Here is a 113,708-nt window from a genome sequence, read left to right on the forward strand (position 1 = left end):
CCTTCGCCGTTTTCGCGGTCTGTGCCTGCTTCGGCATCGGCAACATGACCCAGGGCAACTCGATCGCCTCGAACCTGCAAAGCAGCTTCGCAATCCCGCATTGGATCACCGGCGCGGTGCTGGCGGCGCTGACGCTGGTCGTGCTGGTCGGCGGCATCAAGTCGATCGGCAAGGTGACGGCGGGCCTCGTGCCGGTGATGATCGTGTTCTACGTTCTGGGGGCGCTTTACATCCTGCTGGTGAACATCACCGCCGTCCCGACAGCCTTTGCCCAGATCTTTGCCCAGGCCTTTACCGGCACCTCGGCAGTGGGCGGCTTTCTTGGCTCGACCATCATGATCGCAGTGCGCTACGGCGTGGCGCGCGGCATCTTTTCCAATGAATCCGGCATGGGTTCGGCGGCGATCGCGGCGGCTTCGGCCCAGACCACCCATCCGGTGCGCCAGGGGCTGGTGTCGATGACCCAGACCTTTATCGACACGATCATCGTGGTGTCCTGCACCGGTCTGGTCATCATCACCACCGGCGTCTGGAACGAAGTCGATGCGACGGGGCAGCAGATCTCGGCCTCGATCATGACGGGTCAGGCCTTCAGCCACGGGCTGCCGGGGCATTGGGGCCATTGGATCGTGACCATCGGTCTGGTGATGTTCGCCTATTCGACCATCCTTGGCTGGGCCTATTACGGCGAACGCAACGTCGAGCGCCTGCTGGGCCACCGCGCCGTCATGCCCTTCCGCGTGCTGTTCTCGCTGGTGGTCTATTTCGGCTGCACGATGCAACTGGGCGTGGTCTGGAACTTCTCGGACGTGATGAACGGGCTGATGGCGATTCCGAACCTGATCGGTCTGCTGATCCTGTCCGGCCTGATCGCGCGCGAGACGCGGCACTACCTGAAGCATGACCCGAAACTGGAAGCCAACCGCGCCCAGATCGAAGCCTTCATGGCCGGTGAGCCCGGCTGGGAGGAATGGAAAGTCAGCGAGCGCGCCCGCTGATCCCCGTGGCCGGGGCGCGCGACTGCGACGCCCCGGCTATCCCTTGGTTTAGTCGCTCCAGCCGATCCGACAATTTTCCGCGCCCGCGCTTCGGTCCATCCTGCCCCTGTCCCGCGACAGGAGGATGCCATGAACGCGCCCACCGCCCTTGACTCTGCCGCCACCATGCCCACCCGCTTCATCGAGGCCAAGGGCCGCACCCTGGCCTACCGCGAGATCGGCTCGGGCCCGCCTTTGATCCTGTGCGTGCGCTTTCGTGGCATCCTCGACAGTTGGGACCCGGCCTTTCTTGACGCGCTGGCGCAAAGCTTCCGGGTCATCACCTTTGACTATTCCGGCCTCGGCCAGTCGACGGGCAGCGCCAGCTACCGGCCCGAAAGGCTGGCGGCGGATGCCATCGACCTTGCCGATGCGCTGGGGATTGCGGAATTCGTCATTGGCGGCTGGTCGCTGGGCGGGCTGGCCGCGCAGGTGGTGACGGTGCAGGTGCCCGACCGGGTGACGCATCTGGTGCTGATCGGCACCTGCCCCCCAGGTCCGCTCGATCCGCCTTCGGAACCGATCTTCCTGCAGACCGCGCTGAAGCCGATCAACGATCTTGCCGATGAGACCATCCTGTTCTTCGAACCCGAATCCGCCGCCAGCCGCGCGGCGGCGGCGCTGTCCCATGACCGGATCAATGCGCGTTCATCCGACCGCAGCCCGCCGATCCCGCCCGAGACCTATCTGGCCTTGCTGCAGGACCGCGCCGGGCAGGACATCTTTGCCGACACGGCCGGTTACGCGGATTTTCTGGCCACCTGCGGCATCCCGATCCTTGTCATCACCGGCGATCATGAAATCGTCTTTCCCGCGCCGAACTGGTTCCGGCTGAACCGGGTCTGGAAAAGCCTGCATCTGCTGGTCCTGCCGCAGATGGGTCATGGCCCCCAGCACGAGGTTCCCGACATGGCCGCCGACCTGATCGCCAGTTTCGTGAAGAACCGCGCCAAGCGCTAAGGAGACCCCATGTCCAACACCATCATGCTGATCCACGGCGCCTGGCTGAACTCGCAAAGCTGGGAGCATTTCAAGGCCCGCTATCAGGCGGCGGGCTTTACCGTCATCGCCCCGGACTGGCCCTATGACGACCGCCCGCCCGCGGAACTGCGCGCGCAGCCCAAGGCCGAACTGGCCAGTCTGAGCCAGCGCCAGATCGTCGATTCCTATGCCGCCAAGATCGCGGCTCTGGCCGAGGAGCCGATCCTGATCGGCCATTCGCTGGGCGGCGTCATCGTCCAGCACCTGCTGGATCGCGGGCTTGGCGTCGCGGGCGTGTCCATCGATCCGGCGCCGACGCCGGGCGTGCCGCTTTATCCCCAGGCCATCCGCTCGGCTTTGCCGGTGTTCATCGACCCGTTCAGCTGGCGCAAGGCCAAGGTGATGTCGCGCGGCTTCTTTGCCAGCCGCTTTGCCCAGACCGCGCCCCGCGATCAGGTCGATGCGCTTTACGCCCGCTACATCGTGCCGACACCGGGCCGGGTCTATTGGAACGGCGTGGTCAACCCGATGAAAATCCGCTGGGACAATCCCGCCCGCGCGCCCCTGCTGATGATCGGCGGCGAACTGGACCTGATTGCGGACGCCAAGATGACCGAGGCCATCTATCGCAAGCAAAGCGCCGCGCCATCCCGCACCGATCTGCGGATCTTTCCCGGCCGCTCGCACTGGACCTGCATGGATGAGGGCTGGGAAAAGGTCGCCGATGCGGCGCTGGACTGGGCCACGGCCAATGCCCGCCCCGCCCGTCAGCCCAAGGGCGCAAGGGTCGCCTGACCCCTACCCCGCCAGCGGCAGTTCGAAGTGAAAGACCGCGCCCCCGCCCGGCGCGGTTTCGGCCCAGATGCGGCCGCCATGCGCCTCGATGCAGCTTTTGCAGATGGCCAGACCCATGCCCATCCCGCCCTCGCGCGTGGAATAGAAGGGCTGGAATATCGTCTGCAACCGCTCGGGCGCGATGCCCGGTCCCTTGTCGCGGATCGCGACCCCGATGCCGCCCGGCACCGGGCGCAGGGCAATGGTCAGGTCGCGCTGGCCGGGCGCGTCCTCCATCGCCTGCGCGGCGTTCATCATCAGATTGACCATCACCTGCTGGATATTCACCCGGTCGGCCATGACCGGAGCCAGCCCCTCGGGCGCGTCGATATGGGTCGAGACGCCATGCGCGCGCAATTCGCGTTCGATCAGCGTCACCGAATCCCGCGCGATTTCCGTCATGTCCTGCGGCGCGGCCTTTTGCGAGGCATTGCTGAGGAAGGCGCGGGTCTGCTCGACCACCACCCGCGCGCGGCTGGCGGCGGCGACGACATTGCCGATGGCCTCGCGCGCTTCCGGCAGGTCGGGCGTGTCGCGGCCCAGCCAGCGAAGGGCGGCCTCGGCGCTGGACATGATCGCGGCAAGGGGGGAATTCACCTCATGCGCGATCGAGGCGGTCAGCGCGCCCATGGTGCTGACCCGCATGGCACGAGCCAGATCCTGTTCGGCCTGCGCCAGCAGCGCCTGCGTCGTCTTGTAGGCAGTGATGTCCAGATCGCTGACCAGAATATCCTCGAATTCGCGGTGGTTTACAGGCAGGCCCGCGTTGAACAGCGTGTCGACCTCTTGCCCGTCGGGCATGGTGATATGGGTTTCCGAGCGATAGAAACTGTCGCCATTGGCGAAGGCCACCAGCCATTGCACAAAGGTCTGGTCGGTATCGGGCAGCAGATTGTCCAGCGAGCCCAGAAGCTGTTCCTTGCTGTCCGCCCCCGCGCGCAGCACCGCGAAATCGTTCACGTCCTTGATGATGACCCCGCGCCGGATCGCGCGCAGCTGGTCGGGATGGGCGGCGAAATGGGACTGCATGTCGCGCACCCCCTGCCCCAGCAGCTCCAGCACCGCATCGCGGGCATGCGACCAGTCCTCGCGCCAAAGCGAAATGCCGCTGCGCTGAAACAGCGTGTCGTTCCAGCGCCGGCTGTCTTCCAGCGCCTGTTGCAACGCGGCGATGCGGCGGCGATGCGTGGCAATGGCCAGGGCGGCCAGCCCGATGGCAAGGGCGCAGATCAGGCTGGTGGCGATGGTCAGATGCAGCCCGTCCGCGACCAGCAGCCCCAAGGCCAGCACCGGCAGCGACGCCACCCCCAGAAACAGCCAGTCCTGCCCGGTCCAGCGCGCGGCCTGCGCCGCCGGTCCCTTTTGCCCGGCCCAGCCCGGCATGCCATCGGGGGCAAGATTGCGCCGGGGCGCGGCATGGTCGCCCGTCGGCCAGAGGGTGAAAACCTGACGCATCGACTGGCCCCCATGCACCGCCAAGGGACGGAAATTTCGCGGCTGAACCTAAGTATAATTGCCTGCCGCGCCATTCGACAACAGTTTTGGAATCAGGCCCTTGGCACATGATTGCCCGCAACGGCCGGTCGCAAGCTTGGGGAAGCGGGCGGCCGCGGCCTTGGCGACTGTCCGGGGCCGATTGGAAAGGGGCAAAGTGGGGCAGATGGACCAAGGTCCGCATATAGCCATCGTCGATGACGACGATGCGATCCGGCGTGGCCTGTCCAGCCTGCTGCGCGCGCAAGATTTCCGCGTCGCCCTGTTCGACAGCGCCGAGACCTTTCTGGACAGCCTGCGCATCGGCCTGCCGCAATGCCTGCTGACCGACATCCAGCTGCCGGGCCTGAGCGGGCTGGACCTGCAATTCCGGCTGCGCGCCGAACACCCCGCCCTGCCGGTGCTGGTGATGACCGCCTATCCCGAAACCAGCCTGCGCGATCAGGCGCTGGCGGCGGGGGCTGTCTGTTTCCTGAGCAAACCCTTTGACGACCGCGACTTGCTGCGCTGCCTGCGCCGCGCCGTCGGGGGCGCGGGCCGAAATTGATGTGACTTTATCGGCCGTTGCCCTTATCGTCTGACCCCGGAAGCCGACGGGGAACGGATGTCACAGCAGCTTTCGGCAGTCCATGTCATCGACGATGACGCGCAGCTTTGCGCCGGGATCGACTCGCTTCTGCGCTCGGTCGGGCTGGCCTGCCACAGCTATCCCGGCCCGGATGCGTTTCTGGCGGCCAGCCTGCCGCAGGTCGCCTCCTGCCTGCTGCTGGATGTGCGGCTGCGCGGCGAAAGCGGGCTGGATTTCCAGACCCGGCTGGAACGGCTGGGGATCGGCCTGCCGGTGATCGTGATGACCGGCCATGCCGATGTGCCGATGTCGGTGCGCGCGATGAAGGCCGGCGCGGTCGATTTCCTGACCAAGCCCTTTCGCGATCAGGACCTGCTGGATGCGGTCAGCGCCGCCATCGCCCGCGACCGCCTGCGCCGCGAGGCCGCAGCCGAACATACCGCCCTGACCGCCCGCTTCGACGCCCTGTCCGAGCGTGAGCGGCAGGTGATGGAACTGGTCACGGCGGGCCTGCTGAACAAGCAGGCCGCGCATCGGCTGGGTCTAAGCGAGATCACGGTGAAGCTTTACCGCGCCTCGGCCATGAAGAAGATGGAGGCGCGGACACTGGCCGATCTGGTGCGGATGGCCGGGCGGCTGGGCATCGGGGATTAATGCGGAAAGATCAGCGCCTTGTCGGGGTCGAAGCCGATTTCGACATGCTCGCCGGGCGTCAGGTCGGAATGCCCCGGCGCGCTGCAGCGCAGATAGGAGGCATGGCCGGGCAGCTTCAGTTCGATGACGTTTTCGCGGCCAAGATTCAGCACGCGCAGCACATGCGCCTGACCCGAGGACCGGGTGCCGCGCCGCGCCGCCAGATGTTCGGGGCGGAATGCGGCATGGACGCGCGTGCCCTCGACCACGCCGGGCACCGGCAGGTCACCGATCGGCGTGCCGACATGGCCCTGCAGCACCCGGCCGGAAAACACGTTCAGTTCTGACAGGAACCCGGCCACCGCCAGATCGACCGGGCGGTGATACAGGTCCAGCGGCGCGCCTTCCTGCAGGATGCGACCCTCGCGCATGATGGCGATGCGGTCGGCCATCATCATCGCCTCATCGGGGTCATGGGTGACCAGCACCACCGCCGCCCCAGCCTCGCGCAGCAGGTCCAGCGCCAGTTCGCGCATCTCGACCCGCAGCCGCTGGTCGAGGCTGGAGAAGGGTTCATCCAGCAGCATGACGCGGGGCTGCGTGGCCAGCGCACGGATCAGCGCGATGCGCTGCTGTTCGCCGCCCGAAAGCTGATGGGGGTATTTGTCGGCATGTCCGGGCAGGCCCACACGTTCAAGCAGATGCCCGATCTGCGCCGCGCCGCGCCCGCTGCGCGGCAGGCCAAAGCCGACATTCTGCGCGATGGTCATATGCGGAAACAACGCCAGATCCTGAAACACCATGCCCACGGGCCGCTTTTCCGGCGGAACGTCCGTGCGGGCATCGGCAACCACTTGTCCGGCAATGCTGATCTGGCCCGCATCCACCCGCTCGATCCCGGCAATCATCCGCAAGGTCGTGGACTTGCCGCAGCCGGATGGACCTAACAAACATGTGACCTCGCCCGGCCAGACGGTCAGCGAGACACCCTGCACACCCGACGATCCGGCAAAGCGGCGTTCGACCGCGTTGATCTCCAGCATGGGCTGGCCGCGCACATGACGCCCGACCGGCCTCTCGCCCAGAAAATCGGTATGTTCCACGCGGTTCTTCCCTCGTCCTGGCATCTGGCTTGGACCATTAAGTAATCTTTACTTATTCTCTTGGGATAATAGAAGCGTATTAGTCAAAAACGGAGGACGTGGAATGCAGACGAGACTTCTGGGACTGCTGGGTGCGGCATTTCTTGCGCAGGCAGCCGCCGGGGCCGCCGGCGCCGAAGAGCTGAACCTATACACGACGCGCGAACCCAAGCTGGTCGAGCCGTTGCTGGAAACCTTCACCAAGGATACCGGCATCAAGGTCAACACGATCTTCCTGAAAGACGGCCTGCCCGAGCGTGTGGAACAAGAGGGCGCGGCATCCCCCGCCGATGTGCTGATGACCGTGGATATCGGCAATCTGGTCGATCTGGTCGATCGCGGCCTGACCCAGCCGGTCGATTCCGAGGCGCTGAAGGCCGCGATCCCGGAAAACCTGCGCGACAAGGACGGCAACTGGTTCGCCCTGTCGCTGCGCGCCCGCGCGCTTTACGCGGCCAAGGATCTGGACCTGTCCAGCTTCACCTATGAGGATCTGGCCAAGCCCGAATGGAAGGGCAAGGTCTGCATCCGTTCCGGCCAGCACCCCTATAACGTCGCGCTGACGGCGGCCTATATCACCCATCACGGCGCCGATGACACCAAGGCGTGGCTGGAAGGCGTCAAGGGCAACCTCGCCCGCAAGGCCGGTGGCGGCGACCGCGACGTGGCCCGCGACATCATGGGCGGCATCTGCGATATCGGCATCGCCAACACCTATTACGTCGGTCTGATGCGCAGCGGCGCTGGCGGCCCCGAGCAGGAAGAATGGGCCAAGGCGATCAAGCTGGTCCTGCCGACCTTTGCCGATGGCGGCACGCAGGTGAACGTCTCGGGCGCGGCAGTGGCGAAAAACGCCCCGAACAAGGATCAGGCGGTCAAGCTGCTGGAGTTCCTCGTCTCGGATGAGGCGCAAAAGATCTATGCCGAGGCCAATTTCGAATATCCGGTGAAACCCGGCATCCCGGTCAGCCCGCTGGTCGGCGAATTCGGTGAACTCAAGGTGGACGCCACCGACCTGACCGCCATTGCGCGCGAACGCAAGGCCGCCAGCGAATTGGCGGAAGCCGTCGGCTTCGACAACTGATCCGTCGCAAGACCGATATATCGCGCCCCCCGACCCGTCGCGGGGGCGCGACCCTGAGGAGACACCCATGTTCCTGAAAACCGGCACGGGATGGCAGATCGCCGCCATCCTGATCGCGGCCCTTGTTCTTCTGCCGGTCGCGGTGCTGGTCGGATTTGCCCTGCAGGGCAGCATCGGGCTGTGGCCGCATCTGATCCGCAATGTGCTGGCCAATGCCCTGATGCAGACCGCGATCCTGCTGGCCGGGGTGGGCAGCATCGTCGCCGTCATCGGCACGGTGACGGCATGGCTGATTGCGGGCTTCGACTTTCCGGGCCGCCGCCTGCTGGGCTGGGCCTTGCTGCTGCCCCTGGCGGTGCCGACCTATATCATCGCCTATGCCTATCTGGACATCCTGCACCCGGTCGGCCCGGTGCAGTCGCTGATCCGCGAGATGCTGGGCTATGCCAGCCCGCGCGATTTCCGCCTGCCCCACATCCGGTCGATGGCGGGCTGCATCCTGCTGCTGGGCTTCGTGCTTTACCCCTATGTCTACCTGCCGGTGCGCGCGCTGTTTGCCACGCAAGCCGCGAACCTGCTGGAGGCCTCGCGCACCTTGGGTGCGGGGCCGGTGCGGGTGTTCTGGCGCATCGTCCTGCCCTTGGCCCGCCCGGCCATTGCCGTCGGAATGGCCCTAGCGCTGATGGAGACGCTGAACGACATCGGCGCGGCCGAGTTTCTGGGCGTGCGGACGCTGACCGTTTCCGTCTATTCGACATGGATCAACCGCACCGACCTGCCCGGAGCGGCGCAGATCGCGCTGGTCATGCTGGCGATCGTCGTGGCGCTGGTCATGATCGAGCGTCGGGCCCGGCGCGGGCAGCTTTATGCGGGCAGTTCACGCCGCTTGCTGCCGCTGTCGCGGGTGCAGCTGCGCGGGGCTGCGGCATGGGGGGCGACGCTGTTCTGCGCCCTGCCGGTGCTGATCGGCTTTGCCGCCCCCGCCGCCTATCTGGTCCGGCAGGCGTGGCGGCGCGTGGCCTTTTCCGGCATCCCGTCGCGGATCTGGGTCGAGGCCGGGCAGACCGCCGCTCTGGCGCTGACCGCCACGTTGGTCGCGGTGGGGCTGGGCCTGATCATCAGCGCCGCACCCCGGCTGCATCCGAACGCGCTGACCCGCGCGGCGGCGCGGGTATCGACGCTGGGCTATGCGGTTCCGGGCACGATCCTTGCCATCGGGCTGCTGCCGGTCATCACCTTTGCCGACCGCCAGATCAGCGGCGTCCTTGGCTGGTTCATGGACAGCGCCCCGCAACTGATCCTGCTGGGCTCGGGCGCGGCGCTGATCCATGCCTATGTCGCACGCTTCCTTGCCATCGCCAGCGGTGGGATCGAGGCCGGGATGACCCGCATCCCGATCAGCCTTGACCATGCCGCGCGCAGCATGGGCCAGAACCCCTCGGGGGTGTTTCGCAATATCCATGTGCCGCTGTCGCGCGCCTCGATGGCGGCGGCGGGGCTGCTGATCTTTGTCGATTGCGTCAAGGAACTGCCCGCGACCCTGCTGCTGCGCCCGTTGAATGTCGAAACGCTGGCCACGCATCTGTATGGCGAGGCCGCGCGCGGCACCTATGAGGACGCCTCCATCGCGGCCCTGCTGATCGTGCTGATCGGCATGCTGCCCGTGGCGCTGCTGTCGCGCAGCATCCGGGCCTGAAAAACCGGTGATCTGTAAAGCCTTATACTAAAATATATTTGGAAACTCATCAGAATAGGGCAATATTTCCCGTGGGAGATAAGTCCATAATAATCTGGGAGGAATTAAATGGGACTTGCAAGAATGCTGCTGATCGGCGGCACGATACTGGCTGCGGGGGCGGGGGCCGCCGCCGCTGCCGATTGCGAAATCAACCTGCGCTCGGCCGACACGCATCCGGCTGGCTACCCGACGGTCGAGGCCGTGCGCTGGATGGGCGATCAGGTCAAGGAACGCAGTCAGGGCCGCATCTGCCTGGAAGTGTTCCCGGCATCCGTGCTGGGCGAGGAAAAGGACACCATTGAACAGACCCAGTTCGGCGTCATCGACATGGTGCGTGCGTCCTTCGGTCCGTTCAACAACCTTGTGCCGGAAACGCAGATCGTTTCGCTGCCCTATATCTTCCGTTCGCCCCAGCACATGTACAAGGTGATGGACGGCGCGGTTGGTGAACAGATCGCCGAAGGGTTCGCCCAGCATGACCTGATCGTGCTTGGCTATTACGACGGCGGCGCGCGCAGCTTCTACAACGGGCAGAAGCCGATCAAGTCGATCGACGACCTGAAGGGGATGAAGTTCCGCGTCATGCAGTCGGATGTCTTTGTCGACATGATGGCCGCCTTTGGCGCGAATGCGACGCCCATGCCTTATGGCGAGGTCTATTCCGCCATTCAGACCGGCGTCATCGACGGGGCGGAAAACAACCCGGCCAGCTACGACACCTCGGGCCATTTCGAGGTGGCGAAATACTACACGCTGGACGAACACCTGATCATGCCGGAAGTGCTGGCGATCTCGAAGGTGACATGGGAAAAGCTGGCCCCCGAGGATCAGGCCCTGCTGAAGACGGCGGGCAAGGAATCCGTCGGCGTGATGCGTGACCTGTGGGCCAAGAAGATCGCGGAATCCGAACAGGCCGTCGAAAAGGCCGGGTCCGAGATCATCCGCGGCATCGACAAGACCCCCTTCATCGCCGCGATGGAGCCGGTCTATGCCAAATACGTGACGACGCCCGAGGCAAAGACCATGGTCGACACCATCCGCTCGACCGAGTGACGCTACGTCGGCGGCGTCCGCAGGGGCGCCGCCACATCTCTGTCACGCAAGATTTCACAAACCATCACAGACCCGTTACATCCGTGACGTAGCTGCCCCAGTCATAGTTTGAGACTTGGGGAAAATCATTGAAACTTAAGACTTTGCTGGGCGTGACCGTTGCGGTCTGCGCCTTGTTTACCGCTGCCGGTTCGCAGGCGCAGAACGTCACCGAAATCGGCGCGACCAATCTTTTGCAGGATTTCAGCCTGCTGATGAACACGCCCGAAGGGCGGCAGGTGCTGGCCCAGAACCTTGCCACCGCCATCGCCACCAACAACAACGCCACCGGGGCCGAGCGCGCGCAGGCGCTTTATGACAATACCATTGCGGCGCTGATCGGCTCGACCCAGAACGGCATGCTGGTGACGGATGCGCTGGGATCGAAGCTGAAGACGGCCTTCGAGGCGACGAATACGCTGTCGCCCGATTACCGCTCGACCACGTTTTCGCCCGCCTTCCAGTCGATGATGTCGCAGGCGACCGGGCTGTCGATGGCGGCCGCCGACGTGTCCAAGGATTTCTACGCCCGCGGCGCGGCGCATGGCCATCCGGTCAGCGGGATCGCCCTGCCCTCGGGCGGGCAATACAGCATCTATGATCTGGCCTATCAGCCCGACCCGGCCCATGCGAATGCTTCGGGCAATTCGCGCCCGGTGCAGGTCGCGCCCGACCAGATGCAGAACTTTGCCGGGCAGGATTATTTCGGCAACCAGACCGACGCGGCGTCGGCTGCCTGGTCGACGATCAGCACCAGCCCGGCATTCCCCAGCGGCCACAGCGCCTTTGGCTTTTCCTCCACGCTGCTGCTGGCGACCATGCTGCCCGAACGCTATCAGCAGCTGATGGCGCGCGGCTCGGAATATGGCAACAGCCGGGTGGTGCTGGGCGTGCATTACCCCCTGGACGTGATCGGCGCGCGCATCCAGTCGACCTATACGCTGGCGCAGATGTTGAACAACAATCCCGATTATACCGGGCTTGCCACCACCAGCCTGTTCGGCCAGCCGATGACCACCGCAGATGATTTCCAGACGCTGTGGGCGACGGCCCGCGACGATCTGCGCACGATGCTGGAACAGGAATGCGGCGCATCCATCGCCACCTGCATCGCGGAAAGTGAGACGGACCGCTTCAGCGACAGCGATGCCAATGACGCCGCCTATCAGTATCGGCTGACCTACGGCATGGATACCGTCGGCGACACCACCTTGGCCGCGGTCGTGCCCGAAGGGGCCGAGGTGCTGATCGCCAGCCGCTTCCCCTATATGACCACCGCCCAACTGCGTGAGGTTCTGGCCTCGACCGAACTGCAATCGGGCCATGTTCTGGATGACGGCTCGGGCTGGGCGCGGCTGGACCTGTACACCGCCGCCGGGGGTTTCGGCGCGTTCGATCAGGACGTGGACGTGACGCTGACCCGGATGGATGGCGGCTTTTCGGCCTCGGACGAATGGAGCAATGACATCACCGGCAGCGGCGGGCTGACCCTGCGCGGCAATGGCACCTTGGAACTGTCGGGCGACAACAGCTATTCCGGCGCAACCAATGTGGCGGGCGGGACGCTGAATGTTTCGGGCAGCGTGACCAGCGCGACCACGGTGCAGGACGGCGCGCGCATCGGCGGCACGGGCCGGACGGGCGATCTGACCGTAGCCTCGGGCGGCACGCTGGCACCGGGCAACAGCATCGGCACCTTGACTGTCGATGGCGATCTGACGCTGGCGGAAGGCGCGATCTATCAGGTCGAGGCTGACGCTGCGGGCAACAGCGACCGCGTCGATGTGACCGGCACGGCCAGCCTGAATGGCGGCGTTTTTGCGCTGGCCTCGGACGGTGACTATGCCATCGCGACCGATTACCGCATCCTGACGGCGGCGGGCGGGATCAGCGGGGCATTCGCCAGTTCCGAGGTGGATTCGGCCTTCCTCGATACCAGCCTGACCTATGGCAGCAATGACGTGACGCTGCGGTTTGACCGCAATGACACCGCCTTCCGGCAGGCCGCGACCAGCCGCAACGGTCGCACCACCGCCGATGCCATCGAGGCGCTTGGCGCGGGGCATGAGGTCTTTGACGCACTGGTCTTCTCGGATGCGCGGACGGCGGGCGAATCCTTCGACCAACTTTCGGGCGAGATCCACGCCTCGGTCGCCGGTGCGATGACCGAAATGGCCGCGAATATCGACAGCGCGGTTCGCGACCGCATCGGTGAGGCGACCGGCGATCAGCATGCCGCCGCGACCCATGCCGCCCAGATGGGCGCGGGGCAGATCTGGTGGCAGGCCTATGGCAACTGGGCCGAAACCGATGGCGGCGAGGTCTCGGACCGGTCGCGTTCGGGCGGCGGCACGCTGGTCGGCTATGATGCCGAGGCCGAAAACGGCTGGCGCGGCGGCTTCTTTGCCGGGTTCGGCAGCGGCTCGGTGTCGCTGGACGATCAGCATGCGCGGGCCGAGATCGACAGCTATCACCTTGGCGTCTATGGCGGCACCCGTCAGGGCGCGCTGGGGCTGCGCTTCGGGGCCAGCCATACGCTGAACAAGCTGGAAACCCAGCGCCGCGCGACATGGGCCGACCGGACCGAGACGCTGACCGCCGATTACGACGCGCAGACCACGCGCCTGTTCGGCGAGGCCAATTGGCAGATGCAGACCTCGCAGGGGCAATTCACCCCCTTCGCCGCGTTTGAGCATGTCAGCCTGAATTCGGACAGCTTCACCGAGAAGGGCGGCGACGCCGCGCTGCACAGCGACGGGCTGGACATGAACACCACCTTCACCACCTTGGGCCTGCGGGCTGAACGCACGGTGAAACCGGGCAGCATTCTGCGCGGCGAACTGGGCTGGCAGCATGCCTTTGGCGATATCGACCCGATGGCGGCGGTGGCCTTCGGCGGAGGCGAGGCCTTTGACGTGGCGGGCGCGCCGATTGCCAAGGATGCGGCGATCCTGCGCGGGGTGCTGGACATGGCGCTGACCGATGACGCCCGCGTCTCGGTCGGTTATACGGGCCAGTTCGGGGACGGGGCCAGCGACCAGTCGCTGACCGCCGATCTGCGGGTGCGCTTCTGAACGGATGGGCAGGGCGATGACCGCCCTGCCCGTTCCTGCCCCCAGTTCCGGCCGGTGCGGAGAAATCCGCGCGGGCCTTTCAATATTGCGGCAGCCCCGGCGGGTTGACCTGCGAGGTCTCCAGCGCTTCTTCGGCGACATGCCAGCGTTCCAGCGTGCGGCCATAGCTGCCATCGGCAACCAGCCCGTTGATCGCCTCGGTCAGCGCCTGCGCCAGACCGGAATCCTTGCGCGTGGTCACCGCCACGTCGGAGCGGTCAGGCCAACCCGCACTCAGCGTTCCCGCCTGCCGGATGTCGCCATCCCGCGCCGCGATGAAGACCAGCTGCGCGTTCGGCTGGACGATCACATCGGCCCGGCCGGCGCGCAGGGCCAGCAGCTTGGTCGCCTCATCGTCGTAATAGACCAGCGTGCTTTCGGGCAGACCGGCCTGATCGTTCAGGCGGCTCCATTCGTTCAGGATGCGCTCCTGATTGGTGCCGATGCCGACGATGATGGTCAGCCCGGCAATATCCTTGGGCTGGGTGATCGTGTCGACCTTGCTGTCCTGGGCCACGAAAAAGCCGTGCAGCCCCTGCCGATAGGTCGAGAAATCGTATTTCAGCTTGCGTTCCTCGGTCACGCCGACATTCGAGATGACCGCATCGACCTTGCCCGATTGCAGCGCCAGCGGCCAATCCGCCCATGCGGTCGGGACCAGCTTCAGTTGCAGCCCAAGGCTTTCGGCCAGAAGCGAGGCGATATCGGGATCGGCCCCGACAATGGTTTCGGTATCGGTGGCATAGGTCGACAACGGCGGCCCGCCGGGATTGGTGGCGATGGTCAGCACGCCCGGCGCGGCAAAGGCGAAATCCTTGGGGATCGCGGCCACGGCCTTGGGGTTCAGGACGGTATGCTGCCGCGCCGCCTGTTCCGGCGTCAGGTCAAAGGGCAGATCGGCGGCATAAGCGGGGATACTCAGCGCCAGCAGGATCGGGGCGGCAATGCGCGAAAGGGTGGTCATGTCATCGGGCCTTTCTGGGAATAGCCCCCGCCCGCGATGGACGGGGGCGCATGGGTCACTTCTTGGCCAGTCCCGGCGGGTTGGTGCGCGATTCCGACAGCGATTCCGCGTCCAGACCCCAGCGGCCCAGCGACTTGCCGTAATTGCCGTTCTGGATCTGGGCGTTCAGCGCGGCGGTGATCGCCGGGGCCAATCCCGCATCCTTGCGCGTCGCCACGGCGATTTCGGCGGTATCAGGGAAACCGCCCGACAGCGTGCCGACATTCTTGATCTTGCCGTCCTTGGCCGCCTTGAAGCCCGAGGTCGCGTTCGGCCCCAGATAGAATTCGATCCGCCCCGATTCCAGCGCCAGATCCTGCAGGACCGGATCGTCGAAATAGCTCAGTTCGGTATCGGCCAGACCCTCGGCCTTGTTCTCCTCGATCCAGCGCAGCAGGATTTCTTCCTGATTGGTCCCCGACGAGACCGAGCCATGCAGCCCGGCCACGTCCTGCCGCTTGGTGATCGCGGTGATCTTGCTGTCATGGGGCACATAGAAGCCCAGCAGATCGTTGCGATAGGTCGAGAAGTCGAACTTTTCCTTGCGTTCCTCGGTCACGGTGATGTTGTGGATCGCCGCGTCGAACTTGCCCGAGGTCACGCCCAGCGGCCAGTCGGCCCAGGCGATCGGGATCAGCTCCAGTTCCAGCCCAAGGCTGTCGGCGACCAGTTGCGCCACGTCGGGTTCGCTGCCGATCGGGGTCTTGGTGTCGCTGGCATAGACCGCAAACGGCAGGTTGCCGGGAACCGAGGCCACGGTCAGCTTGCCCGGATTGACGAATTTGTAATCCTTGGGCAGCAGGTCGATGGCCGCCTGCACCTTGTCGGCGCGGACGCGCTCGGGCTGCTCGGGGCTAAGGTCCACGCGGATCTGTTCGGCGGCCAGTGCCGGGCCGGACAGGGTCAGGGCAGCGGCGGCGGCCAGAAGCCAGCGGCGGGTCGGATTGGTGGTCATGGTCGAGATCCTTTCGGGGTGTGAGGGGTCCGGCTGCCCGGATCGGTCCGGGCAGGTCGAGATTTCGGTTGAAGGGTTGGGGGGCTTACAGAACCTTGGCCAGGAACGCCGCGGTCCGGGGATGTTTCGGGCGGGTCAGGATCTGGTCCGGCGCGCCGGCCTCAATCACGCGGCCCTGCTCCATGAAGACGATGCTGTCGGCGACTTCGCGGGCAAAGCCGATCTCATGGGTGACGATGACCAGCGTGATGCCGGAACGCGCCAGCTCCTTGATCACGTCCAGCACCTCGCCCACCAGTTCCGGGTCAAGGGCGCTGGTCGGTTCATCGAACAGCAGCACATTGGGCCGCAGGGCCAGCGTCCGGGCAATGGCCACGCGCTGCTGTTGGCCGCCGGAAAGCTGGCGCGGATAGGCATCGGCCTTATCCTCAAGACCCACGCGGGCCAGCAATTCGCGGGCCTGCGCCTCGGCCTCGGGTCGGCTCAGGCCGCGCACGGTGACCGGGGCCTCGGTGATGTTTTCCAGCACGGTCAGATGCGGGAACAGGTTGAAGTTCTGGAACACCATGCCGATTTCGGTGCGCCGGGCCAGAATGTCCTTTTCGCGCAGTTCGTGCAGGGCGTCGCCGTCGCGGCGATAGCCGATCAGCTCTCCATCGACGGCGATCAGGCCACGGTCCACGCGCTCCAGATGGTTGATGGTGCGCAGCAGCGTCGACTTGCCCGAGCCCGACGGCCCGATGATCGCGGTGACGCTGCCCGCCGGAAAGGTCAGGGCGATATCGTCCAGCACCTTCAGATCGCCAAAGCTTTTCGACACGCCGTGGATTTCGACCTCGGCCCCTTTCGGCAGCGCGGCCAGTGCCTGCTGCGGGATCGCGGTGGCCGGACGCCATGTCGGCGGCAGCGGCGCGATTTCCAATGCGCGCGTCGGCGGGGTCAGGGGCACCAGGCCAAGGCGGGCAAAGAACACCCGGAAGGCATTGGGCGGCAGGGTCCGCACCGCGCCACGGGCATAGTGGCGTTCGATGTGGTACTGGATCACCGACAGCACCGACAGGATGATCAGGTACCAGACCGTCGCCACCATCAGCAGCGGAATGACCTCGAGGTTGCGGCGATAGATGATCTGCACGGTATAGAACAGTTCCGGCAGCGCCAGCACATAGACCATCGACGTGCCTTTGGCCAAGCCGATGATTTCATTGAAGGCGGTCGGCACGATGGCGCGCATCGCCTGCGGCAGAACGATGCGGCGCGCCTGATGCCCACGCGGCAGGCCAAGGCTGGCCGCGGCCTCGTGCTGGCCCTGATCGACAGACAGGATGCCGCCACGGATCACCTCGGCCGAGAAGGCGCCAAGGTTCAGGGTCAGCCCCAGAACGGCGGCCAGAAACGGCGTCATCAGTTGCGTCGTCGACCAGCTGGCGAAGGTGATGTCGGTAAAGGGCACGCCCAGCGACACCGTCTGATACAGATAGCCAAGGTTGTTCAGGATCAGCAGCAGCACGATCAGCGGGATCGAGCGGAACAGCCAGATGAAGCCCCAGGACAGCGCCACCATCAGCGGCGCGCTGGACACCCGTGCAAGCGCCAGCAGGGTCCCCAGCGCGAAACCCAGGACCGCGCCAACCGCCGTCAGCAGCAGGGTGCGGCCCAGCCCGACCAGAACCGGTTCGGACAGGAACCATTCGGCAAAGACGCCCCAACCCCAGCGGGGATTGCCAAGGACCGATTGCAGGATCAGCAACAGGATGATGCTGGCCGCGATCGTGGCCAATGTGCGGGCGCGGTGACGGACCGGGATCACCCGCAGATCCGAAAGCTCGGCCGCCGAGGCGCGCGGCAAACGCGGCCCGCCGTCGATATCGATGACGCTCATGGGGTGGGTCCTCCCGGATGGGGGGCCGCCTTGCGGGCGGCGACGGCAGCGATGGCCTCCTCGGCCGAGGCCGCAGGTTGGCGCAAGGGCGTGGTGCCCTGCCGACCGGCCAGCGCGCCGATATGCTTTTCAAAGGGCAAGGTGCCGTAAAGCTCGGGCGGCAGGTCGGGATCGAACAGCGGGCGATAGCCAAGACCCAGATACAGCCGCTGCGCCTCGGGCTGGCGGAAGCCGGTGGTCAGGTAAAGCCGGGTATAGCCCAGTTCCACCGCGCGATATTCCAGCGCATTGACCACGCGCCGAGCCAGTCCCTGACGGCGCTCATCCTTATGGGTCCAGATGCGCTTGAGTTCGGCGGTATCCTCGTCGTAGCGCATGAAAGCGCCGCCGCCGATGGTCTTTTCGTCGCGCAAAAGCAGCATGAAGGCACCATGCGGGGGGGCGAATGCCTCGGGCGGGTAGCGGTAAAGTTCCTCCCGCGCGCCGCCGGCGCTGAACAGGGTGCCGTAGCGGCGGTCATATTCGCGGATCAGATCCTCGACCAGCGGCCGGGCCTGCGGGTCGTTGGGGTTGGAATGGATGATGATGTCACGCATCTGCTCCTCCTGTCAGAAAGCGTTCGGCGAGCGCGACCCAAAGGGCGGCTGCGGGGCCGATAATGTCGTCGTTGAAGCGGTAATCGGGGCTGTGCAGGGCCGGGCCATCGCCATTGCCGACAAAGACAAAGCTGCCGGGGCGGTGGTGCAGGTAAAAGGCGAAGTCCTCCGACGCGGTGCGCGGGGCGAACCCCTCCAGCACCGCCGCCGCGCCGAAACGCTCGACCGCGACGCGGCGGATCAGACGGGTTTCCTCGACGCTGTTCACGACGCTGGGAAAGCCGGGGGTCAGGACCACATCCGCCGCCGCCCCAAGGCTCGCGCTGACCCCGTCGATGATCGCGGGCACGCGGTCGCGCAGCCGGTCGCGGACGGCATCCGAAAAGCTGCGCAGGGTCAGCGCCAGTTCCACCCGATCGGGGATCACGTTCGAGGCAGCACCCCCATGGATCGAGGCAACCGTGACCACCGCCGTCTCACGAGGGTCGGTATTGCGCGCGACCACGGTTTGCAGCGCGGTCACCGCATGGGCGGCGGCAACCACCGGGTCGATGGCCAGATGCGGTTCCGCCCCGTGGCCACCGCGGCCACGGATCACGGCCTCGACCTTGTCGACGGCGGCCATGGCCGGGCCTTCGACAAAGCCGAAATGGCCCGCCGCCACCCCCGGCCAGTTATGCAGGCCAAAGATCGCGTCAACCGGCTGGTCGCGGAACAACCCGGCCTCGAGCAGCGCCTTGGCCCCCGCGCCGATTTCCTCGGCGGGTTGAAAGATCAGCCGCAGCGTGCCGCGAAAGCGCCGGGTCAGCGACAGGTGATGCGCGGCGGCCAGCAGGATCGCCATATGCCCGTCATGGCCGCAGGCATGCATCACGCCCGCATTGGTGCTGGCAAAGGGCAGGCCGGTCGTCTCGGCAATCGGCAGCGCGTCGATGTCGGCGCGGATGGCAAGGGCCGGGCCATCGCCGTTTTCCAGCGTGGCGACGATACCGGTCCGGGCCAGCCGCCGCACCTGATAGCCCCAGCGGGTCAGCAGTTCGGCGATGCGGGCGCTGGTCTGGACCTCGTGAAAGGCCAGTTCCGGGGCGGCGTGGAATTCATGGCGCAGGGCCACGAAGTCCTCGATCCTTCCCGCGATCCATGCGGGCGTGCGGGGTCCTTCGGCCCCCAGCGGGGCCGTCACCTTGGCGGCGATGGTCATGGTCTTTCTCCTTCAGGCGATACTGGCGCGTCGCGGCGGGGGAACCTGCGCATAACGGCTGGCCTTGCGGGGCAGGCCCAGATTGTCGCGCAGGGTTTCGCCGTGCAGCACGGTGTCATAGCGACCGCGCGCCACCAGTTCGGGGATCACAAGGCGGGTGAAATCGTCCAGGCCCTCGGCCGAGATCGAGAAGCCAAGGATGAAACCGTCGCTGGCACCGGCGTCGATCCAGCGGATGATTTCATCCGCGACCTCGGCCCCGGTGCCCAGGAAGTTCGGGCGCGGGGTCGCGGCGGCCAAGGCCACTTCGCGCAGGGTCAGCCCGTGGTCGCGGGCATCGGCCTTGATCCGGTCGGTGGTCGAGCGGAAGCTGTTGCGGCCGATATCGCCCAGATCCGGGAAGGGCGCGTCCAGATCATACTGGCTGAAATCGTGGTGGTCGAAGAAGCGGCCCAGATAGGCCAGCGCGTCTTCGATCGACAGCAGGTTCTGGATGATGCGGTATTTCTCCTCGGCCTCCTCGCGGGTGTCGCCGACGATGGGGGAAATGCCGGGATAGATCTTCACATCGTCGCGCGACCGGCCATGCGCCACGGCGGCATCCTTGACGCGGGTGGTGAAGGCGCGGGTTTCCTCAAGCGAGGGCGAATGCGTAAAGACCGCATCGGCATATTTCCCGGCCAGCGCGATCCCGGCATCGGATGACCCCGCCTGAAAGATCACCGGCTGCCCCTGCTTGGAGCGCGGCGCATTCAGCGGCCCGGCCACGTTGAAGAAGCGGCCCTTGTGGTTCAGCGTGTGCAACCCGTCGGGATCAAAGAAACGCCCGGTCTCGCGGTCGCGGATCACCGCGTCCTCGTCCCAGCTGTCCCACAGCCCCTGCGTCACCGACAGGTATTCATCGGCAATCTCATAGCGCAGGGCGTGGTCGGGATGGGCGCGGGAATAGTTCAGCCCACTGCCCTCCAAGGGCGTGGTGACCACGTTCCACCCGGCCCGCCCGCCCGAGATCAGGTCCAGCGAGGCCAGTTGCCGCGCCGTGGTATAGGGGTCGGAATACGAGGTCGAGATCGTCCCCGCCAGCCCGATCCGGTCGGTGGCCACGGCCAGCGCCGACAGGATGGTCAGCGGCTCGAACCGGTTCAGGAAATGCGGGATCGACTTTTCGTTGATGTAAAGCCCATCCGCGACAAAGACGAAGGCGATGCCCGCGGCCTCGGCCTTTTGCGTCTGGCGGATATAGAAATCCGCGTTGACGCTGGCATCCGCCGGGCCGGACGGGTGTTTCCATGAATTCATATGCCCGCCCGCACCATGCAGCATCAGGCCAAAGGAGATCGGTTTGCCGGTCATGTCAGGTTCCTTTCGTCAAGCCGCGGCACGCGCCGCATGTTGGGCAATCAGCTCAATCGAGCGCAGGCGCGCGTCGCGCTCGGCCACGGGCTGGTCGATGATGAATTCGCCGACGCCCAGATCCAGATGCAGGGCCTGCAACTGGGACAGCACGTCCTCGGCGGTTCCGGCGATCACGGTGGGCTGCTTTTCCTCGATCCCCCATTCGGTCGCGCCATATTGGCGGGCATAGTCCAGCGCCGCTTCCTCGGAGCCGAGGTTCACCGCATGACCGTCGGGCAGATGCAGCCGCACGACTTTCAGACCCGCCACGCGGTCCTCGGCCTCGGCCCGGCTGGGCGCGGCAAAGGCCTGCACGGCGATGGCCGGGCGGAAACCGGCGATGGATTCGAAGCGCGCCAGCGTTTCCAGCGTATTGCCGCGGTCGCCGTCCTGATGCCCGGCATGGACGAAGTTCCAGCCCAGCTTCGCGGCGCGTTCGGCGCTGGCCGGGCTGCCGCCCAGCAGAAAGGCTTCGGGCGCAATGGCGGGCCGGGGCTGGATCACCACATCGTCGCGCCCGCCCGCCAGCCATTCGGCCAGTTCCGACAGCTTGCGGTCAAGCTGGCGGGCGCTGTCGGGGTTCAGTTCCCGTTGCAGGGCGCGCGTCGCCAAGGGCAGCCCGCCCGGAGACTTGCCGATGCCCAGATCGATCCGCCCCGGCGCAAGCGACGCCAGAACCGAGAACAGTTCCGCCACCTTGAAGGCGCTGTAATGCTGCAGCAGCACGCCGCCGCTGCCGACGCGGATGCGCCGGGTCAGCGCCGCGATCTGGGCGATCAGGATTTCCGGCGCGGCGCTGGCAAGGCTGGGAAGCGCGTGGTGTTCGGCCAGCCAGAAACGGTGATAGCCCAGCCGGTCGGCCAGCCGCGCATAATCCAGCGTCAGGTGAAGCGCCTCGGCCCCGGTCGATCCCGGCGCGATGGGCGATTTGTCCAGTAGGCTCAGGCGATAGGTCATCTGCGGCTCCGTTCATTGCTGTAAAGACGATAGGCTTGATCGTCTTTTCTGGCAATGAACGGCACCGGTCGATTTTCGCGCGGAAAGCGAATGAAGCCGCTTTCCGCCCCGCAGCCAAGAGAAGAATTCCCCCCTGCCCGGCCGCGGGAATCGGATCAGCTCTTCAGCAGCGGCATTTCGCGTGCGGCATGCGACAGCCCCGGCAGCAGTGGCAGCAGATCGGCCTGAATGGCGTGATAAATGTCGGGTTTTCCGGCGAATTGCAGGGCGTCGGGGCGGTTCTGGTCGTCGATCTCGGGGAACCAGCCGCCCTTCACATGGTCGATGAACAGCCGCGATCCGTCCTGCCAGAACCTGCGGTATTCCTGTTCGCGCGCGGCATCACCCCCGGCCTTCAGCAGCGCCGCCCCGGCCCCGATCGCCTCGGTCACCGGCCACCAGTAGCGGTTGGTGCGCAAAGGCTGGCCCGCCAGATCGACGGTATAGATGATGCCGCCGCGCGCCTTGTCCCAGCCATCGGCCAAAGCGCGGCTGTAAAGCTGCCCGGCCCATTCCGGCAGCTTCGTGTCCAGGCGTCCGCCCAGATCCCATGCCTGCAACAGCAGCCGCGCCAGCTCAAAGGAATGGCCCGGCGTCGTGCCCCGGGGCCGGAACATCGGGTTGCCCTCATAGCCCGCGTCGATCTGCCAATCCTCGGTGTAATGCTCGGGCAGGCGCCAGCCATGCGCCGCGCCGACCTGACCGATGAAGAAATCGAAGATGCCCAAGGCGCGGTGCAGGAAGACATCCTCGCCGGTGGCCTCATAGGCAGCCAGCAGCGCCTCGGACATGTGCATGTTGGCGTTCATGCCGCGATAGGTGGAAATCTGCTGCCAGTCGCGGGCATATTCCTCGGACATGCGGCCACGGGCATGGTCCCAGAAGCGGGCCTCGATCACCTCGCGGATATCGGCCAGCAGGCGGTCGGCATCGGGATGGCCCGCCTGTTTGGCGCTGGCGGCGGCCAGCAGCACGAAGGCATGGCCGTAAGCCAGCTTCGTCCCATCGGCGACCCCGCCGCCCGGCGCGAAGGACCATAGGTAGCCGCCGTGATCCGGGTCGCGATGCAGGTTCCAGATCGCCTTCATGCCATGATCGACCATGTCATCGGCGCCCTTCACCCCCATCAGATGACCAAGGGCAAAGGAATGGACCATGCGCGTCGTCGCATGCAATTCGCGCGGCGCGTCGGGGATCGGGCGTCCGGCGTAATCCTGCGCGTGAAAACCGCCCGAAGGGTCCAGCGACCGGCCAAAGAACTCGAACTGCCGCGCCGCATCGGTCAGCAGGAAGCGGCGATGGGCGTCGGTCCCCCACCATGGGGCGTCAGCGGGGATCGCGTCATTCGGCAGGGTCATGCGGGGGTCTCCGTTCCGGTGTTGGGGCTTGCGGCGATGGGCGGGGCGGGTTGCAGGACCTGCAACGCGGTGGGCGGATCGCCGGCGATGGCGCGCAGCAGGTTGCGGCCCATCGCCTCGCCCGCCTCGGCCAGATCCTCGAAGATGCTGTCGAAATGCGGGCGGATGATCCCGGCCATGCCCGAGGTGTGCTTCATCACGATGCGCGTCTGCCGCCCGGCATCGCTGCAGGCGGCATGGACCGCCATGGCGCTGATTTCGCCGGGACAGACAAAGCCATCGGGCAGCCTGTCTTCGGCAATCAGGTCGGTGACGCGGGACCGGATCGCGTCAGGGGTGGCGTCCAGCGTGACGCCCGACAGGATCTCGCCCTGAATGCCGGCCTCGCCGCAGGCGCGCAGGAAACCCATGCGCAGATGCTGGGCAAAGGTCAGCCCCTCGGGTGCGGGGATCAGGCAGGGGCGGCGCGCGCCCTGCGCAATCAGCCGGGCCGCCGCCGCATGGGCAAAGCCGAAATTGTCGTAATCGACGTAAGGATGCGGCGTCGCCAGCTCGGTCCGGCCATGGCAGACAAAGGGAAAGCCATGCTCCATAAGCAACCGCACCCGCAGATCGTCGGGCGTGGTGCGCGAGAAGATGATCCCGTCGGCCAGCCGGTTGCGCAGGATATTCTCGACCGGCTCGATCGCCGGGCGGTCGGCAAAGACCGGCATGATCACCAGATGATATTGCGTGCCGCGCAGGGCCTCGGTCAGGCCGCGGATCATCGACTGGCCGTAGCCCAGAATCTCCTCATGCGGGTTCAGCAGGAAGGCCACGACATTGGTGCGCCCGGTGCGCAGACGCTGCGCCGCGCGGTCGGGCGAATAGCCCAGCTGCGCCGCGATCTGCCGGACCCGCGCGCGGGTGTCCGGCGCGATCTGCGGATCATCCGCCAAGGCCCGCGACACGGTGGCCACGGCCAGTTCCGCCTGCGCCGCGATGGTGCGCAATGTCGGTCTGGTCATCTTCCCCCCTTGGGTCGCCGTGATTCGCGTCCCTGAAAACGATTTAAATACACGCGGGCGTTTAGAAAACACCCGTCCTGCACATTTCCGCAGGTAAATCGGCAATCTGACGCCCATCATCACCGTTGACAGGTCGCTTGTTTGAAACGTTATAAATGATCTGCCGGAAGGGAGCCGGCTTTGGGAGGGATAAATGCGAAGAATCCTGCTGGCCGGAACGGCCATTTCCATCATGGCCTTTGGCGCGGCCCGTGCTGAAGAAAGCGTCGAGGTCCTGCATTGGTGGACCTCGGGCGGCGAGGCTGCGGCGCTGGGGGTGCTGAAGGACGATCTGGCCAAGAAGGGCGTGGCCTGGAAGGACATGCCGGTGGCCGGTGGGTCTGGCGTGCAGGCGATGACCGCGCTGCGGGCGCGGGTGACGGCTGGCGACCCGCCGACCGCCGTGCAGATGCTGGGCTTTGACATCAAGGACTGGGCCGAGATGGGCGTCCTTGGCAATCTGGACGATCTGGCGACGGAACAGGGCTGGGACAAGGTGGTCCCGGCGGCGCTGCAGGACTTCTCGAAATTCGACGGGCACTGGATCGCCGCCCCGGTCAACGTCCATTCGACCAACTGGCTGTGGATCAACAAGGCCGCGCTGGACAAGGCGGGCGGCAAGGCCCCGGAAAACATGACCGAGCTGTTCGCGCTGCTCGACAACTTCAAGGCGCAGGGCATCACCCCCTTGGCCCATGGCGGCCAGCCCTGGCAGGACGGCACGATGTGGGAAGCCGTGGTGCTGTCGGAAGGCGGCATGGATTTCTACAAGAAGGCGGTGATCGAATCCGACCCGGCGGCGCTTGGCGGCGACACCATGCGCAAGGTCTTTGACGACATGACCAAGCTGCGCAGCTATTTCGACGACAGCTTCTCGGGGCGGGACTGGAACCTGTCCTCGGCCATGGTGATCGAGGGCAAGGCCGGCGCGCAGCAGATGGGCGACTGGGCCAAGGGCGAGTTCCTGCGCGCCAAGCAGGTGCCCGGAACCGATTTCGTCTGCATCCGCTTCCCCGGAACGCAGGGCAATGTTCTGTTCAACTCGGACCAGTTCGTGATGTTCGATCTGGGCGATGATGAAAAGCGCAGCGCCCAGCTGAAGATGGCCTCAGCGGTCGAGGACCCGGCCTTCCAGGTCGCCTTCAACACCGTCAAGGGCTCGGTCCCGGCGCGGACCGACGTGCCCGACACCGCCTTCGACGATTGCGGCAAGAAGGGCATGAAGGATCTGGCCGAGGCCGCAGCGGGCGGCACTTTGGCCGGATCGCTTGCCCATGGCCACGGCCAGCCCGGCGCGGTCAAGGAGGCGATCTTCGACGTGGTGACCCAGCATCTGAACGGTCAGATCAGCACGGATGAAGCGCTGAAACGCCTGCCCGAGGCCGTCGCTAGCGCGAAGTAAGGTCCAGTGGCAGGCCCCGCGCGGGCCTGCCCTTTCCCTTGAAAGCAAACCGATGTCCCAACCCGCCCCCGGGCTCAAGCGCGGCCTGCAGGACTGGCTGCCGAAACTGGTGCTGGCGCCGTCCTTCGCGCTGGTGCTGGTCTTTGTCTATGGCTTCATCGTCTGGACGGCGGTGCTGTCCATGTCCAAGTCGCGCATCCTGCCGGTCTATAAATGGGCGGGTTTTGATGCCTATGAACGCCTGTTCGCGCAGCCCAGCTGGTATATGGCGCTGAAGAATCTGGCGATCTTTGGTTCGCTCTACATTACCATCTGCATCGCGCTGGGGCTGATGCTGGCGATCCTGCTGGACCAGCGCATCCGGATCGAAGGCGCGCTGCGGCCGATCTATCTGTATCCGATGGCACTTTCCTTCGTGGTGACGGGAACCGCGTGGAAATGGTTCCTGAACCCCGGCATGGGCATCCAGAACACGGTGCGCGGCTGGGGCTTCGAAAGCTTCACCTTTGACTGGCTGGTCCGGCCCGACATGGCGATCTATACCGTCGCCATCGCCGGCATCTGGCAAGCCTCGGGCTTTGTCATGGCGATGTTTCTGGCGGGCTTGCGCGGTATCGACAATGAGATGCTGAAGGCCGCGACCATCGACGGGGCATCAACCTTTACCATCTATCGCCGCATCGTCATCCCGCTGCTGCGGCCCGCGTTTCTCTCGGCGGTGATCGTGCTGGCGCATATGGCGATCAAGTCCTACGACCTTGTCATCGCCCTGACCGGAGGCGGACCCGGCAACGCGACCGAGCTGCCCTCGACCTTCATGTATTCCTATACCTTTACCCGCAGCCAGATGGCGGTGGGCTCGGCATCCGCGATGATCATGCTGATGGGCATTGCCGCGATCATGGTCCCCTATCTGTATTCGGAACTGCGCGAGGATCGGCGATGACCGTGCGCGAGGCTGCCATCGCCACCGCCGCAGGTCCGGGCTGGCTGAACCGGGTGGTGATCTATGGCTTGCTGCTGATCTTTGCCGCCGTCTACCTGACGCCGCTATTCGTCATGCTGGCCACATCCTTCAAGTCGCTGGATGAGATCCGGCGCGGCGACATCCTTGCCCTGCCCCGCGATCCCACGGTCGAGCCATGGCTCAAGGCATGGGGCAGCGCCTGCATCGGCGTCACCTGCGAGGGGATCAAGGGCTATTTCTGGAACTCGCTGCGCATGGTGGTTCCGGCGGTTCTGATCTCGACCATGCTGGGCGCGCTGAATGGCTATGTGCTGACCAAATGGCGGTTCCGTGGCCACAAGATCGTCTTCGGGCTGATGCTGTTTGCCTGCTTCATCCCCTTCCAATCGGTGCTGATCCCGATGGCGCGGGTGCTGGGCATGCTGGGCCTGTCGAACAGCATAACGGGGCTGGTGCTGGTCCATGTCGTCTATGGCCTTGGCTTCACCACTTTGTTCTTTCGCAACTACTATGAGGCTTTCCCGACCGAGTTGATCCATTCCGCGCAGATGGACGGGGCGGGCTTCTTCACCATCTTCCGGCGCATCCTGCTGCCCTCCTCCGCGCCGATCATCGTGGTCTGCGTGATCTACCAGTTCACCAATATCTGGAACGACTTCCTGTTCGGCGTCAGCTTCGCCGCCGGGGAAAGCGCGCCGATGACGGTGGCGTTGAACAACCTCGTGTCGTCGTCAACCGGGGTCAAGGAATACAATGTGGACATGGCGGCGGCGGTGATCGCGGCCCTGCCCACGCTGATCGTCTATGTCCTGGCCGGGCGTTATTTCATGCGCGGGCTGATGGCGGGCGCAGTCAAGGGATAGTTATGGCATTCATCGAAATCACCCGGCTGGAACGCAGCATCGGCGGAAACCACATCCTGAAAGGGATCGATGTCGCGCTGGAGAAAGGCGGCTTTCTGGTCCTTGTCGGCCCCTCGGGCTGCGGCAAGTCCACGCTGCTCAACGCCATCGCCGGGTTGCAGCCGCCGACCGCGGGCGACATCCGCATCGACGGGCAAAGCGTGCTGGCCCTGCACCCGTCCAAGCGCGACATCGCCATGGTGTTCCAGTCCTATGCGCTGTACCCGAACATGACCGTCGCCCAGAATATCGGCTTTCCGCTGGAGATGTCCGGCACGCCCAAGGCGCAGCGTGAGGACGAAATCCGCGCCGTCGGCAAGACCCTGCAGATCGAACATCTGCTGGACCGCCGCCCCGGGCAGCTGTCGGGCGGCCAGCGCCAACGCGTCGCCATGGCCCGCGCGCTGGTCCGCAAGCCCCGCCTGTTCCTGTTCGATGAGCCGCTGTCGAACCTTGACGCGAAACTGCGGGTCGAGGTCCGGGCCGAGATCAAGCGCCTGCATCAGCAGACCGGCGCCACCATCATCTATGTCACCCATGACCAGATCGAGGCGATGACGCTGGCGACGCAAATCGTGGTGATGAAGGACGGGGTGATCCAGCAGGCGGGCACGCCCTCGGAAATCTACAACCGCCCCGCCAATATGTTTGTCGCGGATTTCATGGGCTCGCCCGCGATGAACATGCTGCCGGGTCAGGTCGCGGGCGATGGCCGCCACATGGCCCCCGATGCCGCCCCGGATCGCCTGCTGCCCCTGCCCTTTGCGCTGCGCGTCGGGCGTCGGATCGTCTTTGGTATCCGGTCTGAGAACATCTCGGCCGAGGGCAATGGAGTTGAGGCCCTTGACCTGCCCGTTGAAATCGTGGAACCGACCGGTTCGGATGTTTTCGTCTGGCTCAGGCTGGGATCGGCACATCTGAGTGCACGCCTTCCCGCCACATCTGATCCGCAACTGAATGAGAATTTGCGGATCACTCTGGATATCAGCCGCGCGGTGATTTTCGACGGTGAAAGCCGCGAACGGATCGACGGGGCCGGACATTGATGCCCGACCCCGCATTCTTCAAATCGCGCTGATCACCGCCGTCGCCCGCGTGCCACCAAGCGCGGCAAAGGCGCGCTGCCGACAGGTCAGGACGATGATCTGCTGATCCTTGGCGACCCGGTGCAAGGCGGTGAACATCGCCTCGATCCGGTCGTCGTCGCTATGGACCAGCGCATCGTCAAGGATCACCGGAACCGACTGCCCGGCATGGGCATAAAGCCGGGCAAAGGCCAGACGGGTCAGGATGGCGATCTGTTCGCGCGTGCCACCCGACAGGATATCCAGCGATTCCTGCTGACCGTTGCGGGTCAGCGCCACCGGCAGCAGGCTTTGGTCGTCGATCTGCATGGCAGCGCCCGGATGCAGCACCGACAGCAGCGGTTCTAGTTCCCGCAGCACCGGCGCGAAATAGGCATCGCGGGCCTTGCGGCGGGCATCCTCCAAGGCGCTGCGCAGACGGGCAAGGGCCTGCACCTCGGCGGCGTAGCGCGCCGCGCGGGCCTCGGCTGCGGTCAGCTTGCCGCGCACTTCGTCCAGCCGCTCCTCGATCCCCTGCTCGGCCAGCGCCCCGATCGAGCCGTTCAGCGTCGCATATTCGCCGCGCAGCCTTTCGCGGCCTTGCTGGGCCTGCGTCACGACGGATTCCGCACGCGCCAGCCGGGCCTGAACCGTTTCCAGATCCGGCGCGGCGGCCTCAAGCGTCTGGCACAGTGCGACCGCTTCGGTTTGCAGCCCGGTCTGCAAGGCCAGATCGGCGCGCAACCCGTGCAGGCGCCCGGCCAGCTGCCCCAGATCGCCCGCGTCGATCCGCGCCGCCTCGGCTGCCGCCTGCGCGACCTGAGCAGTCGAGCGGGCGACCGCCCTGCCCTCGCCCGCCGTCACCGCACGGGCATGGACCGCACCAGACTGCGCGCGCGCCTCGGCCTCGGCGGCCAGCGCCGCAGCCAAGGCAGCCTCCAGTCCAGCCGGATCTTCGACCGGTTCCTCGGCGCGCCCTGCCCCGGCCTCGGCCCGCGCCAGTTCCTGCCGCAGCGTATCAAGGCCCTGCGGCGCCAACTCGGCCAGCAGCGCGGCGCTGGCCTGCATCGCCTGATCCAGCCGCTGGGTTTCGGCCAGCCGCTGCCGGGCCTCGGCCACGGTCGCCGCCCCGCATTCGGCCAGCCGCGCGGTCAGTTCGGCATTGGCCCGCGTGAGGGCTTCGGCCAGACCTTCGGCAGCACCCGCCCCCGGATCGACCCGCATCGTCCCGATCCCCGGCAAAAGGAAGCTGCGCGCCGATGACAGACGCAGGCAGCCTTCGGGCATATCCTCGCCATCGGCGCTGATGCGCAGCGCGCCGTCATAGCGGATGGCGACGCTGACCGACTGCGCCTCAAGCTGCGCGGCAATGCGGTCGCGGGCCTCTCGCGCGGATTCCGCGCGGGTAACGCTGGCCGAGTTGACAGCTGTCAACTCGCGTTGCGCCCGGTCCTGATCCCGCTTGCGCTGCAGCTCCTCGGCCCGTTCCAGCGTCTTGCGCAGCTGCGTCGCCCGTTCGCGTGCGGCACGGCCAAGCAGCGCCCGCTGCGCGGCATCGAGCCGCGCGCGGATCGCCTGGGCCTGCCCCGAGGCCGCGCCCAAGGCATCCGCCGCAAGACGGTCGGCAGCCGCAGCTTCCTCGGCGCCCGTTTCAGCCTTCGCCAGCCTGTCACGGGCATGCGACAGCTCAGCCTCGGCCCGGCCCAGCCGGTCCGAAAGCTGCTCCAACTGACCGATCCCGGTCTGCGTGGCCTGAACCGTCAGCTCGGCCAGCCGCAGTTTCTGCCGGGCCTCGGCCAGCTTCTCGGCATGGGCCAAGGCGGCGCGCTGCGCCTCGCGCGCCTGGGTCAAGGCGTCATTGCGAAGCCGCTCGGTCTCGGGATCGTCCAGTTGTTTCAGCTGCCGCAGCACCTCGGTCCGGCGCGCCAGATCGCCCGACAGGCCCATGGCCTTGCCGGCCAGATCGGCTTCCTGATCGCGCAATGTGGCGGCCTCATCAACAGAACGCGCCCATTCCGCACCGGCCCTGGGCTTCAGCGTCGTCGTCGCCAGCCGGCCCAGTTCCTCGGCCACGCGGGCCAGAACTGCATCCAGCCGCCTGCCTCCGGTCATCAACTCGATCTCGCCAGCGACCGAGGACAGCAGATCGCGCCGCGCCCCCAAGCCCCGCTCGCGCTCATTCTTGTCGTTGGCATTGGTGCCTTCGGGTTCGAGACCAAGCAGCCCTTGCCGCACCCAGAGCAGCCCCGAGGGACCGGCCAAGCCGTCGCCGAGCAGCCGGTCGATCCACGCCTCGGCCTCGTCATCTTGCGCGACAATCCGGCCATTGCCGTCCAGCACCCGCGCGGTCGGACGAGACAGCCAGCGCTTTTCGATGCGGAAGCTGCCCTGCGGCAGGTCGATCTCGATCGCGGCTTCCGGCGCGCCACCGGCATGGGGTTGCAGTGCCTTGACGGTCTGGCGCGTGCCGCGGTGGCGTTCGAAGAACAGCGCATGCAGCGCGTCGAAGAAGGTCGATTTGCCGAATTCATTCGGCTCGGACAGCACGGTGATGCCGTCGCCGATCCCTTCGATCCGGGCGCTGCGGCCAGCGAAACGGCGAATGTTGGTCAGCTCAATGGCGCGGATCTTCATTTGCCGTTCTCCTGCGCAAAGGCGTAAAGCCGTGCCAATGCGGCGGATGAAATTTCGCGCTCGGCAAGGGTGCGGCTGTCATCGCCAGCCTCAGAGAGCAGCGCCTCGGCGGCCTGTCGCAAGGCTCCGGCGCGGTCGATCAGGTCCAGATCGTCGGGCCGCGTTTCGGTGGCAAGGCCATGCAGGTCATGATCGAACCAGCCGAAATCCGGCCCGATCAGCGCCGCATGGGCATCCAGCGCGGCGCGCTGCTGCAAGGGCAGGCGACCGGTTGCCACCAGTCGCAACAGCCGGTCGCGGCGAAGCGTCGGATCGGGCAGGGCCTGCGATAGGTGCTGCACCGGATCATCGCCGGGCAGCAGGTCCAGCGCGAGCGCCTGCCAGATGAATTGCCCGGTCTCGACCACCTGCACCGCAGTGCCCGGTGACACCAGCAGCGCCCCGGAGGTCATCGCATGCTTGAAGCCGTCCGCCTCGGGCGCGCCCGAATACCATGTCGCGGGACCGACCTGCAGCCGTCCGTGCCAGTCGCCAAGCGCCAGATAATCCAGCCCGGAAAGGGCAGCCCGATCCGGGGGGATGATGCCCGCCGTGCCTTCCTCGGCCGAGAAATCGGTGACGGCACCGTGGCCCAGCCCGATCCGCAGCATGCCGGCAGGGGTCGGCGCATCCATGGCCTCGGTCAGGTCGCGGCCGGGACGGCGCTGGGTGCAGGGCGCGGGCAGCAGCATGGCACCGGGCAGAAATTCGATGGGCTCGGGCGTGGTGACGGCGTGCAGATTGGCCGGGCCATCCGCCGCGATCCGCCGCCACAGTTCCGAGGCGGCAAGGCTGTCATGATTGCCCGGCAGCATGTGCCAGGTGATGTCATGTTCGGCGGCCATAGCGCGAAGCGCGTGGCGCAGCGTCTCGGGGGCAGGGGTCTCGGCATCGAAGGTGTCACCGGCCAGCAGCACCGTGGTCGCGCCGCCTTGCCTTGCGGCCTGTGCCAGCCGGGCGATGCTGCCATGCCGGGCCTCGCGCAGTCGGTTCCGGATCGCCTCGGGATAGGCGCCGAAGGACTTGCCCAAATGCAGGTCCGATGAATGAATGAAACGCAGTGTCACAAAGCGTCCTTTTGAATGCCGTGCAGGATATGTCTTGGTTTTGACTGCATTTGTATGCCTGTGCCAGCGGATAATCCGAGTTGACAGCTGTCAACGATCACGCGGCCCTTGGTTCCCTCAGCAATGCCATCACCATTGCCGAGGCCGAGAACCCGCCCGACTCGGCCCGCTTGGACAAGGACCGCAGATAGGCGCCCGGATTGCGGATGACGGACGCGCGTTCCAGCATGCAGGCCAAGGCGATGGCCGCGCTGTCCTCACCCATTTTTCGATGGGATTCGGTCCAGACGTCGGGTTGGATGCCAAGCATCGGACGCACAAAGCCCGCGACCCGTCGCAAATCGCGCCAGTCGCGAATGGGGGATGGTGTGTAGTTCGCGATTTCAGGTGCCGCCTTCAGCACTAGTTCCAGCGGCAGCGCATGGGTTCTTTCGCTGTTCTGAGCAGATTCAGATTCTTTTTTAGATGAGTCTGAATCCTGTATGTGCCGCTCATTTTGGCTGTCATTGCCGCTTGGGTTCGTTGTTTCGCGGGGCAGAGCGGTGCTTAGATCGTCGATGATCCGACGGGTTTCGCGGCGCATTTCCTCAAGCTGCTCCTGACCCAGCTTGCGCCGCAGATGGCGCTGCAGGGTGGCCAAGGCGGCTCCAAGGTCCGTTACGCGGGGCAGGGCATTGTCGATGGCCCAGAGCAGCAGCTTGGATGCATCGCGCAGGTGCAGAACGACGATCTGGCGCAATTCGCGCAAGCGGCGCGATGCGTCGCGGTGGGTCTGAGCGGCAATGGCGATCTGTTCGGCGCGGATCAGCAAGGGGCGCAGATCAAAGCCAAAGGCCTGACCACCTTGCAGCGCATAGCGTTTGCCGTTCGGGCTGTCATGGCGCAGGATCACTCCGGCCTTGACCAACGCGGCCAGATGGCGACGCAGGGTGCTTTCGGGCATGCCATGCAGCCGAGCCGACAAGGTCTGGTTTGAGGGGAAGACGATCAGCCCCGGCCCATCCTCAAGGATTTTGCCCTGATGAAAGCTGGCCAGTGCAGATAACACCGCAACATCGCGGTCGGACAGGCCGAAATCGGCGCGGGCCTCGGCCAGATCGCGCAAAACAGCCCATTTGTCGACATGCGGGACCGGGGCAGGGGCCTCGGACAGGCTCTGATGCAACAGATGCCCAGCCGTCAACAGCCGCCGCCCGAAAGGCGTCGTGGAAATATGCCTCATTTGATTGTCACGGGGCAACAGTTTGCCGTCCGTCGGATCAGACGCCAGTTGACAGCTGTCAACTTTTGCCGTTATCTACGAGTGCTTAGATCGAGAAAACGGCCCTTCGGGATGTCCAGTCCTGGGGGGCTTTTCTTATGCCGGGTCGTGCCTCCTTGTTGGTTGCTGCTCAATTCTCCTTGGTGCCGGCTTGTCCAGTCAGCCAGTCACGGTGAAGGTCTGCAAGATTCTGGATCAGCCATTCGCCAAAGGCACTGCCTTCGCCGGTCAGCTCGATCACAGCCTTGTTTTTACTTGATTTTGCCTGCCCCAACGCAACACCCGTCGCGCTGCGCAGAAGTTGCGGGGTCGATTTGCCCCGCGGCGTCGAAAGCGAGGCCAGAACGGCGGCAAAGCGACTGTCGGAATCCGGTCCAACCGCAGCCGCAACCAGTGCCGCCAGCGGGCGCTCCTTGCTTTTCTGGGCAAGGTTCAGCCAGCGGTCGCGTCCGGCGGACGGCGCGGCCCCAATGGCCTGAATCAGCCGCTCGGGGACGGCATCGGTGACGCTGAGCATGCGCGAGATTACCGTCTTGTCGATCGAAAGCGCGTCGCCGATGATCTTGCGCTCAAAGCCCGCCTTGACCATCTGCGCGGCGAAATTCGCCTTTTCGATAAAGCTCAGATCCTTGCGGGCCGTGTTTTCCTGACCCTGCGCGACCACCAGTTCGCGGTCGTTCAGGGTGCGCACCATAGCGCGGACCGGCATCTGCAATGCGCTCAGCGCCAGAACCCGGCGGCGGCCAAAGACGATGTCGTAGCGTCCCTCATGATTGGGGGAATGGCGCAGCAGGACCGGAACCTGCTGACCATATTCGCGGATTGATTCCTTCAGCGCGGCGATCCCGGCCGGGTCGTCATCCAGACGGTCGGCGATCCCGGCATGGTCGATCAGTTCCGGCGCAACTTCGATAATGGCGCGGCTGCGCAACTCATTGATCGATTTGGAAACTGCGCCAATCGCACCGCGATCCGAACGCGGCACGCTGCGCTGGTCGTCCTGCACGGACGGGCCGCTCATCAGTTCTTTCAACAGATCCTTGCGCGCCATCACATCCCCTTGCCGCGGCCCCAGGCCGCCTGGATCAGGCCTTCGATCTCGCCATTGACGGCGTTCAGGCTTTCCATTGCGCGCTCATAGGTGGCGCGGGTGAATTGGGTGCGCTCGACCTCGTAAAGGGTCTGCTTGGTGATGCCGGCATCGGAAATCGCGGTCGATTTCAGCACCGGATGGTTCAGCACATGTTCCCCGAACATCGAGCGCATGAAGCTGACCATCTGGTTCTGCGGCCCGTCGCCCGGCTCGTAGCGGGTGATGACATAGCGCATCCAGTCGTAATCCATGCTGCCCCCGGCCTCGGCCACGACGCCCAGCAGGTTCGAGGTCATCAGCAGGAACTGGCACATGGACATCACGTCCAGCATCTGCGGATGCACGGTCACAAGGATCGCGGTCGCGGCGGACAAGGCGGACATGGTCAGGAAGCCAAGCTGAGGAGGGCAGTCGATGACGACGATGTCGTAATCGTCCTCGACCTCGGCCAGAGCGTCGCCAATCCTGGTAAAGAAAAAGCTACCCTGCCGTTCGCGCAACGCCATCGGTGTTGCGTGTTCGAACTCCATCAGGTCCAGATTGCCCGGAATCAGGTCCAGATTGGTGAAATAGGTCTTCTGAATGACGTCGCGCAGCGGCAGCGGGTCGTCATAACGGATTGTGTCATAGATGGTGCCGCCATCGGGCAGGTCGAATTCCGGCTGCACCCCGTGCAAAGCCGAAAAACTGGCCTGCGGGTCAAGGTCGATCCCCAGCACCCGGTAGCCGTCCAGCGCCAGCTTTTGCGCCAGATGCGCGGCGGTGGTGGTCTTGCCCGAGCCGCCCTTGAAGTTGATGACGGTAATCACCTGAAGATGATCGCCCGGCCGCCGTCCCGGCAGGTAGGTTCCCGGCGTTTTCGCGCCTTTTTCCAGCATTTCGCGCAAGGCGAGGATGTCGGCGGGGCTGTAATAGCGCCGCCCGCCGGCGCGGGTTTCCGGCGAGGGGCCCTTGCCGTCCAGATCCAGCTTGCGCAGATAGGCGTCCTTGACGCCCAGCAGATCCGCCACCTCTCCCGAGGTGAACTTGCGCAGCTCGCGTTTCGCGTCTGGCGGGAACAATTGTTCGCGATGAGTCTGCAAACGCTCGGAAAGGGCGGCCGCATGACCACCCACAAGCTTGTCGATTCGCGTGCCTGGCCGCATGATATTCACTGTGCCTGCCCTCAGATTCCGGCCATTCTCACTGCTCGAGAGAATTGCTTGTTACGCTTTTGGCCGTCTTATTCTGTTTCTTGCGTAAATGAATGCGCGGAAACTTCGATTCTGGCAAGCAATTTTCCAAGGGCCGCCAGCATATTGCGGCAGGTAGCTGATCCAGACGGGCGGGCGGCCTTGTCGTGGGTAAGGAAAAAGCATAAATTGTAAGGCGAAATACAGGAACGGATTGCCACCATGTCGGAATCGACCATCACCATCAAGGGTCAGACCACCTTGCCCAAGGCCGTCCGGCAGGCGCTGGATCTGGGGCCGGGCGACCGGCTGCGCTATGTGATTCTGGATGACGGGCAGGTGCGGCTGATGCGGACGCGGCCGGTTGCCGATCTGGCGGGCCTGCTGCGGCGCGAAGGTCAGCGTATCCGCAGCCTTGACGATATCGACGCCGCCATTGCCGCCGGTGCGGCGCGGGAATGATCGGCCTCGATACGAATGTCCTTGTCCGCTACCTGACGCAGGACGATCCCCGCCAATCGGCGCTGGCGACGGCGGTCTTTGCCGGGCTGACGCCGGACGCGCCGGGATACCTGTCGCGTGAGGTGATGGTGGAACTGGTCTGGGTGCTGGAACGCGCCTATGACCTGCCGCGCCATGACATTGCCGAGGCCATTGACGGGCTGCTCTCCAGTCGCGAGATCGTGGTGGAAAGCCCCGACCGCGTCGGTCTGGCGGCCGAGCGTTACCGCAAGGGCGGCGCGGGTTTTTCCGACCAGATGATCGCGCTGGCGGCGCATGATGCGGGCTGCGACCGTATCCTGACCTTTGACCGCAAGGCCATCGCCCTTGCCGGGATGTCGGCGGTTCCGGGCGCCTGAGGTCGCGCGCGAATAATCCTTGACCTGACCGTTCACAGGGGCATCATCGCTAAGTCGCCCAGCGTATGAGGCCAGGCATGACCAGTTTCCGCGTGAATGGTCGGGACCATGATCTCGACATAGACCCGGACACCCCGCTGCTGTGGGTGCTTCGGGATGAACTTCATCTGACCGGTACCAAGTTCGGCTGCGGCATCGCGCAATGCGGGGCCTGTACGGTAATGCTGGACGGCATGCCGCGCCGCGCCTGCGTCACCCCGATCTCGATGGTCGAGGGGCGCGAGGTCACCACCATCGAAGGTATGGAGGGCCCCGAGACCGAGGCCGTCCGCGCCGCATGGACCGCCATCGACGTGCCGCAATGCGGCTGGTGCCAGTCGGGGCAGATCATGTCGGCAGTGGCGCTTCTGCAGGCGGTCTCGGCGCCATCGGACGAAGATATCGACAATGCCATGGCCGGGAATGTCTGCCGCTGCGCGACCTATATCCGCATCCGGCAGGCGATCCATGACGCCGCCAAAGTGCTGGAGGGCTGAGCCATGGGCTTTGACACCACACGCAGGGGACTTCTGGCCGGGGGCGCGGGGCTGATGCTGGCGCTGACCCTGCCGATCGGGCGGGGCAGGGCGCAGGTGACAGTGGCGGGGCCGTTTGCGCCCAATGCCTTCATCCGCATCGGCACCGACGATCTGGTCACGGTGATGAGCAAGCATCTGGAGATGGGGCAGGGGCCTTATACCGGCCTTGCCACGCTGGTCGCCGAGGAGTTGGACGCCGATTGGGCGCAGATGCGGGCCGAGGGTGCGCCCGCCGATGACAAGCTTTATGCCAATCTGGCCTTTGGCGCGCAGGGCACCGGCGGCTCGACCGCCATCGCCAACAGCTTCATGCAGATGCGCAAGGCCGGTGCTGCGGCCCGCGCCATGCTGGTCGCGGCGGCGGCACAGGAATGGGGCGTGCCTGCGGCTGAAATCACCGTCAAGGCCGGGGTGGTCGCGCATCCCGGCAGCGGCAAGACATCGGGCTTTGGCGCGCTGTCGGCGGCGGCGGCCAGTCAGCCCGTGCCCGAGGACCCTCCGGTCAAGGCACCTGCGGATTTCGTGCTGATCGGCAAGGACCGACCCAAGCTGGACACCAAGGCCAAGACCGATGGCAGCGCGCAATTCGCGCTGGATCTTTATCGTGACGGCATGCTGACCGTCGTCGTCGCCCATCCGCCGAAATTCGGCGCGACCGTCGCCAGCTTTGACGACAAGGACGCGCTGGCGGTCAAGGGCGTGCAGATGGTGCGCCAGATCCCCTCGGGCGTCGCGGTCTATGCCACGAATACCTATGCCGCGCTGAAGGGCCGCGATGCGCTGACGGTGACTTGGGACGAATCCAAGGCCGAGACCCGCGGCTCGGCCGAGTTGTTCGAAGCCTTCACCAAGGCGGCTCAGGCGGGCGGCACCACGGTCGAGGAACAGGGCGATCTTGCTGCCTTTACCGGGGCGGCCAAGACACTTGAGGCCGAATACCACTTTCCCTATCTGGCCCATGCCCCGATGGAGCCGCTGGATGCGGTGATCGAGATCAAGGGCGGCAAGGCCGAGCTATGGTATGGCTGCCAGTTCCCGGCCTTTGACCGCCCGACGGTCGCCGCCACCCTTGGCGTGCCGGTCGAGGATGTGCAGATCAACGTGCTGCTGGCGGGCGGTTCCTTTGGGCGGCGGGCGCAGGGCTCGGCCCATCTGGCGGCCGAGGCGGCTGCGGTCGCCAAGGCGGCGGGTGCCGACGGCACCTTCAAGCTGCTCTGGACGCGCGAGGATGACATTCGCGGCGGCTATTACCGCCCGCTGACCGTCCACCGCTTCCGCGCCGGGCTGGACGATGCGGGCAAGATCATCGCCTGGGAAAACATCGTCGCGAACCAGTCGATCATGATGGGCACGCCGATGGAGCCGATGTTGCAGGGCGGGCCGGACAGCACCTCGTTCGAGGGATCGACCGGGCTGCCCTATATTCTGGGGGCAAAACGCATCGGCTGGGCGCGGATGGAAAGCCCGGTCTCGGTGCTGTGGTGGCGCTCGGTCGGGCATACCCATACGGCCTATGCGGTCGAGACATTTCTGGATCAGGTGCTTGAGGCCGCCGGCAAGGACCCGGTCGTGGGCCGGCTGGAACTGCTGCCGCCGGAGGCCACCCGCGAACGCGGCGTGATAGAAAAGGTGGCCGAAATCTCGGGCTGGACGGGTCGGACCCGCGACGGCAAGGGCTATGGCGTCGCCTATACGAAAAGCTTCGGCACCTATGTCGCACAGGTGGCCGAGGTGCAGGACATGGGCGGCGTGCCCCGCGTCACCAAGGTCTGGTGCGCGGTCGATTGCGGGATTGCCGTGAACCCCAATGTCATCCGCGCCCAGATCGAGGGCGGCATCGGCTATGCCCTTGGCACCGCGCTGCACAACCACATCTCGCTGGCACCGGGCGGAGAGGTCGAGCAGTCGAATTTCCACGACTACCCGATGCTGCGCATCTCGGAAATGCCAGCGGTCGAGGTCGCGATCATCGCCAGCGAGGCCGACCCGACCGGGATCGGAGAGCCGGGCGTCCCGCCCCTTGGCCCGGCCATGGCCAATGCCTGGCGCGCTCTGACCGGGCGCGCGCAGAATGTGCTTCCCTTTGGCGGGGCAACATCATGAGGGCGCCGTTCGCGGCGGTCCTCGCCCTTGTCGCCATGCCCGCCGTCGCGCAGGACGGGCTGTCCGGTCCCGACGCCTTTGCCGGGGTCAGCGATGCAAGCCAGCGTTCGGTCGCGCTGTTTGAGGAAATGGGCAAGGTCCTGACCCATCCGCGCTGCCTGAACTGCCACCCGGTCAAGGGCGGCCCGACGCAGGGCGACGACATGCATCCCCATAGCCCACCGGTGGTACGGGGTGATGCCGATTTCGGCGCGGCCGGGATGACGTGCAACACCTGCCACGGCGACAAGAACATCCGCCTGACCGGGCATGGCAGCATTCCGGGGCATGAGCCATGGATGCTGGCCCCCGTCAGCATGGGCTGGGCTGGGGTCGGGCTGGCCGAGATCTGCGCCCAGATCAAGGACCCCGAGCGGAATGGCGGCAAGTCGCTGGAAGACCTGTTCGAACACAACGCCCATGACGGTCTGGTCGGCTGGGGCTGGGACCCCGGCGAAGGCCGCACCCCGGCACCGGGCAGTCAGGAACTGTTCGGCGCACTGACCCGCGCCTGGATCGATACCGGCGCGGTCTGTCCGGGGTAAGGATATGGCGTGGTCACCGGCCAGCGGTGACCACGATCACTTCCCGGCGGTCTTGCTTTTAACCCATTCCCGCAGCCCCTGGAACGTCACGTACAGCGCCGGGATCAGGAAAATCCCGATCAGGGCCGCGGCCAGCATGCCGCCTGCGACCCCGGTGCCGACGGCGCGGCGGCTGAGCATGGCGGCACCCGTCGCGGTGACCAACGGGATCAGCCCTGCGACGAACGCAAAGCTGGTCATCAGGATCGCGCGGAAACGGTCGCGGGCACCGGCCATGGCGGCGTCGTGGATTTCCATTCCGGCCTCGCGACGGGCCTTGGCGAATTCCACGATCAGGATGGCGTTCTTGGCGGCCAGCGCGATCAGCACGATCAACCCGATCTGCGCATAGATGCCGAAATCCAGCCCCGCCAGCTTCAGCGCCGCCAGCGCCCCCGCCACCCCGACCACCACGGACAGCAGCACCGGGACCGGGATCGTCCAGCTTTCGTAAAGCGCGACAAGGAACAGATAGGCAAACAGCAGCGCCAGCGCGAGGATGGTCGAGGTCTGGCCCGCAGCCTCTTTTTCCTGCAGCGCGGTTCCGGTCCATTCATAGCTGTAGCCGGGGGGCAGGGCCTTGGCGCTGATCTCCTCCATCGCCTGCAGCGCCGTCCCCGAGGCCACGCCCGGCGCGGGCGAGCCGTTCAGCGTGGCCGAACGGTAGTTGTTGTAGCGCACGATGGATTGCGGGCCGACCGTATATTCGGCATGGGCGACGGCGCTGACCGGGACCATCTGCCCGGTATTGCTGCGGACATACAGCGCGTTGATATTGTCGACGCTGGCACGGTCGCTTTCGCGCGCCTGCACGTTCACCTGCCAGGTCCGGCCATACAGGTTGAAGTCGTTGACATAGATCTGGCCCAGCGTGCCCTGCAGCGTGGTGAACAGGTCGCTGACCGAGACGCCCAGCGTCTGCAGCCTTTCGCGGTCCAGCTCCAGATAAAGCTGCGGCGAACCCGACGAGAAGGTGGTGAAGGTCGGGCCCAGCCGGGGGTCCTGACTGGCCGCGACCATCAGCCCGCCCGCCACTGCCGACAGATCGGCAGGCGCGCGCCCCTCAAGATCTAGTAGCTGGTATTCAAAGCCCGATCCCGTGCCCAGACCGATGATCGGCGGCAGGTTGAAGGCAAAGACCTGCGCCGACCGGATCGTCGCACCCTTCTGCATGGCGGTGGTAATCGCGGCGAAGACGCTGCTTTTCGGATCGGCGCGTTCCTCAAAGGGTTTCATCGCGACGATGGCAAAGCCGCTGCTGGATTTCGCCAGCCCATCAAGGAAGCTGTAGCCGGTCACCGACATCACGCCGCTGACGCCCTCGATCCCGGACAGCATGGTCTCGACCTCGCGCATGGCGACATCGGTGCGGTTGACGGATGAGCCTTCGGGCAGGCGGACTTCGACAAAGAAGGCGCCCTGATCCTCGGAGGGCAGGAAGCCGGACGGAACCATGCGGAACAGGCCAAGCACCGCGGCGACGCCCAAGCCCAGCAGAACCAGCCCCAGCACCACCCGCCGCGCGATGAAGCCCGCGCCGCGCACATAGCCGTCCCGCGCATTGTCGATCCGGCGCGAGATCCAGCCCAGCGGCCCGCGTTTCGGCCCGTGATGCGGCTTCAGCAGGATGCCGCACAAGGCCGGGCTGAGCGTCAGCGCGTTGATCGCGGAAATCACCATCGAGACGGAGACCGCCACCGCGAATTGCTGGAACAGCTGCCCCGAAAGGCCGGGAATGAAAGCCACCGGCACAAAGACCGACAGCAGCACCAGCGTGATCGCGACGATGGCGCCGGTGATCTCGCCCATGGCTTCGCGGGCGGCCTCGGCGGCGGACAGGCCGGGGTTTTCCTCCATCACGCGCTCGACATTCTCGACCACGACGATGGCGTCGTCGACCACGATGCCGATGGCCAGCACCAGCGCCAGCAGCGACACGGTGTTCAGCGAAAAGCCAAAGGCCAGCATGACCGCGAAAGTGCCGATCAGCGCGACCGGCACGGCAATCAGCGGGATCAGCGTCGCCCGCACGCTGCCAAGGAACAGGAACACGACGATGATCACCAGAATAAAGGCCTCGATCAGCGTGTGTTCCACCTCGGAGATCGAGGCCTTCACGAAGGCGGTGGTGTCATAGACGATGTCATAGCGCATGCCCTGCGGGAAATTCGCCGACAGGCGCTGCATCGCCGCCTCAATCCCTTCGCCCGCGGCAAGGGCATTGCCGCCCGGCAATTGGTAGATGCCGATCATCGCGGTCGGACGGCCATTGTAGCGCGCATGGGTGTCGGAAATCTTGGCGCCCAGATCGACCTGGGCCACGTCGCGGATGCGCAGGAATGATCCGTCGGGATTGGCCCGCAGCACGACATTGCCGAATTCCGCCGGATCGGTCAGCCGCCCCTGCGTGACAAGGTTCAGCTGGAATTGCGGATCGTCGGTCATCGGCTGCGCGCCGATCCGGCCGATGGCCGCCTGCACGTTCTGCGCCTTGAGTGCCGCGACGATATCGCCCGGCGTGATCTCAAGACTGGTCATCCGGTCCACGTCCAGCACGACCCGCATCGAATAATCCAGCGCCCCGAACAGTGCCGCGTCCCCCACGCCCGGCACGCGTTTCAGCGTATCCAGCACGTTGATGGTGGCATAGTTCGACAAGAACAGCGCGTCATGCGCCGGATCGTCCGAACTGATCGAGATGGTCTGCAGCATCGCCGAGGATTGCTTCTTGACGCTGACGCCGGTCGCGCTGACCTCGGCCGGCAGGCCCGGCGTGGCCAGCGCCACCCGGTTCTGCACGTTGACGGTGGCAATGTCGGGATCGGTGCCGACGGCAAAGCTGACGGTCAGCTTGTAGGACCCGTCCGCGCCGCTGGTCGATTTCATGTACAGCATGTCATCGACGCCGATGACGCGGGATTCGATCGGCTGGGCGACGGTCGTTTCCACGACATCGGCCCCCGCACCGGGATAATTGGCCGAGACCGTGACCTGCGGCGGCACGATATCGGGATATTGCGCGATGGGCAGCGCGGTCAGCGCGATCAGCCCGGCCAGCGTCATCACGATCGAGATGACGGCGGCCAGACGCGGGCGGTCGATGAAAACCTCTGAGATCATGCTGGTCAGCCCGCCGCGGGTGCGGTTGCCGCGTCCACGGCAATGCCGGGACGCACCTTGTTGATGCCCTCGGTGATGACCCGGTCGCCGGCCACCAGCCCGTCGGTCACGACGATCCGGCCCAGATGCGTGCTGCCGGTCTTGATCAGGCGGCGCTCGACCTTGGATTCGGCATTGACCAGCAGCACGAACGAGCCTTCCTGATCGCGCTGCACCGCCTGTTGCGGGATGGTCAGCGCCTGTTCGCCCTTGCGCTGTTCAAGCATGACCCTGACCAGCGCCCCGTCCAGAAGCGTGCCGTCGGGATTGTCGAACCTGGCCCGCACCAGCACGGTATCGGTGCCCTGCGCGACATTGGCGCTGATATAGTCCACATCACCCGCGATCGGATATTCGGCGCCATTGGCCAGCGTCAGAAGCGCCACGGCCTCCTTGCTGACCTCGCCCCGTGCGATCCGCTCCTGATAGGTCAGGACCAGCGAGGTGGCGACCGGAAAGGTGACCTCGATCGGGTCCAGCAGGGTCAGGGTGGTCAGTGCCCCGCTATCGGGCCCGACCAGCGCGCCGACATCCACGGTGGTCAGCCCGGTAATGCCGTGAAAGGGCGCGGTGATCTGGGTATAGGACAATTGCAGCTTCTGGCGTTCCAGCGAGCCGCGCAGGCGCTGCAACTCACCCTCGGCCTGACCCAACTGGGCCTGTGCGATGTCCAGTTCATTCTGGGCGACGGCCTTGCGCCTGACCAGCTCTGCCTTGCGGTCGCGCTCCAGCGCGGCAAGGGTGCGCTGCGCGTCGGCGGCGGCGATCTGGCCCTCGATCTCGGTCATGGCGGCGCGGTAATCGTCGTCCTGAATGCGGTAAAGCAGGCTGCCCGCCTCGACCCGCGTGCCTTCCTTGAAGGCGACTTCCTCAAGAAACCCCGAGACGCGGGCGCGCACGTCGATCTTTTGCGTGGCCTCGACCCGACCGGCAAAGCTGGCATTCTGGCGCACTTCGGTCATCTCGGCGGGGGCGACGATGACGGCAGGAGTGGCCTGCGCCATGGCCGATACCGGCAACAAGGCCAGCATCATCACCCGAAACCCCAGAAACGTCCGCCTCATGCATTCGCCCTCCGCCAGTTCTGGTTAAATCCTCTCATGCCCATCACATTCGCACAAGAAATCGCTGCAAAGGCGCATTCGCGGATTGTCTGGAACCGTCACCAAAATGCCCGATTGTTCAGCCATGCTGCGTCCCGCCCCGGTTTTGCTGAGCTTGCTGTGGCGCGGGACTCGCCTGCTGCGGGGCTTGCGGTGCAGGCTGGGGCGGGGGTGTGGAAAGGTGGGACGATGGGGCTGATCGGAATTCTGCTGGCGCTGGGGGTGCTGATCGCGCTGGCCTATCGCGGATGGAGCGTGCTGCTGCTGGCCCCGATTGCCGCGCTGATCGCGGCGGCGCTGTCAGGGCAACCGATGCTGGCGCATTGGACCCAGACCTTCATGCCGGCGGCGGCGGATTTCGTCGGCCAGTTCTTTCCGCTGTTCCTGCTGGGCGCTGTCTTTGGCAAGGTGATGGAGGATAGCGGCTCGGTCCGGGCGATTGCCGATGAGCTGACGCGGCGGCTGGGGGCGCAGCGCGCCATCCTTGCGGTGGTGCTGGCGGGTGCGGCGCTGACCTATGGCGGCGTCAGCCTGTTCGTGGCGCTGTTCGTCCTTGCCCCCATGGCCGAGGCGCTGTTTCGCCGCGCCGACATCCCGCGTCGCCTGATGCCGCCTGCCATCGCGCTTGGCACCTTTACCTTCACGATGATGGCGATGCCCGGCACGCCCGCGATCCAGAACGCCATCCCGATGCCGTTTTTCGGCACGACCACCTTTGCCGCGCCGGGGCTGGGGCTGATCGCGTCGGCGATCATGCTGGGATTCGGCATGTGGTGGCTACGCCGCGCCGAGGCGCGCGCCCGCGCCCAAGGCGAAGGCTTCACCGAGATCCGCGCCCCCGAAATCGATGAGACCGTCTTGCGCGAAAGGGCGGTGACGGCGCGCGAATTCGACCCGGCCGAGGCTACGCGGGGGCATCAAAGCCCCGATCTGCCCTCGGGGCTGGTTGCGGCCCTGCCGCTGCTGGTGGTGATCGCCGTAAACCTGACCATGTCGCTTCTGGTGTTGCCGGCGCTGGACCTGTCATGGCTGGCCCAGCCGATCTGGGGCGAGACCAGCTTTGGCGCGGTCAGCGGCGTCTGGTCGGTGGCGGTGGCGCTGACGGCGGCAATCGTCGTGGCGATCGGGCTGAACTACCCCCGCCTGCCGCGCCTGCGCGCGACGCTGGATGCGGGCGCCAATGCCTCGGTCCTGCCGATCTTTGCGGTGGCGAGCCTTGTGGGTTTCGGCGCGGTGGTCGCAGCACTTCCGGCCTTTGCGCTGGTCCGCGAATGGGTCCTGTCGATCGAGGGCGGGCCGCTGGTGTCATTGGCGGTGGCGACCAATATCCTTGCGGCGCTGACCGGTTCGGCCTCGGGCGGGTTGACCATCGCGCTGGATGCGCTTGGCGAGACCTATCTGCAACTGGCGCAGGCAACCGGCATCGACCCGCAGCTTCTGCACCGCGTCGCGGTCATGAGCGCGGGCACGCTGGACAGCCTGCCCCATAGCGGCGCGGTGGTCACGCTGCTGTCGGTCTGCGGCGTCACCCCGCGCGCGGGCTATTTCAACATCGCCATGGTGGCGATTGTCGGCGCGCTGCTGGCGCTGGTGGCGGTGATCGTGCTGGGCACATTCGTCGGCAGCTTCTGATCCGGTCAGGCCCCGCTGATCGCCCGGTCCGCCAGCACCGCCGCCGAGGTGCGGTTGTCGACGCCCATCTTTTCGAACACCTGTTCCAGATGCTTGCTGACGGTGCGCCCGCTCAGGCCAAGGATGCTGCCGATATCGGTGTTGCTTTTGCCTTGGCTTAGCCAGAACAGCACCTCGGCCTCGCGGTCGGTCAGGCCGAAGCGGCCCGAAAGCAGCGCCTCGCGCGGGGTGTCGCTGCGGTCATGCAGCGCGATCAGCAGGTCGCGCCCCGCGCCCTGACCGATATAGGTCAGCTCCAGCCGGGCCGAGACCAGTTTTTGCGCCTGCGACAACGGCACCCGCCGCAGCTGCGCCAGCCAGGCCAGCAACTCGCCCGAGGCCGCACCCTGCGCCGGATCGACCCAGCCGGGAGGGGCATTTTCGATCAGCCGATGCCCGCGCGGCGTGGCCCATGCCAGCCCGCCCGTCTGGGTAAAGGCCGCGACCGCGCGGCCATTGGCATCCAGCGCATGCCGCGCGCTGGCCAGCTTCTGCGCATTCAGCAGATGCACGCTGAGCCGGGCGATCAGCTCATCAAGGTTCAGGGGCTTGGTCACGTAATCGACCCCGCCCGCGCGCAGCCCTTCAAGGATATGTTCCGGCGCGCCCAGCCCGGTCATGAAGATCACCGGTGCCGCCTGCGCCAGAGGATGCGCCTTCAGCATCCGGCAGGTCTGGAACCCGTCCATCCCCGGCATCACCGCATCCAGCAGCACGACATCGGGCACGACCCGCCCGGCCAGCCGCAAGGCGGCCTCGCCATCGCGGGCGGCCATGGCGGTGATCCCGGCCTGCTCGACCGCCTCGGCCACCATCATCAATGAGGCCGGGTCGTCATCGACGACCAGCGCGATGCTGCGGTTTTCTTCGTCAATCGGCATGGTGCGGGGCCGTGCGGGCATAGTCGTCAAGGACATCGACGATCCTTTCGAAATCAACTTCCATCAGCGCGTCGCCAAGACGCTGCGACAGGGCAGGGGGCAGGGGCAGGCTGGCAATGCGGTCGCGCAGGTCGCGGATGCGGCCAAGCTCGGCAAGTTCGCGCAGCATCCCGATCTGGCGGGCCGAGATGGGCGCTGCGGGTTCCTCGGCCACCGGACGCGCACCGACGGGACGCCGCTCGATCTTGAGCAGCCCGTCGATGCGGGCGCGCAGGTCGTCAAGGATGCAGGGCTTGGCGATGAAGGCGTCATGCAGCGGGATTTCGGGCGCGCCGGATTCGGCCTCGCGCGCGTGGCCGGACAGGACCACCACCGGGCTTGCGGCATGGCCATTGCCGCGCAGCCATTGCAGGAATTCCCAGCCATTCATCCCCGGCATGTCCACATCGATCAGGAACAGGTCGGGGGTCACATCCTCCAGCGCCTGCATCGCGGCCTCGGCGGTGCCGACAAGGACGGTGTTGAAGCCCTGCGGGTGCAGGTAGCTTTCCATCAACGCCAGATGGGTCGGATCGTCATCGACGATCATCAGCAGCCGCAGCCGCCCGTCATAGGGCTCGAGCACGGCGGTATGGGCCGGGACGGGCAGGGCGGGCACGTCGCGGGTCTGGGCCAGATACATCTTGAGCCGGAACAGGCTCCCCTTGCCGGGGCTGCTGCTGACCGAGACCTCACCGCCAAGGATATCGACCAGCAGCTTGGTGATGGTCAGGCCCAGCCCCGAGCCGTGGCGGGTCATGTTCGTGCCGCGCTCAAAGGGCTTCCAGATCCGGCCCATATCCGAGGGGGCGATGCCGATGCCGGTATCCTCGACCTCGATCGTCGCCACCTGATTGCGCCAGCCGATGCGCAGAGTGACGCGGCCACGGTCGGTATAGCGAAAGGCATTGGCCAGCAGGTTGATGACGATCTGGCGCAGGCGCTTTTCATCGACCACCACCCAGTCGGGCAGGGCGGTCATCCGTTCGATGACGAATTCCAGCCGCTTTTCGCGCGCCGTTTCCTGAAAGATGTCGGTGATCTGGCGCAGCAGATCGGGCAGCTGCACCGGGCTGCGGTTCAGTTCCAGCCGCCCGGCCTCGATCTTGGAAATATCCAGCAGCCCCTCGATCAAGCCGGCCAGATGTTCGCTGGAGCGGCGGATGGCGCGCACGGCCTCGCGCCGGCCGGGGGGAATGGCGGGGTCGGCATCCAGCAATTGCGCATAGCCGTAGATCGCGTTCAGCGGCGTGCGCAATTCGTGGCTGATCCCGGCCATGTAGCGGGATTTGGCAAGGTTCGCGGCCTCGGCCTTTTCCTTGGCCTCTTGCAGGGCGCGGTCGGTGCGTTCATGGGCGCGGATTTCGCGCAGCAGGCGTTCGGTCTGGCGTTCGGTGTCGCGTTGGGCGGCCAGACGGGCTTCGCGGGTCAGCAGGAACAGCCAGACCGCCATGCCGGATGCCACCATGGTCGAGGCCAGGATCACCGCCAGCAGCGGGTCCAGCCGGGGCTCATTGGCGGTGCTGCGGATCATCCATAGCAGCGCCGCGACGCCGCCGGTCACGATGCTGGTCCCGGCCAGGAATTGCGTCAGGCGACCGCGCAGGATCATGTCCACCCGCTCGGGCAGGATCGCCTGCGCCCGCTTGCGGGTCATCTGGCCCAGCTTGGCATGCGGCTTGCAGATGTCGTTGCAACTGGCATTGAGCGAACAGCACAGCGAACAGATCGGCGCGGCATAAAAGGGGCAGTCGGTCATGTCCTCGTGGTCGAAGCGATAGTCGCACAGGCAGCACGAAATCAGCCCCTGCGGCATGTCCGGGGCGGGACGGGCAAGGTAATAGCGCCCCCCGGTCGCCCATGCGATCAGCGGCGCGATCAGGATCGCCCCCAGCAGCGCCACAAAGGGCGACAGCGCCCCCGTCGTCGCCCCGAACACCCCGGCATGGGCCAGCAGCGCCGCCAGCGTGCCGCCCGCCACCGCGCCCAAGCCCACCGGGTTGATGTCGTAAAGATGGGCGCGGCGGAACTCGACCCCCTTGGGCGACAGGCCCAGCGGCTTGTTGATGGTCAGGTCGGCAAACAGCGCCCCGATCCATGCCAGCGCGACATGGGCATAGACCGACAGCGTGGCTTCAAGCGCGGCAAAGACCCCCAGCTCCATTAGCAGCAGCGCGATGGCCACGTTGAAGAACAGCCAGACCACCCGGCCCGGATGGGCATGGGTGATGCGGGAAAAGAAGTTCGACCATGCGATCGAACCGGCATAGGCATTGGTCACGTTGATTTTTAGCTGCGACAGGATCACGAAAACCCCGGTCAGCAGCAGCGCCAGCCCCGGCCATGGGATCACCTGTGAATAGGCGTTGTGATACAGCGCCGTCGGGTCGATGGCATGGCTGAAATCCAGCCCCTCGCGCTGCGCCAGCGTCACCAGCCATGACCCGGCCAGCATCTTGATCGTGCCCAGCACCACCCAGCCCGGCCCCGCCGCGACCAGCGCGATCCACCAGCGGCGACGCTCGCGCGCGGTCTTTGGCTCGGGCAGGAAACGCAGGTAATCGACCTGTTCGCCGATCTGGGCAATCAGCGCCAGCACCACGCCCGAGGCCGCGCCGAACGCCATCAGCGGCGTCACCTGCGGCCCGGTCACATTGGCCAGCGCCCGGCCCTCATAGGTGGTCCAGCCCGACAGGTCGTAACCGGCAAAGGCCAGCAGCAGGAACGGCAGCACATGCAGCGCGATCCACAAAGGCTGGGTCAGCGCCTGAAAGGCCGAGATCTTGGAAAACCCGTTCACCACCAGCGGAATCACCGCCACCGCCGCGATCAGGTAGCCGATGGAGAGCGGTATCCCGAACAGCAGGTTCAGCGCCATGCCAAGGATCGCGGCCTCAAGCGCGAAGAAGATGAATGTGAAGCTGGCATAGATCAGCGAAGTGATGGTCGAGCCGAAATAGCCAAACCCCGCCCCCCGCGTCAGCAGGTCGATATCGACCCCGTAGCGCGCCGCGTAATAGGAAATCGGCAGGCCGGTGACGAACAGGATCAGCCCGCCCCACAGGATCGCCATCAGCGCGATGTCAAAGCCCCAGTTCAGCGTGATCGCCGCCCCGATCGCCTCCAGCGCCAGAAACGAGATCGACCCCAGCGCCGCATTGGCGACGCGGCCCGCCGTCCAGCGCCGGGCGCGGCGCGCGGTGAAGCGCAGCGCGAAATCCTCGATGGTCTCATTCGCGACCCAACGGCTGTAAAGCCGTCGCTCGCGCGTCGCCTGAAAGGCCGTGATCATTCTGTCTTCCCTGTCCAGCCGGACTTTGCCGACCTGCGCCGCCCACGGTTATTCCGCGGTGCGGCAATTCTGTCCTGTGCCTAGCTTAGGGGGAAAAATGCGCAACTGAATACGTCAGATGACGTATGTTGCACTGCAGCATTCGGCCCCAGTCTTGGCGCAGACGGCGAACACCACGCCCTAGCCCTCGCCCCCAGACAGGAGCCCTTCATGACCAAGAAGTCCCCTCAATCCCCGCTTGGCGCGCCGTCGCGCCGCGCCTTTCTGGCCGCATCGGCGGCGCTTTCGGCATCGCTGTTCCTGCCCAAGGGGCTGAAGGCGCAGGACTTCCCGACCGCCGCCGTCAATACGACCGGGCTGGCCGTGACCGATACCGATGTCACCGTCGGCATCCTGCATTCGGTGACCGGCACCATGGCGATTTCGGAAACCGGCTCGGTTCAGGCGGAAAAGCTGGCGATCGACCAGATCAACAAGATGGGCGGCGTGCTGGGCCGCCAGATCAAGTTCGTGCAGGAGGATGGCGCATCCGACTGGCCGACCTTCGCCGAAAAGGCCCGCAAGCTGCTGGTCGACGACAAGGTCGCCTCGGTCATGGGCTGTTGGACCTCGGCCAGCCGCAAGGCGGTGCTGCCGGTCTTTGAGCAGTATAACGGGATGCTGTATTACCCGACCTTCTATGAAGGTCTCGAGCAGTCGCCGAACGTCATCTATACCGGGCAGGAAGCCACCCAGCAGATCATCTCGGGGATCGACTGGGTGACGCAGAACAAGGGGGCCAAGACCTTCTACCTGCTGGGCTCGGATTACATCTGGCCGCGCACCTCGAACAAGATCGCCCGCAAGCATATCGAGAAGCTGGGGCTGGAAGTGGTCGGCGAGGAATATTACCCGCTGGGCCACACGACATTCAACTCGGTCATCAACAAGATCAAGCTCAAGAAGCCCGACGTGATCTATGCCATCGTCGTCGGCGGCTCGAACGTGGCCTTCTACAAGCAGCTGAAAGCCGCGGGCATCGACATGACCAAGGAAAAGCCGCTGCTGCTGACCATTTCGGTGACCGAGGACGAGATCCGCGGCATTGGCGGCGAAAACATCGACGGCGCCTATGCCTGCATGAAGTACTTCCAGTCGCTGGACAATCCGAACAACCTCGATTTCGTGAAATCCTTCAAGGACATGTACGGGCAGGACATGGTCATCGGCGACGTGACGCAGGCCGCCTATCTGGGCCCGTGGCTGTGGAAGGCCGCCGTGGAAAAGGCCGGCAGCTTCGACATCGACAAGATCAAGGCCGCAAGCCCCGGCATCGAGCTGGCGACCGCCCCCGAGGGTTACGTCAAGGTCCATGAGAACCACCACCTGTGGTCCAAGACGCGGGTGGGCCATGCCCAGCCGGACGGGCAATACAAGGTTGTCTTCGAGACCGCCGACCTGGTCGAGCCGAACCCCTTCCCCGAGGGCTACCAGTAAGGGCATCCCGGCCGCGCGGGCGCGAGCCGCGCGGCAGACTGCGCCGGGCCGTATCGGTCCGGCGACCTCTTTCCCGCAATCCGCCCGGAGGTATCCGATGTTCGCCGATTACAGCTGGGGCGAGCTCCTGTCGATCTTTGCCATGCAGGGCTTTGCCGGTCTTATCCTATTCTCGGTTTTCGTGCTGATGGCGCTGGGGCTGGCGATCATCTTTGGCCAGATGGGCGTCATCAACATGGCGCATGGCGAATTCATGATCCTGGGCGCCTATGTGACCTATCTGGTCTCGCGCCTGTTCGAGACCTACCTGCCGTCCTTGTTCGGCATCTATTTCTTCGTCGCCATGGCGCTGGCCTTTGTCGTCGCGGGGGCGCTGGGGATGTTGGTCGAATGGGCGCTGATCCGCAGGCTTTACAAGCGCCCGCTGGACACGCTGCTGGCGACATGGGGCCTGTCCCTGATCCTGCAACAGATTTTCCGCAGCGTTTTTGGCGCGCGCGAGGTCGGCGTCACCATCCCGCAATGGATGATGGGCTCGCTGCCTTTGACCGACATGATCGAGGTTCCGATCAACGGGCTGTTCGTCATGGCGCTGGCCATGGGGATTTCGTTGGCGATCTATCTGCTGATGTTCCGGTCGCGCTGGGGGCTGCAGGTGCGCGCCGTGGTCGCGAACCGGGTGATGGCGGATGCGGTGGGCATCAATACCGGGCGCACCGACCGGCTGACCTTCGGCATCGGCTGCGGGGTCGCGGGAGTCGCCGGGGCGGCATTCACCATGATCGGCTCGACCGGGCCGACCTCGGGGCAGCTTTACATCGTGGACACGTTCCTTGTCGTCGTCTTTGGCGGCGCGGGCAGTCTGATCGGCACCATCGCCTCGGCCTTCTCGATCAGCCAGGCGCAAAGCTTCCTTGAATTCTTCCTGTCCGGCTCGATGGCCAAGGTCCTGACCCTGCTGGGCGTGGTCGGCATCCTGATGGTCCGGCCGCAAGGCCTGTTCGCCCTGAAACTGCGCAAATGAAAGGCCAGCCATGAGTGATTTTCCTGCAATGGCACCCGGCCGCGAGACCGGCTTCCTGAACCGGACCGAGATGCTGGGCGCGGCCGCGCTGGCGCTTGTGATCTTTGTCCTGCTGCCCTTGGCGCTGGACCCGTTCCGGCTGAACCTGTTCGGCAAATACCTGACCTATGCCTTTGTCGCGGTCGGCCTTGTGCTGTGCTGGGGCGCGGGCGGCATCCTGAGCCTGGGGCAGGGCGTGTTCTTTGGCCTTGGCGGCTATGCGCTGGCCATGTTCCTGAAGCTGGAGGCATCCACCCCCGAGGCCACCGCGATCCAGTCCACCCCCGGCATCCCGGATTTCATGGACTGGAACCAGATCACCGCGCTGCCCGGCTGGTGGCAGCCCTTCCATTCGCTGGGCTTCACCATCTTCGCGGTGGTGGCGGTGCCGGTGATCTTTGCCTTCATCATCGGCACGGCCATGTTCCGCCGCCGGGTGGGCGGGGTCTATTTCTCGATCATCACCCAGGCCATCGCGGCGATCCTGACGATCCTGATCATCGGCCAGCAGGGTTATACCGGCGGCGTCAACGGCATCACCGACCTGCGCACGCTGAAGGGCTGGGACATCCGCACGGATGAGGCCAAGACCGCGCTGTACTTCTTTAACGGAGTGCTGCTTTTCGCCTGCCTCGCGCTGGCGCAATTCGTCCGCCGGTCCAAGCTGGGCCGCATCCTGATCGCCATGCGCGACCGCGAGGATCGGGTGCGCTTTTCGGGCTACGATGTCGCCTCGTTCAAGATCTTTGTCTTCTGCCTTGGCGCGGCTTTTGCGGCCATAGGCGGGGCGATGTTCACCCTGCAGGTGGGCTTCATGTCGCCCAGCTTCGTCGGCATCGTCCCCTCGATCGAGATGGTGATCTTTTGTGCGGTCGGCGGGCGCAATTCGATCCTTGGCGCGGTCTGGGGCACGCTGCTGGTCAACTGGGCCAAGACCACCTTTTCCGAAGGCTTTCCCGAGCTTTGGCAATTCGGCATGGGCGCGCTGTTCATCGCCGTGGTGCTGGTCTTTCCCGACGGGCTGGCCGGGCTGTGGAAGAGCCATGTCGAGCCGCTGTTCGGGCGGCTGAAACCCCGCACCTCTGCCCCGCAACCCGCTGAATGAGGCCGGACATGACGGAAACCAAGGACAGCTTCATCCTGACGGTCGAGGACCTGACCGTCTCCTTCGACGGGTTCAAGGCGGTGAACGGCCTGAACCTGTATGTCGAACCCAACGAATGCCGGGTGATCATCGGCCCGAATGGCGCGGGCAAGACCACGGTGCTGGACCTGATCTGCGGACGCACCCGCGCCACCGGCGGCTCGGTCCGGTTCAAGGGCCATGAGCTGCTGAAAATGCGCGAGGACCAGATCGTCCATGCCGGGGTCGGGCGCAAGTTCCAGAACCCCTCGGTCTATGAAGACCTGACCGTGTTCGAGAATTTGGAAATCTCGTATCCGCGCGGCTATTCGGTCTTTGGCGCGCTGGCCTTCCGCCGCGATCAGGCGGTGCGCGACCGCATCAACGAAATCGCCGAGACCATCTTCCTGAAAGACCACTTGCAGGAAAAGGCCGCCTATCTGAGCCACGGCCAGAAACAGTGGCTGGAAATCGGGATGCTGCTGATTCAGGACCCGGAACTGCTGATGCTGGACGAACCCGTCGCCGGCATGTCGGTGGCGGAACGGGTCAAGACGGCCGAGTTGCTGAACCGGATCATCGCCGACCGCTCGGTCATCGTGATCGAACACGACATGAAATTCGTCGAGGACATCGCGACCCGCGTCACCGTGCTGCATCAGGGCAAGCTGCTGGCCGAGGGCTCGATGGCCCATGTCCAGGCCGATCCCAAGGTCATCGAAGTCTATCTGGGCCATTAAGGGGGCATGAATGCTTGATATTGCGGAACTCCGTTCAGCTTACGGCGAAAGCGAGATCCTGCATGGCATGTCCATGCAGATCCCCAAGGGCCAGATCGTCGCCATCATGGGCCGCAACGGCATGGGCAAGACCACGCTGATGAAGACCCTGATGGGCATCGTGCCCACCAAGGCGGGCAGCGTCCGTGTGGATGACAAGGATGTCACGGCGTTGAAGCCGCATGAGCGCGTCGCCTCGGGCATCGCCTATGTGCCGCAGGGGCGGATGATCTTTTCCGCGATGACGGTGCAGGAAAATGTCGAAACCGGCCTCACCGTCACCGGCGAAAAATCCGTCCCGCCCGACATCTATGAGCTGTTCCCGGTGCTGCTTGAGATGAAGAACCGCCGCGGCGGCAACCTGTCCGGCGGGCAGCAGCAGCAATTGGCAATCGCACGGGCCTTGGCTTCGAAGCCCAAGGCCCTGCTGCTGGATGAGCCGACCGAGGGTATCCAGCCCTCGATCATCCGCGAAATGGCCCGCACCCTGCGCCGCATCCGCGATGAACGGGGCCTGACCATCATCGTGTCCGAACAGGTGCTGAGCTTTGCCCTGGATGTCGCCGACCGCGTGATGGTCATCGAAAACGGCGAGATCGTCCATGACGCGCCCCGCGACGGCATCGACGAGGCCCGCATCGCCCGCTTCCTTTCAGTCTGACAGCCAAGAGGAGATTTGAATTGGCCGATACCCTGATTTCCGTGGACCTTTCCGAAAGCCCGCTGACGAACGAAAAGATCCACAACCGCTGGCATCCCGACATCCCGATCGCCGTCTGGGTCGAACCCGGCGATGAGTTCAAGATCGAGTGCTATGACTGGACCGGCGGCCAGATCAAGAACAACGACGACGCCTCGGATGTGCGCGATGTGGAACTGGAGCAGGTCCATTACCTGTCCGGTCCCATCGGCATCAAGGGCGCCGAGCCGGGCGACCTGCTGGTGGTCGAGATCCTCGACATCGGCGCCAAGGAAGAGATGCAATGGGGCTTCAACGGCTTCTTCTCCAAGCAGAATGGCGGCGGCTTCCTGACCGAACACTTCCCCGAGGCGCAGAAGTCGATCTGGGATTTCCACGGCATGTTCACCAAGTCGCGCCATGTGCCGGGCGTGAAATATGCGGGTCTGATCCATCCCGGCCTGATCGGCTGCCTGCCCGACCGCAAGATGCTGGACATGTGGAACAGTCGCGAGAAGGACCTGTTCGACACCGATCCGACCCGCGTGCCGGGGCTGGCGAACCTGCCCACCACCAAGGCCGCCCATATGGGCGCGATGAAGGGCGAGGCCCGCGAAAAAGCCGCCGCCGAGGGCGCGCGCACCGTTCCCCCGCGCGAACATGGCGGGAATTGCGACATCAAGGACCTGTCGCGGGGCTCGACCATCTATTTCCCGGTCTATGTCCCCGGCGCGGGGCTTTCGATGGGCGACCTGCATTTCAGCCAGGGCGACGGCGAGATCACCTTCTGCGGCGCGATCGAGATGGCCGGCTGGCTGCATCTGAAGGTCAGCCTGATCAAGGACGGCATGCAGAAATACGCCATCAAGAACCCGATCTTCAAACCCTCGCCCATTGTTCCGAAATATGACGACTACCTGATCTTCGAGGGGATTTCCGTCGATGAGGGCGGCAAGCAGCATTATCTGGACGTGCAGATCGCCTATCGTCAGGCCTGCCTTAACGCCATCGAATATCTGAAGAAATTCGGCTATTCCGGGGCGCAGGGCTACGCGATCCTGGGGACTGCGCCGGTGCAGGGGCATATCTCGGGCGTGGTCGACGTGCCCAATGCCTGCGCGACGCTGTGGCTGCCGACCGACATCTTCGATTTCGATCTGAAGCCGAATGTGAATGGGCCGGTCAAGATGCTGGACGGCTCGGTCGATATTCCGCTGGCTCCCGATCTGTAAGCCTGACGGCCGGGGGACGCCCCCGGCCCCACCACCGTTGGAGGCTGGATATGCCCACCTATGACTATATCTGCATCGATTGCGGGTCGTTTCAGGCCCATGCCGCAATGGCCGATTTCGAGAAGCCGCATTCCTGCCCGTGGTGCAGCGCGCCTGCCCGCCGCGCCATGCTCAGCGCGCCGCTGCTGGCGAATATGGATGCCGGGCGTCGCCATGCGCATGTTACGAATGAGCGCAGCGCCGACAGCCCCCGCCGCTCGCACGGGGCGGGCTGTTCCTGCTGTTCGGGCGCTGCCAAGAAGAAGCCCACCGGCACGCTGCACCGGCCCGACGGCTCAAAAAGCTTCCCTGCGAAACGGCCGTGGATGATTTCGCATTAGTCGCGATCTGGCGAGGGGTGATCCCCTTGCCAGCGTCCATCCTGCGGAAACAAATTCAACCATAGCGGGAGCCACGCGTTATATTCGGCGTCTCGTCCCGCTTTTGTCACAGCCAATCCGTTTCGTGGCATCGAAGCGGATTTTTCTTTCATTATGCTTGACTTGTCGTATCTTTCGCCTCGCTCACGGATAGATTCTTTTGATTGAGGCTAGTTTTGCGCAACTTTTCCGGCGCCGCATTCGCGGCCCTTGCATTTCTGGGATGCAGCTTATCCGCGAGTGCCGATGACTGGTCAGGCTGTCATGCCGGGGTCAATCTGGGCGCGGCGCGGGCCAAGTCCACGGTGACGGATATGCTCTATGATCAGGGTCCCTATGCCGGGGCTGCGGCGTGGAACGGGGTTGGGGAAAGCGTAACGGCGGATGGCACTGATGCTGCGGTCGGGATGTCGCTGGGCTGTGACCGGCAGGTCGCGCCGATGGGCGAAGGGGCCTTGGTCATAGGTGGCGTTCTGGACATTGCCGCGCTGAATACCGGGGGCAGCGCCGCTTTTGGCGGGGCAGGGCACGACACCGTCGCGGCGTTTGAGGTGAACTCGGCTGCCAGCCTGCGGTTTCGGGCGGGCTACGCGCAGCAGGATCGGTTTTACTACCTGACCGGCGGCGTCACGCGCGGGGATATCGATGTCTCGGCGCGCGACCATGGGGGTCCGGCGCTGATGCAGGTCTCGGGCGGGGGCGGTAAGTCGGGCTGGGTGATCGGCGCGGGCGTCGAATGGCGGGTCGCCGAGAACCGCACGCTGGATGCCAACCTGCTGCATTACGATTTCGGCACCCTGACCGCGACCGGAGAGGCGCGCGACCCCGCCGGGGCATTCCCGCGCTTTGAACATGACGTCACCGTCGACATGCTGCGCATCGGCCTGAACTGGCGGTTCTGACATTCATGTCCGACAGCAGCGCGGCATTGGCCGACAGCAATACCGGTGATCGGCAAGGCCCGCTGATCACCTTTTCCGCGGGCTTTGCCGATTGGCTGGACGCGCATCGGGTGGCGCTGGCGCTGACCACCTATCAGGCCGGGCGGTTGTTCTTTGTCGGACGCAAGCCCGATGGCGGCATTCGCGCACATGAACGGCTGATCGAGAATTGTCAGGGCCTGTGGACCGACGGGCAGACGCTGTGGACCAGCAGCGCCTTTATGCTGTGGCGGTTCCAGAATGCGCTGGCCGAAAGCGAGGTCACTGCATCCGGGGCAGATCGCAAATTCGTCCCGGTCGAGGGGCGGGTGACCGGCGCGATCGACTGCCATGACATCGCCATGGGCGAGGTCGATGGCGCCCCGCGCCCAATTTTCGTCAATACGCTGTGCAACTGCCTTGCGACGTTCAGCGACACCCACAGCTTTCGCCCGCTGTGGATGCCGCGCTTTATCAGCGCGCTGGTGGCCGAGGATCGCTGCCATCTGAACGGCCTGGCGATGGAGGGCACGCGCCCGGCCTGGGTCACGGCGGCGGGGCGCGCGGATATGGCGGACGGCTGGCGCGATCAGCGCCAATCGGGCGGGGTGCTGATCGACGTCGCCAGCGGCGAGATCGCCGCCTCGGGGTTGTCGATGCCGCATTCGCCGCGGCTGCATGACGGCAAGCTTTGGCTGCTGAATTCGGGCAGTGGCGAATTCGGCCATGTCGATCCCAAGGACGGGACATTCACGCCGCTGTGCTTCTGTCCGGGCTTTGCGCGCGGGCTGTCCTTTGTCGGCCAATACGCGGTGATCGGCCTGTCCCTGCCGCGGTACGGCGGCAGCTTTTCAGGGTTGGCACTGGACCAGATGCTGGTCGGGAAATCCACGGTGCCACGCTGCGGTCTGCTGATCGTCAACCTGCACACCGGCGTGGCCGAGCATTGGCTGCGCTTCACCCATACCATCACCGAGCTTTACGACGTCGCCGTCTTGCCCCGGACCCGCACCGCCGAGGCGGTCGGTTTCCGCAATGACGAGATTCTGCGCGAGATCCGCTGCCAGCCGCATGACATTCCCCTGACCGGCCACACCCCCATTCGAACCGAGGACATCCGATGAGCATTTTCAAACAAGGCCTGGTGCTGGCGACGGCGGGTAATCCAATGGATGTCGCGATTGCCGATGTGGATGGCGACGGCCATCTGGATGTGCTGACGGCCGGTTTCAGCGGTGTGAACGTCTGGCTGGGCAGCGGGGACGGCAGCATGACCCCTGCTCCGTTGGTGCCGACACCGGTAAGCTACAGGATCGTGACCGGGGATCTGGACGGGGACGGGGATATCGACTTCCTGACCACAAATGGAAGCAATGACGGCGTCACCGTTGGCCTGAACTCAGGCGACGGAACCTTCACCACCAGCCGTGTCGGGGTGGGCAGCGAGCCGCGCGGGCTTGGTCTTGCGGATCTGGACGAGGACGGAGATCTGGATTTCGTCTCGGCCAACTTTTATGGCGGCAGCCTGTCGGTGATGCTGGGGAATGGGGATGGCACCTTTAGCCCGGCTGCAGGCGGGGATATCTCGGACGGTCCGGACCGGCCTGTCGAGACGACGATCGCCGATTTCAACGGCGATGGCCATATGGATCTGGCAGTAACCGACCAGAGTGCGCGCAACGTGGTGATCCTTTTCGGTCATGGCGACGCAAGCTTCGATGCCCCTGTCCCAGTCGGCACGAGCACACTCTCGAACGCGATCACATCGGGTGATATCGACGGCGACGGCGATATTGACCTGATCGTCGGGCAATATGGCACAGTGATGGTTTCGGTGCTCAGAAATGACGGCACAGGTCAGTTCAGCACGGACCTCACCATCGCCGGGTCTGTAAACAATTCCTATGACGCCGCGCTTGGCGATCTGGATGGCGACGGCGATCTGGACATGGTGGTGACGGATGCCGGCTCCAACTTTATAAACGTCCTGTTCAACGATGGCGCGGGCAACTTTGCCCTGGAGACGGGATCGACCATTGCCGTCGGCACCTCGCCCACCGGAGTATCGCTGGGGGATTTCGACGAGGACGGCGACCTGGACATCGCGACCGCGAATCTAAATTCGAACAGCTCGCACGTCCTGATCAACACCATGGCGACCTATTCCGTCGGCGCGACCTCTGATCTTGAGGAACAGGCTGGTGGCGCGGGGGGTGAGCTGGTCTTCACCATCACCCGCACCGCCACATCCGAGGCCGAGGTGGTGAGTTTCGCCTTGGGCGGCACCGCGACTGCGGGTTCGGATTACACCGCCCCCGGCAGCCTGACTGCCAGCTTTGCCGCCGGTGAGAACACGGTCGTCATCCGCATTCCGATTTCGCCGGACACCCGGATCGAGAATGACGAAACCGTCACCCTGACCCTGACAGGCACCAGCGGCGAGGGAAGGATCTCGACTGGCGCAGGTGCCGCGACCGCGCTGATCATCACCAATGAGCTGCCGAACGTCGCCCCCTCGGGCACTGATCGGACGATCACCGTGATCGAGGATGGCAGCCGCACCATTGGCGTGGCCGATTTTGGATTTTCCGATAGCGAAGGTCACAACCTGTCCGCGGTCAGGATCTCGACCGTGCCCGCGGCCGGGCAACTGCTGCTGAATGGCGTCGCGGTGACCGCTGGGCAGATGGTTTCTGCCAGCGACATCGCGACGGGGGGGCTGGTCTATCATCCCGCCGCGAATGGCCACGGCAACGGCTATGCGTCCTTTACCTTTCAGGTGCGCGACGATGGTGGGACGCAGATCGGTGGCACCGATATGGACCAGACCCCGAACAGCCTGACGATCAACGTGACGCCGGTGAACGACGCGCCGGTGCTGACCGGGGACCTGCGGGCCACCGTGGCCGAAGGCGGGCACTATGTCCTGACCGGCGCGGATATCGGCTTCAGCGATCCCGATGATAGCGCATCGGGCGTGGTGTTCCGTGTTTCGGGGGAAAGCAATGGCGTTCTGCGCGTGGGTGGCGCGGTGGCCAGCAGCTTTACCGCCGCCGATATCACGGCGGGCCGGGTCAGCTTCACCCATAACGGGTCCGAGACCGGCGCGGCCCAATTCCGGGTGTTGGTCGAGGATGGGAATGAGGACGGATCAGCACCGACCCAGCAGACCTTCACCCTTGCGGTAACGCCGGTGAACGACGCGCCGGTGCTGACCGGCGATCTGCGTGCCACCGTGGCCGAAGGCGGGCACTATGTCCTGACCGGCGCGGATATCGGCTTCAGCGATCCCGATGATAGCGCATCGGGCGTGGTGTTCCGGGTCTCGGGGGAAAGCAATGGCGTGCTGCGCGTGGGTGGCGCGGTGGCCAGCAGCTTTACCGCCGCCGATATCACGGCGGGCCGGGTCAGCTTTACCCATAACGGGTCCGAGAGCAACGCGGCCCAATTCCGGGTGCTGGTCGAGGATGGGAATGAGGACGGATCAGCCCCGACGGCCCGCACCTTCAACCTAGGTGTGACCCCGGTGAATGACGCGCCCAGCCTTGCGATAACGCCGCTGGTTTCGACATTGGCCGAGAATGCGCCGACCACGACGGCGATCCGGGTGGCGAACCTGACGATCTCGGACATTGATGGCGGGACGAACCACCTGACGCTGACCGGGGCGGATGCGGGGCTGTTCGAGATCAGGTCGGGCGCGGTCTGGCTTAGGGCCGGGGCGGTTCTGGACTTTGAGTCCAACCCGACGCTGGACGTGACCCTGCGCCTTGACGATCCGACCATCGGCAGCGGGGCCGAGGATAGCGAAAGCCTGCGGATCAACCTGAGCGATGTCGTCGAGGGCCTTATCGGCACGCCCGGACGTGACCACCTGATCGGAACTGGCGTGGCCGAGACCCTGTCCGGTCGCGGTGGCGATGACACCCTGTCGGGCGGTGCGGGTCAGGACACGCTGATCGGCGGGGCGGGCGTCGACCTGCTGCGCGGTGGGGCCGGGGCGGATACCTTCGTCTTTGCCCTGCGGGATTCGGCCTCGGGCTATTCCGGCTATATCAGCAACAACACGCTGAACCCGCTGTCAGGGGCGGGACAGCGCGACATCATCCTTGATTTCACCCATGGTCAGGACCGGATCGACCTGTCCGGCATCGACACCGACCCGAGCCGGGCGGGGGATCAGGCGTTCGTCTGGGGGGGCAGCGGGAATTTCTCGGACAGCCGGGCCTCGGTGGTCTATCGCCAGTTCGATATGGCCGCGTCGGCGAATGACCGGACCATCATCTATGGCGATACCGACCATGACGGACGCGCCGATTTCCAGATCGAGCTTGCCGGGCTGGTCACGGTGACGCGGGATGATTTCGACCTTTAGCGCGGCGGGGGCTGCGCGCCCCCGCAAAGCTGCCGGACCTATTCCGCGACTTTGACCCAGCCGCCGCTGCGCTCACTTTCCGTGATCGCATCCAGCACCCGCATCGAGCGGATCGCATCCTCGACACCCCAAGGCAGCCCGCCCTGACCCAGCGCCGCCAGCGCAAAGGCCTCGGCCATGTCGGTATACTGGTCCGAGCGCGGCAGGATCTCGCGCCGGGCCAGCGCGCCGTCGAAGCTTTCGCCCTTGTCGATCAGGATGGCGGTCGGGGCGTTTGCGGGCGCGTTGAAGGGGATCACGATCTCGACCCGGCCCTTGGTGCCGACGATCTCCAGCGACTGGCCGGGGACAAGCTGGGTGGAAACCGTAAAGACCAGCTGCCGCCCCGCCCCGAAATCGGCAATGACGCTGGCCAGACGGTCGGTGCCGAAGGTCTGGTCGCGCTCGACCAGTGACACCACCCGCTGCGGCTCGGCACCAAAGAAATAGCGCCCGGCGGTGACCGGGTAGCAGCCGATATCCAGAATGCCGCCGCCGCCGATCCCGGCCTGATTGCGGACATTGGCCGGGTCGTCGTTGAAATAGGTGAACAGCGCGCGGACGACGCGCACCTCTCCCAACTCTCCGGAAGCGACGATTTCCAGGGCGCGCTGCCATTGGCGATGGAAGCGGACCATGAAGGCCTCAAGGATCAGCCGGTCCTGACGCGCGCCGCGCAGCTGGGTGGCCTCATCCGCGGTGATGGCGATGGGCTTTTCGCACAGGACATGCTTGCCCGCGGCATTGGCCGCCAAGGTCATGGGCACATGCAGGTGATTGGGCAGCGGGTTGTAGATCGCGTCCACTTCCGGGTCGGCCAGCAGATCCTCATACGAGCCATAGGCGCGTTCGATCCCCAGCCGGTCGGCGGCGGCGCGGGCATTGGCCGCGCTGCGCGAGGCAATGGCCACGACCTGAGAATGGGGCGATTTCATGATCGCGGGGATCACCTTGGTCAGGCCGATATTGGCGGTGGAAAGCACGCCCCAGCGGATCTTGCGGTCGGTCATGTTCGGCCCTCATGTGCGAATGCCCTGCAGGGCGCGGATGCGGTCCAGCGCGATGATGCTTCGGCACCCAAGCCACGAAGGAAGGGCGACGCGAATGGACATGGATTGGTAATCGCCGGACGGGCCGTCGGCAAGTCCATGTATTCGGTCGCAGAAATGCAACGCAAACCCTGTCGCAATGCCCGCACCAAGGTCGGGCAATGCAACAGGCAGCCGACGGGAAAGCCGCCGTGAGCGGCGCTTTCGCTGATTTTTCCGCCGGGGCCGCTTAGTTGATGCTGGCCTTGATCTTGTCCGCCGCCTCGGCCGAGACCCATTTGCCCCAGATTTCGGGATGTTTCTTCAGGAATTCCTCGGCGACCTCGCTGGAATCCTGCTTGTTTTCGGCCATCTGCGCTACGCTGGCATTGATCATATCCAGCGGGAATTCGGCCTTGGCAAGAATATCGACCACTTCGGGGGCGGCGGCGTGGAAGTCCTTGTTGAAGGCATAGATGACCTCGACTGGGGGAAAGGCGCAGCCGGCGTCGCGTTTGCCGTCCTCTTGGGTCAGCTGGCTCCACCAATCCTGATTGAAGGCGGGCTCCTCCAGCTGGACGACATCGAACTTGCCCATGACGGCGGTGGGCGACCAGTAATAGAACAGGATCGGCTGGCCCTGCATGATCTTTGACGTGATCTCGGCGTCCAGCGCGGTCCCGGTGCCGGGGCGGAAGTTCACATAGCTGGCGTCCAGCTTGTAAGCCTCAAGCTTGGCGGTGCTGACGCCCTCGCAGGTCCAGCCCGACGGGCAGTTCAGGAAGCGGCCCTTGCTGGGCTCCTCGGGGTCCGCGAACAGCTTGACGATCTCGGGATCGGCCAGTTGGGCGACGGATTTCAGGTTCGGGGCCAAGGGCGCGATCCCGCGCGCCGCGTCGCCTTTCACCAGATAGGCGGGAATGAACCAGCCTTCGCCCGCGCCGGTAAAGGGATGGCCGACGGGAATGGTCTTGCCCGCTTCCATGGCCTTGGCCAGAACCTCGCTGCGGCCGATCCAGTCTTCGGCAAAGATCTGGACCTCGCCATTCGCGGTCGCCATTTCCAGCGTGATCGTGTTTCCGGGGATGGAATCGGTCTTGCAGTCATAGCCATCGGCCAGAATGCGCGAGACGACATCCTTGATGAATGCGCCGCTTTCCCAGTCGACCCCGGCAAAGGTGATGGTCTTGCCATCCTTGCACCATGCGATGTCCGAGGCCTGTGCTGGCGCGCCCAGCAGCAGCCCAAGCGTCGCCATTGCGGCGGTCAGCGTCAGCTTGTCATTGGTCATGTCTTTAGCTCCCTGTTATGGATCTTGTTTCCAGTTCCTGTCGCCAGCATCCGCCCGCGTTGCATCGCGGGTCATCTGGATCATGCGCTGGCAGGACAGGTTCGTGCAGGTGGCGCAGGCACCGCTGGCCCGCCGATGAACGGCGGGCTGGATCGGCGGGCCGCCGACAGGTTCATGCGGCGCGGGCTGCAAGGTCATGCGGCGACGCTGCGGCCGTAAAAGCCGATCTGCTCCTTCGCGGTCATATTGACGCCGGGGCGGTCGAAGAAGGAGAAAATCGCAACCATGCGCTCGGTCGGGCCTTTGACCTGCGAGACGCGGTGCAGCGTGTCGACGCCGCGAAAGACGTTCAGCGCGCCGGGGACCAGCTTGATCTTGCGCACCTCGGGGTCTTCGCCGCGCAGCACCGCCGCGACGCCCGCGTAGTTCGGATTGTCGGCGCTGCGCAGATCCTTGCGGTATTCCAGCTCACCGCCGATTTCCGAGGCTTGCAGCAGGATGGTGGTGGTGAATTCGGAACGGTCGAAATGCCAGTTCAGCGCCTCGCCGTCGCGGCTGGCCTGAATATTCACGCGGGCCATCGGGTCCTGCATGCAATACAGCGCGTCCTTGCCCATGGTGGCGGCCAGAAACGCGGCGAAGGGCGCCCAGTCGTAAAGATCCAGCACCGGGTTGCCCGCGATCTGGTCGGCGCAAAGCGTGTGGTTGACGGTCTCGACCTTGCTCAGGACCGGATCGTCGTCGGAAAGCCCATCGACGCTGTCGCGGAAATAGACGTTATGCGATCGCGCATGGCGGTGGCTTTCGGTGGCCATCGCCGGAGCGGCTGCTGCGGCGGCGTCGACCGTCGCCTTGGGGCGCAGGAAGCCGGGCAGATCGAACATGCCGTCGGCAGCAAGGCGGGCCTTGCAGCGCGCGACCAGAGCCGCATAGGCGGCAGTGTCCGGCTTGTCCAAGGGGTAGGTGTCGAGGTCAAGAAGGTGGTGCATCATCGGTCTCCACTTTGGCTGACCTCAGATAAGCGCAGTGGGGGTCCTTCCGGCAACGCGGCAAAATATTGGCCTGACCTAGAAAAACTTAATGCGCGGCATGCACGTCCACGGCCGTGCACCGCGCCTTTCCCGCGTGCTTGGCCAAGGTTGTGCAGGGTGTCCCAAGCCTAGCTGACCGCGCGTCCGCGCAGCCATTCGATCAGTGGCAGAAGATGTCTTTTTTGCTGTTTTACACGGGGATAGGCCAGACAATACGACCGGCCCAGCGGGATGGTCAGGTCGGATATGCGGACCAGTTTTCCGGCCTCGACATCGTCATGAATCATCAGGCGCTGACCCAGTGCGACGCCCAGCCCTTCGCGCGCAAGGTCAAGCAGAACCGCCGAGCTGTGCACAAGAAAACCTTTGGTCAGGACGGGTTGAGGCAGGTTTGCGTGCGAATGCCATTTTTGCCAGCTTGGCTGGGTTCCAAAGCTGGGCCCCCAGCTGGTATGCAGCAGGTCCGCATCCGGAACGGCGGCCATGCCATGGGTTCCGATTTCGGGATGGCGCGCCAGATAATCGGGGCTGCAGACCGGGACCAGCACGTCCTGCGGCAGGTTCACCAGTTCAAGTTCCGGGTAATGCGTGCCGTCATAGGCCAGCCGCAGGTCGATGTTATGGCGGGCAAAGTCGACCGGATCGGGCTCGACCCGCAGGTCGAAGCGGAAATCGGGATGGGCATGGCAATATTCCGCGATCCTGCGGGTCAGCCATTTTTCGGTCACGGATTCGATCGCGCTGATCACCAGTCGCGCCCGTGATCGCTGCAGCAGATGCTCCTCGGTCGTGTCCGAGATGATCTGCAGCCCCGAGGCCGCGCTTTCAAAGAAAGAATGCCCGGCATCGGTCAGGGTGACGCGGTTGTTCTGGCGGGTGAACACCGTCTTGCCCAGATAGTCTTCCAGCTTCTTGACATGCTGGCTGATCGCGGCAGCCGAGACGCCGATTTCCTCGGCCGCCGCAGTGAAGCTGCCGGTGCGGGCGGCGGCCTCGAATGCCCTGAGCGAGTTCAGCGGCGGAAGGGTCAGCGGCATGTTCGGTCACCTGCATCTGGAAGGCGCGGAGAGACCCGCGCCTTGCCATGTTCTTCACCTTTGCGCCTTTCACAAGGGCGCGGCAGGGTTACGCCGGAACCGGCTCGGGCTGCAGCGACGGCTGGCGCAGCATTTCCGCCACCGCCTGAATCAGCGAGTTCAACGGGCGGTCATCGGCATAGACCGGGGCAATCCGGCGGACATGGCGATAGGTCCGCGCGATTGCCGGGCTGGCGGGCGCTCCGGTGGTCAGGTCGACCGCCTGCGCCGCGCAGATCAGCTCGATCGCGAACAGCAGCTCCAGATTGTCCAGCAGTCGGTGCAGCTTTTCGGCGGCCGAGGTCGGATGGGGCAGGATGTCCTCTTGCAGGGCCGAGGTGATGCCGCCGTCAAGGCTGGCGGGCGCGGCCAGCCTGCGGTTTTCGGCAACCAGCCCCGCGGCGGTGTATTGCGCGATCATCATGCCCGATTGCAGCCCGCTGTCGCGCGCCAGAAACGCGGGCAGGCCGCTGACCAGCGGGTTCACCAGCCGGTCGGTGCGCCGTTCCGAGATCATGCCCAGTTGCGCCGCAGCAATGGCCATCTGGTCCAGCGCGATGGCCAGCGAATTGCCCATGGCATGGGCGGTCGAATAGACCTTGGGCGCGTCCGGCGTGCCGCCGACGGTGGGATTGTCGCTGGCGCTGTGCAATTCGCGGGTGATGATCTCGGCCGCCTGCCGCATCGCCGCGCGCACCGCGCCATGGACATGGGGGACGGCGCGCAGGCTCATCGGGTCCTGGGTCCGGTCGGGCAGGATCGCGGGGCGATGATTGCCAAGCGCATCGCGCATATTGCCTGCGACCTGCCACATTTCCGGGGCTTGCCGCAGATGCATGGCGGTGTCGTCAAAGGGCGCGGCCTGCTGGCCAAGGACCGAATAGGTCATGGCGGCACTGGCATCCGCCCAGTCGCAAAGCGAGGCCAGCCGGTCCAGCGCCAGACAGGCGAGCCCGGTCGAGCAGGGCGTGCCATTGACCAGCGACAGCCCCTCTTTCGCGGCCAGCGTCAGGGGCTGCAGCCCGGCACGGGCCAGTGCGTCGCGCGCGGACATCGTCTTGCCATCGCACAGGGCCATGCCCTCTCCGATCAGCAACAGGCCGATCTGCGCGCCATAGGTCAGATAGCCGACCGAGCCGCGCGCTGGGATCAGCGGCATCACACCCGCATTCAGCAGCGCGACAAGGTGATCGACCACGACCGGCCGGATGCCGGAATATCCCAGCGCAAACAGATTCACCTGCGCGGCCATGACGGCGCGGGCCTCGGTCGCGGACAGGGGCGCGCCGACACCGCAGGCATGGCTGAACAGGATATTGCGCGACAGTTGCGCCTGCTCGGGGTGGTCGATCAGCACATCGCACAGGGCACCCACGCCGGTATTGATGCCATAGCCGCGAATGCCCCGGTCGATCAGCGCATCGACGATGCCACGCGCGGTGGCGATCCGGCCCTGCGCCGCATCCGACAGGGACAGGGTCGCGCCATGGGCCACGGCGGCGATCTGGGCGGCGGTCAGCGGCTGGTCTAAACGAACCGGATCACGCATGGACGGCGGTCCTGCCCTGAACGAAACGCGCAACATAGTCGTTTGCCGGATTGGCCAGGATGTCATTGGGCGTGCCGACCTGCACCAGCTCGCCATCCTTCAGGATCGCAATGCGCGAGCCGATGCGCAGCGCCTCGTCCAGATCATGGGTGATGAAGACGATGGTCTTGGCCAGATCGCGCTGCAATTGCAGCAGCTGGTCCTGCATGTCCGAGCGGATCAGCGGGTCGAGCGCGCTGAAGGCCTCGTCCATCAGGATCACGTCGGTATCGGCGGCCAGCGCCCGCGCCAGTCCGACGCGCTGCTTCATGCCCCCCGAAAGCTGGTCGGGATAGCGATGTTCATAGCCCGACAGCCCGACCTTGGCGATCCATTCCATGCCGATCGCCTCGGCCTGCTTGCGGGCCGTCCCGCGCGAGATCTGGCCGTAGATGACGTTTTGCAGGACCGTCTTGTGCGGGGCCAGCGCGAAGCTTTGGAACACCATGCTGATGCGGTTGGTGCGAAAGGCGCGCAGCTCTTTTCGGCCCAAGGTCAGGACATTGGTGTTGTCAAAGAAGATCTCGCCGGCGCTGGGTTCGATCAGCCGGTTGAGATGGCGCACCAGCGTCGATTTCCCCGACCCCGACAGGCCCATGATGACAAAGATCTCGCCCGCCGGGATGTCCAGCGTGATGTTGCGCAGACCCACGCCGCAGCCGGTCCGCTCAAGGATCTCGGCCTTGCTCAGCCCCTGTTCGACCAGCGCGATCGCCTTGTCCGCGCCTGCGCCAAAGATCTTGGAGACGCCGCGAATTTGGATGCCAGACATGCTCATTTGAACCTCCGGGGCTTGCCGAAGCCCTGCGTGATGCGATCCAGCACGATCGCAAGGATGACGATGCCGATACCTGCTTCCAGCCCCTTGCCCACATCCAGCGTCTGGATGCCGTTCAGGACGGTTTCGCCCAGACCCCGCGCCCCGATCATCGAGGCGACGACCACCATCGACAGCGCCATCATGATCGTCTGGTTCAGGCCCGCCATGATGGTCGGCATGGCTAGGGGCAGTTCGGTCCCGAACAGGATGCGCATCGGGCTGCCGCCAAAGGCGGTCGAGGCCTCGACCACCTCATGGTCGACTTGGCGGATGCCCAGATCGGTCAGACGGATCAGCGGCGGCACGGCATAGATGATCGTGGCCAGCACCGCCGGAACCTTGCCCAGCCCGAACAGCATCAGTGCCGGGATCAGATAGACAAAGCTGGGCATGGTCTGCATCACGTCCAGAACCGGCAGGATGATCCGCTGCACCGAGCGGAACTTGGCGGCAAGGATGCCCAGCGGGATGCCGATGACCACTGAAATCAGCGTGGCCATGGTCATCAGCGCCAGCGTCTGCATGGTCTGGTCCCACAGGCCCAGCATGCCCACGACCAGCAGCATGACGCCGACGCCGATGGTCAGGACGACGCGTCGCGTGCCCAGCCATGCCAGCACCATGAAGGCGATGATGACGACCCACCAGGGCGTCCCGCGCAGCACGCCCTCGATCAGCAGCAGCACCTGCAGGATGGCGTCCGAAATCGCCCGAAAGGTGCTGCCATAGTTCGTGACCAGCATGTCGACGAAATGGTTGATCGGCTTTCGGATCGAGAAGTTGAGCGATTCAGGGAACAAGGGACCGACCTCGATGAAAAGACTGTTGCGGACGGCCCGCCTGATGACAGGCCGCCCAGACGGTGGCTTTTGTCAGTTCAGGCTGGCGCTGATCTTGTCCTTGGCCTCGGGGCTGACCCACGCGCCCCAGATGTCGGCCTTTTCCTTCAGAAAGACCTCGGCCGCCTTGGCCGCGTCGACCTCGTTGTCGACCATATAGGCAAGGCTGGCGTTGACCTGATCCAGCGGGAAGGTCGCCTTGGACAGCACCTCGATGATCTCGGGGGCGGCCTTGGCAAATTCGCTGTTCACGCCGTAGGCCACCTTGACCGAGGGAAAGGCGCAGGCGGCCTCATGCTTGGCGGCGGGATCGGTCAGGTTGGCCCAGCAGGCGTCCGAATAGGCCGGTTCCTCCAGCTGGGTCAGGGCGTATTTGCCCATGATCGCGGTGGGCGACCAGTAATAGAACAGGATCGGCTGGCCCTGCTTGTAGGCCGAGGAAATCGCCGCATCCAGCGCGGTCCCGGTGCCGGGACGGAAGTTGGTATAGCTGTCGCCAAGGCCGTAGCCCTCAAGCTTGGCGGTCGAGACCCCCTCGCAGGTCCAGCCCGAGGGGCAGTTCAGGAAGCGCCCCTTCGAAGGCTCCTCGGGGTCCGAGAACAGCGCGATGATCGCAGGGTCCTTGAGCTGATCGACCGATTTCAGGTCCGGGGCGACCGGCTTGATCCCGCGGGCCTCGTCGCCCTTGACGACATAGGTCGGCACGAACCAGCCTTCGCTGGCGCCGGCGAAAGTGTCGCCGATGGCCTGCACCTTGCCCTCGGATTCGGCCTTGTTCCAGATGTCGCTGCGGCCGATCCATTCTTCGGCAAAGATCTGGACGTCATTGGTCGCGACCGCGTTTTCCAGCGTGATCGAGTTGCCGGTGATGGTGTCGGTCTTGCAGTCGTAGCCTTTGGCAAAGATCGTCTCCATCACCTTGGTGATGAAATCGCCGCTTTCCCAGCCGATCCCGGCAAAGGTCAGCGTATTGCCGTCGCCGCAATATGACGCCTGTGCGGCCATCGGCAGGCCGGCCAGACAGCCGGTAAATACCATCGTGGCAAGTGTGTTCGTTTTCATGAAGCGATCTCCCGGTTGCTTGTCATTCACCGGAACCGCACCCCTGCCGACTCAGCCGGTTCTGTTGGTGCCGTCCTGTCTATACTTGTATATGGAACCATAAACTTTCATGTGGCAACAGTCTCGTCACAGTGGCACAGTTTGGGCCGGGGCCATGTCAGCGGCCAATCGACTGCCGGAGAGCATGCGTGACCAAAATGATAGCAGACAGCTTGTTTCTTTATCATTCGACCAAGGGCGTGCCGCTATATGAGGCGGTGAAGGACTATTTCCACGACAAGATCCGCAGCGGCGCGCTGAAGCCCAATGCGCGGATTCCCTCCGAAAACGAGATCGTTGCCCAATTCGGCGTCAGTCGGATGACCGCCAACCGCGCCCTGCGCGAGCTTGCGACCGAGGGCAAGATCATCCGCGTCCACGGCGTCGGCTCATTCGTGGCGCGTCCCAAGCCCAGTTCGACCCTGCTGGAGGTCCGCAATATCGCCGATGAGATCCGCGAGCGCGATCACGCCCATACGGTCAGGATCGAATTGCTTGAGCCCTGCCGCGCCAACGCGGTCCTGCAAGAGGAATTCGGCCTGCCGTCAGGCGCGCGGCTGTTCCATTCGATCATGGTGCATAAGGAAGACGGCGCGCCGATCCAGATCGAGAACCGCTATGTAAATCCGTCGCTGGTGCCGGATTATCTGGATCAGGATTTCACCCAGCAGACGGCGAATGCCTATCTGACGCGCTGCGTTGCGATCACCCGCTCGGATGTCGAGGTCGAGGCGGTGCTGCCCAATGCCACCGAATGCCAGCGTCTGGACATTCCCGAAAACGAGCCCTGCCTGCGGCTCAAGCGCCGGACATGGCACGGGGACGATGTCGTCACCGTGGTCTATGCGCTGCATCCCGGTTCGCGCTATCGGCTGACCAGCGGCAGGATCTGAAATATGGCGCGACGGCCGGGAAGGTCCCCGGCCGTCGCCTTGTCTTAAGCCGTGCGTGCGGCGGGGGCGGCTTCCTCGGCGCGCAGCAGGGCCTGCGCGGCATCGGGACCCAGCGCCTCGGGGCGGGTGCAGGTGGTGGTCAGGGTGATCCATTCGCCGGTCTCGCCCGCCTGCAGGATGGATGTCATCACCTCGATCACATGCAGGGCGCGCGACTGGTCGCAGCGGAAATCGCCGCCCTCGCGGATGGCGCGGGCCATGTCGGCCAGACCCGCCGCGCGGTAATTGGCGCGGGCGACACCATTGGACGTCTCATTCGGCACGGCAAAGGGATGGTCCCACGTCGTGACCGGAGCCAGGGCCTCGCCGCGATGCGAGACCTCGACCGGGCCGCCAAAGAAGTTCGGATCGGGCAGGATCATGCTGCCCTCGGCGCCGTAGACCTCCATATTGCCGTGGCGGTGGCCGTGGACATCCCATGACGCGCCCAGGGTCACCATCGCGCCGGATGCGAATTGCAGCAGCGCATGGATGGTCGTCGGCGTCTTGACCGGGATGCGTTCCCCCGCGCGGGGCTCTGAGCGGATCACCCGCTCGGCGCTGGCCATGCCGGTCAGGGCGGTGACGCGGGCGACCGGGCCCAGCAGGTTGACGAAGGCCGAGATGTAATAGGGGCCAAGGTCAAGGATCGGGCCGCCGCCGGGCAGGAAGAAGAAATCGGGGTTCGGGTGCCAATGCTCCATCCCCGCCGACATTACATGGGCAGTGGCGCTGTGGACCGGGCCGATTTCACCGGCATCGATCAGGGCGCGGGCCTGCTGATGCGCCCCGCCAAGGAAGGTGTCGGGGGCCGAGCCGACGCGCAGCCCCTTTTCCGACGCGATCGCCTGCAACTCGCGGCCCTGTTCGACCGACAGCACGAAAGGCTTTTCAGAATAGACATGCTTTCCGGCCAGCAGCGCCGCGCGGGCAACTTCGAAATGCGCCGCCGGGATGGTCAGGTTGACGATCAGGTCAACCTGCGGATCGGCCAGCAGCGCATCAGTGGTCAGGGCGCGGACGCCATAGGTTTCGGCGGCGCGGGCGGCTGCTTCCGCGTTCAGGTCGGCCACGGCCACGACCTTGATGCCGTCGAACAGGGGCGACATTTCGAAATAGGTCTTCGAGATGTTTCCGGCCCCGATGATGCCGATATTCAGGTCAGTCATGTCAGGCCTCCAACCCGGCATTCAGCGCCACTCCGGCGCGGGCGAAACGGGCGTCATCCGAGGGATTGTCATGCTCCATGACCAGAATCCCCGCCTTGGTCCGGCCAAGCGCCGCGTAAAGCGCGGGCCAGTCCAGAACGCCGGTTCCGGGATCGGCCCAGCCATCCTCATCGGTCTTTTCACCGGCGGGGGCGATGTCCTTGACATGGGCGGCGGTGATGCGGTCGGCATGGCGGGCGATCCAGTCATAGGGATCGGCGCCACCGCGGATGATCCATGCAATATCCGCCTCCCATTCCAGATCGGGGCCGCCTTGCAGGATCGCCTCCATCGGGACGACGCCATCGGCGGTGGGGACGAATTCGAAATCATGGTTGTGCCAGCCAAAGCCCAGGCCTGCCTCACGCAGGGGCGCACCAGCGCGGTCCAGACGCGCGCCGAATTCGCGCCAGCCTGCACCATCGGTGGGGCGTTGATCGGGCAGGACATAGGGCGCGTAATAGGTGCGGATGCCCAGACGCGCGGCCAAGGCGATGAAGCGGTCGGGATCAGCCTCAAGCTCGGCCAGATTGACATGGGCGCTGGGGACGCGCAGGTCGTTTTCCTCGACCGCGCGGGCCAGAGTGTCGGGCTGGGCCAGCAGCGCGCCATAGGGCTCGACCGCCTCATAGCCTGCGCGTGCAAGCATGTCGCAGGTCTGTTCCAGACCCGAGAAATTCCGCGATGAGTATAGCTGATAGGACAGAACAGGCATTGGGTGATCCTTGGGGTTCAAAGCCGAAGTTCGGATTGCGGGTCGAAAAGCGACGCGCGGGAAATGTCGAAGGTCAGGGACAGGGTCGTGCCTTCGGGAATGTGGGTGTCGTCGGGGGTGCGCAGGGCAAAGCGCTGGCCGTCAAGCGACAGGTGGATGACGCTTTCCGCGCCCATATGCTCCTGCAACTCGACCTTGGCGGTGACGCCGTCATTGCCGATGCGGAAGCTGGTATGTTCGGGGCGGACGCCAAGGATGGCCTCGCCGTCGCGGGGGCGGCCTTCATAGTCGGCCAGCGGGATGCGGTGGCTGTTGAAAATGAAATCCCCACCCTCGATCCGGCCTTTCAGGAAGTTCATCGAAGGGCTGCCGATGAAGCCCGCGACATACAGGTTCACGGGGCGGCGATAGATTTCGTCGGGCGTGTCGAATTGCTGGATGACGCCGTGCCGCAGCAGCGCGATGCGCGAGGCCAAGGTCATCGCCTCGATTTGGTCATGGGTGACATAGACCATGGTGTTGCCCAGCTTTTCATGCAGGCGCTTGATTTCCACCCTCAGCTCGGCGCGCAGCTTCGCGTCAAGGTTCGACAAGGGTTCGTCGAACAGGAACAGGTCCACGTCCCGCACAAGCGCCCGGCCGATGGCGACGCGCTGGCGCTGTCCGCCCGACAGCGCGCCGGGCTTGCGGTCCAGATAATCCTCGATCTGCAGGATGCGGGCGGCGCGGTCGATGCGACGGGCGATTTCGTCCTTGGGCAGCTTCGCGTTCTTCAGCCCGAAGGCCAGATTGCCGCGCACCGTCATCTGCGGGTAAAGAGCATAGGACTGGAAGACCATGCCGATGCCGCGATCCTTGGGCTCTTCCCAGGTGACATTGCGCCCGTTGATGAAGATCTGCCCGTCCGAGACATCCAGCAGCCCCGCGATGCAGTTCAGGATCGTGGATTTCCCCGACCCCGAGCCGCCCAGCAGGACGATGAACTCGCCGCGGCCGATCTCCATGCTGACGTCATGCAGCACCTGCACCGCGCCGAAGGACAGTTGCAGCCCCCGGATGGACAGTGAACTGTCGGTGACTGAAACGGATTGATGCATCATGGCCTATCCTTTGACAGCGCCCGCCGCGATGCCGCGCACGAAAAGGCGGCCCGAGACGAAATAGATGAGAAGCGGAACAAGGCCGGTCAGGATCGTCGCGGCCATGTTGACGTTGTATTCGCGCACCCCGGTCGTGGTGTTGACGATATTGTTCAGCTGCACGGTCATCGGGTAATATTCGGGCCGGGTGAAGACGACGCCGAACAGGAAGTCATTCCAGATGCCGGTGACTTGCAGGATGATCGCCACCACGATGATCGGCAGCGACAGGGGCAGCATGATCCGGAAATAGATGCCCCAGAAGCCGGTGCCATCGACGCGGGCGGCCTTGAACAATTCCTCGGGCAGGGTCGAGAAGTAGTTGCGAAACAGCAGCGTCAGGATCGGCATGCCAAAGACGGTATGGACCAGCACCAGCCCGGTCAGTCCGCCATAGATGCCCAGTTCGCGCAGCAGGATGACCATCGGATAGATCATCACCTGATAGGGGATGAAGGCCCCGATCATCAGCACGGCAAAGAACAGCTCGGCCCCCTTGAAGCGCCAGTTCGCCAGCGCATAGCCGTTGATCGAGGCGATCAGGATCGAGATGATGACCGACGGCACGGTAATCCGCACCGAGTTCCAGAAACCCCGCTGCAAGCCGTCGCAGTTCAGCCCGGTACAGGCCTGCGACCACGCCTTGACCCATGGCTCAAAGGTGGCCTCGACCGGGGGCGAGAAGATGTTGCCCAGACGGATCTCGGGCAGGCCCTTCAGCGAGGTCACGACCATCACGTAAAGCGGGATCAGGTAATAGATCGCGACCAGAACCAGCGTGCCATAGATCATGATGCTGCGCGGCGATATCCGGCTGCGCGGCCGTGGCCCGCGTGCTTCCATTGCGAAGTCAGCCACGTTTCCGCCCTCCGAATTCAAGATAGGCCCAGGGGATGATGATGATGGCGACCGTCAGCAGCATCATGGTCGAGGCGGCGAAGCCTTGGCCAAGGTTCTGGTTCAGGAACATCTGGTCATAGACATATTTCGCCGGAACCTCGGACGAGATGCCGGGGCCGCCGCCGGTCTGGGCGACGACAAGGTCATAGACCTTGACGATGCCCGCGGTGACGATGACCAAGGTGGTGACGAAGACCGGGCGCAGCATCGGCACGACCACGACCAGATAGGTCTTCCATGTCGGGATGCCATCGACGCGGCTGGCCTTCCAGATCTCATCGTCGATGCCGCGCAGACCGGCCAGCAGCAGCACCATGACAAAGCCCGTGCCCTGCCAAAGTGCCGCGATGACCACGCCGAACATCACGATGCGGCCATTGTTCAGCGGGTCAAAGGTGAAGCTTTCCCAGCCCAGACCGCGAATGATCGACTGGACGCCGAAATCGGGGTTGAGGATCCATTGCCAGATCACCCCGGTCACGACGAAGCTCAGCGCGAACGGGTAAAGCAGGATGGTGCGGAACATCCCCTCGAAGCGGATCTTCTGGTCCAGCAGGCAGGCCAGCAGAAAGCCGATCACGAATGAAAACACCAGCATGCAGATGCCGAACAGCACCAGATTCTGGATGGAGATCAGCCATTTGTCGCTGGCCCACAGGCGTTCGTATTGCGCGATTCCGACGAAATCCAGTTTCGGCAGCAGGCGCGACTTGGTGAAGGAATGCAGGATCGTCCAGGCCGAGAAGCCGACAAAGACCACGCAGGCGGTCAGGATCATCGGAATGGCGGCGATCTTGGCATTGAGGTTCCGGAACAACCGGGACGGGCGTCCGGAGGCGCTGGTCTTGGCCATGATGGGTTCCCGTTTGGCAGGGCAGGGATGGGGCAGGGGGCTTGCGCGCCTCTGCCCCGGATGGCGTCAGCTGTCGAATTGCAGGATGTCGACCAGACCCTTTTTCACGTCGTCGATCGACATGTCAGGCTGGTTGAAATACTGGACCATCATATCGGCCAGCTGGGTGCCGGCATCCGCCGACAGCGCCTGATCCAAGCCTTGGATGACCGTGCCCTTGGCAAGGATGTCCAGACCCTTGCGCATGCAGTCATTGGCCGTCGCCAGATCGACATCGCCGCGCACCGGCATCGAGCCTTTCTTGAGGTTGAAGGCCACCTGCGCCTCGGGCGAGATCATCACGCGGGCCAGATCCTCTTGCGCCTTGGTGATGGCGGGATCGTCGACCTTGGGGAAGTAGAAGGCGTCACCGCCGGTCGAGACGATCTCGGCCAGACCCAGACCGGGCAGACAGGTGTAATCCTTGCCCGCGACCTTATCGGCGATGGCGAATTCGCCCTGCGCCCAGTCGCCCATGATCTGACCCCCGGCGGTGCCGTTGATGACCATGGTGGTCGCCTGATTCCATTCCTGCACGTTCGACCCGGTGGCCAGTTCGCGCGCGGTTTCCAGCGCGGCAAAGGCCTTTTCCATTTCCGGGCTGGCGACGGCCTCGATGTTCTTGTCGTTGAACACCTTGCCGTAAACCTCGGGTCCGGCAATGGCCGCGATCACGTTCTGCAGCACCAGCGAGGCCTGCCACGGCTGCTGGCCGATCACCAGCGGCTGGATGCCCGCCTCGCGCAGCTTGGGCGCTGCGGCGACGAATTCGTTCCAGTCCTTGGGCACCGGCACCCCGGCCTTTTCATAGGCGGCATTCGACAGCCACAGCCACAATTGCGAGTGGATGTTGACCGGAACGCAATAGATCTGGCCGTCGATCTCGCAGCTTTTCAGGATCGAGGCGGGATGCACGATGTCGCGCCAGCCATCGGCCTTGGCCACGTCTTCCAGCGAACGCATCAGCCCGGCCTCGACCAGTTCCTGGGCCTGCTGGCCGTGGTTGAACTGGGTAGCGCCCATCGGGTCGCCGCCGGTGATCCGGCTGATCATGACCGGGCGGGCGGTTCCCCCCGAACCCGCGATCGCGCCGTCCACCCATTTGTTGCCGGTGGCGTCAAAGGCCTTGGCGAATTCGGCGACCGCAGCCGCCTCACCGCCCGAGGTCCACCAATGGGTGACCTCGATTTCCGTCGCATAGGCGCCCCCCGCGAAGCAAATCGCCGCCGTCGCCCCAAGCAAAAGCCGTTTTGTCATGTTTCCTCCCCCTGAAACCGTTCTTGGTAGAATCAGTTGCAGGTTTAACGTTAATCCCATGCGGCCCCTCCCTCCAAGAAGTTTTTTCAGGCCGCCAATCGGGCAACATTGCTGACTGAACTGCATTTATCGTTGACCAAGGCAAGAATGGCGCGGTAAGCCTGAATTGCATGGTGTAACGATACACCAAAACCCGGAGCGCATCTGATGGACATGCAGCAGGAACGCAACCCGGCCGAGCGGTCCCTGGATCGCGGCTGGAACCTGACCCGGATCGGGGGGGCGGAATCCCTGCCGATGGATTTTCCGGGGGACATCCATTCCGTGCTGCTGGCGCATGGCGTCATCGCCGATCCCTATTGGCGCGACCGGGAGGCCAGCCTTGACTGGGTGCATGACAGCGAATGGCTGGCCGAGCGCAGCTTTGCCTTTGACGGGGACGAGGGGCGGCAGACGCTGACGCTGGAGGGGGTCGACTGCCATGCCGTCGTGATCCTGAACGGTATCGAGATCGGCCGCCCGGCCAGCCGCTTCCTGCGCCATGACTTCGACGTGACCGATGCGCTGGTGCGGGGCACGAACCAGCTGTCGATCCGCTTCCTGTCGAACTCGACCATCGCGCGGGACAAGGCCGCGAGCGCACCATTCCCGGTGCCTCATATCCATTGGAACAACCGCCTGCCGCATTACAATTTCCTCCGAAAGCCGCAATGCGACGCGGGCTGGGACTGGAACATCGCGCTTAGTCCGATCGGCGTGCATGGCGGCATCCGTCTGCGGCGCAGCGCCGCCCTGCGGCTGGACGATGTGGCTCTGCGCCAGATCCATCAGGGCGGCAAGGTGCGGCTGGAACTGGACCTGCTGACCGAGGTTTTCACGCCCATCGTCACCGATGCGGTGCTGCGCATCGACGGCAAGGTCAGCACCGAACGCCTTCAGCTTTGGCCGGGGCCGAACCGCAGCCGCATCGCGGTCGAGATCGACGATCCGCGCCTGTGGTGGCCTGCCGGGCATGGCGCGCAGGACATGTATGACCTTGACCTGCGCATCGGCGACCAGATCCGAAGCCTGCGCATCGGGTTGCGCCAGATCGAATTGCTGACGGACGCCGACGACATCGGCCACCGCTTCGCCTTTCGCGTCAACGGGCGTCAGATCTTCATGCGCGGCGCGAACTGGATTCCCGCCGACGCGCTTCCCGCCCGCGCCACGCCGCAGGCGGTGGCCGACCTGCTGGACAGTGCCACTCTGGCCAATATGAACATGATCCGGGTCTGGGGCGGTGGCTGCTATGAGCCGAATTTCTTCTATCAGATGTGTTCCGAACGCGGGCTGCTGGTCTGGCAGGATTTCATGTTCGCCTGCAACCTTTATCCGGCGCAGGATCGCGAATGGCTGGATCTGGTCCGGCTTGAGGCCCGCCAGCAGGTTCGCCGCCTGTCCGCGCATCCCTGCATGGCGCTGTGGTGCGGCGACAATGAACTGGTCGGCGCGATCGGCTGGTTTCCCGAAAGCCGCAAGGACCGCGATCGCTACCTTGCGCTTTACGACCGGCTGAACCACGCGCTGGAGGAGGTCGTCGCGACAGAATGCCCCGATGTGCCGTGGTGGCCCAGCTCGCCCTCGGTCGGGCCGCTGAATTTCAGCGATGGCTGGCATGACGATACCAGCGGCGACATGCATTTCTGGGATGTCTGGCACTCGGCCAAGGATTTCGAACATTACCGCAGCGTCCAGCCGCGTTTCTGTTCGGAATTCGGCTTTCAGTCCTTCCCCTCGGCGCGGGTGATTTCCAGCTTTACCGATGCCGCCGACCGCAACCTGTCCTCGCGCGTGATGGAGGTGCATCAGCGTAATCCCGGCGGCAACAGCCGCATCGTCGAGACGCTGGTCCGCTATTTCCCCTTTCCCGACCGGTTCGAGGATTTGGTCTGGCTCAGCCAGATCTCGCAGGGCTTGGCGATGAAGACCGCGATCGAAAGCTGGCGGCTGTCAAAGCCACGCTGCATGGGCACGTTGTATTGGCAGCTGAACGACACCTGGCCGGTGGCCAGCTGGTCCAGCCTTGAATATGGCGGCGGCTGGAAGGCGATGCATTACATGGCGCGGCGCTTCTATGCGCCGGTGATGGTGGCGGCCCGCCCCGATCCGGCGACCGGGGAAATCGTGCTGATGGCGGTCAATGACACGCCCGCGCCGGTCGCGCTGACGGTTGCGCTGCAAGCGGTGCGTTTCGCGGGCGTGGGGCAGGCATTGGGCGAATGGCGCGTCACCTGTCCGCCGGACCGCGCCGTCGAAATCGCGCGGCTGCCGGGCGTCGCCGCCGATGCGTTCCTGCATTTCGACTGGCAGGACGACAGCGGCGCGCATCAGGGTCAAAACGAATACCTGCCACTGCGGCCCAAGGAATATGACCTTGGTGCGCCGGTCATCTCAGCCACGCCCGGCATGTCGCCCGAGGGTGTCCCTACGGTGACACTGACAAGCGACCGTCCGGCGCTTTGGGTGACATGGGATCTGGGCGGCGATACGATATGGTCCGACAATTGCATCACCCTGCTTCCCGGACAGCCTCGGACCTTGCAGGCGCTGCGCCTCAGGCGGGCGCGGCTGCCGGTCCTGCCGCCCGAGGCGAGGGCTTTGAAAGGTCCATGATGGAGCGCCCCCCGAACACCCCACCCGTCACGCTCAAGACCATCGCGGGTGAGCTTGGCGTGTCGGTCACCACGGTCGCGCGCGCGTTGAAGGACGGCCACAAGATCGGCCCGGACATGGTCCAGAAGGTGCGCGAAACCGCCGAGCGTCTGGGCTATGTCCGCAATCTGGAAGGGGCCAAGCTGCGCACCGGCAAGACCCTGATCGCCATGGCGCTGCTGGACTTCGCCGATGAGGAAGAAATCGGCGATTCCGGCACGGTCGGCTTGCTGAACGGCTTTCACAAGGGGCTGGCCGGGACCGATTACGCCGTGCGCGCCGTGCCCGCGACCCATGACAGTCTGGGCCGCATCCACGAGGTCGTGCGCGGCCGTCTTGCCGACGGGGTGATCTTCGACCTGATCGAGCTGCAGGACGCCCGCGTGCGCTACCTGCTTGAGGCCGATTTCCCCTTTGTCACCTTTGGCCGGACCGAGCTGTTTTCGGAACATGCCTGGTTCGATGTCGATAACGAATTCGCCGCCTGGCAAAGCACCGATGCGCTGCTGCGTGACGGCTGCCGCCGTATCGCCATGATCGACGGCGACACCCGATATACTTTCGTGCGCCAGCGGGTGCGCGGCTATGAACGCGCGCTGCGCGAACACGGGATCGAACCCGACCCGGTCCTGCGCCACCATTCCCGCCTTGCCGCCGACGTGGCGCGGGCGGCGGCGCCGCCGTTGCTGGAGCGGGGGGTGGACGGGTTTGTCTGCTCGAACGAGCTGACGTTTCTGGGCGCTCGGGCGGGTGTGCGTGACCGCATCGGCGACGAGGTGCGCGGCATCGGCTTTGCCCTGCGCTCGGGGACGCGGATTGACCGCTATGTCGCGACCAAGGTCCACGCCTCGCATTTCTCGCACCGGGCGACGGGTCAGGCTTTGGCGGAACTGCTGCTGAAACGCATCAACGGCACCGACCCGCGCCAATGCCAGAAACTGGCAAGGACCACGCTGATCACCACGATGGACGGGCGTGAGCTGGTCTGAGGGTAAAACCGTAATAAGCAGAATTATGTGACCCATCCCGAAGATCCCGTCGACGGGATGGGCATTGGTTGCAGTTACTTCGCGGGCAGCCCGACGCCGCCGGCGGAAGCGGCGCTTAGCGCGACGAAGTTCAGGGCCTGTTGGCGCACCGCGTTGGCCAGTTCCTGACGCGCCGAGAGAAGCGTGCGCTCGGCGTCGAGAACCGGGAAGAAGCCTGCCTCGCCCAACTCATACGACGTGCGGGCCAGCGATACGGATTCGCTGGCATTGGCGACCAGACGTTCCTGCGCTGCGACCGAACGGCCATCGCGGTTATAACCGGCGAGCGCGTTTTCGACCTCTTCGACGGCTTTCAGGACCGAGGCGTGCCAGGCCAGACGCGCCTGTTCGGCGCGCGCCTGTGCCGCCGAAAGCTGCGCGCGGTTCGCGCCGCCGGTGAACAAGGGCACCGAGATCTGCGGGCCGAAACCCCAGGTCTTGACGCTGCCGCCGCCCGACAGGTCAATCGGGGTGACCGAACCGGTCAGGGTCAGCTTGGGATAGAAGGCCGCCTCGGCCTCGCCCACGGAGGCCACGGCGGCGGCCAGATTGCGCTCGGCCACGCCGACATCGGGACGGACGCGGACGACATCGGCGGGCACGCCGACGCTGGCACGATAGGCGGCGCGGGGCTGGCCGCTGCCTTTGCGCAGGCGCGCTGCCAGATCGGCGCTGCGCCCGGCGGTCAGTGTCGCCAACCGGTTCACCGATTGGTCAAAACCAACCTCCAGCGCGGGCAAATCGGCCTCGGCCTGGGTGACCAATTGTTCGGCCTGCAGGACCTCGACCCGGCTGACCGAGCCCAGGAAATCCTGCTCTCGGGTCAGGGCCAAGGTGCGCTTGCGGCTGTCGAGGCTTTGCTTGGTCAGCGTCAGCGCCGTCTGGTAATAGCGCAGATCGACATAGGCCGAAGCGACGGCGCTGGCGACGGTCAGACGGGCGACCTCGGCCGACAGATAGGCGGCATCGACTTGGGCCGAGGCCCCGCGCCGCGCCGCGCGGTTCGCGCCGAAAATGTCGATCAGCCAGGAAATCCCCAGCGTGGCCGAGCTGTTTTCCGAAATCTGCACGGCGCTTTCGCTGATGCCGCGATTGGCCGAGCCGGTGACATTGATCTGCGGCAGGTCATTTGCGCCGACCAGCCGGGCATTGGCCTCGGCCTCGCGGATGACGGCGACGGCGGTCTGCACGTCCAGGTTCCGCGCCAGTCCGGCGGCAACCAGCGTGTCCATGTTCTTGTCGCGGAAGGCGGCCCACCAGGCATTCGCCCCCGCCCGACGCGCCGGGGAATCCGATGCGAAGCGCGTGGAAAGCTCGGCCTTGGGGGCGGTATAGGCGCCGGGTGAACAGGCCGCCAGCGCCAGGGTCGAGGCCAGCCCGCCCAGCATCATGCGGCGGGAGACATTCGGGTATTCGGTCATCAGGATCACTCGGGTGCAAGGAAAAGGAGCGCGGGCGAGGGGAGCCACCCCGCCCGCGCGTCGACAGGGCTTGCCTTAGCCTGCCGAAGTGGTCTGGGTTTTCGTCCCCCGCCGCGACATCTTGCTGAACAGGTTCAGCACGAAGACGAAGAAGACCGGGACAAAGAACACCGCCAGCACGGTCGCCGCGATCATGCCGCCGATGACGCCGGTGCCGATGGCGTTCTGGCTGGCCGCCGAAGGACCGGTGGCAATCGCCAGCGGCACCACGCCCAGCGTGAAGGCCATCGAGGTCATCAGGATCGGGCGGAAGCGCAGGCGCGCGGCCTCGACCGCCGCTTCGATCAGGGTCTTGCCCTCTTCGCGCAATTCCTTGGCGAATTCGACGATCAGGATGGCGTTCTTGGCTGATAGCCCGATGATCGCAATCAGGCCCACCTTGAAGTAGATGTCATTGGGCATGCCGCGCAGCATCACCGCGACGACGCAACCCAAGACCCCCAAGGGCACGACCAGCATCACCGAAAGCGGGATCGACCAGCTTTCATACAGGCCCGACAGCAGCAGGAAGACGAACAGGATGCTCATCCCGAACAGCAGCGTCGATTGCGAGCCGGACTGGATTTCCTCAAGCGATTGCCCGGTCCATTCATAGCCGAAGCCCTGCGGCAGGCCCTCGGCCAGACGCTGCATTTCGGCCATGGCGGCGCCAGAGCTTTGACCCGGTGCGGCCGCGCCCGCGATGCGGATCGAGGGATAGCCGTTATAGCCCACCACCTGCGACGCGCCCTGTTCCCAGGTCACGCTGGCAAAGCTGGAGAAGGGCACCATGCCACCGGCCGAGTTGCGCACGGTCAGCTTCAGGATGTCCTCGGCCTGCATGCGCGAGCCTTCCTCGGCCTGCAGCATCACGCGCTGCATCTTGCCCGAATTCGGGAAGTCGTTGACATAGGCCGAACCCAGATATTGCGAGATCGTCCCCGAGATGTCGGCAAAGGTCACGCCAAAGGCATTGGCCTTTTCGCGGTCGATGGTGACAAAGACCTGCGCCGCATCCGGCAGACCCTCGATGCGCAACCCGGTGGCGATGCCGCCCTTTTGCGCCTCGGCGATGATCTGCTGGGCTGCGGCCTTCAGCGCCGCCTGCCCCTGCCCGCCGCGATCCTGCAGCCGGAAGCTGAAGCCCCCGGTGGTGCCGAAGCCCGGGATAGGCGGCGGCGACAGGGCGAAGGCCTGCGCGTCCTTGTAGGTGAACAGCTCCATATTGGCGCCGCCCGCAATGTCCTGCGCGGATTCGGCGCGATCGGCCCAGTCCTTGAAGGTGACAAAGATCAGGCCCGCATTCGGCCCCTGCCCCGAGAAGCTGAAGCCACGGATGGCGACGACGTTTTCGACGGCATCCTTTTTCAGATACATCTCGGTCGCCGAGGCCAGCACCTCGTCGGTGCGGTTGGAACTGGCGGTCGGCGGGGTCTGCACGTCGGTGATGATGAAGCCCTGATCCTCGTTCGGCAGGAAGCTGGTCGGCAGGCGGACAAAGCCCAGACCGGTCAGCGCCACCAGCACCAGATAAAAGGCCATCATCACCAGCCGCCGCCGCGTGACCAGCGTGACGCTGGCGGCATAGCGGTTGGTCAGGCGGTCAAAGTTGCGGTTGAACCAGCCGAAGAAGCCCTTCTTCTCGTGATGGCCGTTGATCGGCTTCAGGAAGGTCGCGCAAAGCGCAGGCGTCAGCGTCAGCGCAAGGAAGGCCGAGAACAGGATCGCCGTCACCATGGTCAGCGCGAACTGGCGATAGATGATCCCGGATGAGCCGGGGAAGAAGGCCATCGGGATGAACACCGCCGCCAGCACCAGCGTGATGCCGACGATGGCCCCGGAAATCTGGCCCATGGCCTTTTGCGTGGCTTCCTTGGGCGGCAGGCCCTCGGTCGCCATGATCCTTTCGACGTTCTCGATCACCACGATGGCGTCATCGACAAGGATGCCGATGGCCAGCACCATGGCGAACATGGTCAGCACGTTGATCGAGAACCCCGCGATCAGCATGACCGCAATCGTCCCCATCAGCGCGATCGGCACCACGATGGTCGGGATGATGGTGTAGCGGAAGTTCTGCAGGAACAGGAACATCACGACAAAGACCAGCACCATCGCCTCGACCAGCGTATGCAGCACCTTTTCGATCGAAGCCTCGACGAAGGGGGTGGTGTCATAGGGGATCGAATGGCTGATGCCCTGCGGGAAGAAGCGCGACAGCTCTTCCATCTTCTGATGCACCGCTTCCGAGGTGTTCAGCGCGTTGCCGGTGGTCGACAACTGGATGCCGATGGCGGCGGCGGGCTTGCCGTTGATGCGGGAACTGAAGCTGTAGGATTCCGAACCGATCTCGATCCGGGCCACGTCGCGCAGCAGCACGGTGGAACCGTCGGGATTGGCGCGCAGCACGATCTTGCCGAATTCCTCGGGGTCGTCCAGCTGGCCCTTCATCAGCACGGTCGCGGTCAGCTGCTGGCCGATCGGGTTCGGGTCCGCGCCGACCTTGCCCGCCGCGACCTGCGCGTTCTGGGCGCGGATGGCGGCGACGACCTCGCTTGAGGACAGGTTCAGGCCGGTCATCTTGTCGGGGTCGATCCAGATCCGCAGCGCGCGTTCCGGGGCAAAGACCTGCGCCCGGCCCACGCCCTCGATCCGGCGCAATTCCCCGGCGACGTTGCGGTTGATGTAATCGCCAAGCGCGATGTCGTCGAAGCTGCCATCCTCGGATGTGAGCGCGACCATCATCAGGAAGCCGGAACCGGCCTCTTCGACCAGCACGCCCTGATCGACCACGCTTTGCGGCAGCAGGGGTTCGACGCGGGCGACGGCGTTCTGCACGTCCACCTGCGCGCGGGCAATGTCGGTCCCCGGCTCGAAGGTCGCGGTGATCGACATGGCCCCGGAACTGTCCGAGACGGATTCGTAATAGGCCAGACCCTCGACCCCGTTCAGCTCATCCTCGATGGGCTGGGCGACGGACTGGTTGATCTCGCCGGGGGATGCCCCGGTATAGGCGGTGGAAACCGTGATCTGCGGCCATGCCACCTGCGGATATTGCGCGATCGGGATCGAGGGCAAGGAGATCATCCCCGCGATCACGATAAAGATCGACAGCACCCAGGCCAGCACCGGCCGGGTGATAAAGAACTGTGCCATGATGGATTATCCCTGTTGCCCGCTCTTGGCAGCAGCCTCGGCCGTGGCATTGGCGGGGGTGTCGGCCTGCGCGGCCTTTTCCTTGGGCTCGACCGATTCGGGAACGACCTTGGCGTCGGGGTAAAGCTTCTGTGCGCCTGCGACGACGACGCGGTCCCCGGCCTTCAGCCCGTCCTCGACCAGCCAATGGCTGTCGGTGGTCTGGCCCAGCCGGACATTGCGGCGCTCGACCGTGTCGGCATCCTTCATCACATAGACATAGGCCTGCCCCGACTGGTCGCGCTGCACCGCCATCTGCGGGATGGTCAGGGCGTTTTCGCGGACCGCCTGTTCGATCCGGGCGCGGACATACAGGCCGGGCAGCAGGTCGCCATCGGGGTTCGGGAATTCCGCCCGCAGCGTGATCTGGCCGGTGGTGCTGTCGACGCTGGCTTCCGAGAACAGCAGCTTGCCCGAATGGGCATAGGTGCTGCCATCGTCAAAGATCAGCTGCACGCGGGCCTCGTCCGAGGTCGCCATCAGCAATTCGCCCGCATCCCGTGCGCGCCGCAGCGCAAACAGGTCCGAGGAGGATTGCGTCACGTCGACATAGACCGGGTCCAGCTGCTGGATCGTCGCCATGATGTCGTTCTGGGCATTGACCAGCGCGCCTTCGGTGACCAGCGCCCGCCCGACCACGCCCGAAATCGGCGCGGTCACGTCGGTATAGCCCAGATTCAGCTGCGCTTCCTGCAGGGCGGCGCGGGCAATCGCCACATCGGCATCGGCCTGCGCCATGGTGGTGGTGGCGTTTTCCAGATCGACCCCGGCGGTGACTTTCCGTTCGCGCAGCGCCTCGGCGCGTTTCAGCTGGTCCTTGGCGTTCTGGCGGGTCGCCTCCGCCCGTGCCAGCGTGGCCTCGGCGCTGGCGACGCGGACGGCATAGGGGGCGGGGTCGATCTTGAACAGGACCTCGCCTTCCTTGATCTGGCTGCCCTGTTCAAAGACCCGGCTGACGACGATGCCGCCGACGCGCGGGCGCACCTCGGCGGTGCGGGTCGCGGCGACGCGGCCCGGCAGCTCGTTCACGATCGGCATGGGTTCGGGTTTCAGGACCTGCACGCTGACGATGGCAGGCGGCAATTGCTGGGCGGAGGCCGGGCCCGCCATCAGGCAAAGCGCAGCCATCAGGCAGGAGAACCTGCCCGGCATTTTGTCGAAAAGCATGTGTCTGACCTTCAGATCAGGAGGGGGAGGAGGGGAGGAGGTAAAATAACTGTCAGTCTTGGAGAGGAGATGCGCCCTTATCGCTTTCCGCGATGGCCATCAGCTCATCCAGCAGCTCATTGCGGGTGGTTTCGTCAAAACGGTGCAGGTCGTAGAATTCAAGGAATGCCATGCCATGCAGCGTCAGCAGCGTGCGCAGCATCTTGTGCGGCTCGGCGGCCTCGGCGCGGATCTGTTCGGCATCGCGGCGCATCTCGTCGCGCATGATGTCGCGGCATTCGGTGCTGGCCCCCATGCCGACGCTGAGCATCAAGGCCATGGCGATGTCTTCATCGGTCGGCGCGGTGCGGAAGGTCTCGATCAGGGTGCGCAGGCAGGCATTGGGCTGGCCTTCGAAACGGGTATGGGCCTCGTCGTATTTGGCGCGGTGATGGGCCAGCTGGTAGCGGGTGAATGCCGCCATCAGCCCGGCCTTGCTTTCGCAATCATAGACGACGCTGGACTTGCTGACCCCGGCCTCCTTGGCCACGGCATCGATGCTGAGCCCGCCGATTCCATCGCGACGCGCGACGGCTTCGACAGCCTTCATCAGCTCATCCCGGTCGATCGTGCGCTTGCGTCCCATGTCGGTTCCATTATTTCAGTACGACCGTTCGTAAATAAATCGCCCGGACCCGTCAAGCGCGATGGACAAGCCGGTGTCACAGTGCCGTGACCGGGCGCCAGTGGCGCAGTGCGGCTTGAAAGCCGGTCATGCGGTGCAGCACATGCGGTTGCAGCAAATGGTCGTTTCTTCGACACGGTCGGTCAAGCCAAAGGTCAGACTGCGCGGCCACGCCCTTTTAGACAGCCGCTAGGAGCGAGATCAGAGTTTCCTCAATCGCCGGTGGATACATCGCATCCAATGTACATCGCGCAATTGGTGCGCGTTGGACGCCGGCGCCCACTCGATTTTGATAGCCGACGACAAGAAGTCGGCTAGGCTGCGAAAAAATTCCGCAGGCCGTGTCACATTGGCCTGCGCTGTCTCGTCAAGCCTGTGTCAGATGAAACAGGAGATCACCATGACACCCCGCATGACCGACCACATGAAACGCGCCGAAGCCGGGTTCAAGACGCTGTTCGCTCTTGAAAATACGCTCAAGACCGGCCCTCTTGAACCGGGCCTGCTGCATCTGGTGAAGCTGCGCGCCTCGCAGATCAATGGCTGTGCCTTTTGCATCCAGATGCATGTCGCCGAGGCCCTGCGGGACGGCGAGACGCAACTGCGCCTGCATATGCTGACCGCATGGCGCGAAAGCAGCCTCTATTCCGAGCGCGAGCGTGCCGCTCTGGCATGGACAGAATCCCTGACCCGGCTTTCCGAAACCGGCGCGCCGGATCAGGATTGGCAATTGGTCGAGGCCGCCTTCAACCCCGATGAGCGGGCATGGCTGTCGCTGGCGATCGGGGCGATCAACCTGTGGAACCGCGTTCAGGCGGGCTTCCGCGCGCCGCATGCGACCAGCCTGCCCGAGACCAAGGCCGATGCCGCCTGATCCGGTTGCGATCTTCGAGGCGCAGCGACCCCGCCTGCTGCGCCTTGCCTATCGGATGCTGGGCAGCCATGCCGAGGCCGAGGATGTCGTGCAGGATGCCTTCCTGCGCTGGCATGGCGCGGCGGGTGTCGAAAACCCACCGGCATGGCTGACCCGGACCGTCTCAAGGCTTTGTCTTGACCAGATGAAATCCGCCCGGATGCGTCGCGAAACCTATCCCGGCACCTGGCTGCCCGAACCGTTGATCGAACCCGAGGACGACACGCTTCGCCCCGACAACCTGACCCTGTCCCTGATGATGGCGCTGGAACGCCTGTCACCGCTGGAACGGGCCGCGTTCCTTTTGCACGACGTTTTTGGCCAGCCCCTCGACGAGGTTGCGACCACGATCGAGCGCAGCCCCAGCGCCACGCGCCAATTGGCCAGCCGCGCCCGCGCCCATGTGCAGATTGATCGCCCCCGCTACGACGTCCCGCGCGACAAGGGCGAGGAACTTGCCCGCGCCTTTTTCGAGGCCTGCCGTTCTGGCGATCCCGCCGTGCTTGGCGCGATGCTGGCCGAGGGGGCGAGCCTTCATGCCGATGGCGGCGGCAAGGTCCATTCCTATCCCAATGTCATCACCGGGGCGGACAATCTGCTTCGCCTGTTCACAAGTCTCGCGCGCAAATTCGGCGACGGCATGGAGTTTCTGGAGGCGACGATCATCGACGGGCTTCCGGGTTACGTAAGCCGTGTCGGTGGTGTGCTGCAGACCACGGCATTGGAGATCAGCGAAGGGCGGATCACCGCGATATATATCACCCGAAACCCCGACAAGCTGACCGGTATCACCCGGCACTGAGGTTCCGCAGGCCTCCGAGAAGGTACGCCCCGGGTTCCAGATAAGCAGATGTCAGGTGAGGGGCTCGGCGCGAAACATCCACGTCATGCTCGATTGCGGAACTGGCCGTGCATCGTGCTTTCGATCAGCGCGACGAAGGGTGGCCACAGGGGTCTCGTCGCCGTCCGCAGAGGTTCCACGTTTCCGGACAAGCAGGATTGCCCGATCTTCCTGAAGAATTGCGGCTGCGGCTATGCAGATCTCCATAACGGCGTCTTCCGTTGCTTACGTCTGACCTGTCCACAGAGTGAGGCACAAGTTCGACCAATGCAGGACTGTCCGCATAGCGCGACATGAGGGCCCCGCGACGCCGCCTGTCGCTCGGGGGCCCATTCCTGTCGTTCATCTGTTCCCCTCACGTTTAGGTATTGTGAGAGTGAACCAGCCGAAAGCCCATAATTGCATAGCGAACCTCCATCGTTTGGCGTTTCAGCAGATTTTCGCATCATACGGGAGGAATGCAGTGCCTCGGTCGGAGGTTTGGCAGTCTCCCAATCATCAGATCTATTTTCATTGCGCTCACTGCATGATGGCCACGCACTTGACGAAAACCGCCACGGCCCCATATTCGGGCCTTCGGGTTCAGGCCCCGGCCGCTCACAGGCAAGACGCCCATGGTGAAGTCCTGATTTGCTATCTCCCCATCTGGCATCTGCCGGTTGGCGGCAATGTGAGCCCCGCCTGTTGAGGCATCATGCAAGAATAGGTGAAGACATGGCATTGAACCATGATGTGAAGTCCTTGAAATCGCAGGCCAAGAACCTGCGCGCGGCGCTGGAGCGTGGCGGCAGGCCCATAAGCCATTCCGAGGCGCTGGAGCTGGTCGCCCAAAGCCACGGGCTGCGCGATTGGAATACCGCAAATGCGGTAGCGGTCGAACTCGCACCCTGGAGCTTTGGCGGCACGGTGCGCGGCCGCTACCTTGGCCAGACCTTTACCGGTCGGGTCATCGCGGCGCGTGAACGCGGTCGCGGCTATCACGCGCTGACCATTGATTTCGACAAGGCGGTGGACGTGTCGCGATCCGAGCTTTTCTCGGCTTCGCGAAAGCGGATCAACGCGACGGTGAATGCGGCGGGGGTCAGTCTCAGCAAGACCTCGGACGGCCAGCCGCATTTGGTTCTGGATGCGGCTTGAGCCAGCATCCACCCAAAGGAAAAGGGTGCCGAGCGGGACCCTTCTCTTTTAGGGCTCTATCCGTCAAGCTCTGCATGACCTTCTTGGCCTCTCAGTTTGAGAGGCCATTCTTTATGGTTATCAGCGACGGTTGAGCCCTTAGCGGTCTTTCGCGGCTGAGAGACGCCGCTCTGCGGCACTATTCGAAGCTTTGCAATCAACCGAGCCACCGCGAGCTAGCGTCAATAATTGAGAAAACGCGACGACAGACATCGCGGATGGTTCATTTTCCAACGCTCTCAGTGATCTTGCGACAGCGCACTGAAGTTCCCCTCAGATATAATCGAGGAACCGGGGCGGAGGGCCATTTGGCTTTTCCAACCAGTCGAGCTTGCCCTTTAGAAAGGCCACATCCCGTCGATTTCGCGGCGCTGCTGTTCCAGGCGGACGATATGATCCCTCAGCAATGCGTCGGTCTGCTCAGGGTTCCCCTGTCCGGCGGCGTACCCGGTTATCATCTCGGCAATTTCTGCCAGTGAGCTACCGAGTGCCTGATGCACGCGGATGATGCGTACCAACTCGACATCCTTCTCGCTAAAGATCTGATAGGGGCGTGAGCCCCCCTTGCGGCCCTGTTCGGGGCGCAAAAGTCCGCGGCGGACATAATAGCGGACCGTCTCGCGGGGCAGGCCCGTTACGCGGGCAAATTCAGCAATCAGCATGCAGTTTTCCCTGTTGACTGTGGAGTACGCTACGCAGTTATAGACCCTGTTCGTCCCAATCAGGAGATGAAGCATGACGAACACCCCATCGAAAATTCCACAGGTTGCACTAGGTCGGAATGGCCCGCTGGTGGGCATTCAGGGCCTGGGCTGCATGGGGATCAGCGAATTTTACGGTAGATCCGACCAGGTGCAGGCACGTGCCACGCTGGAACTGGCGCTGGAACTCGGGGTGTCGCATTTCGACACCGCCGACATGTATGGTATTGGCGCGAATGAGGAATTTCTTGCGCCCTTTCTGCATGCAAACCGCGATACGGTCCATATCGCGACGAAATACGGATATCGACGCAGCGCGGCTACACCCGATGACTGGAGTGTGACGAACGACCCCGGCCATATTCGGCGCGCAGCAGAAGCCTCGTTGAAGCGGCTGGGGGTCGAAGTGATCGACCTCTACTATATGCATCGACGCGATCCATCGGTGCCTCTGGCCGAGTCTATCGGCACAATGGCCGATCTTGTGACCGAGGGCAAAGTACGCGCCCTTGGTCTGTGTGAGGTCAGTGCTGCAGAACTGGCCGAGGCACATGCCATCCATCCTATCGCTGCCCTGCAATCAGAGTGGTCGGTTTTCTCGCGTGATATCGAGGCAGATGTCTCAGGGAAGGCGGCCGAACTTGGGATTGCGATCGTGCCCTTCGCACCTTTGGGCAGGGGCCTTCTAACGGGGCAACTGGCGTTGGCGGACGATGATGCACGGCGCAATTTCCCCCGCTTTGCCGAGGCAAATCTCTCTGCCAACATGCGCGCTGTCGAAACGGTCATCGGGCTGGCAAGGGCACGGGGTGTAACGCCTGCACAGATCGCACTGGCATGGCTGTATGATCGCGCGCGGATCTGTGACGTCAGCGTCATTCCGATACCCGGCACCCGCAAACCGGCGCGTCTACGCGAAAATCTTGAGGCGACGGCGGTCGTGCTCACAACGGCGGAACGGGCAGCGCTAGAACCCTTGGCTGGTTTTGTGCAGGGCGCACGGGTCTGAACGACTGCTGGATTTGCTTGACGGCACATAAGCACCAGTTTATTTCCAACCGGTCGGAAATAAACTGGTGCACCCATGCCAAGACCTCGCAAACATGATCAGAACGAAATCCTTGATGCCGTGGAGCGGGTGGTGGCCCGCGACGGCATCCTGAATGTCGAGGCTGTTGCCAAAGAGGCAGGCGTATCCAAGGCCACCGTGCTTTATGAACACCCCAGTAAGCGCGATCTGATTGCGGCGTTGGTCTTGCGCACGATCAAGGCGGACAATGCCTTCAACCAGCAATGTGCCGAACACTTTGCGGCTGAACCCGATGCCCTACTGCGCGGACGTATCGAGGCGGCGCGCCGTAGCCCTCCGGTTCAAGGCGGCAACTCCGCGGTCTTAAGCCTTGTCGCGGCACTCATGCAGGACAGCGCCATGCGCCAAACCTTCCGCGACAATCAAAACAGTCTCGGGCAAGAGCTTCTGGCGACCGCCAGCATACCGCGTGCCGCCCGTATTGCGTGGCTTGCATTGGAGGGGCTTAAATTTCAGGAGCATATGGAACTGCATGATTGGACAGAGGCCGAGCGCATCGAAATCCTGCAAGACATCGAAGCCCTTGCCCTGACCGGCATTGTGAAACAGGGCGGCCAAAATGACTGATCGCACCATCTTCATAACCGGCGCCAACGGCTATGTCGGACGCAACCTGATCCGTCATTTCATCGGCGCTGGCCGACCCGTCATTGGCATGGTCCGCAACCAAACAGCAGCGGAACGTGTTGCCGCCCTTGGTGCAAGACCTGTGATCGGCGACATGTTGACCAGCGACCTCACGCCTTTGATGCAAGGCGCAGATCACCTGATCCATGCGGCCGCAAATCTTGACCACGGTGCGGGTCGGGCTGCACTTGCTGCGAACCGTGACGGCACGGCCCGCGTCATGGCGTCGGCCCAGCAAGCCGGGATCGGCGCAGTCGTCCATATCAGCACGGATTCCGTGCTTCAGGCTGGCATGCCGCTTCGGGACGTCAATGAAACGGCGCCGTATCCGGCCCGTCCGGCAGGGGCCTATTCGGCCGGCAAGGCCGAGGCTGAGCGCATCGCATTACAGGCCGCCCAAACGATGCGGGTGATGATCCTGCGCCCGCGTATGGTCTGGGGGCGCGATGACGGCACCGCGCTGCCAACGCTTGCGACGATGGTGCGAAATGGGCGCTTTGCCTGGATTTCGAACGGCAATTATTTATCTTCGACGACGCATATCGCCAATCTCTGCCATGCGGTCGATCTGGCGCTGGAAAGAGGCCAAGCTGGCAGGATTTATCATATCACGGACGGACCGGCCCGACCGTTCCGTGATGTCGTTACCGGCCTTATGGCAACCCAAGATCTGAGCGTGCCCGAGAAATCCGTCCCTCGGGGGGTCTTGCGCCTGATCGCAAGGTTCGGTGACGTCCTTCACAGGTTCAGCGGGGGACGTCTGCATGGACCGCTAAGCTTCCAAGAATATGCCACGAGCGCTTTGGAAATCTCGCTGAACACTGCCAGAGCGCAGCGTGAGCTTGGCTACGCGCCGGTCATATCGTGGGAGGCAGGGCTGGAAGAGTTACGCCTAGGCAGTTGGAGCAGCCGCTGACCCCTGTACGGTGCGAATGTTTATATGCAGACCTTTCTACCGCAGTGGCGAATGGCGGCTTCGTCCGCATCGTTGCCATCCAATCGAGGATTTCGCTGCGCGGTGTCTGAGCGACCGCTTCGACGCATGCGGCAGTGCGGCACGAGTAGTGCTCGACCGGCGGCAATGGGCCGCCTTGGGTTGCTGGTTTGGGCGGATGCCCATGGTCCCGGCGCGGCGCTCATGCAAGTCCTGCTCGGGCCCCGGTATGGTCTTTTCTATTTTCCGACGAATGGCTAGGTCATGTTCGTGCAGGGCTTCGCTCCAGCCGGAGTGGGATGAGCCAGTTCCGTTCAACCGGCCAGCCGAGATGTAGCGGACGCCGGTCTAAACGAGAGGTCTTCGATCGATGTTTGAAAACCCATTGGTTCCTGTTCTGGAAACCGATCGCCTGATCCTGCGTGGGCATCGTCTTGACGATTTTCGCGACTGCGCGACGATGTGGGCTGATCCAGTGGTGGTCGCGCATATTTCCGGCGTACCTTCGACCGAGGAGCAGTCTTGGTCCCGGTTGCTACGATATGCCGGGCATTGGCATCATCTGGGATTCGGATATTGGGCCGTCACCGCCAAATCCGATGCCTCCTATCTGGGAGAGGTCGGTCTTGCAGACTATCACCGCGACACCCAGCCGAGCCTGAAGGGTAAGCCCGAAGCCGGATGGGCGTTCACGGCCAGTTCCCACGGCAAGGGCTACGCAACGGAGGCGGTAACGGCGATGCTGCGTTGGGCAGACGCGCATATCGAGTTCCCCCTCACCTCGACCATCATCGACCCCGCCAATGCGGCCTCTCTCAATGTTGCCAGAAAGGTGGGATATTCAAATGATGTCATGGGTCGATACGGCGACCACGAGACGCTGTTCTTGGAAAGGGCGCGACAGCAGCCCGTAGAACGGTTCCGGGAAGGTGATCCGGTTTGATCGCCCGAAGCGCGTTGTTGTAGGTATCGCGTGCAAATTTGATCGGCGCGGGGAGGTGCTTGCGTGTCAGGTCGTGGCGTGCTGAAGCTCTGAAATCCAAAAAAATCAGGTCTCTACTTCGTTCGCCTGCGCGGTGACGAACTTATCTTGGTCAATGATAATGATCCGAAGCGCCGCGAGAGAGCATCAGGGTCAATTCGAAATATCGATAAGCCGTCAACCTCCGGGCGCGCTTCGAGAGCTATTGCCGCACATTCGGTCCCGCGGGGTTGCTTCCAGGTGCTCATGCTCCACGACGGGCCGGGTGGGCTCCGGCGTCAGCAGCACGCGTATTTCCGGGGTTCCCGAATGCCGGGTTTGTCGGGCTTGGCAAATGAATGCTGGTGGGTATCGATCCGGAGGTGGCCTTTGCGCCAGCGCTCGCAATCTGCCGAAACAAGATGGCTATTGGCCCAAGTGCCTCTCTGACATCTGGCCGGCCAGAGCGAGCGATTATACCAGAGGTAAGGCGTCCGGTCGCCGATGCGCTTGGGCTCGATGACATTCTCAGACCGGCATGAGCGAACGGTTACTCGGCTTGCTTCACCACTAGGACAAACAAAGCTCAAGCAGACTTCGGGCCATTTTTCCGGTCGTGGCAGGATCGGTGGCAATAACGCGATCTATGCCGAGCACCTCGCCTTCGTGATGGCAGGCCATATGGCGGGCGGGAGATTTGAAGGGCTGGTCCGGCTGGCCGTGCGCGGCTCCACATAACACCCCTTAACGGACCAAGCACACGCAGGGGTGCGAACTTGGCGCGACAGGCCACTCTGAAGGGCGCATGGTCGACTAAATTTCCCGCCCGCCGGCTTGCTATGAATGCCTTCGAACGTGCCGTCCTGCTGATCAGCGGCGCGGGTCAGCAGCGTTTTTGCAATCCAAGTTCTCGCAGAACGGCGACTTGGGTATGATCAACGATGTGGCTTTGCATCAACATGAGTTTCAATCCACTCACCCGTGAAGGGGGCGACCGCCTTGTAAATCCGACACTGTTGAGAAACGCGAAACTCCTCCCAAAATGCGAACCTTGCGGCGGCTATTCTGCAGGCATCCTGCCTTTTCTGGATCTGAAGGGAAATGCCGGACCTTTCATGAGGAAAGGGGGTAGGTGCGAACCTCCTGCCTCCTTTCGAGACGCTCCGAGTTCGCAGCCCGCAATTGGCTCAGAGGATCTCGATCAACTCGACATCGACGGGGATCCCGGCGCGGTCGATGCGGATCTCATAGTCGTCGAATCTCCGGGCGGGCGGAAGGCTGCTGTCCGGGCGCCCATTCAGGGAGGCGAAATCCCCGTCGATCCTGCGGCCGATCTCGATCAGCCTCTGAAGCTTCTGGGCCGGGGCATTGCCGAACTTGCTGCCATGTTTGAATACAATGAGCTTCCGAGCGTTCATTTCCGCCCGAGCCGCCATACGATCATGCTCCAACATATTGGGAAGTGCCTCGAGAAGCAGGTCGAGATCGATCTGGGAGAATCCGGTCCGTCCCGAGAGATTTGCCGAGACGTAGCCATGGCAGTGGTAAAGCCCATAGGGCACGACAAGCTTGCGCGCCATCGTGCGCTCCTTCACGGCATCCTGCTCGTTGGTGACGGAGGACCTCGTGATAGCGATCTCGTCGGGCTGGATGGGTTCTACCGATTCCGAGAAATTGAAATGCACGGGGCCGCGCACCTGCCCGGCATGGACCTCGGTGTTCATGACCGCACCGAAGGCCCGGATGTCGTAGAACTGCTGGCACATCCAGCTTGTGATCGACGGGGCATCTTTTTCCGGCGCCGGTTTTTCCGGTACGTGCTTGATCCTCTTGCTGGCATAAGTCTCAGCGTGGGCGCGGTTGAGGATGGCCTTCTCCCGCATATAGATACGGTTAGGCATCTCGTTCTCTCGCGTCATCCCGACATAGTTGCGAATCTTGCGCTTGATCGCGACATCAGTGACCAGGCCCTTTTGGGTGTCGTCATCCATGCGCGGCATGTTGTCGTTATCGGGGTCCCCGTTCGGATTGCCTGGCAAAGCTCTCGTGAACATGTTCCGAAAATGCCAGCCCTGCCGAGCCGATATCGGGGATCCTCTGAAGCCTCAGCTGATACGAGCCGATCTCGCCAAAGCCATCCTTCTCCGTCAGTTTACGATGCTGTTCGTTCACCAGGCTGACGGGCAGAGGGGCGATTGCCAGATCCGCCATGACGGCTGCCAGTTGGCCGGCACCTGTCTCGGACGTATAAGCGATCCGATAGGCATGCCCGCTTCTGTCAAGCGCGGCAAGCGCCGCAGCCCGCCAAGGGCAGCCATGAGTGGACATGGCAAGTGGGACCGGTGTTCTGGAGAAGGCGATGCCGTCACGGGCACCGACCCAGACGAGTGGCTCTGAATGGATGAGTTGGCCCGTCGCCGGGTTGGATTGGGCCGAAACGGTAAGGATCATGTCAATCTCGCCTGCCTCGAATTTCCGGGACAGGTTGACGCTCGTTGACAGAAAAACCTCGACCTCGACAAGAGGATGGGTGGAGGCAAAGCGGGACAGGATTGCCGGCAGATAACGCACCCCGAAATCGTCCGGCGCGCCGAACCGGATCCGTCCCTCAAGCTGGGGCACCCGGAAACGGGACAATGCTTCGTCATTGATGCGCAGAATGTCCTTGGCATGCACAAGGAATGCCTCTCCGTCTGCGGTCAGCGCCACATGCCGAGGATGCCTGACGAACAGGGCCCGCCCTAGCAGTTCCTCAAGGCGCTTGATCTGCATGCTGACCGCCGAGGGCGTCCTGAACACGCATTTGGCCGCAACGGTGAAATTCCCGGTCTCCGAAATGGTGACAAAGGTCTTCAGCAGATCGGTTTCCAGAAGAGTGTGCTGTTGTGGTTGCATGGCACCATAGCGTTCAATTTCTCTGAACGATACCATGAAATCTATGCGCTGTATTGACGATTTTCGACATGCGACCTTGGTGCCAGCAATGGAGGTAGCGATGACCAAGGCAACCAGCATCATGAACCCGTCCGCACCGGGCCAGTCGATAAGGGTCGCGTTCCGACCGTTGACTTTACGGTTGCGGGGCGTGTTTGAGGAGCATCGCCGCAACAAGATCAGGCGATATGCGTTCCTGAATTTGCTGCGGCTGGACGACGAGATCTTGGAGGATATCGGGGTGACGCGGGCGGAGGTCGAGGCCGCGGCCCGCCTGCCGCTGCACGTGAACGCGTCGCAGGCGCTGGCCGACAAGGCGCTTGCGCGACGCAAGGGGCAGATTTGCTAGCAAAGGACGACCGGGCATTGCCGGACCATAAGGATCGCACCGCAAGCGGTCTGAAGGGCTGATTTGGCGTTGTTCATTCCGGCAATCCGGCCGTGGCGAGACCGGCAAGCTCGCCCGGCAGGATGGCAGGATCGGCGTAAACAATCGCACCTCGCCAAGCTCCAAGATCAATGCCGGAATCCTCGGCAGGTGCGGCCCTGACTTTGGCCCTCGCCTGGTCGATCTGGCCCAGCCGTACCAAGGTGATGGCATATTGCAGGCGCTGATAGGGCAAAAGCATGCGCGCGGCCTGGCTTTCCCGCGCAGACTCCTGCAATCGTCCTTGCAGGCGCAGCACCCATGCCCGCAGCGCATGCTGATAATCCGCATCCGCCGGGTTACGGACCGCGCCAAAATCGATATTTGTCAGCGCCTGATCATCCGCTCCCGCAGGGGCAAGGGTCTCGGCGAGGTCGGCGATCTGGGAGGCATCATAGGGCGCGAGGCTCGCCGTCAATTCCGCCTCGCGCAAAACGCGTCCCCAATCGCCCTCGCGCATGGCAATGTAGCCTAGCAAGCCATGCAGCCCGGTCGCGATGCAAGGCGTCAGGTTGGGCGTTGCCTCGATCTCACGCGCAAGCCGGGTTGCCGAGGAAAAATCCGCCGCCATGTCGTCGCTCCAGAAGTTATAGGCGCGACGCCAGTCGTTCCAGACAAGCTTGAGCTTGAGATGGGCGGAACCCGGATATCCGGCCAATTCCTCCTTCAAGATGGCGGCGGCGGCCGCATTACCTTGTGCAGAATTATCGCCAAACATCCGATCATGAGCCCGCATCGCATAGTCATACTCCCCCAAGGCTGGCACTGTCCTTGCCCCAGACCCGGGCATATTCGGCACGCGTAAGCTCGCCCTTGGTTCCGGCAAGAGCGCTGATGATCCGACCTGCTACGGCATCAGCAAGGGCGTCGGGATCTTGCCCCGCTCAACGAAACGCGCGGCCCAGACCTGTCGTCCGCTGTGCGTGTCATCCAGTCGGGTCGAGACATGCAATTCATCTCCATCGCGCCATACGCTGCCTTCCAGCAGGTACCCCGCCTGCAATGTCTGGCCAAGCGTGCGGACATCGCCTTCCTTGTCTCGCAGGGAAAATGAGGATCTGCGGGCGATGGTCATGATCTGTGGGGCACGGCTTAGCATCGTGATGATGGTCTCGGCCAAGCTTGCCCCAAGATGATCCGGCTCGATCGCGCCTCGTGTTTCAAAGGGCATGACGGCTATGACGGGCAGCGCAGTTGCAAGGCTCGGCGTTGCCGTCGGTCTCCATTGCACCAGTGAGGCCGCGACCACCCCGATGCTTGCAATTCCCGCCATCGCAAGCGTACTACGTCGCGAAACGGCTCTGACGGGTCTGGATGCGATCATTCCTTCGGTACCCGGATCAACCCGATAACCCTGCCGTGGAATGGTGCGTAGGATGACTTGCCCAGCTGGCCCCAGTGCCCGCCGGATGTCATGGATGCATTGCACCAAACTGTCATCCGTGACCGCTATTCCCGGCCAGACGGTCGAGATCAGCTTTTCCTTACCGACCACCCGACCATTCGGCGCGATAAGGTGACGCAATACCTCGAAGGATTGTCGGTGCAGGGTGACCGGTCGTCCTGCCGCGTCCAAGATCAACCCGGCCTCGAGATCGACCGTGACCTCTCCGATCCGAAACGCCCTCTCGCCCTGTCCATACATTGCGCCACGACCGAGCCGCAGGCTGTCAGGATAACGCATTTCGGCTACGAATCGTCGAATTTCGTCCCGGTTTCAGGACTTGGCACCCGGCTCGGGTAGAGACTGGTACCGGTCCTGATTGGAGGATGCCATGTTCATCAAGCTTATCATCGTTGCATGTCTCGTGGATGGAACCATCTGCCGGGATTTTCCGCATCTCTACGATGCCCGCGAGGTCTCATTGCTCCCTGCATGATCGCCGCCCACCCCGAACTGGCGCGTTGGCAAGCGGAACATCTTAAATGGCAGCTGCAGAAATGGTGCTGCGAGCCCATCGACCCAAGACGCAGCGAAACTTGAGCCATTGGACCCGGTGCCCAGCTGGTTGAATTGCTTGATAGCGCGGGGATGAATGATACACCTTCAAGCCCGACATAGCTTCAGGCCAAATTTTCGCCGCTCTTGTCAAAGACCTCGCTTTGGGTACCCGCCCCATTGACCATGCCCGGTGATCCCGGATTGGGAATTAGCTTACTATCAGGGCAGAGGGTCCTTGATGAGCAAGGGACCACGTCGCCGCTTGACGGTGGAGTTCAAGGTGTAGGCGGTTGCACGCCTTTTGTCTCCTGGTGCCACGCAGGCCCTCGTCGCGCAGGAGCTTGGCATCACCTCGTCACAGCTGAAGGGCTGGCGGCTCCATTTTGCGGCCACGACTCTGCTAGGCAGTGCGGTGCCAGAGGTGGACGCGGGATTTCAGACCAGTCGCTAAGCTTTAGCGGCTGCGGAAGAACCGACCTCAAAATGACCAAACGCAAGCGCTATTTTGCAGAGTTCAAAGCGAAGGTGGCCCTGGAGGCCATCCGCGAGGAACTGGCGACGGCTGAACTGGCCAAGAAGTACGAAAATATCCATCCGACGATGATCAGCAGCTGGAAACGCACCGCAATCGAGAACATGGCCGCAGCATTCGGCGGTCACTCGTCCACCGTGCCGCAGATCTCCGAGAAGGAGATCGAAAGCTGCATGCGAAGATCGGACAGCGCAATGCAAGGGCCGCAAGGCGCTTTCTGACAAGACTGATCGCCCGGTTCGGCGAGCCACGTGTCATCATGACGGATCAATTGTGCAGCTACTTCAAACCGATCCGTGACATTGTGCCAGGCACGGAGCATCGCGCGCACAAGGACATGAACAACCGGATCGAGGGATTGGGGTGGTTCAAGTCACTCAGGCACGCCCAAAGGTTTCTGACAGCCCACGACCAGATCAACACCTTCTTTCGCCCGCGCCGTTATCAAATTTTCGCTGCCTCGGACCGTCATGCCAGAGCCGATGCTTTCGATCTCTGGAGCGGCTATGCGGCCGAAATGAATGCCTGACAAAGCACCCGGCTCAATCATGCCCAAACAACTTGCCAATCCCCGTTGAATTGATGTGCGGCAGCACCCCATGAATAGGTGCCTAGCAGTACCCTCGATCGCTGAAGAAATTCGTCGACGGATAAGAGATCAGCGTGATCGGCAGGTCGCCGAGTTCGGGACCGCCGCACCATCGAAGCCTTCTCCAGCGCCCGACCTTTCAGGAAGGCCTGAACATCTGCTCGTGAGCGCCAAATTGGTCGTCTCACTGCTGATAAAGGGCGGTATGCGGCGGGTCATACCATGGGCAATTCGACCCCACCTGTCGGGAAAGTCACCGTCACGATCAGTCCCGGCTGTGCATCGCCAAGGACCAGACGCGCCCCGTGCAGATCTGCGATAGCCTTTACCATCGCAAGGCCAAGGCCGGAACCCGGCGTGCTGCGGCTTGCCTCAAGCCGGACGAGGCGGCGCAAGACATCCTCTCGCCGCTCGGCCACGATTCCCGGTCCGCTATCCGACACCGACAGGACGGGTCCACGCAACGCCAGATGGATCGGCCCGCCCGGCGCATGACGCAGCGCGTTCTCGACAAGGTTCGCGATCAGGCGCGACAGCAAGTGCCGGTCGCCGACGACAGTCGGCGGGTCCTCGATTCGGCAGTCAAGCGTGGCACCGCTTTCCTCGACCGCTGGCTCGTAGATTTCCGACATGTCGCGCAGCAATCCGGCCAAATCGACAGGGGCGAAACTCTCGCGGCCCTGCCCGCCTTCAAGTTGCGCGATCTGCAGAAGGGACTGGAACGTGCCGATGATCTGCGCGGTCTCGGTCTGCACCGCCTCGACCTCGTCCCGTGTCGTCTGGGGCAGATCGGTTTCGGCCAGCCGCTCCAGCCGCAGGGCGACCCGCTGGATTGGGGTCTTGAGGTCATGCGCGATGTCCGAGCCGATTTGCCGCAACGCATCGGTCGCGGCCTCTTGCGCAGCCGCCATCCGGTTGAGATCGCGCGAGATGTCACCCAGATCCGTGTCAGGATGCGGCGCACTCACGCGGGCTGAAAGCGTTCCTTCGCTTAGTGCATGCAGGGTGCTGCGGATCGCTTCGACCCGCGCGTTGGTCCGTCGCACGGCGACCATCCCGATCGCGCTGGTCAACAGCAGCGCCGGCAGGACACTGAAACCAAGAATGGCCACAAAGGTCTCGTTCAGCTCGACAAGGCTGTCTCGTCCGACAAGCACGGTGATCCGGTCGGCGCCAATTTCAGAGGTGCGGACAAGATAGCTGTCCGCCCGCTCATCCTTGAGCCCGGTTGCGGTGCCCTTGACCACGCCCTCATCAAGGGTCAGCGCCGATTGATGGCCGATGCTCCTGCCGTTGATGCGGGCAGCGATCACCATCTCCTCGGGATCCATCGAAGCGGCGAATTCCGCGGCGCGTTCGGCACGTTCTTCCGGCTCGGGGATGGCGCGCAATTCGTCGATCACCTGTTCGGCGCGTGTCTTGATATCGTCTGTCAGGGTCTCATGCATCAGCGCATAGGCAGTGCCCAGTCCGGCGGCAAGAAAGCCGGTAAAGACCAGGATCAGCGCAACCGCCAATCGCAGCGGCGTCGAGCGCAAGGCGATCATTCGACGATCCGGTAGCCAGAACCGCGCAGAGTTTCGATCAGGGCGGTTTCGAAAGGCTTGTCGACCTTGCCGCGCAACCGGCTCATGTGACTTTCCACCACGTTGGTCTGCGGATCGAAATGGATGTCCCAGACCGATTCCAGCAGCATCGTACGGGTCTGCACCCGGCCCTTGCGCCGCAGAAGATGTTCGAGCAGGGCGAATTCGCGCGGTTGCAGATCAATTTCCTGCCCGGCACGAGTGACGCGTCGGGACAGCAGGTTCATCTCAAGGTCACGCGCGCGCAAAATCGTCGGCTCGTCTGACGGGTGCGGACGGCGGCTCAGTGCGTTCAGCCGGGCCGAAAGCTCTCCGAAGGCAAAGGGTTTCACCAGATAGTCGTCGGCACCGGCATTGAGCCCGCCAATCCGGTCCTCGACCCCGTCGAGCGAGGTCAGGAGCAGCACCGGCACCGGCTTACGCGAGGCACGCAGCGTGCGCAGGATCGACATGCCGTCGACGCCCGGCACCATGCGGTCCAACACCATCACGTCATAGCTGCCCGACATGGCCTGCACGAGGCCTTCACGCCCGTCGGCCACAAGATCGACCACATGCCCCTCGGCGCGCAGGCCCGTGGCCACGTAATCCCCGGTGGTCTGATCGTCCTCGATAACGAGGATATGCATGTTTGTCCCGTCCTGTGCTGACGGTCGGCGGATCGTGCCGCCGACCGGTTCCGTGATAGCGCCGCGAGGCGGGCCTGTCAGTCTTTGTCCGCCGCGCCCTTTTCGTGATGGTCGTCATTCTCTTCGGCAAGCTGGGTGATGCTGCCATCCTTGGGGTTGACGAACCAGTTCTGCACGGCCTTCGAGGCATCGGCGATCTCGACTTCGTAGCCCCAGACGCCGGCTTCGTTATCCTCCCAGCCCGCCGAGATCGCGGTGCCGCCCGTCTGCGCCACGGCTTTGTCGATGGCTTGGTTCAGCGTCATGCCGCTTTGCTGCACGGCCTGCACCTCCTCGGCATCGCTCATCTCGGGGCCGGCATGGGCGGCGATGGCCAGATTGGATGCAATCGCCGCGGCGAGCGCCGCACCGGTGGCAAGATGTCTCATGGCTGTTCCTTTCGGTCTGCGGGCCCGGCACTGTACCGTGGCCCTCATGACCCCTGATCTGGCGGCCTCGTCCGACCATCTCGTGACGGCAAGATTGATTATTCGTAATCAGGTTGTCGGCAGACATTACGGATAATCAATCTTGCCGTCAGGCGGGCGCAGGCTGTGCTTTCCAAAAAGGGCACATCAAAACCTGATGAGGCCATATCCATGAAACAGGTCCTTCTTGCCTCGGCGCTGATCCTTCTCCCCATCGCGGTGTTCTCGGGGGTCAACCATTACCTTGTCGGGCCGGATCCCGGCCTCGCGGTGACCGCACCGCTTGGCGACGTCTCGCAATTCGCGTCGATTGTATCAGACACGCAGGCCATCGCCGCGCGAGGGGATCTGACCGCCGCTGAACACCGCATCACGGATTTGGAAAACCTTTGGGACGATGCCGAGTCCAAACTGCAACCACAGGCCCCGGTCGCATGGGGCAATGTCGATGCCGCGGCCGACGCGGCCTTCGCCGCCCTGCGGGCGCCCAACCCGGATGCCGGGCAGGTCAGCACCGTGCTGGCTGGATTGCAGGCAACGCTGGCCGACCCGGCAAAAACCGGTGGCGGCATGACCGAGTCCGTCGCGGGCATCGCCGTGACCGATGCTGCAGGTCACCCGCTGCCCTGCGAGATGATGCTGAACGACCTGCGTGACACGCTGCAAGCCGGGCATGCCGCGCCGGACTCGACCGACAGGATCAAAGAACTGCGCGAGCGTGCCACCGAACGCTGCAATGCAGATGACGACCGCCGTGCCGACAGCTTCACTGCGCAGGCCCTTGCGCTGGTGACGCCATGAGCCCCATCCTGCAGGAGATCATCGAAATGACCCGAACCCAAACCTCCGCCCGAAACAAGGTTCCCGAGGTCACGGCCGGTTTCTGGCTCATCAAGCTGATGGCCGTGACGATGGGCGAGACTGCAGCGGATTATCTGGCCGTCAATCTCGGCTTCGGCCTGACCGCGACCTCGATGATCATGACGGTGATCCTGCTGGGTACGCTGGCGCTGCAATTCGCGACCGATCGCTATGTTCCCTGGGCCTATTGGCTGAACGTGGTCCTGATCTCGGTGGTGGGCACGCTGCTGACTGACAACTTCGTCGACAATCTGGGCGTCAGCCTTGTGACCTGCACCGCCGGATTCAGCCTGCTGCTGGGCCTTACCTTCCTTGTCTGGTACCGAAGCGAGGGCACGCTTTCGATCCATGCCGTGGATACCCCACGCCGCGAGGGTTTCTACTGGCTGGCGATCCTGTTCACCTTCGCCTTGGGGACCGCCGCCGGAGATCTGGTCGCCGAGCATTATGGCCTGGGCTACGCGGCGACGGGCATCCTGTTCGGTGCGGTGATCCTGAGCCTGTCTCTGGGGTATTTCTTCCTTGGCCTCGACAACGTACTGGCGTTCTGGCTGGTCTATATCCTGACCCGTCCGCTGGGCGCGAGCTTTGGCGACCTTCTCTCCCAACCGGCAGACTATGGCGGAATGGGGCTTGGCACTGTGTCGACCAGCCTGACCTTTCTTGCCGTCATCGTGATCACCGTCACCGCCATGACCTTCATGGGCCGCGATACGGCGCGACAGATGGACCGGCTGACCCGATAAACTTGACGCTGCGGGCGCACCGCGCCGCCCGCAGCCCGCCGGGGGCCATTCTTGGCGACGAGGCCAGCTGGCATACGGGGTGCTGGCTGAGGAGCGCTGGCAGTCTCTGGACAACATGCCTTCCGTCGCGCGCACCAACTGGTGCGCGAGCGCGGTTCGCTCGCCTTGGTTATAGGCCGGTTTCCTGGCCCCGTCGCCAGCCTTGCCGCGCTTACAGCTGCCTTGCCGGGGATGGGCCGATCAGCGCCCGGATCATCCAGAGATTCGACCCCGGGCGCATCTTCCTGTCGGCCGCGCCCCTGACCGCGCTGGCATCGGTCGGAGTCGGGCTGGGGGCCCTGTCGATTGCCGGCTGGGTGGGCCCGAAGCCCTCGCCACCGTGGCCTGTCGCAACTATTTCCTGCGCACCACGCCAGCAGGTCAGGCCGCCAAGGCGATGAGCTCATATCTTTTCGCGATCATTTTCGGCGCGTTCTGCGGATCGGCGCTTGGAGGGGTTCTGGCCGACCGGATCGGGGCGGGCCTGACATTCTTCTTTGGCGCCTTCGTCGCCATTCTGGCCGCAGTGCTGGAGGCAAACACGATCGTCGGCGCGACCGTGCCAGAACTTGCGCCCCCCGAAATCGAGGACACTGCCCCCAAACCCCGCGCCAAGGTCTTTCTCGGCTCGCCCTTGCCTTCGGGATCGCGGTGCCGATGAACCTCGGCAGTCGGTCTTCATCTGGTATCTCGTGCCCGTCGTACTTGAGGAAGACGGCGCCCGGTCTACGGATATCGGGCGGGTCATCATGCTTTACTACCTGATCCCGCTGCTGATCTGTCCAATGGCGGCGGGGCTGACCGACGGGCGTCTGGGTTGCGTGGCGCTGCTAACCTTCGGGATGGGAAGGTAGGAGTTGGCCGTCTTGGGACTGACCGTCTTTCCCGGCTTCTGGCCTATGGTGGCCGCGGTGGCGGCTCTCGGCTTTGGCGGCGCCCTGTGCGAGGTCGCGCAACACAGCCTCGCCCTGCATATCATCGGGTCGGACGCAGACCCGGCGACGCTCGACGCCAGGTTCTCGGCCCTACGCCTGATCGAGCGTGTATCCGCCATTCTGAAGCAGATAGAAGTCATGCGCCTGCCCGGATGATCCGGCAGCCGCCATCAGGAGCAGGGAAATGAAGCTTGTCGGTCCAACACTCGCATGTCTCGTTTTCGCCGCCGACGCCCCGCTGTCTGCGCCGCCGCTCAGGATCTATGACATCTGGTATGAAGGCTGCGAGGCGACCTGCAAGGCCTTTGCCGAGACCATCAGGGCCAGTCGTTCAGATGTTGAGCTGATCACCCGCGACGCCCAGCAGGACAAGACGCTGCTCCCTGGATTCGTCCGCGAGGCCCGGGACATGCAGGACGATCTGGTCACGACCTACGGCACCAGTACTACCATCGGAACCATCGGAACCATCGGGCGGACCGGCGATGCCGGAGAGTTCATCACCGACATTCCCGTCGTCTTCATGTTCGTCTCCGATCCCATCGCTTCGAGGATCGCAAAAAGCTTTGGGCAGAGTGGGCGCTCCAATATGTGTTAACGGTCCACCTGAGAGTTTCTGTCGCAAGTAACATCGGTGGCAAACATTCGAGAGGGGATCCGGGATTTTCGACCAATTTTCCGCTTTGCCCGCGTCAGGACTCGTTGTCGGCTCATAGCCAGAACATGATAGTTGCAGCCAAGGCGACGGCGGAAAGGAAGACTTTCCGGCATCTGTCATAGCGTGTTGCGACCCGACGCCAGTCTTTGAGCCGGCCGAACACGATTTCAATCCTGTTTCGGCGTTTGTCGTTTTGGTGGGCGTCCCGCGTGACTTCCGGCCTGAGATGCAAGGCGTTATGCCTTCGCCCGGCTCGTTGATCTCGCGCTCGTCGTTCGACCACCCCCGGCGGGCAAGACGGAACAGAACCTCGGGCTGATGCGGCGGATTGAGCGGCAATTCCTGGACACGCCTTTCTCCGGCGTCCGGCAGATGACCATCTGCAGAAGTCTGGGGGTCAGCCTGCAGACGGGCGTGGCGTGAACCAGAAGCGCATCCGGCGGCGGATGCGGCTCATGCCAAGCCTGATGCGTCGACATCGCCTCTCTGCCGATGCGGCGCATGCGCCGGGCTCAAACAGATGGGGCCGCGATGGCTCATTTCTGTATCCGGTGGTCCTTCACCCGCAAGGTGCTGGTCTGGCGCAAATCAAACACGCTGGAGGCCGAGTGTCTCGCGTTGAGGCGCTGAACGAGTCCATCCACCGCTATGGCGCGCCCGAGGTCATGAGGTTCGCAGTTCACATCTTTTGTCTGGACTGATCGGCTGAAGCGGATCGGCACCCAGATCTTGAGGGGTGGCAGGCGGCGCTGGATCGACAACGTCTGCATCAAGCGCCTGTGGTGGCCCCTGAAATATGAACGCGTCCATCTGCACTTGGTAGACCGGATTTCAGGCCAAATGCGCCATCAGCGGCTGGATTTTTCGGCCACTCTCTCGGACCGATGGCGTTCGCGGCCTCACTCTACAATCACCAGCGGCCCCACGCCGCCCACGGCAACCGCCCGCCGTGGTCTATTGGAACAGCATCAAAACCGATCGGTAGGCGCAGGCAGTAGCTTCAATCACCCCGGAAACTGGCCAAGGATGGGAAGCAGCTCACCCTGCGCGGCGAAGTACCGAAACTCGGGTTTCAGCGATAGACAAAGGTTTGCGGCGCTTCGCCCCGACGGACCGCGCCGCGATACATGCCTTCGCAATTGAAGGGCATGGCGATATTGCCCTGCCGGTCCACCGCAATGACCCCGCCCGACCCACCGTTTGGCATCAGGTCCTCCATCACCACTGCCGTCGCCGCTTGATCCAGACTCTGCCCGGCATGGCGCAGACGGGCCGCGATCTCGGCGCCGGCGGTCCAGCGGATGAAGATCTCGCCATGGCCGGTGGCCGAGACGGCGCAGGTGGCATTGTCCGCGAAGGTTCCCGCTCCGATGACAGGTGTATCGCCGACCCGGCCCGGAAGCTTGGCCGTCATACCGCCGGTCGAGGTCGCGGCGGCGAGGTTGCCTGCAAGGTCCAGCGCCACCGCACCGACCGTACCGTGGCGACGGGCGGGATCGGTCTCGACCGCCCCGGCGGCGCGCAGGGCCAGCGTCTCTTGCAAGGCGGTCCAGCGGGCCTTGGTGAAGAAATAATCGCGATCCTCGAAGGGCAGCCCGGCCGCGCGCGCCAAAGCAAGCGCTGGGGGACCGATCATCATCACCTGCGGGCTGTCCATGACCAGCCGCGCGACCCGGATGGGATTGCGCGGGCCAAAGATTCCGGCCACCGCGCCAGCCTGCCGGTCGCGTCCGTCCATTACCGCGGCGTCCATTTCCTGCTCACCGGCCGAGGTAAAGACCGCGCCCCGGCCAGCATTGAACAGGGGCTCATCCTCAAGCACCACGACGGCTTCGGTCACCGCGTCGATGGCCAGACCACCGTCGCGCAGGACAGACTGACCCGCCTCCAGCACCCGGCGCAGGGCGGCATGATAGGCGGCCTCGCGTTCCGGCGTCATCGTGCTGCGCAGAATGGTTCCGGCGCCGCCATGAATGGCCAAGGCCCATTTCGCTGTCGTCATCCCCGCAACTCCATTCCGTTTTCGCGCGCACAATGGCGGGCGATGTCGGCATGTGTTGCCACCCAGCAATCGCCCTTTTCAGTGATCCGGCGCAGCAATTCCTCAAGGATAAAAATGCGCGAGCGGTAACCGGTGACATGCGGGTGCATGGTCAGCAGAAACAGCCCACCTTCGGCATAGGCCCCCTCAAACTCGCGCAGGAAGATGTCCAGCACGGCGGTCGGAGGGGTATAGGGCCGCTGTCCGCCAAAGCGGTTCATCATGAAATAGGGCGCGTCGTCGCGGATCCACTCGACCGGCAGTTCGACAATGCCGGTCGGACGGCCATTGCTGAGGATCTCATAGGGGTCGTCATCGGCGAAAAGCGAGCTGTCATAGACAAGGCCCAACTCCTCGGCGATGGCGAGGGTGGCGGGGCTGTAATCCCATGACGGCGTGCGCATGCCGACGGGACGAATGCCGGTGACGCGTTCCAGCGTATCCGCGGCGCGCAGCATCAACTCGCGCTCCTGCGCTGGCGGAACCTGGGTGTTCACCTCGTGGATCCAGCCGTGCAGCGCGACCTCATGGCCGTCCTCGACAAGTGATTTCTGCTCATCCGGGTAAAGTTCGGCGGCGACGCCGGGGACGAAGAAGCTGGCCTTGGCGCCGAAGCGGTCCAGCACCTCGCGGATGCGGGGAACGCCCCGCCGGTTGCCGTATTGGCCCCATGACAAGCGGCCAATCGAGTTGCCGCCATCGCGCAGCTCGTTCGTCTCGTGGTCGCTATCAAAGCTGAGGGCGACGGCGCAGCGCGCGCCACCGGGCCAGCTTTTCGGCTTGAGCGAGCGCCCGGCGCGCACAAAATCCACCAGACCACGCCAGGTCGGCTCGTCCCAACTATGGGGCGGGGTGTCGGGCGCAAGGCTCATGGGAGTCTCCAATGGTAAAAGGGGTCCGCGCAGGACCGGCGGGCCATGCGCGGACGGGATGGTTTACTTCGCGGGGTGGACGTCCATGGCGACGGTATCTTCGTCGGCGCGCGGATCGTAGGTCACCTTGTCGGCCTTCATGCCCCATGCCGAGACGTTGATCACCAGCGGCAGGTCGGGCCGGTCGGTCGAAACCAGCAGGTTGGCTTCCTCAAGCAGCGCCTTGCGCTTGGCCTCGTCCAACTCGGCGGCCGCGGCTTCGATCAGCTGGTCCATCTTGGGATTGGCATAGCCGCGCACGTTGAAGGCACCCAAGCCCTTATCCGCGTCGTTGCTGTGCATCAGCGACGACAGCGTATAATTCGACTCGCCGGTCAGTGTCGCCCAGGACGCCATGTACAGCGAATACTCGCCGCGCGTCTTGGCCGGGTTGAAGACCGTCGCGGGCACGCCCTGCACGTCGACCGTCACGTCGATCGCGGCCAGAAGCTGGGCGATGGTCGGTCCAAGCTCGGTCGGCATCCGGTCGCTTGCATAGGCCAGCGCGACCTTGAAGCCTTCCGGATAGCCGGCATCGGCCATCAGCTGGCGCGCCTTGTCGACATCGAAGACCGGCGCGGGGATGTTTGCGTTATAGCCGAAGATGTTCGGCGTCACCATCTGGGTCGAGACCTTGCCCATGCCCTCCAGCGCGAACTCGATGATGGTCTCGCGGTCCAGCGCCAGATCGAACGCCTCGCGGACGCGGGGATCGGCGAAGGGGTTCTTCTCGACCTTGTTGCCGGCATTGTCCCAGACCTGGGGCGTGTTCTCGCGGAAGTCGAACTCCAGGTAGGGAATGAAGACCGAGGGCGAATTCACCACCTTCAGCGCCTCGTCCTGCTCGACGCTGGCCAGGTCGGTCGCCGGGATCTTCGAGATCAGATCGACCTGCCCGGCCTTCAGCTGCGCGACACGGGCGGCGTCATTCGGGATTTCCTTGCGGATGACGTGGTCCCAGGGCTGTGCGCCGCCCCAGTAGCCATCGAATTTCTCAAGCACCAGGTCCTGCGTCGGGGCCCAGCTGACGAATTTGTAGGGGCCGGTGCCGATGGTGGCCTTGCCCGAGTTGAAGCCCTCGGTCGCGGTCTCTTTGGTCGAGAAATCCGCCGCCGCCGTATGCGAGACGATGAACAGGCGGATCAAGTCGTTGGGCAGCGTCGGGGCCGGGCCCTTGGTCTTGATGCGGATGGTGTGGGGGTCGACGATCTCGACCCCCGCCACGCGGCGGACATAGATCGTCGTCGGGTTCGGCCCGGTCACGTTCGGAATCCGCTCGATCGAGAACTTGACGTCCTCGGCGGTGAAGTCCGAACCGTCGTGGAATTTCACGCCCTCGCGCAGCTTGAATTCCCAGGTCGTGTCATCGACCAGTTTCCACTCGGTCGCCAGCGAGGGCTCGATCTGCAGGTCGTTGCCCGATTTCAGCAGCGTGTCGAAGACCTGCTTGGTCGCCTCGGCATTGGCCGAGGTCGCGGTGAAATGCGGGTCCATCGAGGCCGGGCCGGACTTGGTCGCGATCACCAGATCGGCGGCCAACACCGGGAACGGCGTGGCAAGCGCGCTCATCAGCAGCGCGGTGCGAAGCATTGGCTTCAGTTTCATGCGGTCCCTCTTGGGCTAAGGTGGGTCTGCCGGTTTCGCGCCGGTCTGTTATGGGATTGCGCGGTCAGGTGTCGTCTCCGGCCGCCTCGCCGCCAAGCGATTGGGGCCATGTCCCCGATGCCGCGACAAGCTTCGTCAAAATCTCGGAGAGGTTCAGTCTTTCAGCGGGGCTGAGGCAGTCCAGCATCAGCCGCTCATGCCCCAGCATCTCGGCCTTGACCGCCTCGACCCCTGCCCTGCCCCGATCAGTCAGGTGCAGGGTGACGCGCCGCTGATCCATGGCATCGCCCTCACGGTCGATCATGCCAAGGCCGAAGACCTTGTTGGCGGCGCGACTGAGCGTGTTCTTGGGGAAACCCGATGCGCGGACAAGATCCGTCAGGGTCGAGGGGCCGGCCACATAGAGCGACCACAGCACCACGAAATCCGGCCTGAGCAGTCCCAGCTTGCCCTGAATGAAGCCATAGACCGGATTGTTGAAGGACAGGGCCAGGTAGTTCAGCCGATACGAGAACCAGCAGGGATTCTCCCACAGGCGGGTCCGCAGCGGGCTGTCCTCGGCAATGCCTTCGACTGTCAGGGGCATCTCGCGACCCGCCCTTCCCTCATAAAGCGACTGACGAATGACGTCATCCATGAACGCGCCTAAGATTTTGTCACAAGTTCCATTTGAGACGTTATTGTGAGGAATTATCTTGCGTCAATCATAATATTTGTTCCTGATGGAACCAAATTGGGATGATTCAGCGGAACTGCCAAGAAGGCGGCGATCCGCGCGGGGATGGACGGAACGAATGCGGATTCAGGACATGAACTGGGGTCAGGTCGAGGCGAGGGTGGCGCAGGACGACCGCTGCGTGCTGCCGATCGGCTCGGTCGAACAGCACGCCTATCTCAGCCTTGCCACCGACATGATTCTGGCCGAACGCGTCTCGGTCGAGGCGGTCGAGGCGGCCGAGCCGCTGGGCGTGCCGGTCTTTCCGTGCCTGCCCTTTGGCATGGCCGCCGGTTTCACCGCCTATCCGGGGACAATCTCGCTGAAGCTTCGGACCTATCTGTCGGTGATCGAGGATATGCTGGACAGCGTCTATCGCGCGGGCTTCCGCCGCATCCTGATCGTCAACGGCCATGGCGGCAATGCGCCGGTCAATCCGCTGATCGGCGAATGGCTGAACGATCATCGCGATGCCTCGGTCAAGCTGCATGACTGGTGGCGCGCGCCGAAGACCATGGCCAAGGTGCTGGAAATCGACCCCGCCGCCTCGCATGCAAGCTGGATGGAGAACTTCCCCTGGACCCGGCTGGAGGGCGCTCCGGTCCCGGACTTCAGCAAGGAGCGCATCGATTTTTCCGCCGTCGGCCGCGTCGATGCCGG

At 64.3% G+C, this 113,708-nt stretch carries 99 protein-coding genes and 4 pseudogenes (2 of these 103 cut by a window edge); 49 read left to right on the plus strand and 54 right to left on the minus strand.

Annotated features, from left to right (window positions below):
* The 3 genes from IB235_RS09205 to IB235_RS09215 all read left to right on the plus strand — a co-directional run.
* Window positions 1-998, plus strand: partial view of a sodium:alanine symporter family protein gene (locus IB235_RS09205; protein WP_192336468.1) — the 3' portion only. Its footprint begins 466 nt before the window's first position; the window shows 998 of its 1,464 coding nt (coding positions 467-1,464); the start codon falls outside the window, past its left edge; it ends in the stop codon at window positions 996-998.
* Between the two features lie 129 nt (window positions 999-1,127).
* Window positions 1,128-1,997: an alpha/beta fold hydrolase gene (locus IB235_RS09210; RefSeq protein WP_192336469.1), complete on the plus strand. Its 870-nt coding sequence runs from the start codon at window positions 1,128-1,130 to the stop codon at window positions 1,995-1,997.
* Window positions 1,998-2,006: 9 nt separating this feature from the next.
* On the plus strand, window positions 2,007-2,813 hold the full coding sequence (locus IB235_RS09215; RefSeq protein ID WP_192336470.1) for an alpha/beta hydrolase: 807 nt from the start codon (window positions 2,007-2,009) through the stop codon (window positions 2,811-2,813).
* 3 nt (window positions 2,814-2,816) lie between these two features.
* On the opposite strand, the gene IB235_RS09220 is transcribed toward IB235_RS09215, so the two are convergent.
* A complete protein-coding gene (locus IB235_RS09220) occupies window positions 2,817-4,307 on the minus strand; it encodes a sensor histidine kinase (RefSeq protein WP_192336471.1) in 1,491 nt (496 codons plus the stop codon).
* A gap of 205 nt (window positions 4,308-4,512) precedes the next feature.
* On the opposite strand from IB235_RS09220, the gene IB235_RS09225 reads away from it, so the two are divergent.
* Together IB235_RS09225 and IB235_RS09230 are read left to right on the plus strand one after the other, a co-directional pair.
* Complete coding sequence (locus IB235_RS09225) at window positions 4,513-4,893, plus strand: response regulator transcription factor (protein WP_155039425.1); 381 nt, start codon at window positions 4,513-4,515, stop codon at window positions 4,891-4,893.
* 57 nt (window positions 4,894-4,950) lie between these two features.
* Window positions 4,951-5,568, plus strand: a complete 618-nt coding sequence (locus IB235_RS09230; RefSeq protein WP_155039426.1) for a response regulator transcription factor — start codon at window positions 4,951-4,953, stop codon at window positions 5,566-5,568.
* Here the strand turns inward: IB235_RS09230 and IB235_RS09235 are convergent.
* Window positions 5,565-6,650: an ABC transporter ATP-binding protein gene (locus IB235_RS09235; protein WP_370576859.1), complete on the minus strand. Its 1,086-nt coding sequence runs from the start codon at window positions 6,648-6,650 to the stop codon at window positions 5,565-5,567. The two genes, IB235_RS09230 and IB235_RS09235, sit on opposite strands and share 4 nt — an antisense overlap.
* Window positions 6,651-6,753: 103 nt before the next feature.
* Between IB235_RS09235 and IB235_RS09240 the strand changes: the two genes are divergently transcribed.
* From IB235_RS09240 to IB235_RS09255, 4 genes are all read left to right on the plus strand, one after another.
* Complete coding sequence (locus IB235_RS09240; RefSeq protein WP_155039428.1) at window positions 6,754-7,773, plus strand: Fe(3+) ABC transporter substrate-binding protein; 1,020 nt, start codon at window positions 6,754-6,756, stop codon at window positions 7,771-7,773.
* A 67-nt stretch (window positions 7,774-7,840) separates the two neighbouring features.
* Window positions 7,841-9,469 carry an iron ABC transporter permease gene (locus IB235_RS09245; protein ID WP_192336473.1) on the plus strand — a complete coding sequence of 543 codons (1,629 nt, stop codon included), beginning with the start codon at window positions 7,841-7,843 and terminating at the stop codon, window positions 9,467-9,469.
* Window positions 9,470-9,577: 108 nt separating this feature from the next.
* Window positions 9,578-10,564: a TRAP transporter substrate-binding protein gene (locus tag IB235_RS09250; protein ID WP_225612136.1), complete on the plus strand. Its 987-nt coding sequence runs from the start codon at window positions 9,578-9,580 to the stop codon at window positions 10,562-10,564.
* A 128-nt stretch (window positions 10,565-10,692) separates the two neighbouring features.
* Window positions 10,693-13,677, plus strand: a complete 2,985-nt coding sequence (locus tag IB235_RS09255; RefSeq protein ID WP_192336474.1) for an autotransporter domain-containing protein — start codon at window positions 10,693-10,695, stop codon at window positions 13,675-13,677.
* 79 nt (window positions 13,678-13,756) lie between these two features.
* Here the strand turns inward: IB235_RS09255 and IB235_RS09260 are convergent, their stop codons facing one another.
* From IB235_RS09260 to IB235_RS09300, 10 genes and pseudogenes are all read right to left on the minus strand, one after another.
* Complete coding sequence (locus tag IB235_RS09260) at window positions 13,757-14,680, minus strand: ABC transporter substrate-binding protein (protein WP_192336475.1); 924 nt, start codon at window positions 14,678-14,680, stop codon at window positions 13,757-13,759.
* Window positions 14,681-14,735: 55 nt separating this feature from the next.
* Window positions 14,736-15,674 (minus strand): ABC transporter substrate-binding protein, encoded by a 939-nt coding sequence (locus IB235_RS09265; RefSeq protein ID WP_155039432.1) that lies wholly within the window; start codon window positions 15,672-15,674, stop codon window positions 14,736-14,738.
* 85 nt (window positions 15,675-15,759) lie between these two features.
* Window positions 15,760-16,527: an amino acid ABC transporter ATP-binding protein gene (locus IB235_RS25830; RefSeq protein WP_225612174.1), complete on the minus strand. Its 768-nt coding sequence runs from the start codon at window positions 16,525-16,527 to the stop codon at window positions 15,760-15,762.
* Between the two features lie 225 nt (window positions 16,528-16,752).
* Window positions 16,753-17,556: pseudogene (locus IB235_RS25835) on the minus strand (amino acid ABC transporter permease); the annotation flags it as partial.
* Complete coding sequence (locus IB235_RS09275; RefSeq protein WP_155039434.1) at window positions 17,553-18,152, minus strand: GNAT family N-acetyltransferase; 600 nt, start codon at window positions 18,150-18,152, stop codon at window positions 17,553-17,555. The gene IB235_RS09275 and the pseudogene IB235_RS25835, both read right to left, overlap by 4 nt.
* The gene (locus IB235_RS09280; protein WP_192336477.1) at window positions 18,145-19,353 is read right to left on the minus strand and encodes an amidohydrolase; all 1,209 of its coding nucleotides are present in this window, start codon (window positions 19,351-19,353) and stop codon (window positions 18,145-18,147) included. Before IB235_RS09280 ends, IB235_RS09275 begins: the two co-directional genes overlap by 8 nt.
* Window positions 19,354-19,365: 12 nt before the next feature.
* Window positions 19,366-20,706 (minus strand): LLM class flavin-dependent oxidoreductase, encoded by a 1,341-nt coding sequence (locus IB235_RS09285; RefSeq protein WP_192336478.1) that lies wholly within the window; start codon window positions 20,704-20,706, stop codon window positions 19,366-19,368.
* Window positions 20,707-20,721: 15 nt separating this feature from the next.
* Complete coding sequence (locus IB235_RS09290) at window positions 20,722-21,705, minus strand: MsnO8 family LLM class oxidoreductase (RefSeq protein ID WP_192336479.1); 984 nt, start codon at window positions 21,703-21,705, stop codon at window positions 20,722-20,724.
* A gap of 155 nt (window positions 21,706-21,860) precedes the next feature.
* The gene (locus IB235_RS09295) at window positions 21,861-23,102 is read right to left on the minus strand and encodes an AGE family epimerase/isomerase (protein ID WP_192336480.1); all 1,242 of its coding nucleotides are present in this window, start codon (window positions 23,100-23,102) and stop codon (window positions 21,861-21,863) included.
* Window positions 23,099-24,109, minus strand: a complete 1,011-nt coding sequence (locus tag IB235_RS09300) for a LacI family DNA-binding transcriptional regulator (protein WP_192336481.1) — start codon at window positions 24,107-24,109, stop codon at window positions 23,099-23,101. Before IB235_RS09300 ends, IB235_RS09295 begins: the two co-directional genes overlap by 4 nt.
* 193 nt (window positions 24,110-24,302) lie before the next feature.
* On the opposite strand from IB235_RS09300, the gene IB235_RS09305 reads away from it, so the two are divergent.
* The 4 genes from IB235_RS09305 to IB235_RS09320 are packed head-to-tail and all read left to right on the plus strand — an operon-like array spanning window position 24,303 to window position 28,465.
* A complete protein-coding gene (locus IB235_RS09305) occupies window positions 24,303-25,550 on the plus strand; it encodes an ABC transporter substrate-binding protein (RefSeq protein ID WP_192336482.1) in 1,248 nt (415 codons plus the stop codon).
* A gap of 52 nt (window positions 25,551-25,602) precedes the next feature.
* The gene (locus IB235_RS09310) at window positions 25,603-26,496 is read left to right on the plus strand and encodes a carbohydrate ABC transporter permease (protein WP_192336483.1); all 894 of its coding nucleotides are present in this window, start codon (window positions 25,603-25,605) and stop codon (window positions 26,494-26,496) included.
* Window positions 26,493-27,380 carry a carbohydrate ABC transporter permease gene (locus tag IB235_RS09315; RefSeq protein ID WP_192336484.1) on the plus strand — a complete coding sequence of 296 codons (888 nt, stop codon included), beginning with the start codon at window positions 26,493-26,495 and terminating at the stop codon, window positions 27,378-27,380. Before IB235_RS09310 ends, IB235_RS09315 begins: the two co-directional genes overlap by 4 nt.
* Before the next feature lie 2 nt (window positions 27,381-27,382).
* Complete coding sequence (locus IB235_RS09320) at window positions 27,383-28,465, plus strand: ABC transporter ATP-binding protein (protein WP_192336485.1); 1,083 nt, start codon at window positions 27,383-27,385, stop codon at window positions 28,463-28,465.
* Between the two features lie 18 nt (window positions 28,466-28,483).
* Here IB235_RS09320 and IB235_RS09325 read toward each other — a convergent pair whose 3' ends face one another.
* From IB235_RS09325 to repA, 5 genes are all read right to left on the minus strand, one after another.
* Window positions 28,484-31,117 (minus strand): AAA family ATPase, encoded by a 2,634-nt coding sequence (locus IB235_RS09325; RefSeq protein ID WP_192336486.1) that lies wholly within the window; start codon window positions 31,115-31,117, stop codon window positions 28,484-28,486.
* Window positions 31,114-32,223 (minus strand): exonuclease SbcCD subunit D, encoded by a 1,110-nt coding sequence (locus IB235_RS09330; RefSeq protein ID WP_370576862.1) that lies wholly within the window; start codon window positions 32,221-32,223, stop codon window positions 31,114-31,116. Before IB235_RS09330 ends, IB235_RS09325 begins: the two co-directional genes overlap by 4 nt.
* Before the next feature lie 97 nt (window positions 32,224-32,320).
* A complete protein-coding gene (repC, locus tag IB235_RS09335) occupies window positions 32,321-33,445 on the minus strand; it encodes a plasmid replication protein RepC (protein WP_192336487.1) in 1,125 nt (374 codons plus the stop codon).
* A gap of 169 nt (window positions 33,446-33,614) precedes the next feature.
* Window positions 33,615-34,535, minus strand: coding sequence for a plasmid partitioning protein RepB (gene repB / locus IB235_RS09340; protein WP_192336488.1), 921 nt, complete (start codon window positions 34,533-34,535; stop codon window positions 33,615-33,617).
* Complete coding sequence (gene repA, locus IB235_RS09345; RefSeq protein WP_155039447.1) at window positions 34,535-35,722, minus strand: plasmid partitioning protein RepA; 1,188 nt, start codon at window positions 35,720-35,722, stop codon at window positions 34,535-34,537. Before repA ends, repB begins: the two co-directional genes overlap by 1 nt.
* Before the next feature lie 249 nt (window positions 35,723-35,971).
* Between repA and IB235_RS09350 the strand changes: the two genes are divergently transcribed.
* The 5 genes from IB235_RS09350 (at window position 35,972) to IB235_RS09370 (ending at window position 39,874) form a co-directional block, all read left to right on the plus strand.
* Window positions 35,972-36,211 carry a type II toxin-antitoxin system PrlF family antitoxin gene (locus tag IB235_RS09350; protein ID WP_192336489.1) on the plus strand — a complete coding sequence of 80 codons (240 nt, stop codon included), beginning with the start codon at window positions 35,972-35,974 and terminating at the stop codon, window positions 36,209-36,211.
* Window positions 36,208-36,609 (plus strand): PIN domain-containing protein, encoded by a 402-nt coding sequence (locus IB235_RS09355; protein ID WP_192336490.1) that lies wholly within the window; start codon window positions 36,208-36,210, stop codon window positions 36,607-36,609. Before IB235_RS09350 ends, IB235_RS09355 begins: the two co-directional genes overlap by 4 nt.
* Window positions 36,610-36,686: 77 nt before the next feature.
* A complete protein-coding gene (locus tag IB235_RS09360) occupies window positions 36,687-37,145 on the plus strand; it encodes a (2Fe-2S)-binding protein (protein ID WP_155039450.1) in 459 nt (152 codons plus the stop codon).
* 3 nt (window positions 37,146-37,148) lie between these two features.
* Window positions 37,149-39,290, plus strand: a complete 2,142-nt coding sequence (locus tag IB235_RS09365) for a xanthine dehydrogenase family protein molybdopterin-binding subunit (RefSeq protein ID WP_192336491.1) — start codon at window positions 37,149-37,151, stop codon at window positions 39,288-39,290.
* Window positions 39,287-39,874 carry an Isoquinoline 1-oxidoreductase subunit gene (locus tag IB235_RS09370; RefSeq protein ID WP_192336492.1) on the plus strand — a complete coding sequence of 196 codons (588 nt, stop codon included), beginning with the start codon at window positions 39,287-39,289 and terminating at the stop codon, window positions 39,872-39,874. Before IB235_RS09365 ends, IB235_RS09370 begins: the two co-directional genes overlap by 4 nt.
* Window positions 39,875-39,910: 36 nt before the next feature.
* On the opposite strand, the gene IB235_RS09375 is transcribed toward IB235_RS09370, so the two are convergent.
* Both IB235_RS09375 and IB235_RS09380 read right to left on the minus strand, forming a co-directional pair.
* A complete protein-coding gene (locus IB235_RS09375) occupies window positions 39,911-43,033 on the minus strand; it encodes an efflux RND transporter permease subunit (RefSeq protein ID WP_192336493.1) in 3,123 nt (1,040 codons plus the stop codon).
* Window positions 43,034-43,038: 5 nt separating this feature from the next.
* Window positions 43,039-44,136, minus strand: coding sequence for an efflux RND transporter periplasmic adaptor subunit (locus IB235_RS09380; RefSeq protein WP_192336494.1), 1,098 nt, complete (start codon window positions 44,134-44,136; stop codon window positions 43,039-43,041).
* Window positions 44,137-44,295: 159 nt separating this feature from the next.
* Between IB235_RS09380 and IB235_RS09385 the strand changes: the two genes are divergently transcribed.
* Window positions 44,296-45,807: a GntP family permease gene (locus IB235_RS09385; protein WP_370576863.1), complete on the plus strand. Its 1,512-nt coding sequence runs from the start codon at window positions 44,296-44,298 to the stop codon at window positions 45,805-45,807.
* 5 nt (window positions 45,808-45,812) lie between these two features.
* On the opposite strand, the gene IB235_RS09390 is transcribed toward IB235_RS09385, so the two are convergent.
* The gene (locus IB235_RS09390) at window positions 45,813-46,763 is read right to left on the minus strand and encodes a DNA-binding response regulator (protein ID WP_225612137.1); all 951 of its coding nucleotides are present in this window, start codon (window positions 46,761-46,763) and stop codon (window positions 45,813-45,815) included.
* Window positions 46,717-50,058 carry an ATP-binding protein gene (locus IB235_RS09395; protein WP_192336495.1) on the minus strand — a complete coding sequence of 1,114 codons (3,342 nt, stop codon included), beginning with the start codon at window positions 50,056-50,058 and terminating at the stop codon, window positions 46,717-46,719. The genes IB235_RS09390 and IB235_RS09395 overlap by 47 nt, the downstream gene beginning before the upstream one ends.
* A 210-nt stretch (window positions 50,059-50,268) precedes the next feature.
* Between IB235_RS09395 and urtA the strand changes: the two genes are divergently transcribed.
* The 10 genes from urtA to IB235_RS09445 all read left to right on the plus strand — a co-directional run bounded on the left by urtA (window position 50,269) and on the right by IB235_RS09445 (window position 62,124).
* Window positions 50,269-51,534, plus strand: coding sequence for an urea ABC transporter substrate-binding protein (gene urtA / locus IB235_RS09400; protein WP_155039457.1), 1,266 nt, complete (start codon window positions 50,269-50,271; stop codon window positions 51,532-51,534).
* 97 nt (window positions 51,535-51,631) lie between these two features.
* Window positions 51,632-52,558 carry an urea ABC transporter permease subunit UrtB gene (gene urtB, locus IB235_RS09405; RefSeq protein ID WP_155039458.1) on the plus strand — a complete coding sequence of 309 codons (927 nt, stop codon included), beginning with the start codon at window positions 51,632-51,634 and terminating at the stop codon, window positions 52,556-52,558.
* A gap of 10 nt (window positions 52,559-52,568) precedes the next feature.
* A complete protein-coding gene (urtC, locus tag IB235_RS09410; RefSeq protein WP_225612138.1) occupies window positions 52,569-53,702 on the plus strand; it encodes an urea ABC transporter permease subunit UrtC in 1,134 nt (377 codons plus the stop codon).
* An 8-nt stretch (window positions 53,703-53,710) separates the two neighbouring features.
* Complete coding sequence (gene urtD, locus IB235_RS09415; protein WP_155039459.1) at window positions 53,711-54,460, plus strand: urea ABC transporter ATP-binding protein UrtD; 750 nt, start codon at window positions 53,711-53,713, stop codon at window positions 54,458-54,460.
* Between the two features lie 10 nt (window positions 54,461-54,470).
* A complete protein-coding gene (gene urtE, locus IB235_RS09420) occupies window positions 54,471-55,160 on the plus strand; it encodes an urea ABC transporter ATP-binding subunit UrtE (RefSeq protein ID WP_192336496.1) in 690 nt (229 codons plus the stop codon).
* A 20-nt stretch (window positions 55,161-55,180) separates the two neighbouring features.
* A complete protein-coding gene (fmdA, locus tag IB235_RS09425; RefSeq protein ID WP_155039461.1) occupies window positions 55,181-56,410 on the plus strand; it encodes a formamidase in 1,230 nt (409 codons plus the stop codon).
* Between the two features lie 50 nt (window positions 56,411-56,460).
* Window positions 56,461-56,790: an FmdB family zinc ribbon protein gene (locus tag IB235_RS09430; RefSeq protein ID WP_192336497.1), complete on the plus strand. Its 330-nt coding sequence runs from the start codon at window positions 56,461-56,463 to the stop codon at window positions 56,788-56,790.
* 203 nt (window positions 56,791-56,993) lie between these two features.
* Window positions 56,994-57,731 (plus strand): outer membrane protein, encoded by a 738-nt coding sequence (locus IB235_RS09435; RefSeq protein WP_192336498.1) that lies wholly within the window; start codon window positions 56,994-56,996, stop codon window positions 57,729-57,731.
* 5 nt (window positions 57,732-57,736) lie between these two features.
* Window positions 57,737-58,873, plus strand: a complete 1,137-nt coding sequence (locus IB235_RS09440) for a TIGR03032 family protein (RefSeq protein WP_192336499.1) — start codon at window positions 57,737-57,739, stop codon at window positions 58,871-58,873.
* Window positions 58,870-62,124 (plus strand): FG-GAP-like repeat-containing protein, encoded by a 3,255-nt coding sequence (locus IB235_RS09445; RefSeq protein WP_192336500.1) that lies wholly within the window; start codon window positions 58,870-58,872, stop codon window positions 62,122-62,124. The genes IB235_RS09440 and IB235_RS09445 overlap by 4 nt, the downstream gene beginning before the upstream one ends.
* A gap of 38 nt (window positions 62,125-62,162) precedes the next feature.
* Here the strand turns inward: IB235_RS09445 and IB235_RS09450 are convergent, their stop codons facing one another.
* The 9 genes from IB235_RS09450 to IB235_RS09490 form a co-directional block, all read right to left on the minus strand.
* Window positions 62,163-63,173, minus strand: coding sequence for a Gfo/Idh/MocA family protein (locus IB235_RS09450; protein WP_192336501.1), 1,011 nt, complete (start codon window positions 63,171-63,173; stop codon window positions 62,163-62,165).
* 268 nt (window positions 63,174-63,441) lie between these two features.
* Window positions 63,442-64,482, minus strand: coding sequence for an ABC transporter substrate-binding protein (locus IB235_RS09455; protein ID WP_192336502.1), 1,041 nt, complete (start codon window positions 64,480-64,482; stop codon window positions 63,442-63,444).
* A gap of 15 nt (window positions 64,483-64,497) precedes the next feature.
* Window positions 64,498-64,680 (minus strand): hypothetical protein, encoded by a 183-nt coding sequence (locus IB235_RS09460; RefSeq protein WP_170297650.1) that lies wholly within the window; start codon window positions 64,678-64,680, stop codon window positions 64,498-64,500.
* Entirely contained in the window at window positions 64,677-65,471 is a 795-nt protein-coding gene (locus tag IB235_RS09465) for a 2OG-Fe(II) oxygenase (protein ID WP_192336503.1), read from the minus strand. The genes IB235_RS09460 and IB235_RS09465 overlap by 4 nt, the downstream gene beginning before the upstream one ends.
* Before the next feature lie 170 nt (window positions 65,472-65,641).
* Window positions 65,642-66,550: a LysR substrate-binding domain-containing protein gene (locus IB235_RS09470; RefSeq protein ID WP_192336504.1), complete on the minus strand. Its 909-nt coding sequence runs from the start codon at window positions 66,548-66,550 to the stop codon at window positions 65,642-65,644.
* 88 nt (window positions 66,551-66,638) lie between these two features.
* Entirely contained in the window at window positions 66,639-68,138 is a 1,500-nt protein-coding gene (hutH, locus tag IB235_RS09475) for a histidine ammonia-lyase (RefSeq protein WP_192336505.1), read from the minus strand.
* Entirely contained in the window at window positions 68,131-68,955 is an 825-nt protein-coding gene (locus IB235_RS09480) for a glycine betaine/L-proline ABC transporter ATP-binding protein (protein ID WP_225612139.1), read from the minus strand. Before IB235_RS09480 ends, hutH begins: the two co-directional genes overlap by 8 nt.
* Window positions 68,952-69,797, minus strand: coding sequence for a proline/glycine betaine ABC transporter permease (locus tag IB235_RS09485; protein ID WP_192336506.1), 846 nt, complete (start codon window positions 69,795-69,797; stop codon window positions 68,952-68,954). The genes IB235_RS09480 and IB235_RS09485 overlap by 4 nt, the downstream gene beginning before the upstream one ends.
* Before the next feature lie 72 nt (window positions 69,798-69,869).
* The gene (locus tag IB235_RS09490; RefSeq protein WP_192336507.1) at window positions 69,870-70,898 is read right to left on the minus strand and encodes an ABC transporter substrate-binding protein; all 1,029 of its coding nucleotides are present in this window, start codon (window positions 70,896-70,898) and stop codon (window positions 69,870-69,872) included.
* 197 nt (window positions 70,899-71,095) lie between these two features.
* Here IB235_RS09490 and hutC point away from each other — a divergent pair, with 197 nt between their 5' ends.
* Window positions 71,096-71,830, plus strand: coding sequence for a histidine utilization repressor (gene hutC, locus IB235_RS09495; RefSeq protein WP_192336641.1), 735 nt, complete (start codon window positions 71,096-71,098; stop codon window positions 71,828-71,830).
* 44 nt (window positions 71,831-71,874) lie between these two features.
* Here hutC and IB235_RS09500 read toward each other — a convergent pair whose 3' ends face one another.
* From IB235_RS09500 to IB235_RS09525, 6 genes are all read right to left on the minus strand, one after another.
* Window positions 71,875-73,038 (minus strand): Gfo/Idh/MocA family protein, encoded by a 1,164-nt coding sequence (locus IB235_RS09500; protein ID WP_192336508.1) that lies wholly within the window; start codon window positions 73,036-73,038, stop codon window positions 71,875-71,877.
* Between the two features lies 1 nt (window position 73,039).
* Window positions 73,040-73,792 carry a sugar phosphate isomerase/epimerase gene (locus tag IB235_RS09505; protein WP_192336509.1) on the minus strand — a complete coding sequence of 251 codons (753 nt, stop codon included), beginning with the start codon at window positions 73,790-73,792 and terminating at the stop codon, window positions 73,040-73,042.
* A 17-nt stretch (window positions 73,793-73,809) separates the two neighbouring features.
* Window positions 73,810-74,892: an ABC transporter ATP-binding protein gene (locus IB235_RS09510; RefSeq protein WP_225612140.1), complete on the minus strand. Its 1,083-nt coding sequence runs from the start codon at window positions 74,890-74,892 to the stop codon at window positions 73,810-73,812.
* Between the two features lie 3 nt (window positions 74,893-74,895).
* Window positions 74,896-75,774: a carbohydrate ABC transporter permease gene (locus IB235_RS09515; RefSeq protein WP_192336643.1), complete on the minus strand. Its 879-nt coding sequence runs from the start codon at window positions 75,772-75,774 to the stop codon at window positions 74,896-74,898.
* 7 nt (window positions 75,775-75,781) lie between these two features.
* Window positions 75,782-76,684 (minus strand): carbohydrate ABC transporter permease, encoded by a 903-nt coding sequence (locus tag IB235_RS09520; RefSeq protein ID WP_192336510.1) that lies wholly within the window; start codon window positions 76,682-76,684, stop codon window positions 75,782-75,784.
* A 66-nt stretch (window positions 76,685-76,750) separates the two neighbouring features.
* Window positions 76,751-77,980, minus strand: a complete 1,230-nt coding sequence (locus tag IB235_RS09525) for an ABC transporter substrate-binding protein (protein ID WP_192336511.1) — start codon at window positions 77,978-77,980, stop codon at window positions 76,751-76,753.
* 207 nt (window positions 77,981-78,187) lie between these two features.
* Here IB235_RS09525 and IB235_RS09530 point away from each other — a divergent pair, with 207 nt between their 5' ends.
* Window positions 78,188-80,635, plus strand: a complete 2,448-nt coding sequence (locus IB235_RS09530; protein ID WP_192336512.1) for a glycoside hydrolase family 2 protein — start codon at window positions 78,188-78,190, stop codon at window positions 80,633-80,635.
* Window positions 80,632-81,663: a LacI family DNA-binding transcriptional regulator gene (locus IB235_RS09535; RefSeq protein ID WP_192336513.1), complete on the plus strand. Its 1,032-nt coding sequence runs from the start codon at window positions 80,632-80,634 to the stop codon at window positions 81,661-81,663. The genes IB235_RS09530 and IB235_RS09535 overlap by 4 nt, the downstream gene beginning before the upstream one ends.
* Before the next feature lie 74 nt (window positions 81,664-81,737).
* Here the strand turns inward: IB235_RS09535 and IB235_RS09540 are convergent, their stop codons facing one another.
* The 4 genes from IB235_RS09540 to IB235_RS09555 all read right to left on the minus strand — a co-directional run bounded on the left by IB235_RS09540 (window position 81,738) and on the right by IB235_RS09555 (window position 88,149).
* Window positions 81,738-83,123, minus strand: a complete 1,386-nt coding sequence (locus tag IB235_RS09540; protein ID WP_155039251.1) for an efflux transporter outer membrane subunit — start codon at window positions 83,121-83,123, stop codon at window positions 81,738-81,740.
* Between the two features lie 75 nt (window positions 83,124-83,198).
* Window positions 83,199-86,318, minus strand: coding sequence for an efflux RND transporter permease subunit (locus IB235_RS09545; RefSeq protein ID WP_192336514.1), 3,120 nt, complete (start codon window positions 86,316-86,318; stop codon window positions 83,199-83,201).
* 6 nt (window positions 86,319-86,324) lie between these two features.
* Window positions 86,325-87,524 carry an efflux RND transporter periplasmic adaptor subunit gene (locus IB235_RS09550; protein WP_225612141.1) on the minus strand — a complete coding sequence of 400 codons (1,200 nt, stop codon included), beginning with the start codon at window positions 87,522-87,524 and terminating at the stop codon, window positions 86,325-86,327.
* A gap of 52 nt (window positions 87,525-87,576) precedes the next feature.
* Entirely contained in the window at window positions 87,577-88,149 is a 573-nt protein-coding gene (locus IB235_RS09555; protein WP_192336515.1) for a TetR/AcrR family transcriptional regulator, read from the minus strand.
* Window positions 88,150-88,588: 439 nt separating this feature from the next.
* On the opposite strand from IB235_RS09555, the gene IB235_RS09560 reads away from it, so the two are divergent.
* The 3 genes from IB235_RS09560 (at window position 88,589) to IB235_RS09570 (ending at window position 91,079) form a co-directional block, all read left to right on the plus strand.
* Window positions 88,589-89,062 carry a carboxymuconolactone decarboxylase family protein gene (locus IB235_RS09560; RefSeq protein WP_192336516.1) on the plus strand — a complete coding sequence of 158 codons (474 nt, stop codon included), beginning with the start codon at window positions 88,589-88,591 and terminating at the stop codon, window positions 89,060-89,062.
* Window positions 89,052-89,903, plus strand: coding sequence for a sigma-70 family RNA polymerase sigma factor (locus IB235_RS09565; RefSeq protein WP_192336517.1), 852 nt, complete (start codon window positions 89,052-89,054; stop codon window positions 89,901-89,903). Before IB235_RS09560 ends, IB235_RS09565 begins: the two co-directional genes overlap by 11 nt.
* Window positions 89,904-90,656: 753 nt before the next feature.
* Entirely contained in the window at window positions 90,657-91,079 is a 423-nt protein-coding gene (locus tag IB235_RS09570; protein ID WP_192336518.1) for a glyoxalase superfamily protein, read from the plus strand.
* Between the two features lie 377 nt (window positions 91,080-91,456).
* Here IB235_RS09570 and IB235_RS09575 read toward each other — a convergent pair whose 3' ends face one another.
* On the minus strand, window positions 91,457-91,780 hold the full coding sequence (locus IB235_RS09575) for a MerR family transcriptional regulator (protein ID WP_225612142.1): 324 nt from the start codon (window positions 91,778-91,780) through the stop codon (window positions 91,457-91,459).
* 73 nt (window positions 91,781-91,853) lie between these two features.
* Here IB235_RS09575 and IB235_RS09580 point away from each other — a divergent pair, with 73 nt between their 5' ends.
* The 4 genes from IB235_RS09580 (at window position 91,854) to IB235_RS09595 (ending at window position 95,413) form a co-directional block, all read left to right on the plus strand.
* Complete coding sequence (locus IB235_RS09580) at window positions 91,854-92,828, plus strand: aldo/keto reductase (protein ID WP_192336519.1); 975 nt, start codon at window positions 91,854-91,856, stop codon at window positions 92,826-92,828.
* 75 nt (window positions 92,829-92,903) lie between these two features.
* Window positions 92,904-93,476: a TetR/AcrR family transcriptional regulator gene (locus tag IB235_RS09585; RefSeq protein ID WP_192336520.1), complete on the plus strand. Its 573-nt coding sequence runs from the start codon at window positions 92,904-92,906 to the stop codon at window positions 93,474-93,476.
* Window positions 93,469-94,452, plus strand: coding sequence for an NAD(P)-dependent oxidoreductase (locus IB235_RS09590; RefSeq protein ID WP_192336521.1), 984 nt, complete (start codon window positions 93,469-93,471; stop codon window positions 94,450-94,452). Before IB235_RS09585 ends, IB235_RS09590 begins: the two co-directional genes overlap by 8 nt.
* 388 nt (window positions 94,453-94,840) lie before the next feature.
* Window positions 94,841-95,413 carry a GNAT family N-acetyltransferase gene (locus IB235_RS09595; RefSeq protein ID WP_192336522.1) on the plus strand — a complete coding sequence of 191 codons (573 nt, stop codon included), beginning with the start codon at window positions 94,841-94,843 and terminating at the stop codon, window positions 95,411-95,413.
* A gap of 1,205 nt (window positions 95,414-96,618) precedes the next feature.
* Here IB235_RS09595 and cas7c read toward each other — a convergent pair.
* Both cas7c and IB235_RS09605 read right to left on the minus strand, forming a co-directional pair.
* Window positions 96,619-97,422: a type I-C CRISPR-associated protein Cas7/Csd2 gene (gene cas7c, locus IB235_RS09600; protein WP_255524310.1), complete on the minus strand. Its 804-nt coding sequence runs from the start codon at window positions 97,420-97,422 to the stop codon at window positions 96,619-96,621.
* 16 nt (window positions 97,423-97,438) lie between these two features.
* Window positions 97,439-98,449: a LysR substrate-binding domain-containing protein gene (locus IB235_RS09605; RefSeq protein WP_225612143.1), complete on the minus strand. Its 1,011-nt coding sequence runs from the start codon at window positions 98,447-98,449 to the stop codon at window positions 97,439-97,441.
* Between IB235_RS09605 and IB235_RS09610 the strand changes: the two genes are divergently transcribed.
* Window positions 98,427-98,714, plus strand: a complete 288-nt coding sequence (locus IB235_RS09610) for a DUF1127 domain-containing protein (protein ID WP_225612145.1) — start codon at window positions 98,427-98,429, stop codon at window positions 98,712-98,714. The genes IB235_RS09605 and IB235_RS09610 overlap by 23 nt on opposite strands.
* 73 nt (window positions 98,715-98,787) lie before the next feature.
* On the opposite strand, the gene IB235_RS09615 is transcribed toward IB235_RS09610, so the two are convergent.
* From IB235_RS09615 to IB235_RS25840, 3 genes and pseudogenes are all read right to left on the minus strand, one after another.
* Entirely contained in the window at window positions 98,788-99,618 is an 831-nt protein-coding gene (locus IB235_RS09615; RefSeq protein WP_192336524.1) for a hypothetical protein, read from the minus strand.
* 21 nt (window positions 99,619-99,639) lie between these two features.
* A complete protein-coding gene (locus tag IB235_RS25075; RefSeq protein WP_225612191.1) occupies window positions 99,640-100,065 on the minus strand; it encodes a hypothetical protein in 426 nt (141 codons plus the stop codon).
* Window positions 100,066-100,149: 84 nt separating this feature from the next.
* A pseudogene (locus IB235_RS25840) lies at window positions 100,150-100,476 on the minus strand (transcriptional regulator); the annotation flags it as partial.
* Between the two features lie 741 nt (window positions 100,477-101,217).
* Between IB235_RS25840 and IB235_RS25530 the strand changes: the two are divergent.
* Together IB235_RS25530 and IB235_RS25535 are read left to right on the plus strand one after the other, a co-directional pair.
* Window positions 101,218-101,456: pseudogene (locus tag IB235_RS25530) on the plus strand (transposase); the annotation flags it as partial.
* Window positions 101,454-101,795, plus strand: a pseudogene (locus tag IB235_RS25535) (DDE-type integrase/transposase/recombinase); the annotation flags it as partial. The pseudogenes IB235_RS25530 and IB235_RS25535, both read left to right, overlap by 3 nt.
* Before the next feature lie 275 nt (window positions 101,796-102,070).
* On the opposite strand, the gene IB235_RS09635 reads toward IB235_RS25535, so the two are convergent.
* From IB235_RS09635 to IB235_RS09645, 3 genes are all read right to left on the minus strand, one after another.
* A complete protein-coding gene (locus IB235_RS09635; RefSeq protein WP_192336527.1) occupies window positions 102,071-103,402 on the minus strand; it encodes a HAMP domain-containing sensor histidine kinase in 1,332 nt (443 codons plus the stop codon).
* On the minus strand, window positions 103,399-104,070 hold the full coding sequence (locus IB235_RS09640; RefSeq protein ID WP_192336528.1) for a response regulator transcription factor: 672 nt from the start codon (window positions 104,068-104,070) through the stop codon (window positions 103,399-103,401). The genes IB235_RS09635 and IB235_RS09640 overlap by 4 nt, the downstream gene beginning before the upstream one ends.
* Before the next feature lie 77 nt (window positions 104,071-104,147).
* Window positions 104,148-104,498 (minus strand): PepSY domain-containing protein, encoded by a 351-nt coding sequence (locus IB235_RS09645; RefSeq protein WP_192336529.1) that lies wholly within the window; start codon window positions 104,496-104,498, stop codon window positions 104,148-104,150.
* 210 nt (window positions 104,499-104,708) lie between these two features.
* Here IB235_RS09645 and IB235_RS09650 point away from each other — a divergent pair, with 210 nt between their 5' ends.
* From IB235_RS09650 to IB235_RS09675, 6 genes are all read left to right on the plus strand, one after another.
* On the plus strand, window positions 104,709-105,338 hold the full coding sequence (locus IB235_RS09650) for a hypothetical protein (RefSeq protein WP_192336530.1): 630 nt from the start codon (window positions 104,709-104,711) through the stop codon (window positions 105,336-105,338).
* Window positions 105,339-105,364: 26 nt separating this feature from the next.
* Window positions 105,365-106,144, plus strand: a complete 780-nt coding sequence (locus tag IB235_RS09655; RefSeq protein ID WP_192336531.1) for a hypothetical protein — start codon at window positions 105,365-105,367, stop codon at window positions 106,142-106,144.
* A 436-nt stretch (window positions 106,145-106,580) separates the two neighbouring features.
* Window positions 106,581-106,844, plus strand: coding sequence for a hypothetical protein (locus IB235_RS09660; protein WP_192336532.1), 264 nt, complete (start codon window positions 106,581-106,583; stop codon window positions 106,842-106,844).
* Between the two features lie 31 nt (window positions 106,845-106,875).
* Complete coding sequence (locus tag IB235_RS09665; protein ID WP_192336533.1) at window positions 106,876-107,037, plus strand: hypothetical protein; 162 nt, start codon at window positions 106,876-106,878, stop codon at window positions 107,035-107,037.
* Window positions 107,038-107,049: 12 nt separating this feature from the next.
* Window positions 107,050-107,274, plus strand: coding sequence for a hypothetical protein (locus IB235_RS09670; RefSeq protein WP_192336534.1), 225 nt, complete (start codon window positions 107,050-107,052; stop codon window positions 107,272-107,274).
* Window positions 107,275-107,302: 28 nt separating this feature from the next.
* Entirely contained in the window at window positions 107,303-107,716 is a 414-nt protein-coding gene (locus IB235_RS09675) for a hypothetical protein (protein ID WP_192336535.1), read from the plus strand.
* A 112-nt stretch (window positions 107,717-107,828) separates the two neighbouring features.
* Here IB235_RS09675 and IB235_RS09680 read toward each other — a convergent pair whose 3' ends face one another.
* The 5 genes from IB235_RS09680 to IB235_RS09700 form a co-directional block, all read right to left on the minus strand.
* Entirely contained in the window at window positions 107,829-108,008 is a 180-nt protein-coding gene (locus tag IB235_RS09680; RefSeq protein ID WP_225612147.1) for a transposase, read from the minus strand.
* 840 nt (window positions 108,009-108,848) lie between these two features.
* Entirely contained in the window at window positions 108,849-109,778 is a 930-nt protein-coding gene (locus IB235_RS09685) for an isoaspartyl peptidase/L-asparaginase family protein (RefSeq protein ID WP_192336536.1), read from the minus strand.
* On the minus strand, window positions 109,775-110,689 hold the full coding sequence (locus IB235_RS09690; RefSeq protein WP_192336537.1) for a polysaccharide deacetylase: 915 nt from the start codon (window positions 110,687-110,689) through the stop codon (window positions 109,775-109,777). The genes IB235_RS09685 and IB235_RS09690 overlap by 4 nt, the downstream gene beginning before the upstream one ends.
* Before the next feature lie 63 nt (window positions 110,690-110,752).
* On the minus strand, window positions 110,753-112,333 hold the full coding sequence (locus IB235_RS09695) for an ABC transporter substrate-binding protein (RefSeq protein WP_192336538.1): 1,581 nt from the start codon (window positions 112,331-112,333) through the stop codon (window positions 110,753-110,755).
* A 64-nt stretch (window positions 112,334-112,397) separates the two neighbouring features.
* On the minus strand, window positions 112,398-112,970 hold the full coding sequence (locus IB235_RS09700; RefSeq protein WP_155039277.1) for a MarR family winged helix-turn-helix transcriptional regulator: 573 nt from the start codon (window positions 112,968-112,970) through the stop codon (window positions 112,398-112,400).
* Window positions 112,971-113,127: 157 nt separating this feature from the next.
* Between IB235_RS09700 and IB235_RS09705 the strand changes: the two genes are divergently transcribed.
* A protein-coding gene (locus IB235_RS09705; RefSeq protein WP_192336539.1) for a creatininase family protein crosses the window boundary here: on the plus strand, window positions 113,128-113,708 show its 5' portion. Its footprint extends 130 nt past the window's final position; only the first 581 of its 711 coding nucleotides appear in the window; its start codon is at window positions 113,128-113,130; its stop codon lies off the right edge, out of view.

It is taken from the genome of Paracoccus sp. PAR01 (genome assembly GCF_014851995.1).
In the GTDB taxonomy this organism is placed as follows: Bacteria; Pseudomonadota; Alphaproteobacteria; order Rhodobacterales; family Rhodobacteraceae; genus Paracoccus; species Paracoccus litorisediminis.

What these genes read in the sequence shown, in the direction of transcription:
- IB235_RS09210 (WP_192336469.1), top strand. Translation starts at nt 1,128, where the DNA reads ATGAACGCGCCCACCGCCCTTGACTCTGCCGCCACCATGCCCACCCGC.
- IB235_RS09215 (WP_192336470.1), top strand. Translation starts at nt 2,007, where the DNA reads ATGTCCAACACCATCATGCTGATCCACGGCGCCTGGCTGAACTCGCAA.
- IB235_RS09220 (WP_192336471.1), bottom strand. Translation starts at nt 4,307, where the DNA reads ATGCGTCAGGTTTTCACCCTCTGGCCGACGGGCGACCATGCCGCGCCC.
- IB235_RS09225 (WP_155039425.1), top strand. Translation starts at nt 4,513, where the DNA reads ATGGACCAAGGTCCGCATATAGCCATCGTCGATGACGACGATGCGATC.
- IB235_RS09230 (WP_155039426.1), top strand. Translation starts at nt 4,951, where the DNA reads ATGTCACAGCAGCTTTCGGCAGTCCATGTCATCGACGATGACGCGCAG.
- IB235_RS09240 (WP_155039428.1), top strand. Translation starts at nt 6,754, where the DNA reads ATGCAGACGAGACTTCTGGGACTGCTGGGTGCGGCATTTCTTGCGCAG.
- IB235_RS09245 (WP_192336473.1), top strand. Translation starts at nt 7,841, where the DNA reads ATGTTCCTGAAAACCGGCACGGGATGGCAGATCGCCGCCATCCTGATC.
- IB235_RS09250 (WP_225612136.1), top strand. Translation starts at nt 9,578, where the DNA reads ATGGGACTTGCAAGAATGCTGCTGATCGGCGGCACGATACTGGCTGCG.
- IB235_RS09260 (WP_192336475.1), bottom strand. Translation starts at nt 14,680, where the DNA reads ATGACCACCCTTTCGCGCATTGCCGCCCCGATCCTGCTGGCGCTGAGT.
- IB235_RS09265 (WP_155039432.1), bottom strand. Translation starts at nt 15,674, where the DNA reads ATGACCACCAATCCGACCCGCCGCTGGCTTCTGGCCGCCGCCGCTGCC.
- IB235_RS09275 (WP_155039434.1), bottom strand. Translation starts at nt 18,152, where the DNA reads ATGCGTGACATCATCATCCATTCCAACCCCAACGACCCGCAGGCCCGG.
- IB235_RS09280 (WP_192336477.1), bottom strand. Translation starts at nt 19,353, where the DNA reads ATGACCATCGCCGCCAAGGTGACGGCCCCGCTGGGGGCCGAAGGACCC.
- IB235_RS09285 (WP_192336478.1), bottom strand. Translation starts at nt 20,706, where the DNA reads ATGACCGGCAAACCGATCTCCTTTGGCCTGATGCTGCATGGTGCGGGC.
- IB235_RS09290 (WP_192336479.1), bottom strand. Translation starts at nt 21,705, where the DNA reads ATGACCTATCGCCTGAGCCTACTGGACAAATCGCCCATCGCGCCGGGA.
- IB235_RS09295 (WP_192336480.1), bottom strand. Translation starts at nt 23,102, where the DNA reads ATGACCCTGCCGAATGACGCGATCCCCGCTGACGCCCCATGGTGGGGG.
- IB235_RS09300 (WP_192336481.1), bottom strand. Translation starts at nt 24,109, where the DNA reads ATGACCAGACCGACATTGCGCACCATCGCGGCGCAGGCGGAACTGGCC.
- IB235_RS09305 (WP_192336482.1), top strand. Translation starts at nt 24,303, where the DNA reads ATGCGAAGAATCCTGCTGGCCGGAACGGCCATTTCCATCATGGCCTTT.
- IB235_RS09310 (WP_192336483.1), top strand. Translation starts at nt 25,603, where the DNA reads ATGTCCCAACCCGCCCCCGGGCTCAAGCGCGGCCTGCAGGACTGGCTG.
- IB235_RS09315 (WP_192336484.1), top strand. Translation starts at nt 26,493, where the DNA reads ATGACCGTGCGCGAGGCTGCCATCGCCACCGCCGCAGGTCCGGGCTGG.
- IB235_RS09320 (WP_192336485.1), top strand. Translation starts at nt 27,383, where the DNA reads ATGGCATTCATCGAAATCACCCGGCTGGAACGCAGCATCGGCGGAAAC.
- IB235_RS09325 (WP_192336486.1), bottom strand. Translation starts at nt 31,117, where the DNA reads ATGAAGATCCGCGCCATTGAGCTGACCAACATTCGCCGTTTCGCTGGC.
- repC (WP_192336487.1), bottom strand. Translation starts at nt 33,445, where the DNA reads ATGAGGCATATTTCCACGACGCCTTTCGGGCGGCGGCTGTTGACGGCT.
- repB (WP_192336488.1), bottom strand. Translation starts at nt 34,535, where the DNA reads ATGGCGCGCAAGGATCTGTTGAAAGAACTGATGAGCGGCCCGTCCGTG.
- repA (WP_155039447.1), bottom strand. Translation starts at nt 35,722, where the DNA reads ATGCGGCCAGGCACGCGAATCGACAAGCTTGTGGGTGGTCATGCGGCC.
- IB235_RS09350 (WP_192336489.1), top strand. Translation starts at nt 35,972, where the DNA reads ATGTCGGAATCGACCATCACCATCAAGGGTCAGACCACCTTGCCCAAG.
- IB235_RS09355 (WP_192336490.1), top strand. Translation starts at nt 36,208, where the DNA reads ATGATCGGCCTCGATACGAATGTCCTTGTCCGCTACCTGACGCAGGAC.
- IB235_RS09360 (WP_155039450.1), top strand. Translation starts at nt 36,687, where the DNA reads ATGACCAGTTTCCGCGTGAATGGTCGGGACCATGATCTCGACATAGAC.
- IB235_RS09365 (WP_192336491.1), top strand. Translation starts at nt 37,149, where the DNA reads ATGGGCTTTGACACCACACGCAGGGGACTTCTGGCCGGGGGCGCGGGG.
- IB235_RS09370 (WP_192336492.1), top strand. Translation starts at nt 39,287, where the DNA reads ATGAGGGCGCCGTTCGCGGCGGTCCTCGCCCTTGTCGCCATGCCCGCC.
- IB235_RS09375 (WP_192336493.1), bottom strand. Translation starts at nt 43,033, where the DNA reads ATGATCTCAGAGGTTTTCATCGACCGCCCGCGTCTGGCCGCCGTCATC.
- IB235_RS09380 (WP_192336494.1), bottom strand. Translation starts at nt 44,136, where the DNA reads ATGAGGCGGACGTTTCTGGGGTTTCGGGTGATGATGCTGGCCTTGTTG.
- IB235_RS09390 (WP_225612137.1), bottom strand. Translation starts at nt 46,763, where the DNA reads ATGTCCTTGACGACTATGCCCGCACGGCCCCGCACCATGCCGATTGAC.
- IB235_RS09395 (WP_192336495.1), bottom strand. Translation starts at nt 50,058, where the DNA reads ATGATCACGGCCTTTCAGGCGACGCGCGAGCGACGGCTTTACAGCCGT.
- urtA (WP_155039457.1), top strand. Translation starts at nt 50,269, where the DNA reads ATGACCAAGAAGTCCCCTCAATCCCCGCTTGGCGCGCCGTCGCGCCGC.
- urtB (WP_155039458.1), top strand. Translation starts at nt 51,632, where the DNA reads ATGTTCGCCGATTACAGCTGGGGCGAGCTCCTGTCGATCTTTGCCATG.
- urtC (WP_225612138.1), top strand. Translation starts at nt 52,569, where the DNA reads ATGAGTGATTTTCCTGCAATGGCACCCGGCCGCGAGACCGGCTTCCTG.
- urtD (WP_155039459.1), top strand. Translation starts at nt 53,711, where the DNA reads ATGACGGAAACCAAGGACAGCTTCATCCTGACGGTCGAGGACCTGACC.
- urtE (WP_192336496.1), top strand. Translation starts at nt 54,471, where the DNA reads ATGCTTGATATTGCGGAACTCCGTTCAGCTTACGGCGAAAGCGAGATC.
- IB235_RS09430 (WP_192336497.1), top strand. Translation starts at nt 56,461, where the DNA reads ATGCCCACCTATGACTATATCTGCATCGATTGCGGGTCGTTTCAGGCC.
- IB235_RS09440 (WP_192336499.1), top strand. Translation starts at nt 57,737, where the DNA reads ATGTCCGACAGCAGCGCGGCATTGGCCGACAGCAATACCGGTGATCGG.
- IB235_RS09445 (WP_192336500.1), top strand. Translation starts at nt 58,870, where the DNA reads ATGAGCATTTTCAAACAAGGCCTGGTGCTGGCGACGGCGGGTAATCCA.
- IB235_RS09450 (WP_192336501.1), bottom strand. Translation starts at nt 63,173, where the DNA reads ATGACCGACCGCAAGATCCGCTGGGGCGTGCTTTCCACCGCCAATATC.
- IB235_RS09455 (WP_192336502.1), bottom strand. Translation starts at nt 64,482, where the DNA reads ATGACCAATGACAAGCTGACGCTGACCGCCGCAATGGCGACGCTTGGG.
- IB235_RS09460 (WP_170297650.1), bottom strand. Translation starts at nt 64,680, where the DNA reads ATGACCTTGCAGCCCGCGCCGCATGAACCTGTCGGCGGCCCGCCGATC.
- IB235_RS09465 (WP_192336503.1), bottom strand. Translation starts at nt 65,471, where the DNA reads ATGCACCACCTTCTTGACCTCGACACCTACCCCTTGGACAAGCCGGAC.
- IB235_RS09470 (WP_192336504.1), bottom strand. Translation starts at nt 66,550, where the DNA reads ATGCCGCTGACCCTTCCGCCGCTGAACTCGCTCAGGGCATTCGAGGCC.
- hutH (WP_192336505.1), bottom strand. Translation starts at nt 68,138, where the DNA reads ATGCGTGATCCGGTTCGTTTAGACCAGCCGCTGACCGCCGCCCAGATC.
- IB235_RS09480 (WP_225612139.1), bottom strand. Translation starts at nt 68,955, where the DNA reads ATGAGCATGTCTGGCATCCAAATTCGCGGCGTCTCCAAGATCTTTGGC.
- IB235_RS09490 (WP_192336507.1), bottom strand. Translation starts at nt 70,898, where the DNA reads ATGAAAACGAACACACTTGCCACGATGGTATTTACCGGCTGTCTGGCC.
- hutC (WP_192336641.1), top strand. Translation starts at nt 71,096, where the DNA reads ATGATAGCAGACAGCTTGTTTCTTTATCATTCGACCAAGGGCGTGCCG.
- IB235_RS09500 (WP_192336508.1), bottom strand. Translation starts at nt 73,038, where the DNA reads ATGACTGACCTGAATATCGGCATCATCGGGGCCGGAAACATCTCGAAG.
- IB235_RS09505 (WP_192336509.1), bottom strand. Translation starts at nt 73,792, where the DNA reads ATGCCTGTTCTGTCCTATCAGCTATACTCATCGCGGAATTTCTCGGGT.
- IB235_RS09510 (WP_225612140.1), bottom strand. Translation starts at nt 74,892, where the DNA reads ATGATGCATCAATCCGTTTCAGTCACCGACAGTTCACTGTCCATCCGG.
- IB235_RS09515 (WP_192336643.1), bottom strand. Translation starts at nt 75,774, where the DNA reads ATGGAAGCACGCGGGCCACGGCCGCGCAGCCGGATATCGCCGCGCAGC.
- IB235_RS09520 (WP_192336510.1), bottom strand. Translation starts at nt 76,684, where the DNA reads ATGGCCAAGACCAGCGCCTCCGGACGCCCGTCCCGGTTGTTCCGGAAC.
- IB235_RS09525 (WP_192336511.1), bottom strand. Translation starts at nt 77,980, where the DNA reads ATGACAAAACGGCTTTTGCTTGGGGCGACGGCGGCGATTTGCTTCGCG.
- IB235_RS09530 (WP_192336512.1), top strand. Translation starts at nt 78,188, where the DNA reads ATGGACATGCAGCAGGAACGCAACCCGGCCGAGCGGTCCCTGGATCGC.
- IB235_RS09535 (WP_192336513.1), top strand. Translation starts at nt 80,632, where the DNA reads ATGATGGAGCGCCCCCCGAACACCCCACCCGTCACGCTCAAGACCATC.
- IB235_RS09540 (WP_155039251.1), bottom strand. Translation starts at nt 83,123, where the DNA reads ATGACCGAATACCCGAATGTCTCCCGCCGCATGATGCTGGGCGGGCTG.
- IB235_RS09545 (WP_192336514.1), bottom strand. Translation starts at nt 86,318, where the DNA reads ATGGCACAGTTCTTTATCACCCGGCCGGTGCTGGCCTGGGTGCTGTCG.
- IB235_RS09550 (WP_225612141.1), bottom strand. Translation starts at nt 87,524, where the DNA reads ATGCTTTTCGACAAAATGCCGGGCAGGTTCTCCTGCCTGATGGCTGCG.
- IB235_RS09555 (WP_192336515.1), bottom strand. Translation starts at nt 88,149, where the DNA reads ATGGGACGCAAGCGCACGATCGACCGGGATGAGCTGATGAAGGCTGTC.
- IB235_RS09560 (WP_192336516.1), top strand. Translation starts at nt 88,589, where the DNA reads ATGACACCCCGCATGACCGACCACATGAAACGCGCCGAAGCCGGGTTC.
- IB235_RS09565 (WP_192336517.1), top strand. Translation starts at nt 89,052, where the DNA reads ATGCCGCCTGATCCGGTTGCGATCTTCGAGGCGCAGCGACCCCGCCTG.
- IB235_RS09570 (WP_192336518.1), top strand. Translation starts at nt 90,657, where the DNA reads ATGGCATTGAACCATGATGTGAAGTCCTTGAAATCGCAGGCCAAGAAC.
- IB235_RS09575 (WP_225612142.1), bottom strand. Translation starts at nt 91,780, where the DNA reads ATGCTGATTGCTGAATTTGCCCGCGTAACGGGCCTGCCCCGCGAGACG.
- IB235_RS09580 (WP_192336519.1), top strand. Translation starts at nt 91,854, where the DNA reads ATGACGAACACCCCATCGAAAATTCCACAGGTTGCACTAGGTCGGAAT.
- IB235_RS09585 (WP_192336520.1), top strand. Translation starts at nt 92,904, where the DNA reads ATGCCAAGACCTCGCAAACATGATCAGAACGAAATCCTTGATGCCGTG.
- IB235_RS09590 (WP_192336521.1), top strand. Translation starts at nt 93,469, where the DNA reads ATGACTGATCGCACCATCTTCATAACCGGCGCCAACGGCTATGTCGGA.
- IB235_RS09595 (WP_192336522.1), top strand. Translation starts at nt 94,841, where the DNA reads ATGTTTGAAAACCCATTGGTTCCTGTTCTGGAAACCGATCGCCTGATC.
- cas7c (WP_255524310.1), bottom strand. Translation starts at nt 97,422, where the DNA reads ATGGATGACGACACCCAAAAGGGCCTGGTCACTGATGTCGCGATCAAG.
- IB235_RS09610 (WP_225612145.1), top strand. Translation starts at nt 98,427, where the DNA reads ATGACCAAGGCAACCAGCATCATGAACCCGTCCGCACCGGGCCAGTCG.
- IB235_RS09605 (WP_225612143.1), bottom strand. Translation starts at nt 98,449, where the DNA reads ATGATGCTGGTTGCCTTGGTCATCGCTACCTCCATTGCTGGCACCAAG.
- IB235_RS25075 (WP_225612191.1), bottom strand. Translation starts at nt 100,065, where the DNA reads ATGGCGGGAATTGCAAGCATCGGGGTGGTCGCGGCCTCACTGGTGCAA.
- IB235_RS09635 (WP_192336527.1), bottom strand. Translation starts at nt 103,402, where the DNA reads ATGATCGCCTTGCGCTCGACGCCGCTGCGATTGGCGGTTGCGCTGATC.
- IB235_RS09640 (WP_192336528.1), bottom strand. Translation starts at nt 104,070, where the DNA reads ATGCATATCCTCGTTATCGAGGACGATCAGACCACCGGGGATTACGTG.
- IB235_RS09645 (WP_192336529.1), bottom strand. Translation starts at nt 104,498, where the DNA reads ATGAGACATCTTGCCACCGGTGCGGCGCTCGCCGCGGCGATTGCATCC.
- IB235_RS09650 (WP_192336530.1), top strand. Translation starts at nt 104,709, where the DNA reads ATGAAACAGGTCCTTCTTGCCTCGGCGCTGATCCTTCTCCCCATCGCG.
- IB235_RS09655 (WP_192336531.1), top strand. Translation starts at nt 105,365, where the DNA reads ATGACCCGAACCCAAACCTCCGCCCGAAACAAGGTTCCCGAGGTCACG.
- IB235_RS09660 (WP_192336532.1), top strand. Translation starts at nt 106,581, where the DNA reads ATGAGCTCATATCTTTTCGCGATCATTTTCGGCGCGTTCTGCGGATCG.
- IB235_RS09675 (WP_192336535.1), top strand. Translation starts at nt 107,303, where the DNA reads ATGAAGCTTGTCGGTCCAACACTCGCATGTCTCGTTTTCGCCGCCGAC.
- IB235_RS09685 (WP_192336536.1), bottom strand. Translation starts at nt 109,778, where the DNA reads ATGACGACAGCGAAATGGGCCTTGGCCATTCATGGCGGCGCCGGAACC.
- IB235_RS09690 (WP_192336537.1), bottom strand. Translation starts at nt 110,689, where the DNA reads ATGAGCCTTGCGCCCGACACCCCGCCCCATAGTTGGGACGAGCCGACC.
- IB235_RS09695 (WP_192336538.1), bottom strand. Translation starts at nt 112,333, where the DNA reads ATGAAACTGAAGCCAATGCTTCGCACCGCGCTGCTGATGAGCGCGCTT.
- IB235_RS09700 (WP_155039277.1), bottom strand. Translation starts at nt 112,970, where the DNA reads ATGGATGACGTCATTCGTCAGTCGCTTTATGAGGGAAGGGCGGGTCGC.